The organism is Streptomyces gobitricini (genome assembly GCF_039532985.1).
GTDB lineage: Bacteria > Actinomycetota > Actinomycetes > Streptomycetales > Streptomycetaceae > Streptomyces > Streptomyces gobitricini.
On the sequence record NZ_BAAASR010000001.1, the window covers coordinates 1 to 115,343 of the forward strand.

A 115,343-nucleotide genomic window follows, 5' to 3' on the forward strand; every position below is an offset into this window, starting at 1 on the left:
ACATCCTGCCGTACGGCGCTGTGGGCGGGCGCGGCCTGTGGACAACGGGCTGTGGACAACGGCGAGGGGCGCCGCGTCCGGTGTACGCACGCGCTGTACGTACCGGATGCGGCGGCCCTCGGCCCGCGCGCTCGCGGGCGGCGGTGGGGAACGCCGGGCGCTAGCCCTCCGTTCCGCCGAACCAGCCTCCGTTGCCGTTGCCATTGCCGTTGGTGGTGCCGCCGGTGGAGACCGAGGGACTGGGACTGATACCGCCGGTGGTACCGCCCTCGTCCGTGCCGCCGGTGTCGGTTCCTCCGCCGCCCTCCGGGCCGCCGTCCTGACCGCCGTTCTGACCGCCGTTCTGGCCTCCGTCGTCGCTGTTGCAGTCCCAGTCGAACGGCCCGCACGACGGCTCCGCGGGCTTGGAGCTCTCCGACTTCGACGGGGTGGGCGACGGGCTCTGGGACGGCGTCTGCGACGGTGTCGGCGACGACGACGGCGAGTCCGAGGGGGTGGGCTCGGGGCTCTTGGCGCCGCCGCCGTACACGGTGTCGGCCTCGAGCTTCTCCGGCTCGGGGAAGGGGATCACCTCGGCGCCCTTGAGCGCCGCCGACATGTACTTCTGCCAGATCTCGGACGGGAACGACGAACCGTGGATCTTCTTCTGGTCACCCGTGCCGTACATCTCGAGGAACCCGCGGTTCTTGTTCGCCGCGTTGTCGTCCATCCGGTACATGTCGATGGCCGTGGCCAGCTGCGGCGTGTAACCGACGAACCAGGCGGACTTGTTGCCGTCGGTGGTACCGGTCTTGCCGGCCACCTGACGCCCCGGGATGGCCGCGTTGTTGCCGGTGCCCTCGGGGTGCTCGACGACGTCCCTGAGGACGTCGGTGATGTTGCTGGCGATGGCGGAGGAGAAGGCCTGCTCGGTCTTGACCTCGTGCTTGAAGATGACCTCACCTTCCTCCTTGACCTCCTTCACCGAGTACGGTTCGCGCTGCTTGCCGTTGGCGGCGAAGGTGGCGTAGGCGCCCGCCATACGGATGGCGCTCGGATCGGAGATACCGATGGAGAAGGAGGGCACGTTCGCCTCGACGAGGCTCTCCTTGCGCAGCCCCGCGGCGATCGCCACCTCCCTGACCTCAGGGATGCCGACGTCCATGCCCAGCTGCACGAAGGGCGAGTTGGCGGAGTGGATCATCGCCTCGCGGAGGTTGATGTCGCCGTAGTCCTTGTCACCGTCGTTGACCTGCTGCCACTCCTCACCGTCCTCGTTGTGCCAGACGCTGCCGTCGTACTTCTTGATCGTGAGCTTGTTCTTGCCGTTGTAGTACGTCTTGTCCGGGTCGACCGTCCGCCGCTGGTCCGGCCCCTGCACCGGCTCGCCGCCGGGGTCCCGGACGCCGTACTCCATGGCCGCGGCCAGCACGAAGGGCTTGAACGTCGAACCGACCTGGGCACCCGTCTGGTCGGCGTTGTTGGTGAAGTGCTTGGTGGCGTCGGAGCCGCCGTAGATGGCGACGATCGCGCCGGTACCCGGATCGACCGAGGCACCGCCGAACTGGACGTGGGTGTCCGTCTCCGGCCGCTTCACGGGATCGATGTGGGCCTTCTCGACCTTCTCTACGGCATTCTTCAGCGCTTCGACCTTCTTCCTGTCGAAGGTCGTGTGGATCTCGTACCCCCCCAGGGCGAGGTCCTTGGCCGTGATGCCCAAGTCGTTGTTGTTGATGAAGTACGCCTTGGCCAGGTCGACCATGTACCCCACCTGACCACCGAGCCGCGCTTCCTTCTTCGGCTGGTCGGGCATCGGGAACGACGTGTACTTGGCCCGCACATCGGCCTTCAGGTGCCCGTCCTTGACCATTTCGTCGAGGATCCACTTCCACCGCTTGGTGGCTGCTTCGGTGTTGGCCGCCGGTGTGGCCTTGGGATCGATGTCGACGGAACCCGCGGGGTCGAAGTACGTGGCGCCCTTGAGCACCGCCGCGAGAAACGCGCACTCGCTGGCGTTGAGGTCTTCGGCGTCCTTGTCGTAGTACGTCCGTGCCGCCGCCTGGATCCCGTAAGCGCCGCGCCCGTAGTAGGAGGTGTTCAGGTAGCCCGCCATCACCTCGTCCTTGTCGACCTCCTGGCCGGCCTTCAAGGAGATGAACAGCTCCTTGAGCTTGCGGCTCACGGTCTGGCTCTGGTCGTCCAGCATGGCGTTCTTCACGTACTGCTGGGTGATGGTGGAACCGCCCTGGGTCTGCTCGCCCAGAGCCATGTTGACCAGTGCACGGCCGATGCCCTTGGGGTCGATGCCCTTGTCATCCCGGAACGTCTTGTTCTCGGCGGAGATCACCGCGTTTTCCATGTCATCGGGGATCGTCTTGATGCTGATGATCTGGCGGTTGATCTCTCCACCCGTGGCGGCCATCTGCGTGCCGTCTTCGTAGTAGTAGACGTTGTTCTGAGCCGTGGCGATCTTGACGGGGTCCGGTACCTCCACCATGGAGTACACCACCGCCGAAGCGCCCAGGATCGTGGCCGCGAACCCCAGGGACAGTCCGCCGACGAGCTTCCAGGACGGCACCCAGCGACGCCACCCGTACTTGTCGTGGCGCGGGTAGTCGATCAGCCGCTTGGCGCCCGGCTGCCCTCCGCGTGCGCCACGCCCCGCCGCGGCTCCGGCGGCGCTCTCGGCACCGCGCCGGCGCCCCCCGCGCTGGGCGGCCCGACGAGCCTCGGCGCGACTGCCGTACGCCCGCTCCTCACCGCCGCCGCCGTGCGGGGCGGCAGGAGATCCTGTACTGGTTCCCCGCGCCTGAGCCGCCCTGCGGCCTGAGGGCTGCTGGGCGGCTCGCCTGGCCGCGGCACGTCCGCCACCCTGCGGCTGCGGCGGTTTGCGACGGTGCTCGCTCATCGAACGACTACTCCTCGGGCAGGCGAGTACGCCTGGAAGCGGCAGCTGAGTTCCGGTCCCCCCGAAATGGTTACGGACCAGCCCTGGCCGGGGCTCATCCGCGATGCACTCAGAACGAGGACGCCTACTGGCGCCGCATGGTTCCCACTGGTGTGCATGCCGCACAGACTACGCACGGTCAAAAACCCCTGAGGACCGAAGTTCATCCCAAATCAGGCAAGTCGCTTACTGCGAATTGAGTATGTGACGCCGCTCACCCTAGCTGCCCTTGTCGGGGCTGCCGGGCCGTTCTATCGTCAGGATGTATCGAGCCGATACATCAGCACGGCATAAGAGTCCCGGCGCACGAGCCGGCGAAGGCGGAGGAGGCGAACGGATGAGCAGACGCTCCGGCATCCTCGAGTTCGCCGTCCTCGGCCTGCTCCGCGAAGCTCCGATGCACGGCTACGAGCTGCGCAAGCGGCTCAACACGTCGCTGGGGATCTTCCGGGCCTTCAGTTACGGGACCCTCTACCCCTGCCTCAAGACGCTGGTCGCAAACGGCTGGTTGATCGAGGAGCCGGGCAGCGCCCCCGAGGATGCCCTCGCCGCCTCCCTCGCGGGGCGCCGCGCCAAGATCGTCTACCGGCTGACGGCCGAGGGAAAGGAGCATTTCGAAGAGCTCCTGTCCCACACCGGACCGGACTCCTGGGAGGACGAACACTTCGCCGCCCGTTTCGCCTTCTTCGGCCAGACGGAGCGCGAGGTGCGCATGCGGGTACTGGAAGGCCGGCGCAGCCGCCTGGAGGAGCGCCTGGAGAAGATGCGCGCCTCCCTCGCCCGTACGCGGGAGCGCCTGGACGACTACACGCTCGAGCTGCAACGCCACGGCATGGAGTCCGTGGAGCGCGAAGTGCGCTGGCTGAACGAGCTCATCGAGAGCGAGCGGGCAGGACGGGACCAGCGACGGTCCGGCCCCGGGACCCCGAGGGCCGGCCAGGCCCCCGAGGGCTCCGCCGACGCTCAGCAGGACGACACATCTGGAGAAACGGGCGGCCTGCCCCGGCACGGGGGCAGTACCCGGCCGGATCCGTCCGACGACACCGCAAAGTGAGGCTCTGCGACCCGCAGGGCTTCGAAGATCAACACAGGGAGCAACCGGAATGGGTTCGGTTCGCGTAGCCATCGTCGGCGTGGGCAACTGCGCCGCCTCGCTCGTGCAGGGCGTCGAGTACTACAAGGACGCCGACCCGGCGGCCAAGGTGCCGGGTCTGATGCACGTGCAGTTCGGCGAGTACCACGTCCGGGACGTCGAGTTCGTGGCCGCCTTCGACGTGGACGCGAAGAAGGTGGGTCTTGACCTCGCGGACGCCATCGGCGCCAGCGAGAACAACACCATCAAGATCTGCGACGTGCCGTCGACGGGCGTGACCGTCCAGCGCGGCCACACCCTGGACGGCCTGGGCAAGTACTACCGCCAGACCATCGAGGAGTCCTCCGAGGCCCCGGTCGACATCGTCCAGATCCTCAAGGACAGGCAGGTCGACGTCCTCGTCTGTTACCTGCCCGTCGGCTCCGAGGACGCCGCGAAGTTCTACGCCCAGTGCGCCATCGACGCCAAGGTCGCCTTCGTCAACGCCCTCCCGGTCTTCATCGCCGGTACCAAGGAGTGGGCGGACAAGTTCACCGAGGCCGGCGTCCCGATCGTCGGTGACGACATCAAGTCGCAGGTCGGCGCAACCATCACGCACCGCGTCATGGCGAAGTTGTTCGAGGACCGGGGTGTCATCCTGGACCGCACGATGCAGCTGAACGTCGGCGGCAACATGGACTTCAAGAACATGCTCGAGCGCGAGCGCCTGGAGTCCAAGAAGATCTCCAAGACGCAGGCCGTCACCTCGCAGATCCCCGACCGGGACCTCGGCGAGAACAACGTCCACATCGGCCCCTCGGACTACGTGGCGTGGCTGGACGACCGCAAGTGGGCCTATGTCCGCCTCGAGGGCCGTGCCTTCGGTGACGTCCCGCTGAGCCTTGAGTACAAGCTCGAGGTCTGGGACTCCCCGAACTCGGCGGGTGTCATCATCGACGCCCTGCGCGCCGCGAAGATCGCCAAGGACCGGGGCATCGGTGGCCCGATCCTCTCCGCGTCCTCGTACTTCATGAAGTCCCCGCCGGTCCAGTACTTCGACGACGAGGCCCGTACGAGCGTCGAGAAGTTCATCAAGGGCGAGGTCGAGCGCTAAAGGCTCGGCCCCACTCGCCGAAGGTCCCCGTGGCATCTGCCCGGGGGCCTTCGGCGTATGTGACCCTTGCTGCCATGCCTGTCGTACGTGATCTGCGCGTACTCGTGCGCCTGACCGACTTCCGTCGCCTCCTGGCCGTACGACTGCTCTCCCAGTGCGCCGATGGCGTCTATCAGGTCGCGCTCGCCACGTATGTCGTCTTCTCCCCCGAGAAGCAGACCTCTCCCGCTGCGATCGCCTCCGCCATGGCGGTCCTGTTGCTGCCGTACTCGCTGGTCGGTCCGTTCGCGGGTGTCCTGCTCGACCGCTGGCAGCGCCGCCAGGTCTTCCTCTACGGCAATCTCCTGCGCGCCCTGCTCGCCGCCGGTACGGCGATCCTGATCCTGGCCTCTGTGCCCGACTGGCTCTTCTACACGTCGGCGCTCTGCGTTACGGCCGTCAACCGGTTCGTCCTCGCCGGGCTCTCGGCCGCCCTGCCCCGGGTCGTGGACTCCGAACGGCTCGTGATGGCCAACTCGCTCTCGCCCACCGCCGGCACACTCGCCGCGACCGCGGGCGGCGGTCTCGCCTTCGCCGTGCGGCTCGTGGGCTCCGGTTCCGACGCCGCGGTGGTGCTGCTGGGCGCCGGCCTCTATCTCTGTTCCGCCTTCGCCTCCCTGCGCATGGGTCGCGAGCTGCTCGGCCCCGACCCGGACGAGGTGCAGCCGCGGCTGGGAGTCGCCCTGGCCTCCACGGCCAAGGGGCTGATCAGCGGGGTGCGCCACCTCGGCCGGCGACGAGCGGCGGCCCGGGTGCTTACGGCGATGACGGTGATGCGCTTCTGCTACGGCGCACTGACTGTGATGGTGCTGATGCTCTGCCGGTACGCCTGGTCGTCGACCGAGTCGGAAGGCCTCGCCCTGCTGGGGCTTGCCGTCGGCGCCTCGGGGGCCGGGTTCTTCGCAGCCGCCGTGCTGTCCCCCTGGGCGGTCGGGCAGCTGGGACAGGGCGGCTGGATGGTGGTGTGCGCCGCGTCGGCGTCCGTGCTGGTGCCGGCTCTGGGACTGTTCTTCGCGCCGGCGCCCATACTCGTCGCCGCCTTCGTGCTCGGTCTGGTCACCCAGGGCTCCAAGATCGCCACGGACACGGTGGTGCAGCTCGCGGTGGATGACGCCTACCGGGGGCGGATCTTCTCGCTGTACGACGTCTTCTACAACGCGGCCTTCGTCGGCGCGGCCGGCATCTCCGCCCTGATGCTGCCCCCGGACGGCCGATCGGTGCAGCTGGTCGTCATGGTCGCCGTGCTGTACGCCGGCGTCGCCGCCGCACTGCTGCGCTGGAGGCGCAGGGACGCCCTGCTCTGACCACTGGGCGGTGCGCTGTTTCACGTGAAACATCGCACCGCAGCGGCCTGCTCCGAAGCGAGATCGTGTTTCACGTGAAACGCGATCTCGCTTCGCGCTCTCAGCTCTGAGCGGCCCACCACTCCTTGAGCGCGGCAGCGGCGTCACCGTGCTCCATCGGTCCGTTCTCCAGGCGCAGCTCCAGGAGGAACTTGTACGCCTTGCCCACGGACGGCCCGGGGCCGATGCCGAGCACCTCCTGGATCTGATTGCCATCCAGGTCGGGCCGGATGGCGTCCAGCTCCTCCTGTTCCTGCAGCTTCGCGATGCGCTCCTCCAGCCCGTCATAGGCACGGGAGAGAGCGGCTGCCTTGCGTTTGTTCCGGGTGGTGCAGTCCGAGCGGGTCAGCTTGTGCAGACGACTCAGCAGCGGTCCCGCGTCACGCACATAGCGGCGTACGGCGGAGTCGGTCCACTCGCCGGTGCCGTACCCGTGGAAGCGCAGGTGCAGCTCCACCAGCCGCGAGACGTCCTTGACCATCTCGTTGGAGTACTTGAGCGCGACCATGCGCTTCTTGGTCATCTTCGCGCCGACCACCTCGTGGTGGTGGAAGGAGACCCGTCCGTCCGCCTCGAAACGGCGCGTACGCGGCTTGCCGATGTCGTGCAGGAGCGCTGCCAGTCGGAGCACCAGGTCGGGGCCGTCCTCTTCGAGGTCGATGGCCTGCTCCAGCACGGTGAGCGAGTGCTCGTAGACATCCTTGTGCCGGTGGTGCTCATCGCTTTCGAGCCGCAGCGCGGGCAACTCGGGCAGCACACGCTGAGCAAGACCGCTGTCGACCAGTAGCCCCAGGCCCTTGCGCGGGTTCGTGGAAAGGATCAGCTTGTTGAATTCATCCCGTACCCGCTCGGCGGAGACGATGTCGATCCGCTCGGCCATCCGCTTCATCGCGTCCACGACGTCAGGAGCGACCTCGAAGTCGAGCTGCGCGGCGAAGCGCGCCGCGCGCATCATGCGCAGCGGATCGTCGGAGAAGGAATCCTCCGGCGTTCCCGGCGTCCGCAGAACGCGCTCGGCCAGATCCTCCAGCCCGCCGTGTGGATCGATGAACTCCTTCTCGGGCAGGGCGACGGCCATCGCGTTGACGGTGAAGTCCCGGCGGACCAGGTCCTCCTCGATGGAGTCACCGTAGGACACCTCCGGTTTGCGGGAGGTCCTGTCGTACGCCTCGGAGCGGTAGGTCGTGATCTCGATCTGGAAGATCTGCTCGGCGTCACCGCCGCGGGCGGCCTTCTGCACACCCACCGTGCCGAAGGCGATCCCCACCTCCCACACCGCGTCGGCCCATGGCCGGACGATCTTCAGCACGTCCTCGGGCCGCGCGTCGGTGGTGAAGTCCAGGTCATTGCCGAGCCGGCCGAGCAGTGCGTCCCGTACCGATCCGCCGACCAGGGCGAGGCTGAACCCGGCCTCCTGAAATCGGCGGGCGAGATCATCGGCTACGGGCGACACGCACAGTAGTTCACTGACCGCGCGGTGTTGCACCTGGCTCAGTGCAGTCGGGTTGTCTTCGTTGGCGTTCGGCACAACAGAAAAGGGTACGTGTCCCGGCCCTGGGCGGCGTCCCGGTTTCCAGCGGCATCCGGGCGCCTGCTTCCGCGCCCAGCGGACCCGTACGTGCCCGATCATGTGGAGCAGTCCGCGGCACTTAGCCCCGGCGCTCCTCGTTACCATGCGTGGACGCAGAAACCGACGAACCACCAACGGCAACAGACGACGAGGACGGGCGAGCGCGTGGCCGAGGCGGCAGACTTCCAGAGCACGAGTCGCTCTCCTGCCCGGCGGTGGCTACGGCGTGCGGCCTCCGGCCTCGTGAGTGTGCCGCTCCTGGCGGGCCTGCTGTACGTCCCCTCCACACCTCCCGCGTCCGCCGCCGAGAAGGCTTCCCCGTCCAGGACCGTCGATGTGTCCCTGAACACGCTGTCGCCCACCACGCCGGTCGAGGGGGACACCCTCACGATCAGCGGCACGGTGACCAACGAGGGCAAGGAGACGGTGAGCGCGGCGCAGGTCGACGTGCGCCTGGGGCCCCGTATGGCCAACCGGGGTGAGATCGACGCGGTGGCCAAGCGTTCCGGCTTCGCTCCGGGTGATGACGGGGCGGCACTCGGTGGTCCGTACAGCATCAAGATCCCGAAGCTCCCGGCCGGCATCAGCGAGGACTTCAGCATCGCCGTGCCGGTAGAGAAGCTGGGCCTCGACGACGAGGGGGTCTACCAGCTCGGGGTCTCCCTCACGGGCCGGACGGCGAACACCCGCTACGACCAGGTGCTGGGGATCGAGCGAACCCTCCTGCCGTGGCAGCCCGAGGCCACCGAGAAGAAGACCCAGGTCACCTATCTCTGGCCGTTGATCTCCTCGACGCACCTGTCCGCGGAGACCGGCTCGGACGACCAGCAGACACCGGTGTTCGAGGACGACGACCTGGCCGCGGAGCTCGCCCCCGGCGGACGGCTGGAGCGGCTCGTCGCGCTCGGCGCCGAACTCCCCGTCACCTGGGTGGTCGACCCTGACCTGCTCGCCACCGTCGATGCGATGACCCGGAACTACCAGGTCAAGGACGGCACCGAACGGGTGCCCGGCAAGAACCAGACCATCGCCAAGCAGTGGCTGAACAGTCTGGACAAGGCCGTGCAGGGTGACCAGGTGGTGGCGTTGCCTTACGCCGACCCCGACCTGGCGTCCCTCGCCCACCGCGGCAAGGATGTATCCGGCTCGCTCAGCCATCTCCAGCCGGCCACCGAAGTGGCCGAGAGCACGGTCGAGACCATCCTCCATGTGAAGCCGTCCGTCGACTTCGCCTGGCCGGTCGACGGAGCGGTCGACCCGTCGATCATCGACGTCGCCACCTCCGCCGGGGCCGACAAGGTGATCGCCCGTAACGACAGCATCCGGGACGAGCTGCCGTACACGCCCAACGCCGCCCGGCCCATCGGCGGCGGAACCACGGCCGTCGTGGCCGACGCGTCACTGTCCACGGCTTTCCAGGGCGACATGGCTCGGGCGGGCGACTCCACTCTGGCCGTCCAGCAGTTCCTCGCGCAGACCCTTGCGGTGACCCAGCAGCAGCCGGGCAAGCTGCGCAGCATCGTGGTGGCCCCGCAGCGGATGCCGACCGCGGCACAGGCCCAGTCGATGGCCGCCGCACTGCGCGCCCTGTCCGCCCAGCGCTGGACGCAGCCCAGCGACCTGCTCACGGCAGCCGCGGCCAAGCCGGACGACCGGGCCACGACGAAGGTCCCGGGCGCCAGGAAGTACCCGGCCAAGCTCCGCAAGCAGGAGCTGCCCGTCAAGGCTTTCCAGGACATGAAGACCACCAAGGACACCCTGGACAAGTTCAAGGTCATCCTGACGATGGCGTCGCGGGTGGTGACGCCCTTCGGAAACGCGATCAACCGGGAGATGTCGACGTCCTGGCGCGGCCGCGCGGAGCCGGCGTCGGCGTACCGGCAGAGCGTGCAGGCCCATCTGCGGGACCTCACCTCCGAGGTCCAGTTGATCGAGAAGTCCGACCTCACCCTGTCGGGCCGCAGCGCCACCATCCCGGTCACGGTGCAGAACCAGCTGCTTCAGGACGTCGAGCACCTGGTGCTGCGCCTGACATCGACCAAACCGACCCGTCTGAAGCTGAACGGCGACGGCGCCGTGGCCGAGCTGCCGGTGAAGATCGCCGGCGGGCACAGCCAGTCGGTCAAGTTCACGGCGTCCGCCAACGCCAACGGTCCGGTCCCGATGACGGCCCAGCTGTACACGGAGGACGGCAAGCCGTACGGCAAACCGATGACCTTCACCGTGAAGGTCTCCGAGATCACGCCGACGGTGATGCTGGTGATCGCCGGTGGCTTCCTGCTGCTCGCTCTGGCCGGCATCAGGATGTACACCCACCGCAAGCGCGCCGCGGCGCGCGCGACGGACGTGGGCGACCCGGGTGACGATTCAGGTGACAATCCGGGTGAGGAGCCGGGTGACGAGCCGGACGCCGAGGCACAACCGGACACCGGCACGGAGACGGACCACCGGGCGGGCGGTGCGGCTGCGCGGAGCGGTGATTCCGAGCAGCCGAGTGACCCGACGCCGGACACCGGAGCGCAAAGCACCGACCCGTCGGGCCAGGGTGAGAAAGTGGACCGTTGATCGATGTCGTGGCCGGTCGGCCGGGGACGATGAGGTGGGGTAAACCATGAACGCGCCGTACGACGGTGACCGTGGTCAAGGCGCGGGCGGCGGCAGCGCGCCTTCCGGCGAGACGTTCCCCGCAGCGGGCCAAGTCCCGCCCCCGGCGGCGCCGCCCTCCCCGGATCCGTACGTCCAGCACGCCTACGAGCAGGATCCGTACGGCAGGCACGACCTCGCCGCGCAGGACCCGGTCGGCGAGGCGCTCTACGACAGAGCGGCGCACCCCCCACCGCCGCCGGGCACCTACGAGGAGCCGCCGCCGCTCTACGAGCAGCCCGCCGCGCCGCAGTACGCCCCGGACCCGCGGGTCTGGGCGCAGACTCCGCCACCCGAGCCCGACGGGCCGTCCCGCCACCTTCCCTATGGCGACGACGCCCGGACCGTTCAGTTCACCGGAGTCGACGACCTCGTCACGCACGCCGCCGAGGAACAGCCCGAGCCGGATGCTTTCGCCCACCTCTACCGGGATCAGCAGGCTCACGGGCAGCCACCCGCCCCCCAGGAGCCCGAACCGGCGCCCGCGGCCGCGCCCGCCCCGAAGAAGTCCGGGGGCCGGGCCTCCGGTCTGCTGAAGTCGAGCGCCGTAATGGCGGCCGGCACGCTGGTCTCCCGGCTCACCGGCTTCGTACGCAGCCTGGTGATCACCGGCGCCCTGGGCGCCGCACTGCTGGGTGACACCTACACCGTCGCGGCCACCCTGCCCACGATGATCTACATCCTGACTGTCGGTGGCGGCCTCAACTCGGTCTTCGTCCCACAGCTCGTCCGCTCGATGAAGAACGACGAGGACGGCGGCGAGGCCTACGCCAACCGGCTGCTGACCCTGGTGATGGTCGCACTGGGCCTGATCGTCACCATCGCGGTGTTCGGCGCCCCGCTGCTGATCCGGGCGATGTCGGACACGATCGCCAGCGACGCGGCCGCGAACGGCGTGGCCGTCACCTTCGCACGCTTCTGCCTGCCCACGATCTTCTTCATGGGCGTGCACGTGGTGATGGGTCAGATCCTCAACGCCCGGGGCCGGTTCGGCGCGATGATGTGGACCCCGGTCCTCAACAACATCGTCGTGATCTTCACCTTCTCCATGTTCATCTGGGTCTACGGATCCGCCGCCGAGAGCGAGATGGGCGTCACGACCATCCCCGACGAGGGGGTGCGCCTGCTGGGCATCGGCACGCTGATCGGCCTGGTGGTCCAGTCGTTGGCGATGATCCCGTACCTGCGCGAGGCCGGCTTCCGGTTCCGCCCCCGCTTCGACTGGAAGGGCCACGGACTCGGCAAGACGGTCAGGCTCGCCAAGTGGACCGTCCTGTTCGTCCTCGCCAACCAGGCCGGTGTCGTCGTCGTGACCCAGCTGGCCACGGCGGCGGGCAAGGCCTCCGGCCAGGACGGCGCCGGCTTCCTCGCGTACACCAACGCCCAGCTCATCTGGGGCATGCCGCAGGCCATCATCACCGTCTCGGTCATGGCCGCACTGCTGCCGCGTATCTCACGCGCCGCCCACGACAACGACCCGGGCGCCGTCCGTGACGACATCTCCCAGGGGCTGAGGAACTCCGCCGTCGCGATCGTGCCCGTCGCCTTCACGTTCCTGGCCCTCGGCGTCCCCATGTGCACGCTGCTGTACGCATCCAGCGGGATCGAGGCCGCCCGGAGCATGGGCTTCATCCTGATGGCCTTCGGCCTCGGCCTGATCCCCTACTCGGTGCAGTACGTCGTCCTCCGCGGCTTCTACGCCTACGAGGACACCCGTACGCCCTTCTACAACACCGTGATCGTGGCCGCCGTCAACGCCGCGGCGGCAGCGGCCTGCTACTTCCTCCTGCCCGCCGAGTGGGCCGTCGTCGGCATGGCCGCCTCCTACGGTCTGGCGTACGCCGTCGGTGTCGGGGTCGCGTGGCGCCGGCTGCGCAACCGACTGGGCGGCGACCTGGACGGTGCGCACGTTGTACGCACCTACGCCCGGCTGTGCATGGCGTCCGTCCCCGGGGCGGTCCTCGGTGGCGCCACCGGCTTCGGCATCCTCAAGGTCCTCGGCGACGGCGCCCTGGGGTCGCTCGTCGCACTGGTGGGTGGCGGAATCGTACTGATGGGCGTGTTCTACGTCGCGGCACGGAAGATGCGGATCGCGGAGCTCAACGCCATGGTCGGCATGGTGCGCGGCCGTCTCGGACGTTAGAAACGAGGGCTGGCACAACCATCGTCGGCGACCGCGTGTCGTGCATAGCGCCGGAGTGTGGGCACAATTGGCATGGCTGTTGGATGTGGCGCAACGGATGGGGAGGCAGGAACGACGGTGGCGGAACGTAGCACGGCTGCCGTCGACGTGGCCGACAACAGCGGTAACGACCCGCTGACCGCCAAGGCGGACAAGGCCGCGAGCGACGGGGTGGCGGAAGCGCAGGACACGGCGGAGCGGTCCGCCCAGGACGGCGACGGCGAACGGCGGGACGGAGAGCCGTCCGTCATCACGACGCCCGAGCTCCACAGTGGCCACAAACTCGCCAGACGCTACCGGCTCGAGGAGTGCGTCACCCGTCTGGACGGGTTCAGCAGTTGGCGCGCGGTCGACGAGAAACTGCGCCGGGCCGTCGGGGTCCATATCCTCCCCGCCGAACACCCGAGGGCCCGCTCGGTGCTGGCCGCGGCGCGCTCCTCGGCGCTCCTCGGCGACCCCCGCTTCGTCCAGGTCCTGGACGCTGTCGAGGAGAACGACCTCGTCTACGTCGTCCACGAGTGGTTGCCGGACGCCACCGAGCTCACCGCGCTCCTTGCGGCCGGCCCGCTCGAGGCCCACGACGCCTACCAACTCGTCAGCCAGGTCTCCCAGGCCATGGCCGCCGCCCACCGCGAAGGCCTCGCCCACCTGCGGCTCACGCCGAGCGCCGTACTGCGGAGCTCCACCGGCCAGTACCGGATCCGCGGACTCGCCGTGAACGCCGCACTGCGCGGCATCAGCGCCGACCGCCCGCAGCGCAGCGACACCGAGGCGATCGGCGCCCTGCTGTACGCCGCGCTGACCAAGCGCTGGCCGTACGAGGACGATGCCTACGGCCTGTCGGGGCTGCCCAAGGGCGTTGGCCTGATCCCGCCGGACCAGGTACGTGCCGGTGTGCACCGCGGCCTGTCGGAGATCGCCATGCGCGCCCTGGTCAACGACGGTGCGACCGCGTCCCGCCAGGAGCCTCCCTGCACCACGCCCGACGAGCTCGCCAAGGCCGTCGCGGCCATGCCGCGCATCCGCCCGCCGGAGCCTACTTTCCCGACTCCCCTCGAGTACCAGCGCACGACCTACCAACAGGGCAACTACGGCCGCCCCCAGGCACGCATCGGCTCGGCTTCGATGGCCGCGCCTATGCCGCCCCCTCCTCTGCAGAGCCGTACGGGCAAGGCCCTCAAGTGGACCGTGTCGGCGCTCCTCATCGCGGCCCTGGGCCTGGGCAGCTGGCAGGTGGCGGACAAGCTCCTCGACCGGGGGAGCAACAGCAAGACCGGCGAGACCGGTACCCAGACGTCTCCCGGCGGCCAGAACCAGAAGGAGCCGCAGAAGCCTCCGCAGCCGCTGCGGATCGCCGACGCCCGTGAGTACAAGCCCGGGGGTTCCGGCATACAGGAGCACGAGGTAGCGCACGCGGTGGACGACAGCCCCGACACCGCCTGGATCACCCCCCAGTACTTCGGCTACGCCAACTTCGGCAACTACCCCAGCCGGAAGCAGGGCAGCGGGGTCATCGTCGACCTCGGCAGCGTGCAGAACGTCCGGGGCGTCGACGTGACGATGTATCGCTCCGGCCAGAAGGCGCAGGTACTGACGGCCGACGAGGGGGCGACCGACCCCAGTGGGCCGGGGGACTTCACTCATCCCTTGACCAAGCTCAAGACAGTGGGCGACACCCTCAAGGCCACCGTGGACAAGCCCATCCGCACCCGCTACGTACTCGTCCACATCACGGAGCTGCCGCGTGACGGCGAAGGCGGCTACCGTGGCGGCATTTCCAGCATCAAGGTGCTCGGTTGACGCCTCCGGGCTCGACGAGTGCCGACGGTGACGGGTGGAGGGGAGGCGGGCGGCATGACGAGCGGGGCATCCGAGAAACCCAGTGACCAGGACCTCTTGGCGCGCCATGTGGCCGGCGATCCGGACGCCTTCGGCGAGCTCGTACGCCGCCACCGCGACCGTCTCTGGGCCGTCGCCCTGCGTACGCTGGGGGACCGCGAGGAGGCCGCTGACGCCGTCCAGGACGCCTTGGTGTCCGCCTTCCGGGCCGCCCACACCTTCCGCGGTCAATCGGCCGTCACGACCTGGCTGCACCGCATCACCGTGAACGCGTGCCTCGACCGGGCTCGCAAGGCCGCCTCTCGCAGAACGTCGCCCGTCGACGACACCGAGCGCCTGGAGCAGCTCCTGGAGCCCCATGAGTCGGCCGAAGCCCCGGCCGAGCGCCAGGACCTCCACCGAGAGCTGTTCGCCGCGCTCGGCAAGCTCCCCGAGGATCAGCGTGCCGCTCTGGTCCTCGTGGACATGCAGGGTTATCCGGTCGCCGAGGCGGCACGAGTCCTCGACGTACCGACGGGGACGGTGAAGAGCCGCTGTGCACGGGGGAGGGCTCGACTCCTTCCTCTGCTCACTCATCTGCGCGGTGACGCGGTGGATAACGATGGCCTGGACCGGGGAAGGAACCGGACGCCGGGGACGTCCGTCCCACCGGCGTCGGGACCAAGGGATGCAGGACCGAGTGATCCTGCTGCTGTGAAGGGCGGAGGTGGGCGCGCGTGACCACGACCGACACGACTCAGCACCCGGACGTCTCGGAAATCTCCGACCTCACGGAAGGGCTGCTGCCGCCCTCCCGGACGGCCGACGTACGCGCGCATCTGGACAGCTGCGCGCTGTGCGCCGATGTCCGGTCCTCCCTGGAAGAGATCCGTGGCTTGCTGGGCACCCTCCCCGGGCCGGCCCGGATGCCGGCCGACATCGCCGAGCGCATCGACGCCGCCCTGGCCGCCGAAGCACTGCTGGATGCCACAGCTCCATCAGCGGCGGTGAAGCGTGTTTCACGTGAAACAGTGCCCGCCGCTCCCCTCCCCCCCGGGCCGGTTCACGACGACCGTCCCACCGGCCGTCCACGCGCCACCACTGGCCCGGGCCGCGAGCGTCCCGCACGACGTCGGCGGCGCACCGCACTCCTCGGCGCGGTCTTCGGTGCCGCGGCCATGGGCGTGAGCGTCCTCCTCTTCCAGACCATTCAGTCCGGGGAGGACACCACCGGGTCCAGGACAGCGGACACGGCTGTCAGCGCGCCCGACGAGGGGGCGTTCTCCGGCATGCCCGTGGAAGAGCGGGTCGAAGCGCTGCTGGCCACTGCTGAGCCGCCCAAGTCCGCCCGCACCGAGAAGCAGCCCCCCTCCGTCGAGAAGCCGTCGATGATGTCCACCGAGGAAGCCGTGACCATCCCGTCGTGCATCCAGGCAGGCACCGGCCGCGATGACCAGGCGCTTGCCGCGCAGCCCGGCACGTACGAGGGAAAGGCCGCTTATCTCGTAGTGCTGCCGCACACCACGGACCCCTCCCGAGTGCAGGCGTACGTCCTCGACGCGTCCTGCGCCACGCGGGAGGACCCCAAGGCAGACGTCCTGCTGACGCGCGCCTACCCTCGTCCCTGACTCGCGCCTCCGTGCCGCTCGGGCACCGCGGGAATGCATGCCCCGTAGGATCCGTTGGGTGGGGTGAGAGGTCCTAGACCCGGCCCCTGTAGGCAGTAGGCAGTCCGCAGAGACGAGGAAGAAACCCGTGAGCGACGTCCGTAACGTGATCATCATCGGCTCCGGGCCCGCCGGCTACACGGCTGCGCTGTACACGGCGCGCGCGTCGCTGAAGCCGCTGGTCTTCGAAGGTGCCGTCACCGCTGGTGGTGCGCTCATGAACACGACCGACGTGGAGAACTTCCCCGGCTTCCGTGACGGGATCATGGGCCCCGACCTGATGGACAACATGCGAGCCCAGGCCGAGCGCTTCGGTGCCGAGCTCGTCCCCGACGATGTGGTCTCGGTCGACCTGACCGGTGACATCAAGACGGTGACGGACACGGCCGGCACTGTGCACCGTGCCAGGGCCGTGATCGTGACGACCGGTTCCCAGCACCGCAAGCTGGGCCTGCCGAACGAGGACGCGCTCTCGGGCCGGGGCGTCTCCTGGTGCGCGACCTGTGACGGGTTCTTCTTCAAGGACCAGGACATCGCCGTGGTGGGCGGCGGCGACACCGCCATGGAGGAGGCGACCTTCCTCTCCCGGTTCGCCAAGTCCGTCACCATCGTCCACCGCCGGGACACCCTGCGTGCCTCCAAGGCTATGCAGGAGCGCGCCTTCGCCGACCCGAAGATCAAGTTCGCGTGGGACAGCGAGGTCGCGGCGATCCACGGTGAACAGAAGCTCTCCGGTCTGACGCTGCGCAACACCAAGAGCGGTGAGACCTCCGAGCTGCCGGTCACTGGTCTCTTCATCGCCGTGGGCCACGACCCGCGCACGGAGCTGTTCAAGGGCCAGTTGGAACTGGACGACGAGGGCTATCTCAAGGTGAACGCGCCCTCGACGCGCACCAACCTGGCCGGTGTCTTCGGCGCTGGTGACGTCGTGGACCACACCTACCGTCAGGCGATCACCGCTGCCGGTACCGGCTGCTCCGCCGCCCTGGACGCCGAGCGTTTCCTGGCGGCCCTGGCTGATGGCGAGAAGGCCGCCGAGCCGGAGAAGACCCCCACGGTCTGATCACTTATTTCCCCACCCACACCCCGCGAAGTGAAGGAGGCCGCCGTGGCCGGCGACCTGAAGAACGTGACCGACGACTCCTTCGAGGAAGACGTCCTCAAGAGCGACAAGCCCGTGCTGGTGGACTTCTGGGCCGCCTGGTGCGGTCCGTGCCGCCAGATCGCGCCGTCGCTCGAGGCCATCGCCGCCGAGCACGGTGACCAGATCAGCATCGTCAAGCTCAACATTGACGAGAACCCCGCCACGGCCGCCAAGTACGGTGTCATGTCGATTCCGACGCTGAACGTCTACAAGAACGGCGAGGTCGACAAGACCATCGTCGGCGCCAAGCCGAAGGCCGCCATTCTCCGGGACCTGGAGCCCTACCTCGGAGACCAGGTCTCCAAGGCCTGACACCTCTGTTTCACGTGAAACACGAACGGCCCACCCCTGCGGGGTGGGCCGTTCGGCATACCGGGGACGGTCAGGCAGCCGTCACAGGGGCCGTAGGGCCGGCTCCTTCTGCACGGCTCCCAGCAAGCGATCGAGAGCCAGCTCGACGTCTTCCTTCCAGGACAAGGTCGTCCGCAGCTCCAGACGGAGCCTCGGATACGCGGGATGCGGGCGGACGGTCTTGAACCCCACGGACAGCAGGTGATCCGCGGGTAGCACGCATGCCGGCTCCTTCCACCGAGCGTCGCCGAATGCCTCGATGGCTTTGAACCCACGGCGCAGCAGATCCTTCGCCACCGTCTGGACCATCACGCGTCCCAGCCCCTGCCCCTGGTAACCGGGGTTGATCCAGGCCGTCATCAGCTGAACCGCGTCAGGGGACACCGGGCTCGTGGGGAAGGCGGTCGAGCGTGGTACGTACGCAGGCGGGGCGTAGAGAACGAACCCGACCGGCACGTCGTCCACGTAGACCACACGGCCGCAGGACCCCCAGTCCAGCAGCACGGCGGAGATCCAGGCCTCCTTCTCCAGCTCCGGAGTGCCTGCTTTTACCGCGGCTTCTCCGCTGACCGGATCAAGCTCCCAGAAGACGCACGCGCGACACCGCTGGGGGAGATCCGGAAGGTTGTCCAACGTGAGCGGTACGAGCCGACGCCCCATGAAGGCTGTTCCTCACTTCCTTGGCCTGCCGCTCCAAGAGCGGCGGTCAGCACGCTCCGTTCCCGGAGCAAGCTGCCGATGAACCCGCCGACCGCACCGAGTCCCAGTCCTGCTGTCAGCAGTTGGCTGCGGCTCACCTCTCGCATGCCTGGCTCTCCCTCCGAGGTGGATCAGGCGGATGCGCATACCAGAACGCATCGTATCGATCGGGTGATGACACGCATACGGGAAGAGGCCAAAGGGCGGACCGTGTTCCGGTGAACACCGGCACACGGTCCGCCCCAACCTCTGACGAGCAGCAGGGAGGACGCTCCCCCGCTCAGCCCTGGTCGCCGTCCTCGGGGTCCTCCTCCGCCAGCCCCTTCTCAAGGACCCGGCCCTCCCCCGGAGCAAGGGTGCCGAGGATCCGCTCCAGGTCCTCCATCGAGGCGAACTCGACGACGATCTTGCCCTTCTTCTGCCCCAGGTCGACCTTCACCCGCGTCTCGAAACGGTCGGAGAGCCGGGTGGCCAGCTCCGAGAGCGCCGGCGAGACGCGGGTACCGGCACGCGGCCCTTTCGCCTTGGGCGGGCTGCTGGGCTCGGAGCCCATCAGCGTCACGATCTCCTCCACCGCCCGGACCGAGAGGCCCTCGGCCACGATCCGGTAGGCCAGCTTCTCCTGGGTCTCAGGGTCGTCGACCGAAAGCAGGGCCCGGGCGTGCCCCGCCGACAGCACACCGGCGGCCACCCGGCGCTGGACAGTCGGTGACAGCCGCAGCAGACGCAGCGTGTTGGAGACCTGCGGCCGAGAGCGACCGATACGGTCGGCCAGCTGCTCGTGAGTGCAGTTGAAGTCCTTCAACAGCTGGTCGTATGCCATGGCCTCTTCGACCGGGTTCAGCTGCGCCCGGTGCAGGTTCTCCAGCAGCGCGTCCAACAGGAGCTTCTCGTCCTCGGTGGCACGCACGATCGCCGGAATGTGCTCCAGGCCCGCCTCACGGCAGGCCCGCCAGCGGCGCTCACCCATGATGAGCTCATAGCGCTCGGGGCCCAGCTGCCGCACGACAACAGGCTGGAGCAGCCCCACCTCCCTGATGGAGGTCACCAGCTCGGCCAAGGCGTCCTCGTCGAACACCTCTCGCGGTTGGCGCGGGTTCGGCGTGATCGCATCCAGCGGAAGTTCGGCGAAGTACGCGACGGCCGACGTCTCGGCCTCGGCGACCACCTCCGGCTCTGCGACCGGAGGCTCACTGTCCACGGGCTCCGAGCTCTGCGGCAGCGTCGCCACTTTCGCGGCCGCCACTCCGCGCTCCGCGGCCAGCGACGGGATCGCCCCCGGGGAGGTGGATCCCACTCCCACCGAGGTCGTCTGCCGCTCCTGCGGTGCGGCGGGGATCAGTGCACTGAGCCCACGCCCCAGCCCCCTACGTCGCTCACTCACTGGATCCCCTCCGACATGCTGTGCTGGGTGTTCTGATTGCCCCCGGAGGTGTGCTGGGCGTCGTAGTGGATACCGACGCCCCGCAATGCGATCTCGCGCGCCGCTTCGAGATACGACAGCGAGCCGCTGGAACCGGGGTCGTACGTCAGGACCGTCTGCCCATAGCTCGGGGCCTCCGAGATACGGACCGACCGCGGAATGCTGGTCCGCAGTACTTCGTCACCGAAGTGGCTGCGGACCTCCTCGGCCACCTGTGATGCCAGCCGGGTCCGGCCGTCGTACATGGTGAGGAGGATCGTCGACACATGCAGGGCCGGGTTCAGATGGCCCCGCACCAGATCGACGTTCCTCAGCAGCTGACCGAGGCCTTCCAGCGCGTAATACTCGCACTGGATGGGAATGAGCACCTCGGCGCCGGCCACCAGGGCATTGACCGTGAGCAGGCCGAGCGAGGGCGGGCAGTCGATGAGGATGTAGTCCAGCGGCTGCTCATACGCCTGGATCGCTCGCTGGAGCCGGCTCTCCCGCGCCACCAGCGACACCAGCTCGATCTCCGCACCGGCGAGATCGATGGTGGCCGGGGCGCAGAACAGACCCTCTACATCGGGGACCGGCTGCACCACATCGGAGAGCGGCTTGCTCTCCACCAGGACGTCGTAGATCGAGGGGACGTCGGCATGGTGGTCGATCCCCAGAGCCGTGGACGCGTTGCCCTGCGGGTCGAGATCGACGACCAGGACGCGAGCACCGTGGAGTGCCAGCGAGGCAGCGAGGTTGACCGTAGTGGTGGTCTTACCCACCCCGCCCTTCTGGTTGGCAACCACCATGATGCGTGTCTGCTCAGGCCGGGGAAGTCCCTCACCCGCACGGCCCAGAGCCTCTACCGCCAGTTGGGCGGCTCGACCAATGGGGGTGTCGTCCATCGGGGGCGGCGTTTCACGTGAAACATCCTCCCCCGCCGATTCGGTACGGGGACCGGGGACCGGATCGGTCATCGGTCCCGCGATGTTGGCGTCGGACCGCAAGGATTCACTCTCCTCGGCTTCAGGCTCGCGATGAGGAGAGCCTGCCATGCTTTCGGTGTCGTGAACCAGCGAGGCCCGTGGTTCTGTGGAGAACTCCACCTTTGTGGACAACTCCGTAGCCCTCGTGGGTGGCTTACGGTCGCGCGGCGTGGCAGCCGCGCGACCGCGGCTGATGATTCCCTGCAGCAGTGAGCGACGTTTCACGTGAAACATTGATGCACTCGTCGCAGAGTCAGGGCGTCACGACACTCCGAAATGCGTACGTATGAGGATCAACCAGATGTCAACGGCGTCGGCGCGAGGGCCTGGCAGCCTTGGCGCGCTTGGCGGCGAACCTCACACCGCCGGGGCTCTCACCGACCTCCACACGCACCACGGTCGACAGCGGCTCGACAATTCCTTCGCCCACATGAAGAACGGAAGTCTCCACGACGCCCAGCTTGCTCAATGCGGCTCGAGCGCCCTGGATCTCCTCCTCGGCCGTGTCGCCCTTCAGTGCCAGCATCTCTCCGTACGGCCGCAGCAGGGGGACACCCCAGCCCGCCAGACGGTCCAGCGGAGCGACAGCCCGCGCAGTGACGACATGGACGGGCGGCAGCTTGCCGAGGACTTCTTCGGCCCGCCCGCGCACCACGGTCACATGGTCCAGACCCAGCAGCTCCACGACTTCCTGGAGGAAGTTCGTACGGCGCAACAGCGGCTCAAGAAGGGTGATCTTCAGGTCGGGCCGGACCAGCGCGAGCGGGATACCGGGCAGTCCGGCTCCGGAGCCCACATCGCAGACCGTGACCCCCTCGGGCACGACCTCGGAGAGCACCGCGCAGTTCAGCAGGTGCCGCTCCCAGAGTCTCGGCACCTCACGAGGACCGATCAGTCCACGCTTGACGCCCGCGTCCGCGAGGAGCTCCGCGTACCGGACAGCCTCGGGGAAGAACTCACCGAAAACCGTCCGCGCTTCTTGAGGCGCATGGGGAAGCTCTTCTGCCTCCGTCACGGGAACCGTCCTTCCGTACCGCATTACCGCACTGGGCGCTGGCCCCAGTGATCAGTGACTATCAGGCTGACAAGGATCGGCCCCGCCTGCGAACAGACGGGGCCGACACTGCGAAATGCGGTCAGGCAGGGAGTACGACGACGAAGCGCTGCGGCTCCTCGCCCTCGGACTCGCTGCGCAGACCGGCGGCGGCCACCGCGTCATGCACGACCTTGCGCTCGAACGGGGTCATGGGCTGCAGTTCCACCGGCTCACCGGTGCTCTTCACCTCGTCGGCCGCCTTGGCGCCCAGCTCGGCGAGCTCGGTCCGCTTCCTGGCCCGGAAGCCCGCGATGTCCAGCATCAGTCGGCTGCGGTCCCCGGTCTCCCGGTGCACGGCGAGACGCGTCAGCTCCTGAAGCGCCTCCAGCACCTCGCCGTCACGGCCCACCAGCTTCTGGAGGTCCCGGCTGCCCGAGTCGCTGACGATCGAGACCGCGGCGCGGTCCGCCTCGACGTCCATGTCGATGTCGCCGTCGAGATCGGCGATGTCGAGCAGACCCTCGAGGTAGTCGGCCGCGATCTCGCCCTCCTGCTCCAGGCGGGTCAGGGTGTCGCCACCCTGGGCGGCGGAGGTGATGCCTTCCGTCACGGATGGACTCCTTCTTACTTCTTGGACGACGGGTGCTTGGGCCGCTGCTGGCCCTTGCGCTGTCCGGACTTGGCTTGGCGAGTGGAACCGGCGGGCTTGGCCGGCTGCTTCGTCTTGGGCTCCTGGGGCTGGTCGGCCTTCTCCAGGGAGGTCTTCGCCGGAGGCTGCTGACCGCCTCCGGCCTGGCGCTTCGCCTTGGGCTGGCGCTTGGGCTGCTGGCGCCGGGCCGCTGCCGCGTTCTCCGCCTCGGCGGTGGCGGGGTCGACCTTCTTCACGTTGCCGTCGGGCTGCGGGGTGAACCCGGCCTTGGCCAGCGTGGTGACGAACTTGCGCTCGTTGTCGTTGCGGTCGGGGCCCTTGGCCACGATCGCCTGGACGACGGCGCGGCGGCGGCGGCCTCGGACCTCGCCATGAGAGGTGACGCTCTTCACCAGACGCTGCAAGTAGTGGTCCTGTGCCTTGCTGCCCGGGGTCGGGTTCTGGTTGATCACGTACATCTGCTGGCCCATGGTCCACACGTTGGTGGTCAGCCAGTAGACGAGGACACCGACCGGGAAGTTGATGCCCATCACGGCGAAGATGACCGGGAAGATGTACATCAGCATCTTCTGCTGCTGCATGTACGGGGTCTTCACCGACAGGTCGACGTTCTTCTGCATCAGCTGGCGCTGGGTGAAGAACTGCGACAGCGACATCAGGACGATCATGACCGCGGTGACGACGCGGACATCCGTCAGGGAGGCGTTGAGCGCCTCGACCTTGCCCGGGTCGTCCATGAACTTGGCCGCGATGGGCGCGCCGAAGATGTGCGCCTCACGAGCGCTGTTCACCAGCTCCTGGTTGAGGACACCGATCGTGTCACCCGAGGCGATCTTCGAAAGCACGTGGTACAGGGCGAAGAAGAACGGCGACTGCGCCAGGATGGGAAGGCACGAGGAGAGCGGGTTGGTGCCCGTCTCCTTGTACAGCTTCATCATCTCTTCGGACTGACGCTGCTTGTCGTTCTTGTAGCGCTCCTGGATCGCCTTCATCTTCGGCTGGAGCGCCTGCATGTTGCGGGTCGACTTGATCTGCTTCACGAAGAGCGGGATCAGGCAGATCCGGATGAGCACCACCAGGGACACGATCGACAGGCCCCAGGCCCAGCCCGTGTCGGGGCCGAACATCGCCCCGTACAGCTTGTGGAACTGGACGATGATCCACGAGACAGGTGTGGTGATGAAGCTGAACAGACTGGCAATCGTGTCCACTAATCAGGCTCCTTGAGCATGGGGCGGGGTCTCTGCGGCCGGGCTCGTCTCGGCGGAGTGCCCGCCCTTGCCGCCGCGCAGCGCGTCACGCAGCATTTCGTGCCAGCGGGGGCGCTTACGAGGGGGAACATGGTCCACGCCGCCGGGCGACCACGGGTTGCACCGCAGGATGCGCCAGGCGGTCAGGGCTGTGCCCTTGACCGCGCCGTGCCGGTCGATGGCCGTGAATCCATAGTGGGAACACGACGGGTAGTACCGGCAGACGGGCCCGAGCAACGGGCTGATCGTCCACTGGTAAAGCTTGATCAGGGCCAGCAGCGGGTACTTCATCGCGCGCCCCCTCCCAGCAACCGCTGAAGGGCGGCATCCAGGTCTTGGGCCAGCTGTGCATGATCGGCGTCGCCCGCACCGGGCAGCGCACGTACTACCACCAGGCTACCGGGGGGCAGTGCGGGCAGCCGGTCGCGCATCAGATGGCGAAGCCTGCGCTTCACCTGGTTACGGACGACGGCGCCACCCACGGCTTTGCTGACGACGAAACCCGCACGTGTCGGGGGAGCGGTCTCCCCTGACGCGTGCGGGTCCGTTGCACCGCTTCTTAGGTGGACGACGAGGAGCGGGCGGCCGGCCCGGCGTCCTCGGCGTACCGCGGTCGCGAAGTCCTCGCGCCGCCTCAGCCGATTCTCGGTAGGCAGCACGTCATGACCTGTTTAAGTGATCAGGCGGACAGGTTGGCGCGACCCTTGCTGCGGCGGTTCGCCAGGATGGCGCGGCCGGCGCGGGTACGCATGCGCAGACGGAAACCGTGGGTCTTCGCGCGACGACGGTTGTTCGGCTGGAAGGTGCGCTTGCTCACTCGGGGGCTCCAGAAATGATTCGGGTGGTGGCGGGACATCGCCTGGCTGTCACCGTGCGCCCACGAGTAGCTCGCAATACGCCCGAGTGCACCGCTTCACGATCACTGACCGTGATCATTGCCCATCGGAGGCAGGCGGCAGCAGCCATCGACAACTCGACCTGGTCACGGTACGCGCGGCTACGCCATCCGGTCAAACCGGCACTGAGCCGTGGTCCACTATGCACAGGCTGTGGACAACAACTTGAACCACGCGAGCCGCCGCGACTACCGTGGCTGAACTCGGATTCCTTTCCTGCCTGTCCTTCCATCCCGTCCCGAGAACCACACATTCGTGGGACCTGTGAGAGAGCGTGCCTTGTGGCTGACGTACCTGCTGATCTTGCCGCAGTGTGGCCACGAGTGCTCGAGCAGCTCCTGGGGGAAGGCCAGCAGGGCATCGAGCCGAAGGACAAGCAGTGGATCGAGCGCTGTCAGCCGCTGGCCCTGGTGGCGGACACCGCTCTGCTGGCCGTCCCCAATGAATGGGGCAAGCGTGTCCTGGAGGGCCGGCTCGCACCGCTGATCAGCGACACGCTCAGCCGGGAGTGCGGCCGCCCGATCCGGATCGCGATCACGGTCGACGACTCTGCGGGTGAGCCGCCGCCCGCTTCGCCGCCGCCCGGCAGGCATCACCAGCAGCAGTCCCAGCAGGCCCGCTACGACGACCGCCAGCAGGGCGAGCCGTACGACAAGCCGTACGAGAAGTACGACGGCTACGGCCACCGGCCGATGCCCGACGACGGCCTGCCGGGCGTGCGCCCGGCCTACCCCGACTACCAGCAGCAGCGCCCCGAGCCGGGATCCTGGCCGCGCACCCAGGAGGACCTCTCCTGGCAGCAGCCGCGCCTCGGCGGCTACCAGGAGCGCGACCCCTATGCGACGTCCCGGCCCCAGCAGCCGCACCACGACTACCGCGGCCCCCAGGCGCCCGACCCGTCCCCGTACGACCAGCCGCGCGGTGACCGGCGCGAGCTGCCCGAGGCTCCCGGCCAGCAGCGTCCCGGCGGCGGCGCCGGGAACGCGGCGAGCGGCAGCGGGGCGGGGGCGCCGGGCGGCCGCCCCGGAGAACCGCACGCCCGGCTGAACCCCAAGTACCTGTTCGACACCTTCGTCATCGGGTCGTCCAACCGGTTCGCCCACGCGGCGGCCGTCGCGGTCGCGGAGGCGCCGGCGAAGGCGTACAACCCCCTCTTCATCTACGGGGAGTCCGGGCTCGGCAAGACTCACCTGCTGCACGCGATCGGCCATTACGCGCGCAGTCTCTACCCCGGCACGCGCGTGCGGTACGTGAGCTCGGAGGAGTTCACCAACGAGTTCATCAACTCGATCCGTGACGGCAAGGGCGACACCTTCCGCAAGCGCTACCGCGATGTGGACATCCTGCTCGTCGACGACATCCAGTTCCTGGCGAGCAAGGAGTCGACGCAGGAGGAGTTCTTCCACACCTTCAACACGCTCCACAACGCCAACAAGCAGATCGTGCTGTCCTCGGACCGGCCGCCCAAGCAGCTGATGACCCTGGAGGACCGGCTGCGCAACCGCTTCGAGTGGGGCCTGACCACCGACGTGCAGCCGCCGGAGCTGGAGACGCGGATCGCGATCCTCCGCAAGAAGGCGGTGCAGGAGCAGCTCAACGCCCCGCCGGAGGTGCTGGAGTTCATCGCCTCCCGCATCTCGCGGAACATCCGCGAGCTGGAGGGGGCGCTGATCCGGGTGACGGCGTTCGCGAGCCTCAACCGGCAACCGGTCGACCTGGTACTGACCGAGGGCGTGCTGAAGGACCTGATCCCGGGTGGCGAGGACGCCGCCCCGGAGATCACGGCCGGCGCCATCATGGCGGCCACCGCCGACTACTTCGGGCTGACGGTCGAGGACCTGTGCGGGTCGTCGCGCAGCAGGGTGCTGGTGACGGCCCGCCAGATCGCGATGTACCTGTGCCGGGAGCTGACCGACCTGTCACTGCCGAAGATCGGCGCCCAGTTCGGCGGGCGCGACCATACGACGGTGATGCACGCCGACCGGAAGATCCGGGCCCTGATGGCGGAGCGGCGCTCGATCTACAACCAGGTCACCGAGCTCACCAACCGCATCAAGAACGGCTGAGGCCAGCCGAGCCGAGCACCGCTGGAGCCCCCGTCCGGGGCGGCCGAAACCGCCGACCGGGCCGGGGGCTCTCCCGTCCCCCGTGGCCGGGGGCTCTCCCGTCCCCCGTGGCCGGGGGCTCCGCGCGTCTCCCGTCGGCCGGGGCTGTGCGGTGGCCGGGAGGGCGGAGGCTTGTGCGCGCCGGGGAAGCGGCACCTGTGGCGGGGTGGGTGCGGACGGGGGCCCGGGGGCTCGGAGCCCCGGCGGACGGAAGGACACGCGCCCGGGGCGGGGCCGGGGGCTGGGCCCATAGCCCGGGTCCGGGGGCTGGGCGTACAGCCCGGGCCGGGGGCTCTGTGCATGCGGGGTGCGGGGCCCTTCGCGAGCCGAGCTGAGGCGGGCGCATTGCCCGGCCCGGCGGATGCAGGGACACACGCCCGGGAGCGGGCGCTGGGCGCGCATGGCCGGGTTGGGCCCCACGCATGCGAGGGGCCTGGCGAGCCGGGGTGAGGCGGCGCACGCTCGGCCCTGGGGCTCTGCGCCCCGGCGGAGGGGAAGGACACACGCGGCGGGAGCGGGGCGCTCGGCGTGCGGCCTGGGCGTGGCTCCGCGCGTGCGGGGGGCTGGAGCGGCCCGTATGGCGGGGGATGAAGCGGTCGGTGGCCGGTGTACGGAGGGGCTCGCGCCGGGGACGGGACACCTTCCGGAGGCGCGGGGAACCAGTGGCGGCACACCCGGCGGGAGCCGCGTACGCCTGGAGCGGCGTGGGCGCACAGGCGGTGGAGGGCGGCTCGCGAGCGCCCCGAGGGGGGCTCGGTCCCTGCCGGAGGCGCCTCGGAAACACCCCGTGGGTCGGTTTCGGGCGGTCCTTCCCCTACTCCACAGCCTGTGGCCGGACCGGTGCCGTTCGAATAGTTCGGTCGGTCACCGCGTTCTCCACAGCTTTGGGGACGACCTTCGATCCACAGGCTGGGGACTGGGAAGTTGTCCAGGTCCCTTCCACAGGGAGGCGTGCGAGGATCGCATCCCTGCAGATCAACGGCTTGTGGATTTGTGGCTGAGCGCTCTCCACAGGCTGTGGACACTTTCGCCGTCCACAGGGTCGGCTCCGCGTTGTCCACCGGCGGCCCACAGGGACCGGTCCATGGTCCACAGCTTCTCCACACCCCTGTCCACTGTTCGGCAACGAAACGCCCGGGCTCACCGGGCAGAGTGAAAGCGGTCACACCAAGGAGGTCGGTTGGCCTGTGGGGAAGCTGGGTAAAACTGGGGACGGCGCTGGGGAGAAGTCGGCCCCTCCTGTGCATCGGGTGTGCAGAACTTTCCCGCGTCCACAGAAAGGGGTGGTTGTCCACCGGTCCCGCCCACAGGCGCGGTGGACAAAAAACGGGCCGTGACCTGGGTGGATGGGGTTATCCACCGTTTCCACAGGCCCTACTACTACTCCCACTCAGAGTTACCGGTGAATCCGCTTGGAAGCGGGGCCTGTGCACAACTCGGCGCCGGAGCGGCCGGTGCCTCCCGTCGCGACTTGACCCCGAGCCGCACCGACTGTCGGTGGCGTGCGTCAGACTGGTTCCCGCAGTCGACGAAAGAGCCAGCAACAGCAGGAGGCGGTTCCGGTGAAGATCCGGGTGGAGCGCGATGTACTCGCGGAGGCGGTGGCCTGGGTGGCCCGCAGCCTCCCGGCCCGTCCGCCGGCGCCCGTACTCGCGGGCCTTCTGCTGAAGGCCGAGGACGGCGCGCTCAGCTTCTCCAGCTTCGACTACGAGGTCTCCGCGCGGGTCTCGGTCGAGGCCGAGGTGGAGGAGGGCGGCACGGTCCTCGTCTCCGGCCGCCTTCTCGCCGACATCTGCCGTGCCCTCCCCAACCGGCCGGTGGAGATTTCCACAGACGGTGTACGGGCGACCGTGGTCTGCGGCTCCTCGCGGTTCACCCTCCACACCATGCCTGTGGAGGAGTACCCGGCGCTTCCGGAGATGCCGACCGCCACTGGCACCGTTCCCGGCGAGGTCTTCGCCTCCGCCGCCGCGCAGGTCGCCATCGCGGCCGGCCGTGACGACACGCTGCCCGTCCTCACCGGCGTACGCATCGAGATCGAGGGCGACACGGTCACGCTGGCGTCCACCGACCGGTACCGCTTCGCGGTCCGTGAGTTCCTGTGGAAGCCGGAGTCCCCGGACGCCTCGGCGGTCGCCCTGGTGCCCGCCAAGACGCTGCTGGACACCGCCAAGGCGCTGACGAGCGGTGACACGGTCACGCTGGCGCTGTCGGGCTCGGGCAAGGGCGAGGGTCTGATCGGCTTCGAGGGCGCGGGCCGTCGCACCACCACCCGCCTGCTCGAGGGCGACCTCCCGAAGTACCGCACCCTTTTCCCCACCGAGTTCAACTCGATCGCGGTGATCGAGACGGCTCCGTTCGTCGAGGCCGTGAAGCGTGTGGCGCTGGTGGCCGAGCGGAACACGCCGGTCCGGCTGAGCTTCGAGCAGGGTGTGCTCATCCTGGAGGCCGGTTCCAGCGACGACGCACAGGCTGTGGAGCGTGTGGACGCCCAGCTGGAGGGCGACGACATCTCGATCGCCTTCAACCCGACGTTCCTGCTGGACGGCCTGAGCGCGATCGACTCCCCGGTCGCCCAGCTCTCCTTCACCACCTCCACCAAGCCGGCGCTGCTGAGCGGCAAGCCGGCCGTGGACGCGGAGGCGGACGAGGCCTACAAGTACCTGATCATGCCGGTGCGGCTGAGCGGCTGAGTCCCCGGCCGGGGAGGGTGCGCCTGAGCGGCTGATCAAGCGCCCGATGAGCGCCCGACCCCACAGGTGTGCGCCCGCGTCCGGGCGTAGGCTCGGACGCGGGTACGAACTCTCCGCACACAACGATTGAGGATTCTCTGATGGAGCTCGGTCTCGTCGGTCTCGGCAAGATGGGCGGCAACATGCGCGAGCGCATCCGCCGCGCGGGTCACACCGTCATCGGATACGACCGCAACCCTGACCTCGCCGATGTCCACAGCCTCGAGGAGCTTGTGAGCAAGCTCAAGGGCCCGCGCGTCGTGTGGGTCATGGTCCCGGCCGGCGCCGCGACCCAGTCCACCGTCGACGAGCTCCGCGAGCTGCTCTCCCCCGGCGATGTCGTCGTCGACGGCGGCAACTCCCGCTGGACGGACGACGAGAAGCACGCGGCCCAGCTGGGCGAGAAGGGCATCGGCTTCGTCGACTGCGGCGTGTCCGGCGGTGTGTGGGGCCTGGAGAACGGCTACGCCCTGATGTACGGCGGCGACGCCGAGGACGTGGCCAAGGTGCAGCCGGTCTTCGACGCGCTGAAGCCCGAGGGCGATTTCGGCTCCGTCCACGCGGGCAAGGTCGGCGCGGGCCACTTCGCGAAGATGGTCCACAACGGCATCGAGTACGCCATGATGCAGGCGTACGCCGAGGGCTGGGAGCTGCTGGAGAAGGTCGACTCCGTCACCGACGTACGCGAGGTCTTCCGCTCCTGGCAGCAGGGCACGGTCATCCGTTCCTGGCTGCTCGACCTGGCGGTCAACGCGCTGGACGAGGACGAGCACCTGGACCGGCTGCGCGGTTACGCACAGGACTCCGGCGAGGGCCGGTGGACCGTGGAGGCCGCCATCGACAACGCGGTCCCGCTGCCGGCGATCACCGCGTCGCTGTTCGCGCGGTTCGCGTCCCGGCAGGACGACTCCCCGCAGATGAAGATGATCGCCGCGCTGCGCAACCAGTTCGGTGGCCACGCGGTCGAGTCCAAGAAGTAGATCCACAGGCTGTGCACCCGGCGGTGCACGGCATGCCGGGGAAGGTCGGCGCACACCATGCACGTCACGCATCTGTCGCTGGCCGACTTCCGCTCGTACGCCCGGGTCGAGGTCCCTCTCGATCCGGGCGTCAGCGTCTTCATCGGCGCCAACGGGCAGGGCAAGACCAACCTGGTCGAGGCGGTCGGTTACCTGGCGACGCTCGGCAGCCACCGGGTCTCGTCCGACGCGCCGCTGGTGCGCATGGGCGCCGAGCGGGCGGTCGTCCGGGCGGCGGTCCGGCAGGGCGAGCGGTCGCAGCTGGTCGAGCTGGAGCTCAACCCGGGGCGGGCGAACCGGGCCCGCATCAACAGGTCGTCGCAGGTCAAACCGCGTGATGTGCTGGGCATCGTCCGGACGGTGCTGTTCGCGCCGGAGGACCTGGCGCTGGTGAAGGGCGACCCGGGCGAGCGGCGGCGCTTCCTGGACGAGCTGGTCACCGCGCGCTCGCCCCGGATGGCAGGTGTGCGGTCCGACTACGAACGGGTGCTCAGGCAGCGCAACACGCTGCTGAAATCGGCGGCCATGGCGCGGCGGCACGGTGGCCGCTCCATGGACCTGTCCACGCTGGACGTGTGGGACCAGCACCTGGCGCGGGCAGGCGCGGAGCTGCTGGCACAACGCCTCGACCTGGTCGCGGCGTTGCAGCCGTTGGCCGACAAGGCGTACGAGCAGTTGGCGCCGGGCGGCGGGCCGGTGGCTCTGGAGTACAAGGGGGCCGTGTCCGGGGCACACGGCCGCGAGGCGCTGTACGAGGGGTTGCTCGCCGCGCTGGCGGAGGTGCGCAAGCAGGAGATCGAGCGGGGCGTCACGCTGGTGGGCCCGCACCGGGACGAGCTGGTGCTCGGGCTCGGCGAGCTGCCCGCGAAGGGGTACGCCAGCCATGGCGAGTCCTGGTCGTACGCGCTGGCGCTGCGGCTGGCCTCGTACGACCTGCTCCGAGGCGAGGGCAACGAGCCGGTGCTCGTGCTGGACGACGTCTTCGCGGAGCTGGACGCGCGGCGCCGCGAGCGGCTGGCGGAGCTGGTCGCGCCGGGTGAGCAGGTGCTGGTGACGGCCGCGGTCGACGACGACGTGCCGGGGGTGCTGGCCGGGGCGAGGTACGAGGTGTCGGAGGGATCGGTGGAGCGGCTGTGACGACGGAGCCTCTGCCCGGGCCGTCGGTTCCGGAACCGTCGGGTGTCGACCTGGCGCGGGTCGCGCTGCGCGCGGCGAAGGAGCAGGCCAAGGCGCGGGGGGCGGCGGCGCAGCAGAAGAAGCAGGCCCGGCGGGGCGGGGGCCTGCGGTCGGGTGCGCGGGCGGACGGCCGTGATCCGCTGCCGCTGGGCGCCGCGATCAACCGGCTGATCACCGAGCGCGGGTGGGAGACCCCGGCGGCGGTCGGCGGCGTGATGGGGCGGTGGCCGCAGATCGTGGGCGAGGACCTGGCGAAGCACTGCGTGCCGCTGCGGTACGACGAGGACCCGGACGAGCGGGTGCTGACGGTGCAGTGCGACTCCACGGCATGGGCGACGCAGCTGCGGCTGCTGGCGCCGCGGCTGGTGGCCCGGCTGAACGAGGACCTGGGGCACGGCACGGTCCGGGTGATCAAGGTATTGGGGCCGGGCGGGCCTCGGCGCGGATACGGCGGCCCACTGCGGGCGCCGGGCAGTACGGGGCCGGGCGACACGTACGGCTGACGGCGCGGCGCGGCCGGGGTCGAGACGCTCCGTGCCGGCGGGGCCGGCTCCGTCTCGGGCTCGCCGGTCGGCCGACCCCGTCTCGGCGCCCCTGCTCGGCGCCCCGCGCGCGCTCCAGCCCGCCCCGGCGCGGTGCGGGCGTGAGCGGCCTCCGGCCCCGCCGGATGGCCCCGCCCAGTATCCGGGGCCGACTCCGGGCGTCCTCCCGCTCCGTACCCCCGTACCCCCGTACCCGGCGACGGGTCCCGGCCGAGCCCCGAGGCCCGGTCCCTTACATCAGGCGAACGCATGGCCTGGTGCTCCAGCGCTCCGGCCACGCCTCCGCGCCGCTGCCCCGCCCGGGGCGCCGGCGTCCGGGAGCCAGTCGCGCCCGGCGCTCCGACGCCCGCAGTACCGCGGCATCGGACATCGAGTGCCCCGGCTCCGGCTCCCACCGCCCGCGTCCTGCGACTGCGTCTCGGTATAGGGACCACCTGCCCGCACCCGGTGCCCGCATGATCCCGCGCTCCCTGCCCCGGCGCCCTCCGCGCCGCCTCGCGCACCCGCCTGTGCCGGAGGGCCGACCGCGACGGCCGCGACGGCCGCGACGGTTATGACTGCCGCACCCGCGAACGGTCGCAGCCGCACCGGCCGCAATCGCGACAGCCGCAATCGCGACAGCCGCACCCGCGACAGCCGCACCCGCGACGGCCACAACGGCCATGACGTGCCGCACCGACCGCGACAGCCACAACCGCGACAGCCACAACCGCGACAGCCGCAACCGAACCGCCCCGCAACCGAACCGCCCCGCAACCGAACCGGCCGCGGGGCGGCGAACGACGCCGGTACGGCCGGGTTCGGCCGGTCGCGTGCGGGCCCCGCGGCGGGGTGGGAGCGGGAGTGGGGATGAGGTGGTCGTCACCGTTGCTGGAGGTTGACAGGCCGAAGCGCTGAGTGGCGGCGTGAGGCTCCTGGAGCCCCTTCCCGAATATGGGGGAGTCGGTCGGCGCCGGTTCAGGGCGGCACATGCGGACTCAGGCACCGGCAAGCCCCCATTAATGTCAGAGCTACCGGTAGACTGGTAGGTAATCCCGCCCACGCGGAACATGTCGATCGACGCAGCCGCTCCCGCATGCCCGGAGAGACGGCTTGTGCTGTGCCAGAAAGGGCGCTTCGTGGCCGATTCCGGCAACCCCAACGAGAACATTCCGTCCACTGCCGCCGGCGAGAACGGCGAGGTCACCTCGTCGTACGACGCCAGCGCGATCACCGTCCTCGAGGGTCTGGACGCGGTTCGCAAGCGTCCCGGCATGTACATCGGCTCGACCGGTGAGCGTGGACTCCACCACCTCGTACAAGAGGTCGTCGACAACTCCGTCGACGAGGCCCTGGCAGGGCACGCGGACAACATCGACGTGACCATCCTCGCGGACGGTGGCGTCAAGGTCGTGGACAACGGCCGCGGTATCCCCGTGGACATGCACCCCGTCGAGAAGAAGCCGGCCGTCGAGGTCGTGCTCACCGTCCTGCACGCGGGCGGCAAGTTCGGCGGCGGCGGTTACGCCGTCTCCGGTGGTCTGCACGGCGTGGGTGTGTCCGTCGTGAACGCGCTGTCCACCAAGGTGTCGGTCGACATCAAGCGCGACGGCTACCGGTGGACCCAGGACTACAAGCTCGGTGTGCCCACCGCCCCCCTCGCCAAGCACGAGGAGGTCGAGGACTCCGGCACGACCGTGACGTTCTGGGCCGACCCGGACATCTTCGAGACGACCGAGTACTCCTTCGAGACGCTCTCGCGCCGCTTCCAGGAGATGGCCTTCCTCAACAAGGGCCTCCGCATCACGCTGACCGACGAGCGGGAGTCGGCCAAGGCGACGATGAACGCCGACGACCCGGATGCCGCCGAGACGGCGGAAGAGGCGCCGGCCCGGACGGTCTCGTACCACTACGAGGGCGGCATCGTCGACTTCGTGAAGTACCTGAACTCGCGCAAGGGCGAGCTCATCCACCCGACGGTGATCTCCGTCGAGGCGGAGGACAAGGACCGCCTGCTCGCGGTCGAGATCGCGATGCAGTGGAACTCGCAGTACACGGAGGGCGTGTACTCGTTCGCGAACACCATCCACACCCACGAGGGCGGTACGCACGAAGAGGGCTTCCGCGCCGCTCTGACGGGTCTGGTCAACCGGTACGCGCGCGACAAGAAGCTGCTGCGCGAGAAGGATGACAACCTCACGGGTGAGGACATCCGCGAGGGTCTGACGGCGATCATCTCCGTCAAGCTCGGCGAGCCCCAGTTCGAGGGTCAGACGAAGACCAAGCTGGGCAACACCGAGGCCAAGACCTTCGTCCAGAAGGTCGTGCACGAGCACCTCAACGACTGGTTCGACCGCCATCCGAACGAGGCCGCGGACATCGTCCGCAAGGCGATCCAGGCCGCCACGGCCCGCGTCGCCGCCCGTAAGGCGAGGGACCTGACCCGCCGCAAGGGCCTGCTGGAGTCGGCTTCCCTGCCGGGCAAGCTGTCCGACTGCCAGTCGAACGACCCGGCCAAGTGCGAGATCTTCATCGTCGAGGGTGACTCCGCCGGCGGCTCGGCCAAGTCCGGCCGTAACCCGGAGTTCCAGGCCATCCTGCCCATCCGCGGCAAGATCCTGAACGTCGAGAAGGCGCGGATCGACAAGATCCTCCAGAACACCGAGGTCCAGGCCCTGATCTCCGCCTTCGGCACCGGTGTGCACGAGGACTTCGACATCGAGAAGCTCCGCTATCACAAGATCATCCTGATGGCGGACGCCGACGTCGACGGCCAGCACATCAACACCCTGCTGCTGACCTTCCTCTTCCGCTTCATGCGGCCGCTGGTCGAGGCCGGGCACGTCTACCTGTCCCGCCCGCCGCTGTACAAGATCAAGTGGGGCCGGGACGACTTCGAGTACGCCTACTCGGACCGCGAGCGTGACGCGCTCGTCGAGCTCGGCAAGCAGAACGGCAAGCGCATCCGTGAGGACTCCATCCAGCGCTTCAAGGGCCTGGGCGAGATGAACGCCGAGGAACTGCGCATCACCACCATGGACCAGGACCACCGGGTGCTCGGCCAGGTCACGCTGGACGACGCGGCCCAGGCCGACGACCTGTTCTCGGTGCTGATGGGCGAGGACGTGGAGGCACGGCGATCGTTCATCCAGCGCAACGCCAAGGACGTCCGCTTCCTCGACATCTGAGTCGGCCTCAGCTGACCGTACGAAAGGACTGAAGACCAGCAATGGCCGACGAGAACACCCCTGACACGCCCGACACTCCTGACACGCCCGGCACGCCCGTCACCCCGGCCGTCGTGATGCCCGAGGAGGAGCCCGCCGTCCCCGGCGTGGGCCTCCGTGTGGAGCCCGTCGGGCTCGAGACGGAGATGCAGCGCTCGTACCTCGACTACGCGATGTCCGTCATCGTGTCGCGCGCGCTGCCCGACGTACGGGACGGCCTCAAGCCCGTCCACCGCCGCGTGCTCTACGCGATGTACGACGGCGGGTACCGGCCCGAGAAGGGTTTCTACAAGTGCGCCCGCGTCGTCGGCGACGTCATGGGTACGTACCACCCGCACGGTGACTCCTCCATCTACGACGCCCTGGTCCGCCTGGCCCAGCCGTGGTCGATGCGCATGCCGCTGGTGGACTCCAACGGCAACTTCGGCTCCCCGGGCAACGACCCGGCGGCCGCCATGCGGTACACCGAGTGCAAGATGACGCCGCTGTCCATGGAGATGCTCCGGGACATCGACGAGGAGACCGTCGACTTCACGGACAACTACGACGGCCGTAACCAGGAGCCGACGGTCCTGCCGGCGCGCTTCCCGAACCTGCTGGTCAACGGCTCGGCCGGTATCGCGGTCGGTATGGCGACCAACATCCCGCCGCACAACCTGCGCGAGGTCGCGGCCGGTGCCCAGTGGGCGCTGGAGCACCCCGAGGCCACCCACGAGGAGCTCCTGGACGCGCTGATCGAGCGCATCAAGGGCCCCGACTTCCCGACCGGCGCCCTCGTCGTCGGCCGCAAGGGCATCGAGGAGGCGTACCGCACCGGTCGTGGCTCCATCACGATGCGCGCGGTCGTCGAGGTCGAGGAGATCCAGAACCGCCAGTGCCTGGTGGTCACGGAGCTGCCCTACCAGGTCAACCCGGACAACCTGGCCCAGAAGATCGCCGACCTCGTGAAGGACGGCAAGATCGGCGGCATCGCCGACGTCCGTGACGAGACGTCCTCCCGGACCGGTCAGCGGCTCGTGATCGTCCTCAAGCGGGACGCGGTCGCGAAGGTCGTCCTGAACAACCTCTACAAGCACACCGACCTCCAGACGAACTTCGGCGCCAACATGCTGGCGCTCGTCGACGGCGTGCCGCGCACCCTCTCGCTGGACGCGTTCATCCGCCACTGGGTGACGCACCAGATCGAGGTCATCGTCCGGCGTACGAAGTTCCGCCTCCGCAAGGCGGAGGAGCGGGCGCACATCCTGCGCGGTCTGCTCAAGGCGCTGGACGCGATCGACGAGGTCATCGCGCTGATCCGGCGCAGCGACACCGTCGAGGTCGCGCGCGAGGGCCTGATGGGCCTGCTCCGGATCGACGAGATCCAGGCCAACGCCATCCTCGAGATGCAGCTGCGCCGCCTGGCCGCCCTGGAGCGCCAGAAGATCGTCGCCGAGCACGACGAGCTCCAGTCCAAGATCAACGAGTACAACGGGATCCTGGCTTCCGAGTCCCGCCAGCGTCAGATCGTCAGCGAGGAGCTGGCCGCGCTCGTCGAGAAGTTCGGTGACGACCGCCGCTCCAAGCTGGTGCCCTTCGACGGTGACATGTCCATCGAGGACCTCATCGCCGAGGAGGACATCGTCGTCACCATCACGCGTGGCGGCTATGTGAAGCGCACGAAGACGGACGACTACCGCTCGCAGAAGCGCGGCGGCAAGGGCGTGCGCGGCACGAAGCTCAAGGAAGACGACATCGTCGACCACTTCTTCGTCTCCACCACGCACCACTGGCTGCTGTTCTTCACCAACAAGGGCAGGGTCTACCGGGCCAAGGCGTACGAGCTGCCGGACGCCGGCCGGGACGCCCGCGGCCAGCACGTCGCCAACCTGCTGGCCTTCCAGCCGGACGAGCAGATCGCCGAGATCCTCGCGATCCGCGACTACAACGCGGCGCCGTACCTGGTGCTCGCCACCAAGGCCGGCCTGGTGAAGAAGACGTCCCTCAAGGACTACGACTCGCCCCGCTCCGGCGGCGTCATCGCGATCAACCTCCGTGAGAAGGAGGACGGCAACGACGACGAGCTGATCGGCGCGGAGCTGGTGTCGGCGGAGGACGATCTGCTGCTCATCAGCAAGAAGGCGCAATCGATCAGGTTCACCGCGACGGACGAGGCGCTGCGCCCGATGGGCCGTGCGACCTCGGGCGTGAAGGGCATGAGTTTCCGCGAGGGCGACGAGCTGCTCTCGATGAATGTCGTCCGGCCCGGTACGTTCGTCTTCACCGCGACGGACGGCGGGTACGCGAAGCGGACCGCCGTCGACGAGTACCGCGTCCAGGGTCGTGGCGGCCTCGGTATCAAGGCTGCGAAGATCGTGGAGGACCGCGGTTCGCTCGTCGGCGCGCTGGTGGTCGAGGAGACGGACGAGATCCTCGCCATCACGCTGTCCGGCGGTGTGATCCGTACGCGAGTCAACGAAGTCAGGGAGACCGGCCGTGACACCATGGGCGTCCAGCTGATCAACCTGGGCAAGCGCGATGCCGTCGTCGGCATCGCCCGCAACGCCGAGGCGGGTCGCGAGGCCGAAGAGGTCGAAGGAGCCGTGATCGACGGTGCCGACGACATCGACGTGACCGACGCGACCGAAGAGGTCGTAGACACCGAGGCTGCCGCAGAGAGCGGAGCCGCGGCCGACGCAGCCGAGGGCACGGAGCCCTCGGCCGGGGAGCACGAGGAGTAAAGCGTGAGTAAGGCCACGGGCGCCGGATCGGCCGCTTCCAAGACGAGCGGTGCCCGTGGCCCTGCCACGGACTCCCAGGGGGTTACGGTGACCACGTACGACGACGGCCCGCTGCCTGCCGAGCGGCCCGCATCCGGGCAGCAGACGGCGCAGCCGTACCAACCGCCGCAGGCCTACGACACCCAGGGCGGCGGCGCGGGCGGCGCGGTGCGTCGCCCGCGCACGGGCGCGAAGACGACGCCCCGCACGCGCAAGGCACGGCTGCGGGTGGCCAAGGCCGACCCGTGGTCGGTGATGAAGGTCAGCTTCCTGCTCTCCATCGCGCTGGGCATCTGCACGGTGGTGGCGGCGGCCGTACTGTGGATGGTCATGGACGCGATGGGCGTGTTCTCGACCGTCGGCGGCACGATCAGTGAGGCCACGGGCTCCAACGAGAGCAATGGCTTCGACCTCCAGTCGTTCCTGTCGCTGCCGCGCGTGCTGATCTTCACATCGGTGATCGCGGTGATCGACGTGGTGCTCGCCACGGCCCTCGCGACGCTGGGTGCCTTCATCTACAACCTGTCCGCCGGCTTCGTGGGTGGTGTCGAGCTCACGCTGGCCGAGGACGAGTAGCGGATTTGGGAAGACGCCGCTCCGTGCGCTAATCTTCAGAGGTCAGCGCGGGGCGGCGAGCCCAGCGCGGCGGGGCTATAGCTCAGTTGGTTAGAGCGCATCCCTGATAAGGATGAGGCCACAGGTTCAAATCCTGTTAGCCCCACAGTAGCGATCGGCCCGGACGGAGAGAACTCCGCCCGGGCCGATCGCTTTTCCGGGGCCTGCGCTGGGCGGGGACGTAGGTAACCGATCGGTATCGGTCGTGTGTATAGTCGGGCGCCAGAAGGTCCCTTACGCCAAGGAAAGACGAGGTCGCGCGGTGAAGAAGCTCCTCCTGGTCGCACTGGCCGCCATCGGCGGGCTCCTCGTGTACCGCCAGATCCAGGCGGATCGCGCCGAGCAGGATCTGTGGACGGAGGCGACCGACTCCGTGCCCGCAGGTTCCGGTGTGTGAGTCGCACGCGAGCAGTCTGCGTATGGGCCCCGGCCGCTGAAAAGCAGCCGGGGCCCATTGCCGTCCCGTTCCCTGGAGCGGGGCGCATTGTCGGCCCCCGCGTGGGGCTCATCGCCGCCCCTCGGGGCGGGGGCCATTGCTGTCCGCCGGGGCGGCGCGCGCCTGAAGCTCTTTCCGTGAGCCCGTGAGCCCGTGAGCCCGAGCCCGTGAGCCCGTGAATCCGTGAATCCGTGAGCCCGTGCATTCGTGAGCTCGTGATTCCGGTGTCGCGGTGTCACCACGTCGCCCTCATGGGTTCCCCGCAGCAAAGCATTAGCTGGCCAGAGCACGTTCGTCGGTGTGCGGGTGCGAGGGGCGCGGGGCGGGGCGCCGCGAGGGCAAGCCGGGACGGTTCGGCCGGTGCGCAGACAGCGGCGGGACGGGCGGGGCAGGATGGACCGGCAAGGTGACCGCGCGGCGGTGGGCGGCGCGGTCGTCCTGGTGGCGGGAGCCGCGCTCCCGACGGTGCGGCGGTGACGGCGGCGGCCACGGAGAGGACGGGGAAGCGCGTGATGAGGCGGAGGGGCGTCCGGGCCGGCCGGACGATGCCGGTCGCGGCGGCGGTGCTGGTGGCGGGGTGCCTGACCGTGGTGCCGCCCGGCCAGGCGGGGGCGGCGCAAGCGAGTGCGGCGCCGGCCCCGGCGGTCGGGTCCGGGGGGTACGTCTTCGCCGACGGCATCGAGCAGATCCGCGGCGCGGCGACCACGAACGACGCGCCCGCGCTCACCGCGGGCGCCACGTACAAGGACGCGATCAAGGGCGGTGCCCAGCTGGTCTACCGCCTGGACCTGGACGCGAGGACGAACGCGTACGTCTCCGCCGTAGCCGTCCCGGAACCCGGCAGCACGGTCGGCACCTTCGACGGCCTCAAGGTGTCCCTCCAGGACCGCAACGGCTACAACTGCAGCGCCAACGAGTCGCGTTTCGGCTCGGCCGAGTTCCCCCGGCCGCTCGCGGCCTACGCCCACCGGACGATGGACCGGAGCAGCTCCTCCTGCCAGGAGGCCGGCGCGTACTTCGTCGTCATCGAGCGCCGTGGCAAGGACGCCGGTCCGGGCACCTGGGACCTGGAGATCCGGCACGAGCTGGAGCCCGGGCCGAGGACCGAGGGGCCGACCGCGGCGCCCGAGAACTGGCCCAGCGCCTCGCCCCCGGCACCGGCCGGCGGGCCGCGGGAGCGCGCCGGCGGGGCGGGGTTCTCCGAGGCGACCGGCCTCACCGAGGGCGAGTGGAGGGACCGGATCGAGCCGGGCCGATCACGCTTCTACCGGGTGCCGGTGGACTGGGGGCAACAGCTCTTCGTCAGCGCCGACCTCGCCAGCTCGTCCGGCCGCGGCCTCGTGTTCAGCGCCCTCGACGTGACGCTGTTCAACCCGATGCAGGGGGTGGTCGCCGGCTCCGTCTCGGTCCCGTACGACGGAAAGCAGAAGTCCGCCGACCTCGAACCGCTGCCGCCGGTCAAGTACGAGAACCGTTTCGACTCCGACGCGCAGTTCGAGAACACCCGCTTCGCGGGCTGGTATTACCTGCGCGTCAGCCTGAGCCCCCGGGTGGCGGAGGAGTTCGGCGAGAAGCCGTACGGGCTCACGCTGCGGATCAGCGTGGAGGGCACCCCCCAGGCCGGCCCCGGGTACGCGGGCCCGCCCGGCATCTTCGACGTCACGGAGGCGGACAAGGACGCGGCGGCGACCGGCCGGAGCGGTCCGGAGGCGGCGGCGAGCGGCACGATGAAGCTGGTCGCCGCGGCCGGTATAGGGACCGGCACCGTCCTCGTACTGGGGCTGGCCGCCTGGACCCTGCTGGCGCGGCGGCGCGCGGCGCGGGCGCAGACGCCCCCGGGCCCGGAGCCGGCGCGGCATGGAGCGCCCACGGCCTGGTGAGCGGGGCTCCGGCGGGCCGGCTCAGGCCTGGGTGAGCGCCCAGATGCCGACGGCGAAGCAGATCAGGGCCACGAACAGCACCGGGACCGTCACCTTCGGGGGCGGTCCCGGCCGCTTCCCCGCGAGCGGCCCCCGCTGGGCGGGCGCCGGCGGGGCCTGCCCCGTGTACTGGCGGGTGAGCGGGGTGGACGCGGGCGGGTGGGGCACCGCCACGGTCGGGACGTGCGGGAGACCGGGAGCGGCGGCGGGATCGGGCCACGCCGCGGGCACCGCGCCGGGCGCACCGGTCGCACCGGTCGCGCCGGGCGCACCGGGCGCGCTGGGCGCGCCGGGCGCATCGAGCGAGCTGGGCGCACCGGTCGCGCCGGAGGGCACGGGGTGGGGAGCGGTGCCGGAGGGCACGGGCGCCGGTGCGGAGGGTGGCGTTCCGGGGGGCAGGGGGGCCTCGGGCCGGGGGTGCGCCTCGGGCCGGAGGTGTGATGCCGACTGTGATGTCGGCTGCGGTGCCGGTGAGGGCTGTCGCGGCGGTGGGGCCAGGTGGAAGCTCCCTGTCTCCGACGGGGCAGGCGACCACGCCCCGGCCATGGAGGGCTGGGCCTCCGGCTCGGCGGAGGGCCTCAGCGGGCCCTCGGGTCCGAAGCCCGCGGGGAGGGGACCGATCTGGTCGAAGACCTCGACCGGTTCCTCGTCGGCCGCCGGGGCGGGCAGTAGCTCAACGGCGGCCGTCAGCGCCTTGCGCGCGCCCGTGGCCGTACGGAACCGAGCCCCCGGGTCGGGCTGGAGCAGGCCAGCGAGCACCTGCCACAGCGGCTCCGGCACGCCCTGCGGGGCACCGGGCGTGCCGTGCGCGGCGAAGTGCTCGATCAGGGCCCGGGAGTCGGGCTTCTGCCCCTGCAACAGGTACAGCGCCACCAGGCCGACCGCGAACAGGTCGGCCGGGAAGTCGGGCTCCGCGCCCATCATCTGCTCGGGGGCGAAGTAACCGGGAGTACCCACGACGTAGTTGGTCTCGGTCAGCCGGGGCTCACCCTTGCGCATGGAGATGCCGAAGTCGGACAGCCGCAGGTGCGGCCGCCTCGTCCCGGTCGCCTCCAGCAGGATGTTGGCCGGCTTGATGTCGCGGTGCACGACTCCCTCCGCGTGCACCGCGGCGAGTCCGGAGAGCAGTTGGTCCAGCAGGGTGCAGACGAACCGGGGCGGCAGCGGGCCGTAGTCGCCGATGACGTGCGCCAGCGACCCGCCGGTCACCAGGTCCATGGTGAACAGGACCTTGTCGTCGTCGGCCGCCCAGCTGGCCGGCGCGAGGACATGCGGGTGATCGATCCGCAGCGCCTGCTCCCGCACGAAACGCAGCAGGGCGTGCGCGTCGCTCTGCTGCAGGACCTTGGCCGCCACGTAACGGCGCCGGCGGTGGTCCCAGGCGCGCCAGACGGCGCCGGCGCCACCCCGTCCGACCGGGTCGATCAGCTCGTACCGCCCGGCGAAGACCTCACCCATCGTGCTGCGCCCGCTCCCCGTCGCCCGTCCGGTGTCCTGTCGATCAGCTCTGGTGCGACTCGTAGTGGGCGACCGCGTCCGCGGTGCGCCCGGCGCCGTACACCCGGAGGAACTCTGCCAGTTCGGGGTGCGACGGGGCGAGGGAGTCGGCGGCGTCGATGATGTCACCGGCGGCCGCGACCGAGCGGAGCAGCGACTGGATCTCGCGCACCACGCGGCGGACGGTCGGCGCCCCGGAGCTGTTCGTCGTCTGGCTGGTGCCCGTGAGGACCGAGCCGCCCTGGGACTTCTTGATCTCGTCCATCCGGTCCGTGGCCTCCACCGCGCTGACGCTGCCGTCGGCGACCTGTCCGGCCAGTTCCTGGAGTGCCTGCACACGCTGGACCACGGCCGGGTTACCGATCTTGGCGCGCTGGCCGCTCATCAGCTGGGAGAGCATCGGGGCAGACAGTCCGAGCACCGCGGCGAGGCGTGCCTGGTTCAGACCCAGGTCGTCGATGAGCCTGCGGAACAGCGCCCCCAACGGCTCCCCGTACCAACTGCGCTGAAGCTCCCTGGCTCTCGCGGTCGCTTCCTGCTGTGCTGCATCCATTGCGTCTCCCCATCGCTTCGGTTCGCTGCTGCGAACCTTGTCCAGCATCTTACGGAGAGTGGTTGCGGACCGGGAGTCCCAAACCTTTTGCGAGGCACCCCCCGACACCCGGTACTCTGGTCTGCGGCACGCGCCGTGAACCGGCCGTCCCGGGGCCTTAGCTCAGTTGGTAGAGCGCTGTCTTTGCATGGCAGATGTCAGGGGTTCGACTCCCCTAGGCTCCACGCGCACCAGACCCCTCCGACCTCGGGCAACCGGTCGGAGGGGTCTTCTCGTCGCGCCTTCTCGTGCCCGCTTGTCGGAGCCGCCGCGCCGGGCGTCGCCGCTGCCGACGCAGGCGTCCCATGGGTACGTACGGGGCATCCCGCACGGTGTGGGCGTCCGTCCCCGGCCCGTTCACGCGCTGCTCCCCGACGGCTGCCTGAGCCGTACGAGTGGTGTTCATCGGAAGATCTGCGCAGCGGTGGCGTTGCTCCGCACCATCCCGAGATGCGTACACATCATGAGAAAGGTATGTAGATCGCTCAACCCGAAAGCGAGGGGCCATGGCTGCCGTCAAGGTCACGCACCCGGTCACGCACGTCTGGACCGCCTTCTTCTCTCTCCTGTCCGCGATCCTCACCGCTCTCGGCCTGAAGCGCACGCCGAAGGCCGCCATCGCGGTGTACGCCGGCCAGGCCGCTCCGGCCGCCCCTCGCGAGGCAGCCGCCCCGGCCGCCCGTGGCGCCGCACCCCTCTGCTGCGCACCGGTACCGGTATGGGCCTCCGGACACGTCCGGTCCCTGCCGCCCACGATCAAGCAGCGCATCCGCGCCGAGGCGCACGGCGCCTCACCCTCCGTACGCCACCTGCCCGCCGCCCTGGTTCCGCACCCGGCCGACGTCACGGACGCGACCGGCCCGGTCGGCCCCGCCGACCGGGCCGACCTGATGGAGCAGGCCGACCGGGCCGACCAGGCCGACCGGGTCGACCGGGGCGACCTCGCGCTCGCCGCCTAGCGGCGCTCGTCGTCCGTGCCCGTGGCCGTACCCGTGCCCGTACCCGCGTCGGCGTCCGCGTCGGCTTCCGCCTCCGCCTGCTTGGCCTCCACCTCGGGGTCGAGCGCAGCCGGGCCGGTACCGTCCACGGAGGTCAGCGGAGTGCGATCCGCCACTTCGGTGGCAGCCGGGGGCTCGACCAGCCAGTCCGGGTTGGCCTGCTTGTCCCACCACTTCCAGGCGGCGAAGGCGCCGCCGGCCAGAACGCCGAAGACCGCGAGCCCCTTGGCGAGGCGGCCGGCCCTGGCCCGACGCTCGTGCTTCCTCACGATCTTCTGAATGTCCTTGACCGTCACCTGACCGCGCATGGCGGCCACGGCGGCGGCGGAGCGGGCCATCGCCTGCTCCCTCACGGGCTGAGCGGCGGCCATCGCCTGCTCCACCCGCGGCATGGTGTAGACAGCCGCCTGGCGTGCGGCCTGACGGGTCCGGACCGCGGCGCGATGCGCGGCCTCGTCGACCTTCGGCGGCACATGGGGGGCGACACGTGTGTCGAACTGGACTCGTGCCTGTGTACGGGCCTGACGCGCGGCCTTCGAGACCTTCGGCGCGACCCTGACACGTGCCTCGCTCGCGTAGTGCTGCGCGTAGTGCGCGGCCGTGTCCTTTGCCGTTCCGGCGTAGGGCGCCACCACTTCCGCGGCGTGCCGCACGCTGTCTTTCGCCGAACTGGTCGCGGCGCGCACGCTGTCCTTGCGGGTCACGGGATCCTCCTCCTCGGTGGCGGGGTCGGTATTCGCCTTTCCGTCCTTTTTGAAATCATGCCTGTCGGTGTTCTCGACGGCATGCGTACAGGGGCATCCGGGGCAACGGGGCGCGAACGCGGTGCGGCCGGAAGCCCGGTGGCCACGCTGTCACGGTTTCCCCTTCCCGCGCGGCGCTTCGGGTATGACGGGCCCACCTTTCTTCCTGGGCGGCCCTTCCGTGCGAGGATCGGTGGACGTCAGAGCAGACTTACGGAAGGCACATCGTGGCCGAGCAGCTTTACGCCACCCTGAAGACCAACCACGGCGACATCGAGATCCGGCTCTTCCCGGACCACGCGCCGAAGACGGTCAAGAACTTCGTCGAGCTCGCCAGGGGTGAGCGCGAGTGGACCCACCCCGCGACCGGGAAGAAGTCCACCGACCGCCTCTACGACGGCACGGTCTTCCACCGTGTCATCAGCGGCTTCATGATCCAGGGCGGTGACCCGCTGGGCAACGGCACCGGCGGCCCGGGCTACGAGTTCGGCGACGAGTTCCACCCGGAGCTCTCCTTCAACAAGCCGTACCTGCTCGCCATGGCCAACGCCGGTCCGGGCACCAACGGTTCACAGTTCTTCCTCACCGTGGCCCCCACCACCTGGCTGACCGGCAAGCACACGATCTTCGGTGAGGTCGCCAACGAGGCCGGCAAGAAGGTCGTGGACGCCATCGCGGGCATCCAGACCAACCCGCGCACGGACCGCCCGGTCAACGACGTGGTCATCGAGGCCGTCGAGATCGAGTCCCGCAAGGCCTGACTCCGCGGTCCCTCCGCGATCGGGGCCCCGCGGTCCCTCCCGTGACCGAGCGCCCCGAGGGACCTGAAGGGCCTGATGGTCCCATGAGCACCCACAGCCCCGAGGCCCCCGACGGCCTCGAAAGCACGGACAGCCCCGGGAGCAGCGACTGCCCGGCGGGCACCGACAGCCCCGGGCGTACCGGCGGCCCCGGGAGCGGCGATTGGACGCGGGGAACCTTTCCGCCTCGTCCATCCGTAAGGATGGACGAGGCGCAGTCGTCAGACGGGCAGAGTCCGAGAGGCCGACGAGGGGATCCCATGGAGCAGGCGCAGGTGCCGGGCTGCTATCGCCATCCCGGCGTGGAGACGGGGGTCCGATGCACCCGCTGCGAGCGGCCCATCTGTCCCGCCTGCATGAGGGACGCGGCGGTGGGCTTCCAGTGTCCCGAGTGCGTGCGCGACGGGTCCGGCACCGGGCACTCGCGCACCGCCAACCAGCCGCGCACGATCGCCGGTGGCCGGATCACGGCGGGCCATCCGCATCTGGTCACCCACGTCCTCATCGGCCTCAACCTGCTGGTGTTCCTCCTCGGCAGGCTGAACCCGGCGCTCATCGACGAGATGGTGCTCATCGGGTTCGCCTTCGATCCCGATCTCAACCGGGTGGTGGGCGTCGCGGACGGTGAGTGGTACCGGCTGGTGACGTCGATGTTCCTGCACCAGGAGATCTGGCACATCGCCGGCAACATGCTGCTGCTGTGGCTGCTCGGCGGCACCCTGGAGGCGGAGCTCGGGCGGGTCCGGTACGTGGCGCTCTACCTGCTGTCCGGTCTGGCCGGCAGTGCCCTCACCTACCTGATCGCTGCGGAGAACCAGGGGTCGCTCGGCGCCTCGGGCGCCATCTACGGGCTGCTGGGCGCCACCGTGGTGCTCGTGCGCCGGCTCGACCGCGACCTTCGGCCCATCATGGCCCTCGTGGTGATCAACTTGGTGATCACCTTCGCGTGGGACGGGATCGCCTGGGAGGCCCACATCGGCGGACTGGTCGCCGGTGTGGTGATCGCGTACGCCATGGTCAACGGCTCCCGTGAGCGGCGTGCCCTGCTGCAGGGCGCCGCGTGCGCGCTGATTCTGGGGCTGACCTTGGCGACGGTGATTCTGAGGACGGCCGCGCTCAGCTGAGCGCACCTTGTCCCCACCGTTGTCCACAGCGTGTGTCCGAACTTGCGCACCGGGTGGGGAACGTCTGTGCCCCTCGCCTCTGACCTGCGGTTTCTCGGCAAGGGCAAGGGGCGGACCGGCCCGTCGGAAGCGGTCTGGCGCAGTCACACCGGCGTCAACCCGATGCGAGTTATCCACAGATGGTCTGACCTTTTCCACGCGCTGTGTACAACGCTGTGGATAACTCAGGGCAGGGCTTGACCGTGGTGCCGTACCGCTACTTCCACTGCGTGGAGACGCCGAACCCGGCCGCGATGAAGCCGAAGCCGACGACGATGTTGAGGTTCCCGAACGACTTGACCGGCAGGGACCCGTCGGTGACGTAGAAGACCACGATCCAGGCGAGCCCGATGGCGAACAGTGCCAGCATCACCGGAGCCACCCAGCTGCGGCTGGTCAGCTTGATGTTGGTCGCCTGCTTCGTGGACGGCGGCGGCGTGAAGTCGGCCTTCTTGCGGATACGTGACTTCGGCACGAGGGACTCTCCTGTCGATGCGCTGCGTGACCGCGCAGGAACTGTGGCTTCGGGGCTGGGCACCGGGGTGGGGGCGAGGGGGACCACCGCCTCACCCGGGCGTCCGTTAGCGTAGTGGTTCCGCGGGGCTGAAGGAGATAAGGGTACGTTGAGCAATTCCGCCGACTCTCCCCAAGAGCCGGCCGGGCGCAGGAACTGGCGGCCGGTCCGGTTGCTGACCGCTGCCGTCTTCGCCCTCGCCGGACTGATCTTCGTCACCAGCTTCAACACCGCCAAGGGCACCAACATCCGTACGGACGCCTCGCTGCTGAAGCTCTCCGACCTCATCCGTGAGCGGAGCCAGAAGAACGCCGAACTCGACGAGACGACCGCGACGGTACGGGACGAGGTCGACACCCTCGCCCGCCGTGACGACGGCTCCACCGAGGCGGAGGACGCCCGGCTCGGGGCCCTGGAGAAGGCGGCCGGCACGACCAAGGTCGCCGGCCAGGGCCTCACCGTGACCCTCAACGACGCCCCGCCCGGCGCCCAGGCCGCCCCCGGCTACCCCGAGCCGCAGGCCAACGACCTGGTCATCCACCAGCAGGATCTCCAGGCCGTCGTCAACGCCCTGTGGAAGGGCGGCGCCAAGGGCATCCGCGTCATGGACCAGCGGCTGATCTCCACCAGTGCCGTCCGCTGCGTCGGCAACACCCTGATCCTCCAGGGCCGCGTCTACTCCCCTCCCTACCGGATCACCGCCGTAGGTGACACCGGGAAGCTCCAGCGCGCGCTGGACGACTCCACCGCCGTCCAGAACTACCTGCTGTACGTGAAGGCGTACCGGCTCGGCTGGAAGGTCGACGAGCACGAGTCGGTGACCCTCCCCGGCTACTCGGGCACAGTGGATCTCCACTACGCGGAGCCCGCGAGCTAGCGCCCAAGGGGCCGGAGGCCGGCCCCGGCCTGTGACGGAGGGCAAGTCCCCGGCTTTCCACAGCTGACCCACCCGGGCGGCATCGCCCCGTACTCTGGGTGCGGTATCGAAGGGCATTCGACGGAAGGACCGGCAGGCGTCATGTACGGCTGGATCTGGCGGCATCTGCCGGGCAGCGCGTGGGTGCGGGCGCTGATCTCGCTCGTGCTGATCCTCGCGGTGGTCTACGTGCTCTTCCAGTACGTGTTCCCCTGGGCGGAGCCTCTGCTTCCGTTCAACGATGTGACGGTGGACGGTCAGTGAGCGCGCGCATTCTCGTCGTCGACAACTACGACAGCTTCGTCTTCAACCTGGTCCAGTACCTGTACCAGCTCGGTGCCGAGTGCGAGGTCCGGCGCAATGACGAGGTCGAGCCGAGCCACGTCCTCGGGGTCCCCCCGGCGGGGTCGGGGGGAGGGTTCGACGGCGTCCTGCTCTCGCCCGGCCCCGGCACCCCCGAGGAGGCCGGCGTCTGCGTCGACATGGTCCGGCACTGCGCCCGCACGGGCATCCCGGTCTTCGGTGTGTGCCTCGGCATGCAGTCGATGGCGGTGGCGTACGGCGGTGTCGTCGACCGCGCGCCCGAGCTGCTGCACGGCAAGACCTCGCCGGTCGTGCACGAGGGGCGGGGCGTCTTCTCCGGGCTGCCGTCCCCGTTCACCGCGACCCGGTACCACTCGCTGGCCGCCGAGCCGACCGCCCTGCCGGACGTCCTGGAGGTCACCGCGCGGACCGAGGACGGCATCATCATGGGGCTGCGGCACCGCGAGTTCGCCGTCGAGGGCGTGCAGTTCCACCCGGAGTCGGTACTCACCGAGTACGGACACCTGATGCTCGCCAACTGGCTGGAACAGTGCGGCGACACCGGTGCGGTCGGCCGGTCGGCAGGGCTCGCCCCAGTGGTGGGCAAGGCCGTAGCGTGACCGCGGTGCGTCCGGAACACGAGCACGGTTCACCGTGGTTCCGGGCGTCGAACCTACCGGAATCCCAGGTTCCGGATCCCGGGCAGGCACCGGCACGGGACCCGGCTTCCGCCCCGGAGCCCGTTGTGGAGCAGGACCCCTACGCCGGTACGTGGGCCCCCGGCCCCCCGCCCGGCCCCGTGCCGGACGACGAGACGATGGCCCTGCGCACCGAGGAGACGCGGCGCACAGTGGCCGGACCGGAGGCAGGGCGGCCCGGACCCGCGCCCGAGCGGCCCACCGGCGGCCGCGCCGAGCGCCGCAGGGCCGCCAAGGGGCGCGGGCGCCGTCGCAAGGGCTCTTCCCCGGCACCCGCCGCGCCCCCGTCGCCGGGCCCCGGCAGGCCGCTCACCCGCGTGGAGGCCCGGCGCGCCGCCCGGGCGCGCAAGGACAGCGCCGGCGTCGTCGCCAGCCGGATCGTCGGCGAGCTGTTCATCACGTTCGGCGTCGTCATGCTGCTGTTCGTCACGTACCAGCTGTGGTGGACGAACGTCCGCGCGGGCTTCCAGGCCGACAAGGCGAAACAGGGCATCGAGAACGCCTGGGCGGAGGGCCGCAAGCCTGACGCCTTCGAACCCGGCCAGGGCTTCGCGATCATGTACATCCCCAAGCTGGACGTCGCCGTGCCCATCGCCGAGGGCATCGACAAGAAGCGGGTCCTCGACCGGGGCATGGTCGGGCACTACGCCGAGGGGCAGCTCAAGACGGCCATGCCCTCCGACAAGCGGGGCAACTTCGCGGTCGCCGGCCACCGCAACACCCACGGCGAGCCGTTCCGCTACATCAACCAGCTGACGCCGGGCGACCCGATCGTGGTGGAGACGCAGGACGCGTACTACACCTACGAGATGACGAGCATCCTGCCGCAGACCCCGCCCTCGAACGTCTCGGTGATCCAGCCGGTGCCGGAGGGCTCGGGCTTCACCGGACCGGGCCGGTACATCACTCTCACGACCTGTACGCCCGAGTTCACCAGTACCTACCGGATGATCGTGTGGGGCAAGATGGTCGACGAACGCCCGCGCAGCAAGGGGAAACCGGACGCGCTCGTAGGCTAGGGCGGCCTGGCTTCGACCTTCAGACGGGACAGATGTAGTGGCACGTGCGCGCAACCGGATCGCCGGCGTCATCAGTGTCTTCGGCGAGCTGTTGATCACCGCCGGGGTGCTCATGGGCCTCTTCGTCGTCTACTCACTGTGGTGGACGAACGTCCTGGCCGACCGTGAGGCCGACAAGCAGGGCGACGAGGTACGCGACCACTGGGCCTCGGCGGGACCCGGCGCCCTCGACACCAGGGACGGCATCGGCTTCCTCCACGTACCGGCGATGAAGAGCGGCGAGGTGCTGGTCAAGAAGGGCACCGACCCCAAGACCCTGAACAACGGCGTGGCCGGCTACTACACCGCCCCCGTCAAGTCCGCCCTCCCCTCCGACAAGCAGGGCAACTTCTCGCTCGCCGCGCACCGGGACGGGCACGGCGCGAAGTTCCACAACATCCACAAGCTGAAGACCGGTGACTCGATCGTCTTCGAGACCAAGGACACCTGGTACGTCTACAAGGTCTACAAGACGCTCCCCGAGACCTCGAAGTTCAATGTGGACGTCCTCCAGCCGGTGCCCAAGGAGTCGGGAAAGACCAAACCGGGCCGGTACATCACGCTCACCACGTGCACGCCCGTGTACACCTCCACGTACCGCTACATCGTGTGGGGCGAGCTGGAGCGCACCGAGAAGGTCGACAGCGCCCGTACGCCCCCGGCGGAGCTGCGCTGACGGAACGGAGAAGCCCCGGCACCCTGAGGGTGCCGGGGCCTTGCCGTGTGCGGAGTCGGTCAGTCCTGGCGGAGGACGGCGCCCGACGGGCCGCCGAAGAAGCCGCGGTCCTCGTCGTTGTCGCCGTTGTTCCCGTTGCCGCCGTTGCCGCCGTTACCACCGTTACCGCCGCCCTGGCAGCCCAGGGTGGTCAGGGTGACGGTGGTGGTGGCCGGGTCCACCGGGGTGCCGACCTGCGGGTCGCTGCCGGTCACGATGGCGTTGTCGTCGTTCGGGCAGCCCTCGGCGACCTGGACGTTGGTGAAGCCGGCGGCTCCCAGCGTCTGCTTGGCCTGGCCCAGGGGCTGTGGCCGTACCTCGGGCACCGGGACCTGCTGCTGCTGGGGGCCCTTGGAGACCTTGAGGGTGATCTCGCTGCCCTTGGGGGCCTTGGAGGTGCCCTCGGGGCTCTGCCCGACGACGGTGTTCGCCGGCTGGTTCGAGTCCACGTCCTCGCGCTTGACCTGGAAGCCGAGGGTCTCCAGCTGCGACTTCGCCGCGTCGAACTGCTGACCGGTGACCGGCGGAACCTCTCGCTCCGCCTGCTTGGACACCGTGAGGGTGATCCGAGCGCCCTTCTCGGCCTGAGTGCCGCCCGCCGGGTCCTGCTCCAGCACCTCGCCCGGCTGCTTGTCGGACTCCTTGTACTCGACCTTGACCTCGAAGCCCTTGTCCTCGAGCGCCTGCTTCGCGCTTCCCTCGGACTTCTCCGTGACGTCCGGGACCTCGATCTTCGCGGCACCCTCGGAGACGACGACCTCGATGGTCTCGCCCTCGTTCAGCACTCCGGACTGCGGCGTCTGGCTGCAGATGGAGCCCTTCGGCCGGTCGCAGGCGTCCGTGCCCGACCGGGCGATCTTCAGCCCGGCCTCCTCCACGGTCCGTTCCGCCTCCGGGAACGGCTTGCCGACCACATTGGGCACGGTGATGGTGCTCGAGCCGGAGCTCTCGCCGCCGAAGACCACCTTGCCGATCAGGATCGCGCCGACCAGTACCAGGATGCCCGCCAGGATCAGCAGGATCGTCGAGAGGTTCGACTTCCGCTGGCGGCGGCGGTCCGGGCGGTCGTCGTAGCCGTAACCGCCGTCGTCCGGGTTGACGGGCGGCAGCATCGACGTCTGTCCGGCCGGGTCGGTCGGCCGCATCGCCGTGGTCGGCTGGTCGTCGGGGCCGAAGCCCCCGTAACCGGCCGCCCCCATCGCCGCCGTCGCGGCCACCGGCTGGCCGTCGAGGCACGCCTCGATGTCGGCGCGCATCTCGTCGGCCGACTGGTAGCGGTAGTCCGGGTCCTTGACCAGCGCCTTCAGGACGATGGCGTCCATCTCGGGCGTGATCTCGGGGTCGAAATTGCTGGGCGGCTGCGGCTCCTCGCGTACGTGCTGGTACGCGACCGCGACCGGGGAGTCGCCCACGAACGGCGGGCGGACGGTCAGCAGCTCGTACAGCAGGCAGCCGGTGGAGTAGAGGTCGGAGCGGGCGTCGACCTGCTCGCCCTTGGCCTGCTCGGGGGAGAGGTACTGGGCGGTGCCGATCACGGCCGCGGTCTGCGTCATGGTCATCCCGGCGTCGCCCATGGCGCGGGCGATGCCGAAGTCCATGACCTTGACCTGGCCGGTGCGGGTCAGCATGACGTTCGCCGGTTTGATGTCGCGGTGGACGATGCCGGCCCGGTGCGAGTACTCGAGGGCCTGGAGGATGCCGACCGTCATCTCCAGCGTGCGCTCGGGCAGCAGCTTGCGCCCCGAGTGGAGGAGCTCACGCAGGGTGGAGCCGTCGACGTACTCCATCACGATGTACGGGATGGAGATGTTGTCGACGTAGTCCTCGCCGGTGTCGTAGACCGCGACGATCGCCGGGTGGTTGAGCGAGGCGGCCGACTGGGCCTCACGGCGGAACCGGGCCTGGAAGGACGGGTCACGGGCGAGGTCGGCCCGCAGCGTCTTCACGGCGACGGTGCGGCCGAGCCGGGTGTCGTGGGCGAGGTAGACCTCCGCCATGCCACCGCGGCCGAGCACCGAGCCCAGCTCGTACCGGCCGCCGAGGCGACGCGGCTCTTCCATAACTGTTCCAGCCCTCTCCGTCAGTCCCGACCGCACCCGTGTGTGGTCCGGCGGTGTGCTGTTCGCGCATACGCTACCGGCCACGGGAAGTCGATCGGACCGCGACCACTACCTGATACGGGACCGGTACACACCGGCCCTCAGGTGCGGCCGCGACCCGCGCGTCACTTCTTGCTGTCGAGTACCGCCTTCATCACATCGTGGGCGATGGGCCCGGCGAGGCCGCCGCCGCTGATGTCGTCACGGATGGCATTGGAGTCCTCGACCACCACGGCGACGGCGACCGGGGAGCCGTTGTCGGTCTTGGCGTAGGAGATGAACCAGGCGTAGGGCCGGGCCTTGTTCAGCTCGCCGTGCTGCGCGGTGCCGGTCTTGCCGCCGACCGTCGCGCCCTTGATCTTCGCCGAGCCACCGGTGCCGTGGTCGCTGTTGACCACGCCCTCCATCATCTCCTGGACGAGCTGAGCGGTCTTCGCCGACATCGGCCGGCTCATCTCCTCCGGCTCGTGCTTCTCCAGCACGTCGAGGTCCGGGGAGCGCAGCTCCTCCACCATGTACGGCTTCATCAGCTTGCCGTCGTTGGCGATCGCCGCGGCCACCATGGCCATCTGGAGCGGAGTGGCGTTGGTGTTGAACTGGCCGATGGCGGAGAGCGCGTTCTGCGGGCGGTCCATGTTCTTGTCGTAGACCGACGTGGCGGCACGGACCGGGGTGTCGATCTCCGCGTTGTTGAAGCCGAACTTCTCGGCCATCTTCACCATGTCGTCGCGGCCCACCTCGTGACCGAGCTTGGCGAAGACCGAGTTGCAGGAGACCTCCATCGCGTACTTCAGCGTGGCGTTCTCACAGCCGCGGGCGTGGTTGACCATCTCGCGGGTGGTGTCGGGAAGGATGTACGGCTCGGGTGTGTCGGTCGCCGCGTTGATGTCGGTGACCTTGCCGTACTCCAGCGCGGCGGCGGCCGTCAGCACCTTGAAGGTGGAGCCGGGCGGGTAGATCTCGCGCAGCGCGCGGTTCAGCTTCGGCTTGTCCTTGTCGTTCTCCAGTGCCTGCCAGGCCTTGGCGTCCTTGTTGTGGTAACCGGCGAAGGAGGACGGGTCGTACGACGGGGTCGACGCCAGCGCCAGGATCTTGCCGGTCGACGGCTCGATGGCGGCGACGGCGCCCTTCTTGTCGCCGAGGCCCTCGAAGGCGGCCTTCTGCGCGACGGCGCTCAGGGTGGTGACGACGTCGCCGCCCTTCTTCTTGTCCCCCGTGAACATCGACAGGGTGCGGTCGAAGAACAGCCGGTCGTCGTTGCCGGTGAGGATGCCGTCGTGGAGCTTCTCGAGCTGGTTGGCGTCGAACGCCTGCGAGGCGTAGCCGGTGACCGGGGCCCACATGGGGCCGTTGGCGTAGGTGCGCTTGTACTTGTAGAACGGGTCCTTCGAGTCGACGGTGCCGGTGATCGGCTTGCCGTCCACGATGATGTTGCCGCGGACGTTGGCGTACCGCTCGATCGTGACCCGGCGGTTCTTCTCGTGAGTGCTGAGCTCCCCGGCGCGGACGTACTGGATCCAGTTGTCCCGGATCAGCAGGGCGAGTACCAGCAGGCCGCAGAAGATCGCGATATGGCGCAGGGGCTTGTTCACGGTCGGACCACCTGGGTCATCTCGGCGTCGGGGGACGGGGCGGGTGCCGGCGCGGGACGGCGGGCGGTGTCGCTGATCCGCAGCAGGATGGCGATCAGGGCCCAGTTGGCGATCACCGACGAGCCGCCGTACGCCAGGAACGGCATGGTCATACCGGTCAGCGGGATCAGGCCCATCACACCGCCGGCGACGACGAAGATCTGGAGGGCGAAGGCCCCGGACAGGCCGGTCGCCAGCAGCTTGCCGAACGGGTCGCGGGCGGCGAGCGCGGTACGCAGGCCCCGCTCGACGATCAGGCCGTACAGCAGCAGGAAGGCCATGACACCGGCCAGACCGAGTTCCTCGCCGACCGTGGCGAAGATGAAGTCGGAGTTGGCAGCGAAGCCGATCAGGTCGGAGTTGCCCTGCCCGAGCCCGGTGCCGAGCGTGCCGCCGGAGCCGAAGGACATCAGCACCTGCGTCATCTGGTCGCAGGCCTGGGCCATGTTGGAGCTCTCGGGGGCCGTCTTCAGGCACTCGAAGGGGTCGAGCCAGGCGGCGACACGGGACTTGACGTGGCTGGCGGTCGAGCCGACGACGACCGCGCCGCCCACGGCCATCAGCAGACCCATGATGATCCAGCTGGTCCGCTCGGTCGCCACGTACAGCATGATCACGAACATGCCGAAGAACAGCAGCGACGTACCGAGGTCGTTCTCGAAGACCAGGATGAGCAGGCTGACGGCCCAGATGGTGAGGATCGGGCCGAGGTCCCGGCCCCGCGGCAGGTACAGCCCCATGAAGCGGCGGCTGGCCAGCGCGAGCGCGTCCCGTTTGACCATCAGATAGCCCGAGAAGAAGACCGCGATGACGATCTTCGCGAACTCTCCGGGCTGGATGGAGAAGGGGCCGACCTTGATCCAGATCTTGGCGCCGAAGACGGCCGAGCCCAGACCGGGGACCAGGGGGAGCAGCAGCAGGACGATCGCCACCACCATGGAGATGTACGTGTAGCGCTGGAGGACGCGGTGGTCCTTCAGGAAGATCAGCACCACCAGGAACAGCGCCACACCGATCGCGGAGTACATCAGCTGCTTGGGCGCGTCCGGGCTGTAACTGTCGTACAGGGCCATGGACTTCGCGATCACGCGTGGCGACTGGTCCAGCCGCCAGATCAGCACCAGCCCCAGCCCGTTGAGCAGGGTCGCCAGCGGCAGCAGGATCGGGTCGGCGTACTTCGCGAACCGCCGCACCAGCAGGTGGGCGATGCCCGCCAGCAGGCCCAGGCCGATGCCGTAGCCGAGCATGCCCGCCGGGACCTTGCCGTCCAGGGCGAGGCCCACGTTCAGGTACGCGAAGACCGGGATGGCGACGGCGAAGCCGAGCAGCGCCAGCTCGGTGTTCCGGCGGCTCGGCAGATCGATGGCGCCGATGGTGGTCGTGTTGGTGACAACGCTCATGGTGGTGACAGGCCCCCTACGGGTGCTTACTGCTTGCCGCAGTTCGAGGCCAGCTTCTGCTCCTCCTCCGAGAGGGTGGGGCCCGGAGTCGGAGTGGCTGCGGTGCTGGTGGACGGCTTGGGCGTGGGCTCGGTCGGGAGGCCGGTCATACCGCCGGCCTGGCCCTCACCGGGGGGTGCGGCGGGCAGCCGGTCGGCCGCCTTCTGGCGCTGCTCCTGCTTCTTGCAGGCGGATGCCTGGGCGGCCAGCTCTTCGATCTTGTCCTGCGCCTTGCCGAGGCTGCCGCCGGCGATGGTGTCCTCGACCTGCTTGCGCTGGTAGTCGGGGAGGTACTTGAGTTCGATCTCCGGGTGGTCCTTCTCGACGTCCGAGAGCGAGACCCACGCCAGGTCCTGGCTGATGCCGCGGTAGAGGGCGACGTGGTCGTCCTTGGGGCCGACGTAGTACTGCGTCTGGGTCCAGCGGTAGCCGCCGTACGCCGCGGCGCCGACCACGGCCAGGGCGAGCACGATGAGGAACGATCTCTTCAGCCACTTGCGGCCGCCGCGCGGCTTGGTGAAGTCCTGTTCGCTGTACGCGCCGTAGCTGCCCTCCGGCGGCATGCCGCCGTACCCGAGGTCGTCGCCGCTGCCGGGCGGGCCGAAGCCGCCGCCGGGCGGCGGTGGTGCCTGGCGCCCGAGGCCGGCGGCGCGGCCCGCGGGGGTCTCCATGGCGCCGCCGTCGTTCAGCTGCGTCTGGTTCTCGGCGACCGCGCCCACGACAACGGGGGTGTCGCTGAGCTGCCCGGCCAGGGTGTCGCCGCCGTCGACGTCGAGGACGTCCGCGACGATCACGGTGATGTTGTCCGGGCCGCCGCCGCGCAGCGCGAGCTGGATCAGGTCCTGGACGGTCTCCTGGGGGCCCTGGTAGCTGGCGAGGGTCTCCTCCATCGTCTGGTGGGAGACGACGCCGGACAGGCCGTCGGAGCAGATCAGGTACCGGTCGCCGGCGCGCACCTCACGGATGGAGAGGTCCGGTTCGACGTGGTCGCCACTGCCCAGCGCGCGCATCAGCAGTGAGCGCTGCGGGTGGGTGGTGGCCTCCTCCTCGGTGATGCGGCCCTCGTCGACCAGGCGCTGCACCCAGGTGTGGTCCTGGGTGATCTGCGTCAGGACGCCGTCGCGCAGGAGGTACGCCCGGGAGTCGCCGACGTGGACCAGGCCGAGGCGCCGGCCCGTCCACAGCAGGGCGGTCAGGGTGGTCCCCATGCCCTCCAGCTGGGGGTCCTCCTCGACCATCAGCCGCAGCTGGTCGTTGGCGCGCTGCACCGCCGTACCGAGCGAGGTGAGGATGTCGGAGCCGGGTACGTCGTCGTCGAGCGTGACCAGCGTCGAGATCACCTCGGAGGAGGCGACCTCACCGGCGGCCTGGCCGCCCATGCCGTCGGCGATCGCGAGCAGCCGGGGACCGGCGTACCCGGAGTCCTCGTTGCCCTCGCGGATCATGCCCTTGTGCGATCCGGCGGCGAAACGCAGTGACAGACTCATGCGCACCTGCCCTGTCGACTCCGACGCCTCCGGGTACAGCCGGTCTCGAGCCACACTGCCCACCCTCCGGTCGGGAGCCTGTGCCGGTCACCTGTGGGCACCGCTGCGGCTCGCTCGCTCCGCTCGCTCATTGTCGTACTACTTCCGCAGCTCGATGACGGTCTTGCCGATGCGGATCGGCGCGCCCAGCGGAATCGGTGTCGGGGTGGTGAGTCGGGTCCGGTCGAGATACGTGCCGTTGGTGGACCCGAGATCCTCGACGATCCACTGGCCGTCACGGTCCGGGTAGATCCTGGCATGCCTGCTGGACGCGTAGTCGTCGTCCAGGACGATCGTGGAGTCGTGCGCGCGTCCCAGAGTGATCGTCTGGCCCTGGAGGGCGACCGTGGTGCCCGTGAGGGTGCCCTCGGAGACGACCAGCTTGGTCGGGGCCCCGCGGCGCTGACGGCCGGACTGCTGGCGCTGCTGCGGCGGTGCCGCGGCCTGCTGGCGGGCGCCCTGCTGGGGCCGTGCGCTCTCGCGCCGCGAACCGCGCTGCGTGACACGCGTCCCGAACAGGTCGCTGCGGATGACCTGGACGGCCACGATGACGAACAGCCACAGTACGGCGAGGAAACCCAACCGCATGACCGTGAGGGTCAGCTCTGACATTGCCCCCGCTTCACCCTTCGGCTTGCCGGTAAACGATGGTGGTACTGCCCACGACGATTCGCGAGCCGTCGCGGAGCGTAGCGCGGGTGGTGTGCTGCCCGTCCACCACGATGCCGTTGGTGGACCCGAGATCCTGGATCGTCGGGGGCGTTCCGGTCCGGATCTCGCAGTGGCGGCGCGATACGCCGGGGTCGTCGATCCGCACGTCGGCTTCGGTGCTGCGGCCCAGCACCAGCGTCGGGCGGGAGATCTGGTGGCGGGTGCCGTTGATCTCGATCCAGCGGCGCACCTGGGCGCCGGGCACGGGGCCGGCCGCCGGCGGGCGGCCGGCGGGCGGCCGGTTGATACCGGGCGGCGGGGCCGACGGCATGGGAGGAGCGGCGGCGGGAGGGTAGCCGTAGCCACCGGGGCGGCCACCGGCCGGAGACGCGGCCGGAGCGGCGGGGCCCGCCGCGCCGGGGGACTGTGACGTACTCGACGCGAGCGTACGGCTGCGTACCCGGTACAGGCCCGTGTCGAGGTCGTCCGCCTTCTCCAGGTGGACCTTGATCGGGCCCATGAAGGTGTAGCGCTGCTGCTTGGCGTAGTCGCGCACCAGGCCCGACAGCTCGTCGCCGAGCTGGCCCGAGTACGGACTGAGGCGCTCGTAGTCCGGCGCGCTCAGCTCCACGATGAAGTCGTTGGGGACGACCGTACGGTCACGGTTCCAGATCGAGGCGTTGTTGTCGCACTCGCGCTGGAGGGCACCCGCGATCTCGACGGGCTGGACCTCGGACTTGAAGACCTTGGCGAAGGTGCCGTTGACCAGACCTTCGAGACGCTGCTCGAAACGCTTCAGGACTCCCATGGGGCACCTCCTCCGTCGTTGCCGTCCTGGTACTGCTTACTGATCGTATCCACGCGTCGGGAAATCGGCTGGTTCCCCTTCTCTGCCCTGTGGACGAGTGTCACCTCTCACAGGGATCGTAGAGGCGCCCTCCAGACAGTGTCCCGCACCTGACGCGCACCCTGGAGGAGTGGGTGGGACGGTAAGGCGTTCCCTGTTCCGCCCGCGGTGTCCCAAGGCCTTGTCTCCCGGGTCGCGCGTCCTGTGCCGGGCCCCCGGAGGTGAGGGTGGGCGCGGGGCGCCGTGGGTTGCGTGGTGGTACCGGGCCCGGGCGGGTCCGGGCGGGTCCCGGCACCGGCCGTGCGGTCGTGGCCGGCTCCCGCGCGCCGTTCCGGACACGCGGCCCGTGCGTCGCCACTCGTCCTCTCCTCCTCCGTCCTTGCCCTCCTCCCCGTCTCTGTTCGCCGGCGAGGCGCCCGAAACAAACGGATGTGAATCCACCTCCTGTGGCGTGCTAATCTTCAGATGTCGCCAGGGGGACGGACCGGGAGAACGGTGCGAAACCAAGCGGCAACACCCAATGCGCGGGTGGCGGAATAGGCAGACGCGCTGGATTCAGGTTCCAGTGCCCGAAAGGGCGTGGGGGTTCAACTCCCCCCTCGCGCACCAGAGAAACCGATGAGACGGGTTCTCGCCAGAGACGAAAGTCCTGGTGAGGGCCCGTCTCTCGTTGTGCGTTCGGGTCCGTGGCGGGGCTGGGTGCTGCGGGCGTGCGGGCCCCGGCAGTGACCGAAGTCACTGTCGGGGCCTGCGTGTTGTGCCCTGCCGCGCGGAGCGGCGGGCGGTGACGAAGCCGGACCGGCGGGCAGCCGGCCGGGCGTGCCGGGGCCGGTGGGGCCGGGCTTCGGGGGCGGGTTCGCAGGGCGGGGCCGTCGGGCCGGGCGGGCGGACAGGAGGCCGGCCGGGCGCGCCCGCGCGGCCGTGCCGTGTCGCGCGGGGGACCGGTCCGTGTCCGCCGGCCGGGAAGCCGTACCGCACGGGAAGGTCACCGCCGCGCCCCGCTCGTGGCCGTCCGGAGGGCCGGGGACGGCGCCGGGGGCCGCCGGCCGGTGCGGTCCGGCGGGAGGCGTCCGGAAGGGCTTCCTGTCACCGTTCGGCGGTGGTGGCCCGCTGGTAGACGTCCGGGATGCCGTCGTGGTCGTCGTCGCGGTTCTCCTCCTCGTACAGGCGGCGGTAGATGCCGTTGCGCCGCTTGATGAGGAGGGCCGCCAGGACGGCGGCGATGAGGGAGCCGGCCAGGACCGCGGCCTTGACGTGCTCGGTGGTGGCCGGATCGGGGAAGGCGAGTTCACCGATGAGCAGGGCCACGGTGAAGCCGATTCCGGCCAGCACCGCGAGTGCGAGCACGTCCGCCCAGGCGAGCTCCGGGTTCAGCTTGGCGCGGGTGAACCGGGCGGCCAGGTAGGTGCCGGCGAAGATGCCGAGGGTCTTGCCGACGACGAGGCCCAGCACCACCCCCAGCGGCTCCGGCCGGGTGAAGACCTCTCCCAGGGCGGCGGCCGAGACGCCGACGCCGGCGGCGAAGAGGGCGAACAGCGGCACCGCGACACCCGCGGAGACGGGGTGGAGAAGGTGGGAGGTCCGCTCGGCGGGGGACGCCGTCTCGCCCTTGTCGCGGGTGGTGCGCAGGATGAGGCCGATGGCGACGCCGGCGACGGTGGCGTGGACGCCGCCGTTGTACATCAGCGCCCAGGTGGTGATGCCGAGCGGGACGTACCACCACCAGCCGCGTACCCGGAAGCGCTGCAGGACGTAGAAGAGGGCCAGTCCGGCGAAGGCTCCGCCGAGGGCGGCGAGGTTCAGGTCGCTGGTGAAGAACACCGCGATGATCAGGATCGCGCCCAGGTCGTCGACGACGGCGAGGGTGAGCAGGAACGCGCGGAGGGCGGCGGGCAGGTGGGTGCTCAGGACGGCGAGGACGGCGAGTGCGAAGGCGATGTCGGTGGCCATCGGCACGGCCCAGCCGTCGAGGCTGCCTCCGCCGGCCGTCACCGTGGCGGCGTAGAGGGCGGCGGGCACCACCATGCCGCAGAGCGCGGCGATGACCGGCAGCGCGGCCGTGGCGGGGGTGCGCAGTTCACCGACGACCAGTTCGCGCTTGAGCTCGATGCCGGCGACGAGGAAGAAGATGGCGAGGAGTCCGTCGGCGGTCCAGTGTTCGACCGACAGGTCCAGACCGAGGGCCGGTATGCCGAAGTGGAAGTCGCGTATCTGCTCGTAGGTCCCGCTCCACGGAGTGTTCGCCCATACGAGCGCCACGACGGCTGCGCCGAGGAGGACCAGCCCACCGACGGTCTCCGTCCTCAGCGCCTGGACCACGGCGTTGCGCTCCGGGAGGGGGAGCAGGCCGAGGAAGGGGGAACGCTCGCGTGGGGCGTCAGCCATGGGTGGGCCTCCGGGGGGCTTTCGGCTTGGGGCATACGAGCCCAGGGACGCCGACCAGACTTCCCGGCACACCGCGCGTCGTGATGTAGGACCGCCCGCGAGACGGGGCGTTGACGCGTTGTTCACACCCTAACCGCCTGCCGCATGACCCGCCAGACCCCGCTTCACCTGCTGAAACGCGGTGTGCGGGAATGACGGGAGGGCCCGTCCACACCAAGGCGCGAGGTGTGTACGGGCCCTCTTCCCGCCTCCGGCGGGGTGGCGGTAGCCGGGGCGCGGGGGCGGTCAGACGGTGGTCTTCACCGACTCCGGGTCCTCGTCAGCCGTCTCACCGGCGTTGCGGGCGCGGACGTGCTCCAGGAAGGAGTTCAGCTCGCGCTTGACGACCGGGGCGAGGAGGTACAGGCCGATGATGTTGATGACGGCGAGCATGAACAGCACCGCGTCGGCCATGTCGATCAGGGTCTGCAGCGTGAGCAGCGAACCGGCGATCGCGAACAGGGTGTAGACGACCTTGTAGGTGATCTCGCTGGTCCGGCTGCGGCCGAAGAGGTACGTCCACGCCTTCAGGCCGTAGTAGCCCCAGGTGAGCACGGTGGAGATGGCGAACAGCAGCACCGCGACGGTGAGGATGTACGGGAACCAGGGCATCACGGTGGCGAAGGCGTCCGACGTGATGGTGACACCGCCGATGGACTCGCCGCCGCGGGCCTCGGCCCAGCTCGCCGGGTTGGCGATGACGATGGTCAGCGCGGTCATCGTGCAGATGACGACGGTGTCGATGAACGGCTCCAGCAGGGCGACCAGGCCCTCGCTGGCGGGGTGCTTGGTCTTGACCGCGGAGTGGGCGATCGGCGCGGAGCCGAGACCCGCCTCGTTGGAGAAGGCGGCCCGCTTGAAGCCGATGATCAGCGCGCCGAGGACACCACCGGCGACACCCTCGGGGTTGAAGGCGCCCTCGATGATGGTGGCGATCGCGGCCGGGACGGCGGTGACGTGGACCAGGATCACGACCAGGCAGGCGGCGATGTAGAGGCCGGCCATGGCGGGGATGAGCTTGCTGGTGACGTTGGCGATGGAGCGGATGCCGCCGATCAGCACGATGCCGACGAGCGCGGCGATCAGGATGCCGAAGAACAGCGCGCCGGCCGACGAGCCCATCAGGCCGTCCTCGCCGCCCGTGACGGAGACGAGCTGGGCGTAGGACTGGTTGACCTGGAAGAGGTTGCCGCCGAAGAGGCCGAAGAACAGGATCATGAAGGAGGCGAGGACCGCGAGGACCTTGCCGAGCGACTTGCCGTTCTTGCCGAAGCGTTCGGTCAGTCCCTTGGGCAGGTAGTGCATCGGGCCGCCGGAGACGGTGCCGTCGGCGTGCACCTCGCGGTACTTCACACCCAGGGTGACTTCGACGAACTTGGTGGCCATGCCCAGCAGGCCGCAAAGGATCATCCAGAAGGTGGCGCCGGGGCCACCGATGGAGACCGCGACGGCCACACCGGCGATGTTGCCCAGACCGACGGTGCCGGAGACGGCGGCGGTCAGCGCCTGGAAGTGGTTGACCTCACCTGCCGACCCCTTCTCGTCGTACTTCCCGCGCACCACGTCGACGGCGAGCTTGAACTTGCGGACCTGGATGAAACCGAACCAGGCGGTGAAGACCAGGCCGGCGACGACGAGCCAGGCGACGATGAGGGGCAGCTCCGTACCGCCGACCGGGACGGAATAGAAGACGACTTCCCCGAGCCAGGTTGCTATGGGCTCGAAGAATCCGCTGACGGCTTCGTCGACGGATGTGGTGATGGAGTCGAGTGACACGGTGGTTACCTCGATGGCGCAGTCCCGGCGCGAGGGAGGTCGCGACGGGAAGATGTGCGGTCTTTGAGCGAACGCCGTTGTCCGATCGGCGACCCTGGGGGCACGGGCCGCGGACTCGGAACGTGATCACCCTGGTCGTGCTGCCGGTGCTTGCCGGCCACTCCGCATGGTGGCGAGGGGTGGTGCTACCTGCGGAGTTGGGCAGTTCTACCACGTCCTTTGTAAGATCTTTAGTGACCCAAATCACATAACCATGAGTAATCTTCGAAAAGGCCAGCGAACGAAATAAGACCGTTATGCGGATGGCTTGATCCGTTCAGCGGACATCTATCCCGGTGGCGGACCCCGCACTCCCCCCGATCCTCGGAGCATCGTGAAGATCGACAGGTCCGGTGTGGCGCCCGGCGGGCCGGCGCGGGGACCGAGGTTGCCGGCGCTCGGTGGAGGGAAGCGTCTCCTCGGCCGCCGGAGCGGTGCGGGGCGGTGCGCGTGCGGGGCGGTGCGCGTGCGGGGCGGGGCGTCGTGTCGTCGCGGAGCGTGACGATCAGGTGCGGAGAGCGAGGGGTGGCGTCAGCCGATGGGGACTACCCTGCCGTGGGCGGTACGGCTCGGCGGGTACGGAAGGCGCCCGCGCCCTTCAGCACGGGCCTTCCTCCACGTCCACCGACACCTTGAGGGTCACCAGCCTCGTCGCGGCCGGTTCCGGCTGCGGCGGGGACAGGCGCAGGCAGTAGGGGGTGTCCATGTCGTCGGCGCTGACCTCGAAGGCGTCCGCACCGCTTCCACCTCCCTTGCCGTCGGCGCCGCCCCTGTCCGCTCCGTCGACCGCCTCGACCCGGACGACCGTGTGCTCGGGGCCCTGTCCGGTGGCCCGGACGGCGTCCTCGATCCGCTCCTCGTAACCGAGGTGGCCCCTCAGGGTCTGCGGCCGGTCTTCCAGGCGCTCGGCGGCCTCGTGCACGGCGTCACGCCACTCGCCCTCACTCCACCGCGAACCGTCGAAGAGGTGGTACAGGTACACGATTACGATCACGCCACTGATGGCGATGAGCGCTCGGCCGACGGGGTTGTTCGGGTTGTATACGTACCGGCCCTTCTTGACGAAGACCGGTTCGTCTCCGCGCGTTCCGCTCACGCGCTGAGCGTAACGAGTCGACGCACCACTACGGCCGGCAGGCCCTCACAGCGGTTGGACACCTGAGCACGTGCCTTCACTCACTCCTCGGCGCGCCCCGGCCGGCCCGGCCGGCCCGGCCGGACACATGATCGTCTGTGGCGATGACGCCCTCGCCCACCGGTTGGCGACGGAACTGCGGGACGTATACCGGGAGCGGGTCGTCCTCGTACGCCCCGGCGGCGGACCGGCGACCGGGCCCCGGCTGACCGTTCCCGGCCAGGGAAGGGCCTCGGCCCTGCTCGGCCGGGTCTCCGCCGCCATGACGGGAGCGCCGCCCGTGCCGGAGGGGATACCGGGGGAGCTGGAGGCGGAGGAGCTCACCGAGGCGGTGCTGGAGTCGGCCGGCGTGGCACAGGCCGCGGCTCTGGCCCTGGTCCACGACGACGACGAGACCAACATCCGCGCCGCCCTCGCGGCCCGCCGCCTCAACCCGGGACTGCGGCTGGTGATCCGGCTCTACGACCGCAAGCTCGGCCAGCACTTGGAGCAACTCCTCGACCAGGCCGCCCTCGTGGCCTTACCGGATCTGGACCCGGCCGCCGTGGACGCCTCCACCACCGTCCTCTCGGACGCCGACACCGCGGCGCCCGCACTGGCCGCCACCGCGGTCGCGGGCACCAGCAAGGTCGTCCACGCCGACGGCCTGCTGCTGCGCGCCGTGGAACGCACACCACCCGGCCACGGGGAGGCCCCCGATCCGGGCCTGTGCACCCTCGCACTGCTCTCGGCGACCGTCAACGACCCGGCCGGCGAGGAAGGTTCGGACAGCAGCGGCACGGCGGGACCCCAACTGCTCCCCGACCCGCGCACGGTGTCCGCCGCCACCGGCCGGGGCACCGTCGTCCTCGAAGCCGTCACCCACACCGGTCCGCCGGTGCCACCCCGGCGCCTGGCGGGCCGCGGCATGCCCCTCTCCGAGCTCTTCTCCCGCCGCCTGCGCTGGGCCGTCGCCGGCACCGGACTGGCCGTGCTCGCCCTGGCGCTGGTCTCCTCGCTGATCACGGGCGACCACCCGCTGCACGCCGCCTACGTCACGCTGCTCGACCTGTTCTCCATCAACGACCCGGCCGTGACAGCGAGCACGGCGCGCCAGGTGCTCCAGTTGCTGACCGGGCTCGTGGGCCTCGTACTGCTCCCCCTCCTGGTGGCGGGCGCGCTCGAGGCCCTGGGCGCGTTCCGCAGCGCGTCCGCCCTGCGGCGCCCGCCGCGTGGACTGTCCGGTCATGTGGTCCTGCTCGGACTGGGCAAGATCGGCACCCGTGTCCTGGCGCAGCTGCGCGGCCTCGGCATCCCCGTCGTCTGCGTGGAGGAGGACCCCGAGGCCCGTGGTGTGGCTCTGGCACGGCGTCTGCGCGTGCCCACCGTGATCGGTGACGTCACCCAGGAGGGCGTCCTGGAGGCGGCCAAGACCCACCGGGCCCATGCCCTGCTCGCGCTCACCAGCTCCGACACCACCAATCTGGAGGCCGCTCTCTACGCCCGTACGGTCAAGGCGGACCTGCGCGTGGCCCTGCGGCTGTACGACGACGACTTCGCCACCGCCGTCTACCGGACGCTGCGCGCCGCCCACCCGCACGCGCTCACCCGCAGCCGCAGCGTCTCGCACCTGGCCGCTCCCGCCTTCGCCGGAGCGATGATGGGCCGCCAGGTCCTCGGTGCGATACCGGTCGAGCGCAAGGTGCTGGTCTTCGCCGCCCTGCTGGTGGCAGGCCATCCGCAACTGGAGGGCCGCACCATCGAGGAGGCCTTCCGGCCCGGCGCCTGGCGCGTCCTCGCCCTGGACACCACGGCACCGGCGGACCGGCGCCCCGATCTGGCCACCCCCCGCCCGGCCGAGGGGGAGCGGCAGCCGACCGGCCTGGTCTGGGAGCTCCACCCGGGCTACGTCCTCCGGCCCGACGACCGGGTGGTGGTGGCCGCGACCCGGCGGGGCCTGGCCGAACTCCTGGGACGACAGCCGCATGCGCGGCCGCAGTCGCCACAGCACCAGGCGCGTCCGCAGCCACAACCCCGGCCGCGTCCGCAGCCGCACCCGCAGCCCCAACCGCGGCCGGAGCCGCCCACCGCCGAGCGCTGAGCCCCTCAGATCTCCTGCGCCGGCCAGTCCAGCAGGCGGGCGCCGACGACCGCCGTCTGGAGCGTGTACCGGTCGACGGGGTTGCCCGGGTCGGCGCCGGTCAACTGGTGGATGCGCGCCAGCCGGTACGTCATCGCCCGCACGCTCAGCGACAGCCGCCGGGCCGCCTCGGCCGCCACGCAGCCGGTGTCGAAGTACGCGGTGAGGGTCTCGATCAGCGGCCGGGCGCCGCCGCGCGCCTGCGTCAGCGGGCCGAGCACCGTGCGGACGAGATCGGCCATGGCCTGCCGGTCCCGGGTGAGCACCGGGTAGACCAGGAGGTCGGCGGCGCGCAGCACCGGGTCCTCCAGGTGCATGCGCTCGGCCAGTTCCAGAGCGTTGAGCGCCTCCTCGTAGGAGTGGACGACGCCGCCGACGCCCGGATGGGCCCGGCCGATGGCCACCTGGCCGCCGTCGGTCGCGGCGTGTGCCTGCTTGGCGAAGAAGGTGAGGACGTCGGACTGGTCGCCCGGCGCGACGCAGATGAGCCGGCCGTTCTTCGTCGTCAGCAGGATCCGCCGGTCGCCGAAGCGGGCGGCGAGCGACGACTCCACCGTGCGGGTGACGGCGTACCCGTCGTCGTACGGCTCCGGCCCCTGCGCGACGGCGACCGCGTGGGCGTGGGAGAGCAACAGGCCGAAGCGCTCGGCCCGTGCGGCGAGCCGGCCGATGTCACTGCGCCCGTGGAGGAGGTCGTCGATGAACTCCCGCCGCGCCGCCTCCTGTCGGCGGATCGCGAGCCGCTGGGCCCGTTCGTGGCCCTCGGCGAAGGCGTCCACCGCCTGCTCCACCGCCACGAGGAGATGGTCGGCGGCGGCGCCCCGCAGACCCGCCCGCACGTCCTGGGCGGCGGCCAGATGGGCACGCACCAGGAGCCGCAGTCCGATGCCGGCCTCCGCGGCCCGCTCGCCCTGCCCGCGCAGCACCTCCAGCTCGTCCCGGTTCAGCCGTCGACCGGTGGCGCAGGCTCCCGCCAGTATCCCGGCGTACCCCTCCAGATACCGCTCCACCCCGTCCGGCTCAGCCATGTCCCCTCCCCGCTGCGACCACGTGTGCCCGACGGTCTCCCGGCACACGGGCGACAAGGGTGACACGAGTCGGCCGGGGGCCCGCCACCGGCATCAAGAAGGCGTGAAGATTGCCGGTGAACGGCAGTGCGAACGGGCGTGCCGCCCTGCCAGCATGACAGGGCCGGGGGCCGCGTACGAGAACGGTGCCGCAACCCGGAAATCACCGTGCTGGACCGACGACGCAAGGGGGACGCATCATGGGGGAGTTCTGGCAGGCCGCCACCACTTTCCCCACGGTGCTGTTCACCGCGGCTCTCGTGGTGGTCGTCGGCTTCTGGCTGCTGGTGACGGTGGGGGTGGCCGGGGCGGACAGCTTCGACGCGGACGTCGACACCGACGCGCTGGGCCTGGGGGGAGTCCCCGCCTCGGTGTCGGCCTCGCTGCTGATCGCACTGTCCTGGCTGCTCAGCCTCACCGGGTCGGTGCTCCTCGCCCGTACGGGCTGGTCCGGTGCCGGGCGGCAGCTGCTCGGCGCGGCCGTGCTCCTGGCCTCCGTTGCCGGAGCCTGGCGACTGACCCGTGCGCTCGTGCGCCCCCTGGTCACGCTCTTCCCCGATGAACCCGGGCCGTCCCTGCACGACTTCGTCGGGGCGACCTGCACCATCCGCACCGGGCGGGTGGACGCGGAATTCGGCCAGGCCGAGGTCGCCGCGCGGGACGGCTCCACCGCCGTCGTACAGGTCCGTCAGAACGACGGTGGCCTGCTGGCGCTCGGCAGTACGGGTCTGCTGTACGCGTACGACGACGCCGGTGAGTTCTTCTGGGTCGCGCCGTTCGACGCGGCGCTGGACCCCCGCGGCTGACCCGCCGCCCCTCCTGCTTCAGCTCCCATCCTTCGATCCGGGGATTCCTCATGGATGCCATCTCTTGGGGCATCGGCGTGCTCGCCGCCGTAGTCCTGCTCATCGCCATCGCCATGCTGTTCGTGATCAGCCGGCTGTTCCGCAAGGTGGAGCAGGGCAAAGCGCTGATCGTGTCGAAGATGCGGAAGGTCGACGTCACCTTCACCGGGCAGGTCGTCCTCCCCGTCCTGCACAAGGCCGAGGTCATGGACATCTCGGTGAAGACCATCGACATCAGCCGGACGGGCCGGGATGGTCTGATCTGCCGCGACAACATCCGTGCCGACATCCGCATCTCGTTCTTCGTACGCGTCAACAAGACCGTCGAGGACGTCATCAAGGTCGCCCAGGCCATCGGTACGACCCGGGCCAGCGATCAGGCCACGTTGCAGGAGCTGTTCAACGCCAAGTTCTCCGAGGCGCTGAAGACGGTCGGCAAGCAGCTCGACTTCACCGACCTCTACACCAAGCGGGACGAGTTCCGGGACCGGATCATCCAGGTCATCGGCACCGACCTGAACGGTTACAGCCTCGAGGACGCGGCGATCGACTACCTGGAGCAGACGCCGCTCGCCCAGCTGGACGCCTCCAACATCCTCGACGCCCAGGGCATCCGCAAGATCACCGAGCTGACGGCCGTGGAGCACGTGCGCACCAACGAGTTCCGGCGCACGGAGGAGAAGGAGATCACCCGGCAGAACGTCGACGCCCGCGAGGCCATCCTCGAACTGGAGCGCCGGCAGGCCGACGCCGAGATCAAGCAGAAGCGCGAGATCGACACCGTGCGGGCCCGGGAGGAGGCCGAGACCGCCCGGGTGGTCGAGGAGGAGCGGCTGCGCGCGCAGAGCGCCTTCCTCAAGACCGAGGAGCAGCTGGGCATCCAGCGCGAGAACCAGGCCCGCGAGGTCGCGGTCGCGCAGAAGAACCGCGAGCGGGTCATCGCGGTCGAGAACGAGCGCATCGAGAAGGACCGCCTGCTGGAAGTCATCGCGAGGGAGCGGGAGACCGAGCTGACCCGCATCTCGGCGGAGAAGGAGGTCGAGTCCGAGCGCCGTGACATCGCCGAGGTGATCCGCGAGCGGGTGGCGGTGGACCGCACGGTCGCCGAGCAGGAGGAGTCCATCAAGAAGCTCCGCGCCGTCGAGGAGGCCGAGCGCAAGCGGCAGGCCGTGGTCATCGCCGCCGAGGCGGAGGCGCAGGAGCGGCTGGTCAAGGACATCAAGGCCGCCGAGGCCGCCGAGCAGGCCGCGGTCCACCGGGCGGCGGAGGAGCTGACGCTCGCCGAGGCGCGCCACAAGGCCGCCGACATGGACGCCCGCGCGAAGGTCCGGCTGGCCGAGGGCGTCCAGGCGGAGGCCGCCGCCGAGGGTCTGGCCGCGGTCCAGGTGCGGGAGAAGGAGGCCGACGCCATCGAGAAGGCGGGCCGTGCCGAGGCCGGGGCGACCGAGGCCCGGCTGCGCGCCGAGGCGGCCGGCACCCGTGAGAAGGCGCTGGCCGAGGCCACCGCCATCGGCGAGAAGCTGAAGGCCGAGGCGGCGGGCCTGACGGAGAAGGCCGCCGCGATGGCAGCGCTGGACGAGGCCTCGCGCGTCCACGAGGAGTTCCGGCTCCGCCTGGAGGCGGAGAAGGACATCCGGCTCGCCGGGATCGACGTCCAGCGGCAGGTCGCCGAGGCGCAGGCCACGGTGCTCGCCACCGGGCTGGAGAACGCCGACATCAACATCGTCGGGGGCGAGTCGGCGTTCTTCGACCGGATCGTCGGGGCGATGTCCCTCGGGCAGAGCGTCGACGGCTTCGTCCAGCACTCGCGGACCGCCCAGGCGCTGGCCGGGCCGTGGCTGGACGGTTCCGCCTCCTTCACCGAGGACCTGACGAAGGTGCTCGGGTCGGTGTCCACCGCCGACGTACAGAACATGACCGTGTCCGCCCTGCTGATGAAGCTGATGCCGGCCGGGTCCGGCCGGCTGGACGAGCTCATCGGCAAGGCGCGGCAGCTGGGCCTGGCCGACATGCCGGTGGCCGAGCTGGCGGGGCTGAACGGCGCCGCCAAGAGCTGACCGACCGGTCTCGAAACGTTCCGGAGCTGCCGCGCGGGGGGCGGCAGCTCCGGAACCCCCATCACGCACTTGAGGGAGCTGGACAGTGACAGGCACCGGGGACGGAACGGCAAGCGGCCTGGACGCCGGCACGTACGAGGTGCTGCGCGACCGCCTCGACGCGCGGGCCGGCGAACTGGCCCGCCGCGCCGACGCCCTCAACACCGCGCGGGTCGCGACCTTCGGCGCCGGTGAACTCGCGCTCGCCTCCACCGGCCACCTCCGGACGGAACGGGACCTGGTGGCCCGGGACGTCGTCGCGGTCGGTGACGTGCTGCTCGTCGGGTACGAGGCGCCGTCGCCCGACGACGTCTTCGCGCTCCACGACCGTGACCTGAACCGTCTGCCGCACGACGCCGTCCCCGGTCTGCTCGACGACCCCGCCTTCGTGACCGAGTTCGCCGCCCTGCACCGCTACTTCCGGGGGGCGCGGCTGCTGCGGCTGCGGCACGTGGACGGCAAGCTGCTGGCCGTGTTCCGCACCGGGGCCCAGGCCGAGGACATCCGGGTCCTGCGCTGGTCCCTCGACCCGGCCGGCGAGGTGCGGTTTCTCGACGCCCGCGGCGAGCGCGACCACGTCTTCCCCGCGCCGTACGACTTCACGTGGACCCGGACCACGCGGGACGACCACGTCCTCGGGCGGCACCCGCACATCGCCGTCGCCGACGGCACGGTCTTCGTCTCGACGGTCGGCGGCACGCTCACCGTGAAGACCGAGAACGACACCGAGACCGGCGAGGGCATCCACAGCGAGCCGGTCGACGAGCCCCTGCAGTCGCTGGCGGACGCGGAGGTGGCGTACGCGGTCACCGGCGCCCTGGTCCTGCTGCGGGTGCGGCCGTACAAGGAGGAGGCCTGGCGCCACCTGGTCTTCAACACGCTCACCAAGTCCGTGGTCCGGCTGGACGGCATCGGGCGGTCCTGCCGCCGCCTGCCCGACGACCAGGGCATCGTCTTCCCCGGCGGCTACTGCCTGGCCACCGGCGCCGTGAAGACCTTCGACACCGGCACCCCGGGCACGCCGGTCACCTCCGGCAGGCCGGGCACCCCCGGTATCCCGGGCACCCCCGGTATCCCGGGCACCCCCGGCATCCCGGGCACGTCCGGCACGTCCGGTACGTCCGGCATGGAGTTCGAGCGGGTCGTCCGGTCCCAGAACGGCGAGGACGTGCTGTACGCGTTCCACGCCGGCGCTGAGGGCCGCACCCTCCTGCTGCCGTACAACCTCATCCGCAAGGAGATCGCCACCCCGATCGCGTGCCGTGGCCACGCCCTCCTCGACGACGGCACGCTCGTCGCGCTGCGCGCCGAGTCCGGTGAGCCCGCACGCGTCCACCCGGTGCAGCTGTGGCGGACGCCGTACGTGTCCGGGGACGTCCCCCAGGGCGACGGGCCGCTCGCCCGCATCGGCAACGCCGACCTGGTCCGCGGCGTCGCGGACTGCCTGGCCATCGCCCGGCAGGTCGCCGAGACCACCGCCACCGGCGAGATGTACGCCGCGCTGGTCGCCGCCTGCGACCGGACGGCGGACCGTTTCCCCTGGCTGGGCGACGCCGACGCGGGCGACCTGCGCACCCCCCTCGCGGAGGTGCGGGCCACCGCCGAGCAGGTGCTGCGCGAGTTCGAGACCGTACAGGCCCTCACCTCCCACGCCGCCGAGGCCCTCGCCCGCGCCACGGAGGAACTCCAGCGGCTGGTGCGGCGGGTTCGCGGTGAGGCACCGGCCACCGCCGAGGAGTGGATCGACCGCATCACCGAACTCCGCCGCGCCCAGGGCCGTTTGGGCACGCTGAAGGAGATGCGGTACGCCGACACGGCCGCCGTCGACGCGCTCGCCGGGGAGGCCCGGACCCACATCGCGGCCACCGCCCAGCGGGCGGTCGCCTTCCTCCGGCGCGACGACGCCTTCGCCGCCCAGCACACGGAGGTGGAGCGGCTCACCAGCGACGCCGGGGAGGTCGCCACGACCGCCGAAGCGGCGACGGTCACCGAGCGGCTCGACGCCCGGGTACGCGGCCTCCAGACGCTCACCGAGGTGGTCGCCGGCCTGGACATCGGCGACGCGACCGTACGCACGGCCATCCTGGAGCGGATCGCCGAGGTGCTGGGCGGCCTGAACCGCGTCCGCGCGCTCCTCGCCGCCCGGCGCCGTGAGCTCCTCGACCAGGAGGGGCGGGCGGCGTTCGCGGCCGAGTTCGCCCTCCTCGCCCAGTCCGTCACCGGCGCCCTGGCCGCGGCCGACACCCCGGAAGCCTGCGACACGCAACTCGCCCGGCTCCTGCTCCAGCTGGACAACCTGGAGTCCCGCTTCGCCGACCACGACGGCTTCCTCACGGAGATCGCCGACAAGCGCGCCGAGGTCCACGACGCCCTCGCCGGGCGCAAGCAGACGCTCCAGGACGACCGCGCCCGGCGCGCCGAACGCCTCGCCGCCTCGGCCTCCCGCGTCCTCGGGACGATCGCCCGCCGGGCGTCCACCCTGGGCGGCCCCGACGAGGTCAACACCTACTTCACGTCCGACCCGATGGTGGAGAAGGTCCACCGCACGGCCGGTGAACTGCGCCGGCTCGGCGACCAGGTACGGGCCGAGGAGCTGGAGGGCCGGCTCAAGGCCGCCCGCCAGGACGCCACGCGGGCGCTGCGGGACCGCACCGAGCTGTACGCGGACGGCGGCGACACGATCCGGCTCGGCGCCCACCGGTTCGCCGTCAACACCCGGCCGCCGGAGCTCACGCTCGTACCGCACACGGACGGTGGCCTGGCGTTCGCGCTGACCGGCACCGACTACCGCCGTCCGGTCGCCGACCCCGAGTTCGCGGACACCCGCCCCTACTGGGACCAGCTCCTGCCGTCCGAGAACGCCGACGTCTACCGCGCCGAACACCTCGCCGCGCGGCTGCTGGCCGAGCACGGCGCCGACGCCCTCGCCGGAGCCGATCTGCCCGGCCTGGCCAGGAAGGCCGCCGAGGCCGCCTACGACGAGGGGTACGAGCGCGGCGTCCACGACCACGACGCAGCCGCGATCCTCTCCGCACTGCTGCCGCTGTACGAGCGGGCCGGGCTGCTGCGCCACCCGGCCGCCGACCGGGCCGCCGCCCAGTTCTTCTGGGCCCACGGGACGACCGCCGCCGCCCGGGAGGCGTGGACGCGCGAGGCCGTGTCGCTCGTCCGGGCCAGGGAGACGTTCGGCGCGGCACCGGCACTGGACGCGCTGCGCGGCGAACTGGCCGGCGCCGGGGCACTGACCGGTCCGGCGGCCGAGTACCTCGTCGAGGAGCTGGCGGCCGGCGGGTCCTTCACGACCGGCTCCCCGGCCCGCGCCCTGCTCGACAAGTTCCACCGGGCGGTGGGCTCCTCGCCGTACGCCGAGGACGTGCGCGCCCTCCTCGCCGAGGGGGACGCGGCGGGCGCGCGGCGGCTCGTGGAGGGCTGGCTCTTCTCGTACGCGGCCTCCTGCGGCGAGGACGTCGACGCGGGCGACCTCGCCGAAGCGGTGGCGATCGAGGTCTGTCCGGAGCTGGCACGCCACGACGTGGACCGCGTCACCACCGCCCGCGTGGAGGGGCTGCTCGGTACCCACCCGAGGCTCGACCACGGCACGCTGCACCTGCGTCTCGACGAGTTCCTGGCGAGGACCGGCGACTTCGCCCGCAGGGTGGTGCCCGGCTTCCGCGCCTACCAGCGGCGCAGGAACGCGCTGGCGGACGCCGAGCGCCGGCGGCTGCGGCTGGACGAGTACCGGCCGCGCGTCATGTCCTCGTTCGTACGGGGCCGGTTGGTCGACGAGGTGTACCTGCCGCTCGTCGGCGACAGCCTCGCCAAGCAGATCGGCGTCGTAGGAGAGGGCAAGCGGGCCGACACCAGCGGTCTGCTGCTGCTCCTGTCGCCTCCCGGCTACGGCAAGACGACCCTCATGGAGTACGTCGCCGACCGTCTGGGCCTGCTGCTGGTGAAGGTCGACGGACCGGCGCTCGGGCACGACGTGACGTCGCTCGACCCGGCGGAGGCACCCAACGCGGCCTCCCGCCGCGAGATCGAGAAGATCCACTTCGCGCTGGCGGCCGGCAACAACGTCCTGCTGTACCTCGACGACATCCAGCACACCTCGCCCGAGCTGCTCCAGAAGTTCGTCCCGCTGTGCGACGCCACCCGCACCCTCGAGGGCCACGACCTGCGCGGCAAGCGCTTCGCCGTCTGCATGGCCGGTAACCCCTACACCGAGTCCGGGCAGCGTTTCCGCGTACCCGACATGCTCGCCAACCGCGCCGACGTCTGGAACCTCGGCGACGTACTGACCGGGAAGGAGAACGCCTTCGCCCTGAGCTTCGTCGAGAACGCGCTGACCTCCCACCCGGTCCTCGCCCCGCTCGCCGGGCGCGAGCCCGCCGACCTGGAACTGCTGCTGGACCTGGCCGCCGGGGACCCCACCGCCCGCCGCGACCGGCTCTCCCACCCCTACGCGCCCGCCGAGCTGGACCCGATCCTGGCCGTGCTGCGCCACCTGCTCACCGCACGCGAGACGGTCCTCGCGGTCAACGCCGCCTACATCGCCTCCGCGGGCCAGGCCGACGCCGCCCGCACGGAGCCGCCCTTCCAGCTCCAGGGCTCGTACCGCAACATGAACAAGATCGCCGCGCGGGTCTCCCCGGCCATGAACGACGCCGAGCTGGCCGCGGTGATCGACGACCACTACGCGGCCGAGGCCCAGACCCTCACCACCGGCGCCGAGGCCAACCTCCTCAAGCTCGCGGTCCTGCGCGGCACCCTGACCGAAGAGCAGCGGGAGAGGTGGGGAGCCGTGACGTCGGCCCACATCCGTTCCGCGGCCCTGGGCGGCGCCGGCGACGACGCGCTCGACCGGGCGGTGGCCGTGCTCGGACTGCTCGCCGACCGGGTCGCGGCCGTCGAGACCGCCATCACCCGGGCCACCGACCCCCGCCACCCGCTGAGCCACCCGTCCGGCCGCCACGCGGCCCGGCCCGAGGTCATGGGCACGCCATGACCGCCGGGTGGTTCCGGGGAGCTCTGTACGCGCGCCCGGTGTGACCCGGTCCCCCGCCGGGGCGGGACGCTGGGGCGGGCCGTCCGCCGGAGGGGACCGTCCGCCGGGGTGGGCGGTCAGCCGGGGTGGGCGGTCAGCCGGGGTGGGCCGCACCCGCCGCCGCACCGCTCGCTCCGCCCGGGACGTACTGCCGGGCCTCCCGGCCGCGCGGCGACCGGTTCTGAGGGCGGGTGGTCAGGCGCCGCCGTTGTACCGGAGCAGGTAGGCGGCGAACCGGTCGAGGTCCTCGGTGGACCAGTCGGCGAGGCGCTCCTGGTAGGCCGCGCGGCGGCTGGCATGGGTGGCGGACAGGACGCGGGTGCCGGCTTCCGTGGGGTGCAGCACCTGGACGCGGTGGTCGGCCGGGTCGGGCCGGCGCTCGACCAGGCCCAGTTTCTCGAGGGTGGCGACCTGCCGGCTGACGGTCGACTTGTCCAGGAGGTAGTGGGCGGCCAGGTCCGTGGCGCGGCAGCCGTGCTGGGCGTCGATGTGCGCGAGCAGCGTGTACGAGACGAGCGACAGCTCGGGATGGAGCCGCGCGGCCGTGGCGCGGGCGCGGCGGGCGAACGCCGTCAGCTCGCGCTGGATGGTGTCGACCGACTCGTCGCGTCCGGCGGGCATGGGTCACCTCTCCGTCTTTCCGCTCCTCGTCATCCCTCTTCCGAGGGCGGTTGTATAGTACAACGGTAAGAAGGTTGTAAAAGCCAACTGCTGGAGGTCTCCACCATGTCGTCCTCGGTGTCCTCGGTGTCCTCGGGGTATTCGGTGTCCTCGCCATCGGCCCCGGCGCGGAGGGCGCACGTCGGTTCCGGCACCGGTACGGGTACCGCGGGTGCGCTGCGTCATGTGCTCGGCCACCTGCTGACGCCGCTGCTGATGTGCGTCGGCATGGGGCTCGCCTATCTGGGGGCCTTCCATGCCCCCGAGCCGCACGATCTGCGGGTCGACGTGGTCGGTTCCGGGCCCACGGCACAGCTGCTGGCCCAGACGCTGCACCAGGAGGGGGACGGCGCACTGGACGTGCGTACCGTCGCCGGGCGGGACGAGGCGGTGGAGGAGCTGAGGCGGCAGGAGGCCTTCGGGGCGTACGTGCCGGGGGCGAGGCCTGAGCTGCTGGTCGCCTCGGCGGCTTCGGACACCAGTGCCACGGTCGTGGAGAAGGTCTTCACCGGCGTCGCGGCGGAGCGGGGCGCGCCGCTGAAGGTGACGGACGTGGTGCCGGCCGCGAAGGGTGATCCGACCGGGCAGGGCGTCTTCTTCCTGCTGGTGGCGCTGTCGATCGGCTCGTACGCGTCGGTGGCGGTGATCGGCGGGGCCGGCGCCGTGCTGCCGCTGTGGGTCCGGGCGCTGCTCGCGGCGGGGACGTCGCTGGTCGTGAGCGTGATCGGGGCGGTGTTCGCCGGGCCGCTGTTCCACCTGGTGGACGAGGGCCTGGGCGGTGTCTGGGCGATGGCGTGGCTGTACTCGGCGGGGATCCTGCTGATCGGCGTCGGGCTGCACACGTTCCTGAAGCGGTGGACGACGCTCGGCGTGATGGTGCTGTTCGTGATGCTGAACTTCACCAGCTCGGGAGGGGTGTTCCGGCCGGAGCTCCAGCCCGGCCTGTTCGCGTCGCTGCACGCCTTCTGGAACGGGGCCGGGTTCGTCGAGGGCGTGCGGGCCCATGTCTACTTCGGCGGCCATGGTCTCGGCGGCCATGTGCTGGTGCTGGCCCTGTGGCTGCTCGCGGGCGTCCTCGCGGTGGGCGCGGCGGCGCTGGCGGAGGCGGGAGTGCGGCGGGGTGGGGCGCGGGGGGCCGGTGGTGGGGCCGGGGGTACCGGTGGTGGCTCCGACGTCGAGGAGGAGCTGGAGGAGGCGGTGGCCGTCTGACCCGCTGCTCGATGGTTGTCCACAGGCCGGGACGGTCGGCGGGGTGCGGGGGTACCGTCTGGGCAACTGGGCAACTGGACGATGGCGAAGGGGGGCGGGCCCGATGGGTGACACACGGACGATGACGTCGGCGGGGTGCGGGACCGGTGGTGAGGGCGAGCGGATACCGGAGGTGCCGGGGTTCGCCGCCATGGACCGTATCCGGGGCGCCGGGGACTCGCCCAAGGCGCGCGGCAAGGCGCTGAGGGAGCGGCTGCCCCGGTCGTCGCACCACTCGCTGGGGGCGTCCGAGGGGCGGCCGGACGCGGTGCGTGCGGTGGAGGAGTCGAGCCGTGGCCGGGTGCCCGGACTGGCGCCGATACGGGTGGGCCGGATGGCCGCCACGCCGTTCGCGTTCCTGCGCGGATCCGCGGGGCTGATGGCGCATGACCTGGCGGGTGCACCGGTCACCGGCATCGGCGCCCAGATCTGCGGGGACGCGCACGCGGCGAACTTCGGGCTGTACGGCGACGCGCGTGGCCGGCTCGTGATCGACCTGAACGATTTCGACGAGACCGTGACCGGCCCCTGGGAGTGGGACCTGAAGCGGCTCACGACGTCGTTGGTGCTGGCCGGTCGGGAAGCGGGCGCGGACGAGGACGTGTGCCGGGCGGCGGCCTTCGACGCGGCCGGCGCCTACCGGAGGACCATGCGGCTGCTGGCCAAGCTGCCCGTGGCGGACGCCTGGAACGCGATCGCGGACGAGGAACTGGTGTCCCACACCGACGCACGGGACCTGCTCGGCACCCTGGAGCGGGTGGCGGAGAAGGCGCGGGGCAACACCAGTGCCCGGTTCGCCGCCAAGGCGACGGAGGAGTGCCCGGACGGCGGGCGGCGGTTCGTGGACGCGCCGCCGGTGCTGCGCCGCGTGCCGGACGCCGAGGCCGCGGCGGTCGCCGCATCGCTGGGTGCCTATGTGGAGACGCTGCCGGAGGACCGGCTGCCGCTGCTCGCGCGGTACGCCATCCAGGACGTGGCCTTCCGGGTGGTGGGCACGGGGAGCGTGGGAACGCGCTCGTACGTGGTGCTGCTGCTGGACCACCGGGGTGAGCCGCTGGTGCTCCAGGTGAAGGAGGCGCGGCCCTCCGCGCTGTCGCCGTACCTGCCGCGGATGGGCTTCCCCGTGACGGAGGTGGAGCATGAGGGGCGGCGGGTCGTCCTCGGGCAGAAGCGCATGCAGGTCGTCAGCGACACCCTGCTGGGCTGGACGACCGTCGGCGGCCGGCCTTACCAGGTGCGCCAGTTCCGCAACCGCAAGGGCAGCGTGGACCCGGCCGCGCTCTCGGCCGACCAGGTCGACGACTACGGGCGGATGACCGGCGCCCTGCTGGCCCGGGCGCACGCGCACAGCGCGGACCCGCGGCTCATCGCCGGATACTGCGGCAGGAACGAGGAGCTGGACGAGGCCATGGCACGGTTCGCCGTGGCGTACGCGGACCGGACGGAGGCGGACCACGCCGATCTGCTCGCGGCGATCAGGAGCGGGCGCATAGCCGCCGAGCTGGGGGTGTGACGGGCCGGGGCCCCTCGCCCGTACGCTGGTCGGGTGACGACCCCGAACGATGACGTGACCGGTGCCCCGACCGCCGACGGGAACGACGCGGCCGAGCGCCCCGAGGCGCGGCTGGAGCGGGCGGTGCGCGCGGCGGAGCAGGCGCTGATCGAGTTCGAGATCGCGGTGGAGACGTTCCGGGTGGAAGTGGAGAACTTCTCCCGGCTGCACCACCAGAGGCTCGGTCCCATGTACGCGCGGCTGGACGAGCTCGACGCGCTGATCGCGGAGGCAAGGGCGGCCCGTACCGGTGACCCCGAGGACGTGGCGCGGGCGCAGTCGGCGCGGTCGCTGGTGATGCCGATGCCCGGTGTCGACGAGCTGTTCGGTGGCTGGATGGACTCCGACGGCCTGTCCCCCGAGGCCGCCGCGATGCTCACCGACCGGCCGGTTCAGCCGCCCAAGCGGGTGCGGCCGAGCGACGAGGCGCGCAAGCTCTACCGCGAGCTGGCTCGCAAGGCGCATCCGGACCTGGCACGCGAGGAGCAGGACCGGCAGCGGCGCGAGGAGTTCATCACGCGGGTCAACGCGGCGTACGGGCGCGGTGACGAGGCACTGCTGCGGGAGCTGTCCGAGGAATGGGCGGCGGGCCCCGCGCCGGTGGCCTCCGAGCTCAGCGAGAGCGAGGAGCTGTACGCCAGGCTCGAATGGCTGTCCCGGCGCAAGGAGCTGCTGACCGTGGTGGCGCGGGACCTCGAGGACAGTGCTATCGGCGCGATGCTCCGGATGGCGCCCGAGGACCCCGACCGGCTGCTGGAGGAGATCGCCGAGCAACTGCTGGCGCAGGTCGCCCAGCGCGAGGCGGAGCTGGCCGCGCTCGCGCGGTAGCCGTTGTGCAGTAGCGTCGGAAGGCAGTGGGTCCGCTGACCGGGCCCGGCCCACCGCGGGGCCGGCTGCCGGGCCTGACGACGCGCTTGCCGCGCCCACCGCCCCCGACGAGCCCCCTGATGAAAGAAGGCCTGATCCATGAACTTCGCACCGCTGCCCACCGTGGACGCCGCGTCGGTGCCGGCCGACGGACTGGTGCTGGACGTCCGCGAGGACGACGAATGGGCGGCCGGGCACGTCGAGGGCGCGCTGCACGTGCCGATGAGCGACTTCGTGGCCCGGTTCGGCGAGGTGACCGAGGCGGTCGCCGACGGGCGCCGCGCCTATGTGATGTGCCGGGTCGGCGGCCGGTCTGCCCAGGTGACGCAGTACCTGGTCCAGCAGGGTGTCGACGCCGTGAACGTCGACGGCGGCATGCTCGCCTGGGAAGGCGCCGGCCGCCCCATGGTCACCGAGAACGGCAGCCCCGCCGTCGTCCTCTGACCCCGACGGCCCGTCCGGCCCGCAGTCCGAGAACCCGGGGGCCCAGGAGCGCAGGAGCCGGTCCCGGCCCGGAGCCCGGGAACCATGGGGGCCGGGGAGCCGCTCCCGGCCCGGAGTCCGAGAACCCGGGGGCCGTGGCCGGTCGGGGGGTTCTGACTCGACCGGTCCGGAACTGTGGCCCGGCGGCCGGGGGCGTCTCCACGACGTGCCCCGAACGCCGGCGGGCGCCCGGGCCTTCGCCACCGGGACGTTCCCCGCGGTGGGCGGCGCCCCGGCGGTGCCCGAGCCGATCCGCCAGGCCGCCGGTCGAAGGAGCACCTCCATGGCCGGCTCCCTCGGCCTTCCCACGACCCATGCCACCTGACGGCCCGTCAAACAGAGGCGACGGGCGGGAAGAGTGGGGGGAAGAGGCGTGGCTCCGGGCGCCGGAGCAGGCTCAGCGGAACGGGCTCAGCGGTCGAAGTCGAGCTCCACCTCCGGGGTCACCGGGTGCGACTGGCAGGCCAGTACGTAACCCGCGTCGGTCTCCTCGCTCTCCAGGGCGTAGTTGCGGTCCATCCGGACGTCACCAGTGACCAGGAAGGCGCGGCAGGTGCCGCAGACGCCGCCCTTGCAGGCGTACGGCGCGTCGGACCGGCCGCGCAGCACCGTCTCCAGGAGCGACTCCCCCTCCCGCACCGGCCAGGTACCGGACCGGCCGTCCAGGGTCGCGGTGAGCGTGGCGTGTGCGGGGACCGCCGCCGTCCGCACGGCGGTGGGCGCCGAGCCGTCGTCGACGTGGAAGATTTCCTGGTGGATCCGGGCGCGCTCCACCCCCAGGCCCCGCAGGGCCCGCTCGGCGCCGATGACCAGCCCGAAGGGGCCGCACAGGTACCAGCCGTCCACCTCGCCCACCGGCAGCAGCGCGGGGAGCAAGCCGGTCAGCCGCTCCTGGTCCAGCCGCCCGGAAGGCAGCCCGGACTGCTGGTCCTCCCGCGACAGCACGGTCACCAGCTGGAACCGGTCCGGGAAGCGGTCCTTCAGATCGGCGACTTCCTCGATGAACATCGTCGAGGCCGCCGAACGGTCGCTGCGTATCAGGCAGAACCGGGCCCCCGGTTCACGAGCCAGCAGGGTCGAGGCCATGGACAGCACGGGAGTGATCCCGCTGCCGCCCACGACGGCCGCGAAGCGGCCGGGGCGCGGCGGCAGGAGGAACCGGCCCATCGGCTCCATGACCTCGACGGTGTCACCGACCGCGAGTTCCTTGAGCGCGTACGTGGAGAACTCGCCGCCGTCCACCAACCGGATCCCGACCCGCAGCAGTGGGTCCTCGCCCTTGGGGGCGGCGGGGGAGCAGATCGAGTACGTACGGCGGACCTCTTCGCCACTCGCGCTTCGGCGGCGCAGGGCGAGGTGCTGACCTGGGGTGTGGCGGAAGGCCTCGCGCAGCTCGGGTGGCACCGCGAAGGTGACGGCGACCGAGTCGTCCGTGAGCTGCTCGACCTCGCTCACCCGGAGCGGGTGGAACATCTACAACTCCTTGAAGTGGTCGAACGGTTCACGGCAGGCGGTGCAGCGGCGCAGCGCCTTGCACGCGGTGGAGGAGAAGCGGCTCAGCAGTTCGGTCTCGGTCGAGCCGCAGTGCGGGCAGCGGATGGCCAGCGTGACCGGCACGGGGCCGGCACCGGTGCCGCTGGTGCCCTGGTGGCGGGGCGGCGCTATGCCGAACTCGGCGAGCTTGCGGCGGCCCTCCGCGCTGATGTCGTCGGTCGACCAGGCGGGGGAGAGGACCGTGACGACGGAGACCTCCGCCACGCCGTGCTCGTGCAGCACGTGCTCGATGTCCGAGGACATCGCCTCGATGGCGGGGCAGCCGGTGTACGTGGGAGTCAGCTCGACCTTCACCCGGCCGGGGGCGAGGACCCGCACTCCGCGCAGAACCCCGAGTTCCTCCAGCGTCAGGACGGGCAGCTCCGGATCGGGGACGGAGCCGGCCAGCCGGCTCAGCTCCTCCTCCAGCGCCGTCATGGCCGCCGTGCCGGTCACCATGACGCTCCGGGATGGCTGCGGTGCAGGTGCTGCATCTCGGCCAGCATCCGGCCGAAGCTCTCCGTGTGCAGACCCTGACGCCCCGCCCCGGCGGCCCAGGCTCCCGTGCGCGGGCCGTCCGGCACCGTGAGGGTGGCCCGATCGAGCACCGCGGTCACCGAGGCGAGCCAGTCGGACTCCAGCTCCCGCCAATCGACCTCCAGCCCCTCCACCGGCTGGAACAGCTCACCCGTGAAGCGCCACAGTGCCGTGCAGGCCCGCTCCAGCCGCGCGTGACTCTCGGCGGTGCCGTCGCCCAGGCGCAGCGTCCACTGTTCGGCGTGGTCCTGGTGGTACGCGACTTCCTTGACCGCCTTGGCCGCGAGACCGGTCAGCTCGCCACCACCGTCGCCTGCTGTGGCCAGCCGGCCGTACAGCAGCCGCTGGTAGGTGGAGAAGTAGAGCTGCCGGGCGATGGTGTGGGCGAAGTCGCCGTTCGGCTGCTCGACCAACTGGACGTTGCGGAACGCCCGCTCCTCGCGCAGGTACGCCAGCTCGTCCTCGTCACCGACGAGGGAGAGCAGCACCCGGGCCTGGCCGAGCAGGTCCAGCGCGATGTTGGCGAGCGCGACCTCCTCCTCCAGCACGGGGGCGTGGCCCGCCCACTCCCCCAGCCGGTGCGACAGCACCAGCGCGTCGTCGCCCAGGGCGAGCGCCGCGGCGGTGTTCACGGTGGTGGTCACAGGTTCTTCACTCCCTCCGGTACCTCGTAGAAGGTGGGGTGCCGGTAGGGCTTGTCCGCGGCCGACTCGAAGAAGGGGTCCTTCTCGTCGGGCGAGGAGGCGGTGACCTCGGTGGACGGCACCACCCAGATGGAGACGCCCTCACCGCGGCGGGTGTACAGGTCACGCGCGTTGCGCAGCGCCATCTGCGCGTCCGGCGCGTGCAGGCTTCCCGCGTGCGTGTGGGACAGTCCGCGGCGCGAGCGCACGAACACCTCCCACAGCGGCCAGTCTGTGGTCGTCATGCCGTCGCCTCCCCGTGCTTCGCCGCGTACGCCGCCGCGGCCTCCCGCACCCAGGCGCCGTCCTCGTGGGCGCGGCGGCGCTGGGTGATGCGCTGTTCGTTGCAGGGGCCGTTGCCCTTGAGCACGTCCCAGAACTCGGTCCAGTCGATCGGGCCGAAGTCGTAGTGCCCGCGCTCCTCGTTCCACCGGAGATCCGGGTCGGGGAGGGTGAGGCCGAGCGCCTCCGCCTGCGGGACGCAGATGTCGACGAACCGCTGGCGCAGCTCGTCGTTCGAGTGTCGCTTGATCTTCCAGGCCATGGACTGCGCCGAGTGCGACGACTCGTCGTCCGGCGGGCCGAACATCATCAGAGACGGCCACCACCACCGGTTCACCGCGTCCTGTGCCATCGCGTGCTGCTCGGGCGTCCCGCGCGAGAGGGCGAGGAGCGACTCGTACCCCTGGCGTTGGTGGAACGACTCCTCCTTGCAGATCCGCACCATCGCGCGGGCGTACGGGCCGTAGGAGCAGCGGCACAGCGGCACCTGGTTGGTGATCGCCGCGCCGTCCACGAGCCAGCCGATGGCGCCGACGTCGGCCCAGGTCAGCGTGGGGTAGTTGAAGATGGAGGAGTACTTCTGGCGTCCGGTGTGGAGCTTGTCGAGCAGTTCGTCACGGCTGGTGCCGAGGGTCTCGGCGGCGCTGTACAGGTACAGGCCGTGCCCCGCCTCGTCCTGCACCTTGGCCATCAGGATCGCCTTGCGCCGCAGCGAGGGCGCGCGGGTGATCCAGTTCGCCTCGGGCTGCATGCCGATGATCTCTGAGTGGGCGTGCTGGGCGATCTGCCGGACGAGCGTGGCGCGGTACGCCTCCGGCATCCAGTCGCGCGGCTCGATCCGCTCCTCGGCGGCCACGGCGGCGTCGAACACCGCCTCGTACGCCTGCTGCGTGTCCGCGGTCACTGCCGTCATCAGGCCCCCTACCGACCGATCGTTCGGTTGAATGACTTCAATGGTGAGTCGGCGGCCCGTATGGTGTCAACCCTGTGGATAACTCCGGCTGATCGATGGGGAACGGGGACGGCGCGGGATGGACTCGTACGACAAGGGGGCGGGCGGCCGGGCCCGGCGCGCCACCGACGCGGAAGGGTCCGACCCCGCGACCTCTCCGGCCCCTGCCGCCTCCGCTGCGGCTCCCGGCCCGGAATCCGGCCCCGCGGCCGGTTCTGCGTCGGCCCGCGACGCCCCGCCCGCATCCCCGGACGCCCGTTACGCCGATCGGGCGACGCCCGAGGCTCCCGCCCCCCTGCCCGGCACCGCACCCGGCTCCGGCACGGAGCCCGGCACCGCACCCGGTCGGGGCTCCGGCACGGGGTCCGGCAGCCCGGCAGCGGATGGCCGGGCGGTTCCGCGGGATCGTGCCGCCGGCCCGTCCTGGTCGGTGAGGAGCCCCGCGCTCCCCCCGGGCCCGGCGCCGAATCCCGGCCCTTCGCTCTCCTCCGGCCCCTCGCTCTCCTCCGGCCCCTCGCCGAATCCCGGCCCTTCGCTCTCCTCCGGCTCCGCGCCGAGTCCCGGCTCCGCGCCGGAGAGCTATGCGGCTGATCCCGGGTCGGGGACCGGAGCCGTGGCCGTGGCCGTGACCGGCGAGAGGGAAGGCGCGGGCACCGGAGGCGCGTCGGGGCCATCGGGGGCATCGGGGGCCGCGGGGATAACCGCGTTGTCCCTGCCGTACCAGGTAGTGGCGGCCGTCTCGCTCGCCGTCGTGGCGATGTTCGCCTGTGTGCACCTGGCCATGGCGTTCCTGCACGTCGCACCCTCGAACACGATCACCAAGCAGCACGGCGAGGCCGTCGACGACTGGGTGTTCCCCGAGTTCGAGCAGAACTGGAAGCTCTTCGCCCCCAACCCGCTCCAGCAGAACATCGCCGTCCACGCCCGTGCCGAGGTCGTCGGGAGCGACGGCGGGCGGAGGACGACCGGCTGGATCGACCTCTCCGCCGACGACGGGGAAGCGATCCGGGGCAACCTCCTCCCCAGCCATGTGAACCAGAACGAGCTCCGCAGGGGCTGGGACTTCTTCGTGAACTCGCACACCAACGACAACCGGCCCAACGGGATGCGCGGACAGCTCTCCGAGCGCTACATCCGGCGTATCGCCATGCTGCGGCTCGAGGGCCACCACCTGGGCGGCAGGATCGAGCGGATACAAGTCCGCTCCGCCACACAAGGTGTCGAGGCTCCGGTCTGGAGCGACGAGAAACCCGACACCCGGCCCTACTACCGTGTGCTCCCTTGGTGGACGGTCACCGCCGCCGACCTTCCCGGTGGCGTCAGCGGCGGCCGTACGGAGGCGGACAAGTGAACCGGAGCGACACCCGTACCCGTACCCGTACGGAGCCGCTCGACCGCCGGCTCGCCCGCGCCATCCAGCGCGTCACCGCCGCGGCCCTCGGCCCGTACCAGGCCGCCGTCGTCCGTATCGGCTTCGCCGCCGCCTGGCTGCTGTTCCTGTTGCGCGAGTTCCCCCACCGCCACGAGCTGTACGGGCCGGACGGGCCCTGGTCCTGGGACATGGGCCAGCAGCTGATCGCTAACAACCACGCGTTCACGGTCCTGATGTGGTCGGACAGCACCGTGTGGTTCGAGACCGTGTACGCCCTCGCCGTGCTGTCCAGCGTCCTGCTGCTGATCGGCTGGCGCACCCGCACCATGTCGGTGCTGTTCATGGTCGGCGTGCTGTCGCTGCAGAACCGCTCCATTTTCATGGGGGACGGCGGCGACAACGTCGTCCATCTGATGGCCATCTACCTCGTCCTGACCCGATGCGGTCGGGTCTGGTCCGTCGACGCCCGCCGCGCGGCCCGCCCAGGACCCACGCGTGACCCGCTGGGGCCGGTGATGTGGGTGGTGCTCGCCTTCGGACTGGTCGCTGCGACCCTGTTCATCGACCGGACCGGCGAGCCATGGCTTCTGGTGCTGTTGTGGATGCTGTGGGCGGCGCAGGGGCTGTGGTGGCTGGTGTGCCGGTACGCGCCCGGAGAGCCGCGTGTGCTGGCCGACGTCCTCGCCAACCTCGTCCACAACGCCACCCTCGTCGTGATCATGGCCGAGGTGTGCCTGATCTACGCCACGGCGGGCTGGTACAAGATCCAGGGATCCCGCTGGCAGGACGGCACGGCGCTTTACTACCCGCTGAAGCTCGACTACTTCACCCCCTGGCCCTTTCTGTCGGACGTACTCGCCGCCAGTGGGCTGATGGTGATGGTCCTGACCTACGGCACGGTGTTCGTCCAGGTCGCCTTCCCCTTCACCCTGTTCAACCGGCGGGTGAAGAACGTGCTCCTGGTGGCGATGATGTTGGAGCACGCCGGGATCGCGCTGTTGCTCGGTCTGCCGTTCTTCTCGCTCGCCATGATCGCCGCCGACGCGGTCTTCCTGCCGACGGTGTTCCTGCTCTGGCTGGGCGCCCGCGTCCGGCGCGGCCGTGACCGGCTGCTGCCGGGCACCCGGCGCGTACCGCCGGGCCGGCGGCCCGCCGCCGAGGAGCCGGGCCCCCGTACCCTCGTGGGGTGAGCAGCGAGATCCCCCTCCAGTACGACGACGGCTACAGCCCCGAGGTCGGCGTCGGCCCGCATCCCCGGCCGTGGCCGGAGGACGAGCGGTACGACCCGGAGTTGCTCGCCGACGGCGACCGGCGCAATGTCGTCGACCGCTACCGGTACTGGCGGCGCGAGGCGATCATCGCCGATCTGGACACCCGGCGGCATGACTTCCACGTGGCCGTGGAGAACTGGGGTCACGACTTCAACATCGGTTCCGTCGTCCGGACCGCGAACGCGTTCCTGGCGAACCAGGTCCACATCGTGGGCCGGCGGCGCTGGAACCGGCGAGGCGCCATGGTCACCGACCGGTATCAGCACGTGCGCCATCACCCGGACACCGAGTCGCTGACGGCCTGGGCGCACGCCGAGGGACTGCCGATCATCGGGATCGACAACCTTCCCGGTGCCGTGCCACTGGAGCGGACCGAACTGCCGCGCCGCTGCGTGCTGCTCTTCGGGCAGGAGGGCCCCGGCCTCACGGACGAGGCCCGCAAACACGCGGCAATGGTCTGCTCCATCGCCCAGTTCGGCTCCACTCGGTCGATCAACGCCGGGGCGGCCGCCGCGATCGCCATGCACGCCTGGGTGCAGCGGTACGCGGAGATCCCCGAGCCCGGAGCCTGATCTCCGCCCGACCTCCGCCTGGCACCGGCCGCGCGCCCGGCCCCGTACGACCGGCCCGCTGCGACCGGCTCGGTACGCCGGGCTGGTACGCCGGGCCGGACGTACCGGGCCGGACCAGCGGGACCCGCCTCCGTCACGCCGGGCGGCGCACCTCGACGACCCGGAAGCGGTTGGCCACGAACGCGCTGTCGCACAGCGCGGCGTTCGCCGCCGGGTTGCCGCCCGAGCCGTGGAAGTCGGAGAACGCCGCGGTCTGGTTGACGTACACCCCGCCCGTCAGGTTCAGCGACAGTTGAGCCGACTCCTCCAGGCAGACCTCCTCGACGGCACGCTCGACGTCCGGTGAGGTCGTGTACGCGCCGACGGTCATCGCCCCCTTCTCCCGCACCGTGCGTCGCAGCAGCTCCAGTGCGTCGGTCGTGGACTCGACCGAGACGGCGAAGGCGACCGGACCGAAGCACTCCGACATGTACGCCGCTTCCGCGTCCGGCTTGGAGCCGTCCAGCTTGATCAGGACGGGAGTCCGGACGACGGCGTCGGGGAAGTCGGGGTTGGCGACCTCGCGCGAGGCGAGTGCGACCTCGCCGAGCCCGGCGGCCGCCTCCAGACGGGCCTTCACGTCCGGGTTGACGATCGCGCCCAGCAGGGCGTTCGCCCGGGCGTCGTCGCCCAGCAGCCCGCTCACGGCGGCCGAGAGGTCGGCGACCACCTCGTCGTACGACTTGGGGCCGGTGTCCGTGGTGATGCCGTCGCGGGGAATCAACAGGTTCTGCGGGGTGGTGCACATCTGGCCGCTGTACAGGGACAGAGAGAAGGCCAGGTTGGACAGCATCCCCTTGTAGTCGTCGGTCGAGTCGACCACGACCGTGTTGACACCCGCCTTCTCGGTGTAGACCTGAGCCTGCCGGGCGTTCGCCTCCAGCCAGTCGCCGAAGGAGGTCGACCCCGTGTAGTCGATGATCCGTACCTCCGGGCGGACGGCCAGGTCCTTGGCGATGCCCTCGCCCGGCCGCTCGACCGCCAGCGCGACCAGGTTCGGGTCGAAACCGGCCTCGGTCAGCACCTCGCGCGCCACCCGTACCGTCAGCGCCAGGGGGAGCACGGCCCGCGGGTGCGGCTTGACCAGGACCGGGTTACCGGTCGCCAGGGAGGCGAACAGACCCGGGTAGCCGTTCCACGTCGGAAAGGTGTTGCAGCCGATCAGCAGCGAGACGCCGCGCGGTACCGGGGTGAACGCCTTGCGCAGCTCCAGCGGGTCCCGCTTGCCCTGGGGCTTGGACCAGTCGGCGACCAGCGGGGTGCGGACCTGCTCCGCGTACGCGTACGCCACCGCTTCCAGGCCGCGGTCCTGCGCGTGCGGCCCGCCCGCCTGGAACGCCATCATGAACGCCTGGCCGCTGGTGTGCATCACCGCGTGCGCGAACTCGTGCGTACGGGCGCCGATGCGGGCCAGGATCTCCAGGCACACCAGGGCGCGGCTCTCGGGTCCGGCGTCCCGCCAGGCCGCCATGCCGGCGCGCATCGCGGGCAGCAGCACGTCCACGTCGGCGTGCGGATACTCCACGCCCAGCTCCGGGCCGTACGGCGACACCTCACCGCCCGTCCAGCCGTCCGTGCCCGGCTGGTCCAGCTCGAAGCGCGTTCCGAGAGTGGCCTTGTGGGCTTCGAGGCCGTCGGCGGCGCTCAGCGAGCCATTCTCCCCGTACGCCTTCGGGTGCTCGGGGTGCGGGGACCAGTAGGCCCGCGTGCGGATGGCTTCGAGGGCCTGTTCCAGCGTGGAGCGGTGCCTCTCGGTCAGGAGGTCGGAGGTGAGCTGAGCGGCGGCCATGACGGACCAACTCCTCGTCGAGCTGGGCAGGGACAGGCGGACAGAGCTAGAGTAACCGAACGATCGGTCGGGACAAGGGGGTCTCCCGAACCTGTGGACAGCTCATCGGGGAGGATCACTGTCATGACCGACAACATGGCCATCGAGCGGAGCCGCGCCGTCGCCGTCGTGGGCACCGGCACCATGGGGCAGGGGATCGCCCAGGTCGCCCTGGTCGCCGGCCACCCGGTACGCCTCCACGACACCTCGCCCGACCGTGCCCGGCAGGCCGCCGAAGCCATCTCCGGACGTCTCGACCGGCTCGTCGAGAAGGGCCGGATGTCGCCGGACGAGCGGGACGCGGCGGTCGGCCGGCTGCACGTGGCGGAGACTCTCGGCGACCTCGCCGACGCCGCACTCGTGATCGAGGCCGTCGTCGAGCGGCTCACGGTCAAGCAGGAGCTGTTCGCGCAGCTGGAGAAGACCGTCGCCGACGACTGCCTGCTCGCCACCAACACCTCCTCCCTGTCCGTCACCGCCATCGCGGGAGGCCTGCGCCTGCCGGGACGTTTCGTCGGACTCCACTTCTTCAATCCGGCGCCCCTCCTGCCGCTCGTGGAGGTCGTCAGCGGATTCGCGACCGACGAGACCGCCGCCACGCGCGCGTACGCCACCGTCAAGGAGTGGGGCAAGACACCGGTGCGCTGCGCCGACACCCCGGGCTTCATCGTCAACCGCATCGCCCGCCCCTTCTACGCGGAGGCGCTGCGCCTCTACGAGGAGCGGGCCGCCGACCCGGCCACCATCGACGCCGTCCTGCGCGACTGCGGCGGCTTCAGGATGGGGCCGTTCGAGCTGACCGACCTGATCGGCCAGGACGTCAACGAGGCCGTCACGCGATCGGTGTGGGACGCCTTCCACCAGGACCCGAAGTTCACCCCGTCCCTCGCGCAGCGGCGCCTGGTCGAATCGGGGCGCCTGGGCCGCAAGACGGGCCAGGGCTGGTACGCGTACGGCGACGGTGCCGAGCGCCCCGCGCCCCGAACGGAGGCGCCCGCACCTCCGCCCGCTAAGGTCACCGTCCACGGCGATCTCGGCCACGCCGAGCCGCTCGTCGCGATGATCGAAGCAGCGGGCATCAAGGTCAGGCGCCAGAGGCGCGGCAACCACATCATCCTGCCGGGCGGCGGCCACCTCACTCTCGCGGACGGCGAGGCGGTCTTCGAGTACGACGGCGACGAGATCATTTACTTCGACCTCGCCCACGACTACACCTCGGCCACCCGGATCGCGCTCGCCACCGCCCCGACCACCTCGCCCGAGATCCTCCAAGAGGCCGTCGGCCTCTTCCAGGCACTCGGCAAGGAGGTCACGGTGATCGGTGACGTCCCGGGCATGATCGTGGCCCGTACCGTCGCGATGCTGGTCGACCTCGCCGTGGACGCCGTCGACCGCGGTGTCGCCTCCGCCGAGGACATCGACACCGCCATGCGCCTCGGCGTGAACTACCCGGCCGGTCCGTTCGAGTGGGCCGCCCTGTTCGGCTACGAGAACGTGTCCGATCTGCTCGGCTCCCTGCACACGCGTTACCCCACCGGCCGCTACGCCCCCTGCCTCGGCGTCGTGCGCCGCGAGTACGAGGAGAGGGCGGCGCGATGAAGGGCAAGGGCAGCCGATGACCACCGCCAAGCGCGACACGTACACCCCCGAGACGCTGCTCTCGGTCGCGGTCCGCGTCTTCAACGAGCGCGGCTATGACGGCACGTCCATGGAGCACCTCTCCAAGGCGGCCGGTATCTCCAAGTCCTCGATCTATCACCATGTGGCGGGCAAGGAGGAGCTGCTGCGGCGTGCCGTCAGCCGGGCCCTCGACGGCCTGTTCGCGGTCCTCGACGAACCCGGCGCCACGCGCGGACGGGCCATCGAACAGGTCGAGTACGTGACCCGGCGCACCGTCGAGGTGCTGATGGACGAATTGCCGTACGTGACGCTCCTGCTGCGCGTACGCGGCAACACCAGGACCGAGCGGTGGGCCCTGGAGCGCCGCCGGGAGTTCGATCACCGGGTGGCGGACCTGCTCAAGGCGGCCGCCACCGACGGCGACCTGCGCGCCGACGTGGACATACGGCTGGCCACCCGGCTGCTCTTCGGCATGGTCAACTCACTGGTGGAGTGGTACCGGCCGCAGCCGGGTGGCGACGCCGAGCGCCGGCAGGTCGTCGAGACCGTCGTCCACCTGGCCTTCGACGGCCTGCGGACGAGCCACTGAACCGGCGTCGGCGGCGTGGCTGAGCGCACCTGACGGACGGGCGCCCTGCGAGGCCCTGTCCGCGGGAGCCCGCCCGTCGGTGCCGTCCGCCGGAGGCCACCGGTCGGCCCCGTCCGTCGGACCTCACCCATCGGCCCCGACCGGCGGACCTCACCCATCGGCCCCGACCGTAGGCCCCGCCGGTCAGCGCTCGCGCGTCAGAGCTCGTCCGTCAGGGCCCGGCGGCCGACGTCCGTCTCCTCGAAGACCAGCAGCGTGCGCGTGGAGAGCACCTCCGGAATCGCCTGAAGCCTGGTCAGGACCAGTTCGCGCAGCGTGCGGTTGTCCGGCGTGTGCACCAGCAGCAGCACGTCGAAGTCCCCGCTCACCAGAGCGATGTGCGCGGCGCCCGGCAACGCCTGGAGCTGCTCGCGGACCGTGCGCCAGGAGTTCTGCACGATCTTGAGCGTGATGTACGCGGAGGCGCCCTGGCCCGCCCGCTCGTGGTTCACCCGCGCGCTGAAACCGCGGATCACCCCGTCCTCGATCAGCCGGTTGATCCGCGCGTAGGCGTTGGCGCGAGACACATGGACACGGTCGGCCACGGACCGTATCGAGGCGCGCCCGTCCGATTGGAGGATACGGAGAATGTCGCGGTCGATCGCGTCGAGCGGCCTCGGCGGCGCCTGCTGGTCGTCGCCCGGAGGCCCCTGATCCCTGCCGTCGGCCATTTGTTCAGCTGCCATGTCCCCCCGCCTCTCATCCATGGACGACCTGTCTCTATCCCAGGCTGTGGAGAACCGTTTGTCCACAGACCGAAGGCGCCTGTAGCCAAAATGCCGCCACGACCGAACAATCGGTAGGTGAGGCGCGTCACAGTCGCGTCCCCCTTCGGGTCTTATGCCCGCTCCCACGAGGAGGTGCTGTCATGACGGTCCAAGAGCTGCCCGGTGCCGCCCCTTACCGGCCCACCCCGCCCCCGGCGTGGAAGCCGCGCACCGACCCCGCACCGCTGCTCCCGGACCCCGAGCCGTTCCGGGTGCTGGGCACGGACGCGGTGACCGGCTTCGCACCCGAGCTGCTGCGCCGGCTCCACGCCGAGCTGGTGCGCGGCCGCCGGTACAACACGCAGGCGACGGCCCTCACCAAGCAGGGCAGGCTGGCGGTCTACCCGTCGAGCACCGGCCAGGAGGCGTGCGAGGTCGCCGCCGCCCTGGTGCTGGAGGACCGGGACTGGCTCTTCCCGTCGTACCGCGACACCCTCGCCGCCGTGGCGCGCGGCCTCGACCCCGTCCAGGCCCTGACCCTGCTGCGGGGTGACTGGCACACCGGGTACGACCCGCACGAGCACCGCGTGGCGCCGCTGTGCACGCCGCTCGCCACCCAGCTGCCCCACGCCGTGGGCCTGGCGCACGCCGCGCGCCTCAAGGGCGACGACGTGGTGGCGCTCGCCATGGTCGGCGACGGCGGCACCAGCGAGGGCGACTTCCACGAGGCACTGAACTTCGCGGCGGTCTGGCAGGCCCCGGTCGTCTTCCTCGTGCAGAACAACGGCTTCGCGATCTCCGTCCCGCTGGCCAAGCAGACCGCGGCCCCGTCCCTCGCCCACAAGGCCGTGGGATACGGGATGCCGGGCCGGCTCGTGGACGGCAATGACGCCCCCGCCGTGCACCAGGTGCTCTCCGAGGCGGTCGCACGCGCCCGGCGCGGCGGCGGGCCGACCCTCGTGGAAGCGGTGACGTACCGCGTCGACGCCCACACCAACGCCGACGACGCCACCCGCTACCGGGGCGACGGCGAGGTCGAGACCTGGCGTGCCCACGACCCGATCCGGCTGCTGGAGGAGGAGCTGACCGAGCGCGGCATCCTCGACGAGGACGGTGCACGGCGGGCCGCCGAGGCCGCCGAGGCGATGGCCGCGCGGCTGCGGGAGCGGATGAACGCCGACGCCGAGCTCGACCCGATGGACCTGTTCGCGCACGTGTACGCCGAGCCGACGCCACAGCTGCGGGAGCAGGAAGCACAGTTGCGCGCCGAGCTCGATGCCGAGGGTGATGCCTGATGACGACCGTGGCGAACGCGGCGACGAAGCCCGCCACCAAGCCCGCCACCATGGCCCAGGCGCTCCAGCGCGCCATGCGCGACGCGATGGCCGAGGACCCGTCCGTCCACGTCATGGGGGAGGACGTCGGCACGCTCGGCGGCGTCTTCCGGGTCACCGACGGTCTCGCCAAGGAGTTCGGCGAGGACCGTTGCACGGACACCCCGCTCGCCGAGGCGGGCATCCTCGGCACGGCCGTCGGCATGGCGATGTACGGGCTGCGCCCGGTCGTCGAGATGCAGTTCGACGCCTTCGCCTACCCGGCGTTCGAGCAGCTCCTCAGCCATGTCGCGAAGATGCGGAACCGGACCAGGGGCGCGATGCCGCTGCCGATCGTGGTGCGCGTGCCGTACGGCGGCGGGATCGGCGGCGTCGAGCACCACAGCGACTCGTCCGAGGCGTACTACATGGCGACTCCGGGGCTCCATGTCGTCACGCCCGCGACGGTCGCCGACGCCTACGGGCTGCTCCGGGCGGCGATCGCCTCCGACGACCCGGTCGTCTTCCTGGAACCCAAGCGGCTGTACTGGTCGAAGGCCCAGTGGTCGCCGGACGCGCCCGACCCGGTCGAGCCGATAGGGCGCGCGGTGGTGCGGCGGACGGGCCGCAGCGCCACGCTCATCACGTACGGGCCGTCCCTGCCGGTGTGCGTGGAGGCCGCCGAGGCCGCGCGGGCGGAGGGCTGGGACCTCGAGGTCGTGGACCTGCGGTCGCTGGTGCCGTTCGACGATGAGACGGTCTGCGCTTCGGTGCGGCGCACGGGACGTGCGGTGGTCGTCCACGAGTCGACCGGTTTCGGCGGACCGGGCGGGGAGATCGCCGCCCGCGTGACGGAGCGGTGCTTCCACCACCTGGAGGCGCCGGTGCTGCGGGTCGCCGGGTTCGACATCCCCTACCCGCCGCCGATGCTGGAGCGGCACCACCTGCCGGGCGTGGACCGGATCCTGGACGCCGTGGCGCGACTGCAGTGGGAGGCGGGGAGCTGATGGCCCAGGTGCTGGAATTCAAGCTGCCGGACCTCGGGGAAGGCCTCACCGAGGCGGAGATCGTGCGCTGGCTGGTGGACGTCGGGGACGTCGTCGCCGTCGACCAGCCGGTCGTCGAGGTCGAGACGGCCAAGGCGATGGTCGAGGTGCCGTGCCCCTACGGGGGCGTGGTCACCGCGCGGTTCGGCGAGGAGGGAGCCGAACTGCCCGTGGGGGCGCCGCTCCTGACGGTGGCGGTCGGTGCCACCTCCGCCCCCGGAGCGGGTTCCGCCACCGACCCGGCGGGACCGGCGGGCGGGTCCCCGTCGGCCGACGGGTCGGTGCCGGCCACTGGGCCCGGGCCGGCCACTGGGTCGGTGTCGGCCAATGGGTCCGGGCCGGCCGACGGGCCGGGGACGTCCCACGCGTCGGGCCCGGCCACGGAGGGTTCGGGAAACGTGCTCGTCGGGTACGGGACAGCCGCCCCGGCGGCGCGCAGGCGCAGGGTCCGGCGGGACACGGCCGGCTCGGCAGCACCGGCGAGCACGGCTCCCGCACCGGCGAACCCGGCACCGGCGTCCTCCGTTCCGGCCGGTCCGGTACCGGCCCCGGCCGGTGCGGCGCCCATGGCCGCGCCGGTGAGCCCCGCGCCTGCCGACGGGCCGGTCCCGGTGATCTCCCCGCTCGTGCGGAGGCTGGCGCGGGAGAAGGGCGTCGATCTGCGCCGGCTGCGGGGCTCCGGACCCGAGGGCCTGATCCTGCGGGCGGACGTGGAACGGGCGGTGGCCGCCCCAAGGGCCGAGGAGACGCCCGCGCCCGCCGTGGCGGCGGTGCCGGGCGGCGCCGGTGAGCGGGTGCCGTTGCGCGGTGTACGCGGTGCGGTCGCCGACAAGCTGGCCCGCAGCCGGACCGAGATCCCCGACGCCACGTGCTGGGTCGACGCGGACGCCACCGAACTGATGGCCGCCCGCGCCGCGATGAACGCGGCCGGTGGGCCGAAGATCTCCCTGCTGGCGCTCCTCGCCCGGATCTGCGTCGCCGCACTCGCGCGTCACCCCGAGCTCAACTCCAGGGTCGACATGGCCGCGCGGGAGATCGTGCGCCTGCCCGAGGTGCACCTGGGCTTCGCGGCGCAGACCGACCGGGGCTTGGTCGTGCCCGTCGTCCGTGACGCGCACAACCGCACGGCGGAGTCCCTGACGGCGGAGTTCACCCGCCTGACGGAGGCCGGCAGGGCCGGGACGCTGACACCCGCCGACCTGACGGGTGGCACCTTCACGCTGAACAACTACGGCGTGTTCGGGGTCGACGGCTCGACGCCGATCATCAACCACCCGGAGGCGGCGATGCTGGGCGTCGGCCGGATCGTCCCCAAGCCGTGGGTGCACGAGGGCCAACTGGCCGTCCGGAAGGTCGTCCAGCTGTCACTGACTTTCGACCACCGGGTGTGCGACGGAGGGACGGCCGGTGGCTTCCTGCGGTACGTGGCCGACTGCGTGGAACAACCGGCGGTGCTGCTGCGAACCCTGTGACCCGTGTGATTCCGCCGTGAGGGCACGGGGCCACGCGCCCCGGCCCGGTGGCCCCGGCGGCGGGCGGGGAAGCACCCCTGGGGATACTGGTGCCGTGACCCCATTTGACGTCGTCGTACTCGCCGGGGGAGCCGCCAGGCGGCTCGGTGGCGTGGACAAGCCGGGCGTGAGTGTCGGCGCCAGGACCCTGCTCGACCGCGTGCTGGGGGCCTGCCGCGAGGCCGGACGCGCCGTCGTGGTGGGCGGGCGGCGGGCTACCGTGCGCCCTGTGGTGTGGGCACGGGAGGAGCCGCCCGGCAGCGGACCGCTGGCCGCGCTGGCGGCCGGTGTGCGGCACGTGGAGGCCGACACCGTGGTCGTCCTGAGCGGCGATCTGCCGTTCCTCCGGGACGGCGGCGTAAGGACGCTGGTCGACGCGCTGGCGGACCGGGACGCGGAGGGTGTCCTGTCCGTGGACCCCGACGGGCGGGACCAGCCGCTCGTCGCCGCGTACCGCACCGAGCCGCTGCGCCGCGAACTCGCACTCCTGGCAGCGGAACACGGCAACCTCACCGGGCTGCCGCTGCGCCTTCTCACGCAGGAACTGCGACTCCTCCGTATCCCGTCGGGGCCCCTCGCCTCCTTCGACTGCGACACCTGGGAAGACATCGCCACGGCCCGGGCCACGATCAGGGAGCATGGGAACGTGCTGGACGAATGGATCACCGCAGTCAAGGCCGAGCTCGGCGTCGACCTGGACGTCGACACCGGCGTCCTGCTCGACCTCGCCCGCGACGCCGCGCACGGCGTCGCCCGGCCCGCCGCGCCGCTCACCACCTTCCTGGTCGGTTACGCGGCGGCCAAGGCGGCCGGGGACGGTCCCGAAGCCGTCTCGCAGGCGGTGGCCGACGCCGCGCGCAGGGCATCGGCCCTCGCCGACCGCTGGGCGGCCGAGGCCGACGGTGCCCCCGGCGAAGCGGCCGGCAGCACCGGCACCGAGACCGGTACTGGCCGGGGGACCGGCACCGGCACCGGCACCGAGAGTGGGACCGGCGACAGATGACCGACCCGGAAGACGACGGCGTCGACGAAGCGCTCGCCCTGCTCGGGCCAGAGGTCCGCACACCGGAACGGCACCGGGCCACGCCCTGGGGCGAAGCCAGGGCCCTCGCCGCCCGCCTCGGCGCCGCCCGCCCCACCGGGACGCGGCGGGTGCCCCTCGGACAGGCACTCGGCGGTGTGCTCGCCCAGCCGCTGGCCGCGCTCACCGACCTGCCGTCGTTCGACACCTCGGCCATGGACGGGTGGGCTGTCGCGGGCCCCGGCCCCTGGCGCGTCCGCGAAGGCGGCTCCGTGCTGGCCGGCCACGCGCAGACACCTCCGCTCCCCGACGGCGAGGCGGTACGCATCGCCACCGGAGCCCGTGTACCGCCCGGCGCCACCGCCGTGATCCGCAGCGAACACTCCCATGCGGACGCCACCGGGCATCTGCATGCCCAGCGCGACGTGACGCATGGGCAGGACATCCGGCCGCGTGGACAGGAATGCCGCTCGGGCGACCAGCTGCTGCCGGCCTCGGCACCCGTCACCCCCGCCCTCCTCGGCCTGGCCGCGGCCGCCGGGTACGACGAGCTGCGTATCGTCGAACGCCCACGCGTCGATGTGCTCGTGCTGGGCGACGAACTGCTCACGGCCGGTCTGCCGCACGACGGGCTCATTCGCGACGCACTCGGCCCGATGCTCGCCCCCTGGCTTCGCGCGCTCGGCGCGGACGTGACCGTGACACGGCGCATCGGCGACGACGCCGACGCGCTGTACGCGGCGGTGAGTGGGACCGAGGCGGACGTGGTGATCACCACCGGAGGCACCGCCGCGGGACCCGTCGATCATGTGCACCCCGTCCTCGACAAGGCGGGCGCCGAGCTACTGGTCGACGGCGTGAAGGTCCGCCCCGGCCATCCCATGCTGCTCGCCCGGCTCACTCCGGCCAGGTACCTCGTGGGCCTGCCCGGCAACCCGCTCGCGGCCGTCTCGGGCCTGCTCACGCTCGCCGAGCCGCTGCTCCGCGGCCTCGCGGGTCGCCGGGCCCCGGAGCCGTACCGGGCCACCGTCCGCGACGAGGTGCACGGCCACCCGCACGACACGCGGCTGGTGCCGGTCGCCCACGCCGGAGGACGCGCCACCGGACAGCCCGCCGGCCACGGCGCCGGGGGCCGGCCGGCTGGGCCCGCGTCCCCGCTCGTCGTACCGCTGCACTACAACGGACCGGCCATGCTGCGCGGAATCGCGGCGGCGGACGGTCTCGCGGTCGTCCCGCCGGGCGGCGCCAGGGCCGGTGACGTGCTGGAGATCCTCGACCTGCCCTGGGCGGCGACCACCGGAAGGTGTTTCACGTGAAACTTCCTGGCCAGGACGCGATGGCGCGCGGAGCTGACGAGCATCTCGTCAGCGGCCACATCAGGCTGCCGAATCCGATCGTCCAACGGCCCCTGCGGCAGGTGGTCAAGCGGCTGCTGATGGCGCTGTCCGTCCTCGCGCTGACCGTCGTGATCGTCATGCTCGACCGAGACGGCTACCGCGACGGCGCTGATGAGACGGTCAGCCTCCTCGACGCCATCTACTACGCGACCGTGACCCTGTCCACGACGGGCTACGGCGACATCGTTCCCTACAGCGACGCGGCACGGCTCGTGAACGTGGTGCTGGTGACGCCGCTGCGCGTGCTGTTTCTGATCATCCTGGTCGGCACCACTCTCGAGGTCCTCACTCAACGGACCCGCGAGCAGTGGCGGCTCAATCGCTGGAGGACCACCTTGCGCGACCACACCGTCATCATCGGCTTCGGTACGAAGGGAAGGTCGGCGATCCAGACCCTGTGCGCCACTGGCCTGAAGAAGGACCAGATCGTCATCGTCGACCCCAACAGCAAGGTCATCGAGACGGCGAACGCGGACGGGTTCACGGGCGTGATCGGCGACGCGACCCGCAGCGACGTACTGCTGCGCGCCGAGGTGCAGCGCGCCCGGCAGATCGTCATCGCTACCCAGCGCGACGACACCGCCGTCCTGGTCACCCTCACCGCCCGCCAGCTCAACCGCGGCGCCAAGATCGTGGCAGCGGTGCGCGAGGAGGAGAACGCACCGCTGCTGCGCCAGTCCGGCGCTGACGCCGTGATCACCAGCGCGAGCGCCGCCGGCCGCCTGTTGGGCCTGTCCGTGCTCAGCCCCAGCGCGGGCACGGTGATGGAGGACCTGATCCAGCAGGGCACCGGTCTCGACCTGGTCGAACGGCCGGTCATAAAGGCCGAGGTGGGCAAGAGCGTGCGGGAGACGGACGACCTGGTGATCAGTGTGCTGCGCGGACACCGGCTGCTCGGTTACGACGATCCGGCGGCGAGCCCGTTGCAGCTGACCGACCGGCTGATCACGATCGTACGGGCGCGGAGTGTGCCGCCTTTGAGGACGCCGCCGGAGTAGCCTCGCGGCCATGCATGCGATCACGATTCCCGAACCCGGTGGCCCTGAGGCTCTCGTCTGGGCCGAGGTGCCCGATCCCGTGCCCGGTGAGGGCGAAGTTCTCGTCGAGGTGGCGGCGAGCGCCGTCAACCGTGCCGACCTCCTGCAACGGCAGGGCTTCTACAGCCCCCCGCCCGACGCCTCCCCTTACCCGGGCCTCGAGTGCTCCGGTCGTATCGCGGCGCTGGGGCCGGGGGTCGCCGGATGGGCTGTCGGTGACGAGGTGTGCGCGCTGCTGGCGGGCGGCGGTTACGCCGAGAAGGTCGCCGTTCCGATGGGGCAGCTGCTGCCGGTGCCGGACGGCGTGGACCTGGTGACGGCGGCGGCGCTGCCCGAGGTGACCGCCACGGTCTGGTCGAACGTGTTCATGGTGGCCCACCTGCGGCCCGGTGAGACGCTGCTGGTGCACGGAGGCGCCAGCGGTATCGGCACGATGGCCATCCAGCTCGCCAAGGCGGTGGGCGCACGAGTCGCGGTGACGGCGGGCGGCCCGGAGAAGCTGGCGCGCTGCGCCGAGCTGGGCGCCGACATCCTGATCGACTACCGCGAGCAGGACTTCGTCGAGGAACTGCACAAGGCGACGGACGGGGCCGGCGCGGACGTCATCCTCGACATCATGGGCGCCAAGTACCTGGAGCGGAACGTGAAGGCGCTCGCGGTGAACGGGCGACTCGCGGTGATCGGCCTCCAGGGCGGGCGGAAGGCCGAGCTTGACCTGAACGCCCTGCTGAACAAGCGCGCGGCGGTGACGGCGACGTCCCTGCGGAAGCGGCCGCTGGACGAGAAGACCGCGATCATCGCGGCGGTCCGCGAGCACGTCTGGCCGCTGGTCGGTGCGGGCTCGGTCCGCCCGGTCGTGGACCGTACCTTCCCCATGGCGGAGGCGCCGGAGGCGCACCGCACGCTGGAGTCGAGCTCTCACGTGGGCAAGGTGCTGCTGGTCGCGCCGTCCGCCTGACGCCGTCCGCCTGATGCCGTCAGCCGAGCTCCCGTCGGCGGCCCGTCCGGTCAGCACCCGCTCAGTGCGCGCACAAGCACACCGCGCGGAACGCGATGCGCACGCCCTCTGAGCAAGCTCCGGCAGGCCCTCGGAAATCCGTTCGGCACACGCCCGGGGCCCGGCACACGCACGGTGTGCCGGGCCCCTGGGGCTGACGAGCCGCCCTGAGTCGACCCGAACGGCTCTGATTGTGAGCCGCTTTCGGCTGCGTCGGGCCGTGGCCCGGGGCCGTCGGCTACAGGTACGGGCCGGAGCGGATAGCACCGTGACCGTGGCCGTCGTCGTCATCGGTCGGCGCGCCAGGCGGCAGCGCCCGGCGCATCTGCTCCAGCTGTGCGCGCGCCGCCATCTGCTGGGCGAACAGCGCCGTCTGGATACCGTGGAACAGGCCCTCCAGCCAGCCCACCAACTGGGCCTGGGCGATGCGCAGTTCCGCCTCGGAGGGGATCGCCTCGTCCGTGAACGGCAGGGAGAGACGCTCGAGTTCCTCCACCAGCTCTGGCGCCAGGCCGTCCTCCAGCTCCTTCACCGAGCCGGCGTGGATCTCCTTGAGGCGCACCCGGCTGGCCTCGTCGAGAGGCGCCGCGCGGACTTCTTCCAGTAGCTGCTTGATCATGCTGCCGATGCGCATGACCTTCGCGGGCTGTTCCACCATCTCCGTCACCGGGACCTCGCGCGACTCGTCGTCACCGTCACCGCCGCCGAGCGCCATTCCGTCCTGGCCTACGACCAGGATCTGAGGGTTCTCGTGCGACCGTTCATTCCTCGGCATCTCCATGCCAGCCATTCTCTCGCACGGGTGCGTCATCACACGGTCTGCCCCCGTACGAGGGTGATCCACCCTCGTACGGGGGCACAACCGTCCGGACGACGCCTCTTACGCCGCCGCGCGACGGGCCAGGGCCCCGCGCGACCGCGTGACCAGAGCGGCGAGCAGTGCGGCGCCCACGGGGACGGCGACCAGGAGCGCGGCCAGCGTCCCCCACGGCACGATGATCGGCACCTGTGGCCTCTCCATCAGGCCGCCGAGGTCCAGGGCCTGCTCGTACCAGCTCATCTGCTGGCGCCGCTCGGTCAGTCGCAACCCGATCGCCGGCAGAACGCCTGCCGCCGAACCGAGCAGCACACCCATCACGGCGACCACCCCGCACTGGAAGCCGCTCAGCGTCCGTCGCACCCGCGGCGGAGCACCGACCGCGGCCAGGGTCTTCAGGTCGGCCTCCGCGTCGGCCTGGGCGAGACCGGTGGCGATACCGGCCGCACCGATGGTGATCAGCCCGGCGAAGACGGTCAGCGACAGCAGCACGATGCTGTTCTCGCTGACGAACCCCTCCTCCACATGGAGGTCGACGGAAGCGCCTGTCTTGGAGAGCTCGTCGTCGAGCTTCTGACGCTGTTCCGTGCTCGGCATCCTCTCGGTCGAGAAGTACGCCCCGAACGGCACCGTCGTGATGCCCGCCGCCTTGGCGGCGGCCGGTGGCACGATGCCCGCCAGGCCGTACGACTCGGTCCCGGGTGCGGCCTGGTGCACGTCGAACGACTTCACCTGGCCCGGCGCTTCCTTACCCTTGGCCATGGCCTCTTCGGCCTTGGCGGGGTCGGTGATCAGCTTGATGCCCAGCTTGCCCTTGGCGTCGACCATCGTGCGGGAGAACGACACGACCTTGCCCTCGGCGAGCGCCTTCTCGGCCGCCGGGTCCTCGATCTCCAGTACCTTCAGCAGCTTGGCGTCGGCGACGACCAGGCCGCTCTCGGTGTACGCCATGCTCGGCGTCTCCTTGCAGCGCCAGTCCTGGGCGAGCTTACGGCGCTCGGCCTTGGTGTACTTGTCGGACGCATCCGAGCCATCGGGCATGTACACCCACAGCGGGCACTGGTTGGCCTTGGGGATGACGACCTCGTGACGGCCGCAGCCCTCGGCGTCCGCGTACATCTCGCAGGTGGCCTTGCCCACCACGATCCGGTCCACATCGGCCCGCACCTCGACGGGCAGGTTCTTCTGCACCGTGTCGCGCACCGCCAGGACGTCCCGGCCGCCGCCCTCCCCGAGGACCACGGAGACCGCGCCGTGGGGCAGCCGGGCCTCGTACGCCGCCCGCTGCTGGGCGTCGTCGCTCGCCTGGTAGGTGGCCACGGCGACGGTACCCGCGACAGCGGCCAGCACCGCGGCGACGGCCGGAGCCGTACGCCCCCGGTTGCGCACCGCGTCCCGCAGCGCCAGGCGCGGCGAGAGCGGCAGCCAGCGGCCGGTGCGCCCGAACAGACCCACCAGGGCGGGGGTCAGCGCGACGACACCCAGCTCGGCGAGGGCACTGCCGCCCGCCACGATGATGAACTGGTCCGAGACGACCGACCCGTAGAGCGCGATCGCGGCTCCCAGCAGGGCGGCGATCAGACCCACGACGGGCAGGACACGGCTGCTGCGGCGCACCCCACGGCGGCCGGTGAGCGAGGCGAGCACCGTCTGGCGGGAGGCGGTGACGGCCGGCACGACGGCGGCCAGCAGGCCGGTGAGCACGGCGATCAGGCCGATACCGAGCAGTTCCAACGGCCGGACGTCGAAGGCGCCGAAGCGCTGGCCCATGTAGTCCTCCAGCACCGGCTGGAGCAGGAAGGTCAGGAGCAGCCCGAGCACGGTGCCGACGACGGCCGCGGCGATACCGATGACCAGGCCACCGGCCAGGACGATCGCCCTGATGTGCCGGCGGTCGCCGCCGTTGGCGCCGACCAGCCCGAGCTGGCGCCGGGAGCGGCGGGCGCCGACGGCGAAGGCGGGACCGGCGAGCAGGCAGATCTCCAGCATCGCGAGGCCGACGATCGTTCCGGCGGCCGCGAGCGCGGCGGCTTTGGCAGCGGCGCTGTCGCCGTAGTCGCCCCAGCCCTCCCGCTGGAGCAGCGGTACGTCGGAGTCGGCCGGAGGGTCGAGGGCGACCGCACGCGAGATCACCATGACGCCCTTGGCGTTGGCCTCCTTGACCATGTTCCACGTGAAACCATCGGCATCCGTCGAACGGGGCAGGGCTAGCAGGTGCGTCGTGCTCTTGCCCGTTCCGGGCATACCGGCCGCGTCCAGCGCCTTGCCCAGCGGGTCCAGGAAGGCCCCGGGCAGCGCGTTGAGCTGGTCGGCCTTGAGCTCATTGGGCAGCTCGTACGACCCGACGACGCGGTACTCGCGGTCGAGTCCCCGTGCGGCCACCGTCGAGCCGAGACCGAGCCCGCTGGCCTCCAGGAAGTGCGTGGTCGCGGCGACCTCGTCGGCCTTCTCGGGGAACCGGCCGTCCTGGAGGGTCAGGATGCCTCTGGCCATCGGGTCGGCGGCCTTGAGCTCCCTGATCTCGGTCTGGAGGATCCCGTGGGCGGTGCGGATCTTTCCCGCACCGGCGGAGTCCGTCAGAACCGTGGAGCCCGCAGGAAAGGCCTTTGTGACATCCGTACGGCCCTCGGGCCACGGCTTGTTGTCGTAGTTGCCCGCCGGCGTGGAGTCTTCCTGCACCGGATGCTGGAGGATCGGCACTCCGCCGTAGTCGGGGTCGATGATCCGGGCGTCGGCGGCACCGAGCGTCCGGGCCAGCGTCTCCTCGGTGGACAGCTCCGACGTACGCAGGGTCAGGTCGGCGGCGCTGACGCCGATGATCGGCAGAGCGATCATCGCCAGGACGAGGAAGCTGCGGCCCTTGAAGCGCCAGGCGTCACGGCGGGCGATGCGCACCGCGGCGCGCCAGGAATGGAACCAGTTGTTCACCGCTCGGCCGCCCGGCCCGTGAGCAGGGAGTCGGCGTCGCTTCGTATGGTCTGGTCGACGACCGCGCCGTCCCGCAGGAAGACCACGCGGTCGGCCCACGCGGCGAACCGGGGCTCATGGGTGACCAGGACGCCCGCCGCGCCCGCGTCGCAGCGGGCGCGCAGCAGTGCGAGCACGGACTCGCCGGTCTCGGAGTCCAGGGCGCCGGTCGGTTCGTCGGCGAGGACGAGCCGCCGGTCTCCGACCAGCGCCCGGGCTATCGCCACGCGCTGCTGCTGGCCGCCGGACATCTCGTCGGGGAACCGGTCGGCGAGGTGGCCGAGGTCCATCTCCTCCAGTGCGGCGAGCGCCTCACGGCGCGCCTTGCGGGCGGAGACGCCGTCGAGCTCGCGCGGCAGGGCGACGTTCTCGGCGGCGGTGAGCGCCGGGATGAGGTTGTAGTCCTGGAAGACGTACCCGATGCTCCGGCGGCGCAGGGCGGCGAGCGTCTTGCGGTCGGCGGCGGTGATGTCCGTGTTCTCCACGATCACCCGGCCGGAGCTGGGGGTGTCCAGGCCGCCGGCGATGGTGAGCAGCGTCGACTTGCCGGAACCCGAAGGGCCCATGACGGCGACGAGTTCACCGGGGAAGACGTCCAGGTCGATACCACGCAGGGCGTGCACCTCGGTGGCGCCGGAACCGTGGACACGGGTCAGGTCCTGAAGTTGCAGCACGGGCTGCTGGTGCTGCTGAGGCAGCGATTTCTGAGGCTCTTGGGGCGAGCGGGATGGTGATGACATGGAGCAGGTTCCCCCTTGGCGTACGCACGCGGCGGCGCGCGGGCGTACGGAGCGGATGCGTACGGAAAGGCGACACATGGTCGGATGGTCAGGAGCGGCGCCGGCCAGACGGAGCGGTGGTACTCGGGCGCCGGGTACGAGTGCGGGTGTACGTGATGGGTGGTGCCGGTCAGAGCCGGCGCCGCGGCACGGGCCGCCGGGGGCTGGTCATGCTCCCGGGCGGGACGCCGCCCGACCCGGCCCCGGCACGCGCGGTGGCGCGGTCTGAGCGACGGCACCGGGCGGGTGAGCCGTGGTGGAGAGCCGGATCAGGCGGGCCTCGCAGTGGTCGAGCCACCGCGCCTCCGCCTCCGTCGCGAAGATCAGCTGCTCCAGGACGAGGAGCCACGCCACGTCGTCCCGTTCCCGCTCCGCCCCGCTCTCCACGGCGGTGAGGGCCTGCGCCTTGAGCCGGGTGTAGTCCTGCATCGCCTTGACGGTGTGACGGCGCTGCGCCTGGATGACGTTCCGGATGTCGACCCCGGGCGCGCCGACCGCCATGGCCAGCTTGATCGCCAGCTCGTCGCGGGCCGGGCTGGTGCGGTCGACCGGTCTTTCGAACCAGACCTTGAGCTCCTCCCGACCGGCTTCGGTGATCGCGTAGAGGGCGTGGCCCGCCTCGTCCTCACCGTCCTGCCCGATCAGGCCGTCGCGCTCCAGACGGCTGAGCGTCGTGTAGACCTGCCCGACGTTGAGGGGCCAGGTCGAGCCCGTGCGTGATTCGAACTCCGTACGGAGTTGCGAGCCGTAGCGCGGGCCGCGTTCGAGGAGGGCGAGGAGCCCGTGCCGGATGGACATACTCAGTATGTATACCGAGTATGTCGACGCCGACAAGCGACCTGAGAGGGAGGTGCGGCGTCCGTCGTGAGAGGGACGCCGGGGTACGGCGGCGGTCAGCGGCGCCTTATGCGCAGGCCGAGGAAACCGAGCCCGAGGCCCATCATGGCGAGCCCGACACCCAGCGTCAGTACCGGAACCTGCCGGTCAGCGAGGGTGTCCGCGGTCTGGGCGGCCGGTTCGTAGGCGGCGGCGGGCGGCGAGCGCGGCGGGTCGGCCACCGCGGGCGACTCCGTCTCGGGTACTGCTTCGGCCTCCGGCTCCTCCCCCCACGGCAGCTCCGGCGCTGTTGCCGTTCTGGTACGTGCGGGGCCGGCCGAACCGGATGCCGCACCCGGCGACGCGTCGTCGGAGGGGCTCACGGACGGCGACGCCGGCCGCCCGGGCCGCTGCCGGCCCTCACCGGCGGGCCGCCCGGCCAGGGAGGGCGAGGCGACGGCGTCCCGCGTCGGCCCCAGCACGGCACCGGGCGCGGTCCCGGTATCGGTGCCGGTGCCGGTGCCCGCCCCGGAGGCCGAAGGCGACGCGGAAGGGGCGGCGGCGGAGGGCGCGCCGGAGGAACCGTCACCGGGCCGGACGAGCCCCACGCCGGGCTCCTCGGCGGGCCCGGTCTGGTCCGCGTACGCGGCCGGGGCGCCCCATGCCGAGGACGCGACCAGCAACAGACCCGCGACCGCCGTCGCACACCGTGATTCGAGCCTTGGAGCCACCGGGTGACCCCCTCCTGTGCCGAGCCGCCAGGAGCCGTCGACCGGCTCCACAACGCACTCAGCCTCACACGGTGGCAGCACCCCGGCATCCCGGGCGGCTCCACAGCCACCCACAGGAGTTACGCCGGGGACGACCGTCCACGCTCAGTCCCGGGACGCGACGCCAACCACGCCGCCCGGCCACCGCACGCGGTCGCTCAATGCGGGCGACTCCGGCAGCCGCGCCGCCCGCTCGCCTCCGGATGCCGGATGCGGCACCGGCGGCCGGGCGCCCGGCTCGCTCGCACCGCAGCCGGTCCAGTCGCCCCGCCCGCCCGCTGCACGCCGCCGACTCGCCCGTCCGCAGGCCCCGCCCGGGCGACCCGCCCACCCGCACGCCACGCGCCCGCCCGGGCGAACCCCGCCCGTCCACACGTCACTTGCCCGCCCGGGCGAACCCGCCCCCGGACGAACCCGCCCCCCGGCGCCCCCCGGCGGCTGGCGCACGCGGGGTGGCGGGGTCACTGGCCCGGGTCGCCCGTCGCGACGGTCAGCTCGAAGGTCTGGTTGCCGGGGATCACGGCGGTGCCCTCCGTCGGGAACTGGGTGATCACCTGGTCCTCGGCGAACTGCGGGTCGTCCACTTCCTTGATGTTGAACTTCCAGCCCGCCGCCTGGATGCAGCTCTTCACCGAGATGACGTCCTTGTAGGTGAAGCTGGGCGCCTGGACCTTCGCCGGGTCGTCGGTGTCCTCCGGGGCGTCGGTGCACTTGGTGGTCTTCATCGTCCGGTGGCGCTCCGGGGGCTTGTGGCCCGCCTGGGAACCCTCGGCGGACTGGCTCGCACCGCCACCGCCCGCCTGTGCGCCCGGGTCCTCTTCGTCGCCGTTCAGGGAGAGGACCGTGATGAGGCCGCCGATCGCGAGCAGGGCGACCACGACCGCCCCCACGATGACCGGCATGTTGCTCCTGCCCCCGCCGCTCGACGGCGCCGGGGACCCGGCCTGCGGGGACATCGTGTACGGCGGCGGGGCGGGCGTCTGGTAGGCGGGAGCCTGCTGGGGGTGCGGCTGCTGCGGCTGCTGCGGGTAACCGTACGAAGGAGTGGGCGCCGGCGTCCCGTACGGCTGGTACGGCGTCTGGACGCTGTGCGGCCCCGGCGCCGGGGTGGTGTGGTCGACCGGCGGGAACACCGCCGAGCCGACGCCCGCGCCGCTGCTCGCGTGCGGCGCGCCCTGGACGATGACCGGCGCGCCCGTCTGGCCCTGGCCCGCCGACAGCAGCCGCAGGCACTCGTCGCGCATGGCGGCGGCGCTCGGGAAGCGCTCGTTCGGGTTCTTCTTCAGCGCACGCGCCACCAGCGCGTCCATGGCCGGGGTGATCGACCGGTTGATGGAGGACGGCGCGACCGGCTCCTCCTGCACGTGGGCGTACGCGATGGCCAGCGGCGAGTCCGCGTCGAACGGGATCCGGCCCGTCAGCAGCTGGAACAGCATGATGCCGACCGAGTACAGGTCGGAGCGCGCGTCAACGCCGCGCCCCAGCGCCTGCTCCGGCGAGAGGTACTGCGGCGTGCCGACGACCATGCCGGTCTGCGTCATCGACGTGACGCCCGACTGCATGGCGCGCGCGATGCCGAAGTCCATGACCTTGACCACGCCGCGCTTGGTCATCATCACGTTGCCCGGCTTGATGTCCCGGTGGACCAGGCCCATCTCATGGCTGGTCTCCAGCGCCGCGAGCACGTCGGCGGTCACCTTGAGCGCCTTCTCGGCGGGCATCGCGCCGTGCGCCTGGATGTCGGCCTGGAGCACCGATCCGAGGGGCTGGCCCTCCACGTACTCCATGACGATGTACGGCATCAGCGAGCCGCCGAGGTCGTCCTCGCCGGTGTCGAAGACCGACACGATGTTGGTGTGCTGGAGTTTGGCGACGGCCTGCGCCTCACGGCGGAAGCGCTCCCGGAACGACTGCTCGCGCCCCAGCTCCGTGTGGAGCGTCTTGATGGCGACCTGCCGGTCCAGCGCACTGTCGTACGCCAGGTACACGGACGCCATGCCGCCCTCACCGAGCAGGTCGCGAAGCTGGTACCGGCCGCCCGCCACCGAGCCGCCCGCATAGCGGCCCTGTGCGCCGTCCTGGCTCATGATCTTGCTCCCCCGTGCGCGCGCGTCCCCGGTGGCCGCGGTGGATCGCGGTGATCCGGTTTTTACGGGCCAAGTCTGCCCGAGGGCAGTGACACGTCAAGCCGGGTGCCCGATCCGTGACCGTACGCACAACAAGCGTCTCGGAAGTGTTACCGGACCCGTACCGGACCGCCATGGATCCGGCGGGAGATTTGCACAGGCGTACGGGGAACCGGTTGGATGGCCGGTCAATCTCGAACCGGCGCGGCGCGCGGAGGCTGTAGCGTGACGTGGCGTAGTACCCCTTAAAACACGGCGGCACACCGCACGCGCAGAGCAAGCGGACAGAAACGACGGCGAGGACTGATGGCATCCGAATCCGAGGCAGGCGGCGGCGGAGGAGCGCCGGAAGCCGCCGAGTGGGGCGCCGGCGGACTCGTCGGGGACGGCCGCTACCGGCTGACCCATCGTCTCGGCCGCGGCGGCATGGCCGAGGTGTTCGCGGCGGAGGACGTACGGCTGGGACGCACCGTGGCCGTGAAGCTGCTCCGTGCGGACCTCGCCGAGGACCCGGTCTCCAAGGCCCGCTTCACCCGCGAGGCCCAGTCCGTCGCCGGGCTGAACCACCACGCCATCGTCGCCGTGTACGACTCCGGCGAGGACGTGGTGAACGGCCAGTCCGTGCCGTACATCGTGATGGAGCTGGTCGAGGGCCGCACCATCCGTGACCTGCTGATCAACGCGGAGGCGCCGCCGCCCGAGCAGGCGCTGATCATCGTCTCCGGTGTGCTGGAGGCCCTCGCCTACTCGCACCAGCACGGCATCGTGCACCGTGACATCAAGCCCGCGAACGTGATCATCACGCAGAGCGGCGCCGTCAAGGTGATGGACTTCGGCATCGCGCGCGCCCTGCACGGCGCGCAGTCGACCATGACCCAGACCGGCATGGTCATGGGCACCCCGCAGTACCTCTCGCCGGAGCAGGCCCTCGGCAAGGCCGTCGACCACCGCTCCGACCTGTACGCCACGGGCTGCCTGCTGTACGAGCTGCTCGCGCTGCGGCCGCCCTTCACCGGCGAGACACCGTTGTCCGTGGTGTACCAGCACGTCCAGGACATCCCGGTCCCGCCGTCGGAGGTCTCCGACGTCGCCCCGCCGGAGCTGGACGGTCTGGCCATGCGCGCGCTCGCCAAGGACCCGGACGACCGGTTCCAGAGCGCTGAGGAGATGCGCGGCCTGGTCCAGTACGGGCTCCAGATGCTCCAGCAGCAGGGCAGCCACACCGGCACCTGGAACACCGGGCCGGTCGATATGCACGAGGGCGGCGGCATCCCGGCCGGAGGTGTCGCGGCGACCGCCGCCATGGGCCGTCCGATGCACGGCGACACCTCGCAGGGCCCGATCCTGCCGCCGGTGAACCCCGACGACGGCGCCTACGCGTACGACGGCGGGCAGGGCCGCAGGAACGGCCGCGGCAAGGTGTGGCTGTTCGCGGCGCTCGCGCTGATCGCGATCGTGGCGGGTGTGGCGTACGCGCTCGACCAGACCAAGAAGCCCGCGGACGACGGCAAGGAGAAGCCCCCGGCCTCCACCGCGCCGTCCAAGCCCGGCGACACCACCAAGCCCACGCCGTCCGACGAGAAGACGGACGAGAAGACGGAGGACCCGGGCGGCTCCACGGGCGGCGGGAACGGCGGCAACGGCGGCAACTGGGGCGGCTGGAACCCCGACCCGTCGGAGCCCAAGACCAACAACCCGCCCCCGCCGACCGGCGGTACGCCGTCCACCCCCGGCACCACCGAGGGCACCGACCAGGGGGGTACCACGGACGGCGGTACGGACCAGGGCGGAACCACCGACGGCGGTACGACCGACCAGGGCGGGACGACCAGCGGTACGACCGACCAGGGCGGGACGACCAGCGGTACGACCGACCAGGGCGGGACGACCAGCGGGACCACCGACCAGGGCGGGACGACCAGCGGGACCACCGACCAGGGTGGAACGACCAGCGGGACCACCGACCAGGGCGCGACCACCACGGGCGCCGGCGGCGGCTGAGCCACGGGCACGCGCGGCGACGAAGGCGGCTGAGCCGCCGGTACGCGCGGCGCCGGGAGCACCCGGGGCAGCCGGGGCGCCCGCCCCGGCGCCGCTCATCCGGCGAAGGCGTCGCACACCGCCTCGTACTCCCGTGTCCACCACACCGCCAGGGCCGACGCCGCGGGAAACTGCGGGTCGGCCCTGCTGTCGTGCAGCTGGTAGCGCCAGCGCAGTATCCAGAAGTCGTTCAGCCGCTCCCACCACACGCGGTGCACCGCCGCCGCCAGCTCGGCCGGGTCCGCCCCGGCCGCCCGCCGGTACGCACGCGCGTAGGCGCGCACCTTCTCCAGCTCCAGGCCCCCCGCCGGCTGTACGAAGAAGATCGCGGCCGCCCGTACCGCCTCCTCCGCCCGCGGCTGCACGCCCAGCCGGTCCCAGTCGATGATCGCGGCGGGCTCCGCGCCCCGGTAGAGCAGGTTCAGCGGGTGGAAGTCCCCGTGCACCCAGCCGCCCGCCGAGGCGGGCGGCGGGCGGCGGTGGGCGTGGTCGGCCAGCAGCCGCCGGCGCTCCAGCAGCCGGTGCTCGGCGAGCTCGTCGAAGGCGTCCCGGGGCCGGCGGGCCCGTGCCAGGGCCAGCAGCCGGTCGATGACCCGGAAGGTCTGTTCCGGGTCGGCGCTGCGGTGCCGGCGGTCGTGGTGCGGCTCCATGACCTGTGCCAGGCAGGTGTGCACGAGCCCGAGCAGGGCGCCCAGGCGCCGGGACCCGGCCGCCGACAGCTGCGCCCCGGCCCGGTGCCGCCCGTCGACCCATGGGTGCAGGGCGTAGCAGCGGCCGTCGATCTCGGCGACGGTGTCCCCCTCCGCGTCGGGCAGCGGCGGGGCCACGGGGACGCCGAGGGCGTGCAGGCGCTGGATGGCGCGGTGCTGGCGGACGATGGTGGCGCGGTCGGCGGTGGGGGCGTCCAGGTGCTGTTTGAGGAAGTAGGCACCGTGGGTGGTGGCGAGACGGTAGCCGCGGTTGAGGAGGCCCTGGGTGACGGGCACGCAGGAGAGGGGTTCGCCCGGGTTGTCGTAGCGGCGCAGGAGCGCACTCACGGGTGGGGCGGCGGTTGCAGATGAGCGCGGCACTCACCAAATGTTAGATCACGGAGCGTGGTGAGAAGGTCGCTCGCCGGAACCTCCGGGGCTGTCCAGCATCTGGACAGTCGCGAACGCGGGTCGTACGCGCACGTACGCGGACCCGGACCCGGCGCCGTCCGTCCATCGGGGCGGCGGCCCGAACAGCGCCACCTCGCGCTCGCTGGGCGCGATGACGTGCGCGGTGCCGGTGACCTGCACGGACCACAGGACGTCCGCTCCGGAGCCGAGGTTGTCCGCGCCGTACGCGACCACGCTGCCGTCGCAGGCCCGGTGGCAGCCCAGGTCGCGGTGGAGACGCAGCACGACACTGCCGTCGACCAGGACGTGCCGGGCCGGTGCCATGAACGGCATCGCCCGCATGCTGGTCGCGATCCGGCCGTAGCGGACCCGCCCGAGCAGCTCGATCGCGTCTGCGGGCGTCGCGTCCCCGGGCATCGTGCCGGCGGGGATGGTGCCGGCGGGGATCGTGCCGGCGGGGATCGCGCCCGCGGGCGTCTCGTCGGTGGGGCGCATGGTTCCACTCTCGGCGGTGGCCGCCGCTCCGGAAAGGGGTACCCCGACCCGCCACGCCAGGACGTAGGTCCCGGTCCCGGCGCCCGTCCCGGCCCCCCTCCCCTCGCCACCCCGCCCACGGCCCGGGCGGGGGCCTCAGCGCCGCTCGGCCTGCATCCGGGCGACGTACGCCGCCGCCTGCGAGCGCCGCTCCATGCCCAGCTTGGACAGCAGGCTGGAGACGTAGTTCTTGATCGTTTTCTCGGCCAGGTGCAGCCGCTCGCCGATCGCGCGGTTCGTCAGCCCCTCGCCGATCAGGTCGAGGATCCTGCGCTCCTGGTGGGTCAGGGCCGCGAGCCGGTCATCCCCCTTCGGGCCGTTGCCGTCCCGCAGTCGCTCCAGCACGCGCGCGGTGGCCACCGGGTCCAGCAGCGACTTGCCGGCCGCCACGTCCCGTACCGCCGTCAGGAGCTCGTTGCCGCGGATCGCCTTCAGCACGTATCCGGACGCACCGGCCATGATCGCGTCGAACAGGGCCTCGTCGTCCGCGAAGGAGGTGAGCATCAGGCATTTGATGGATTCGTCCAGGGCCCGGACCTCCCGGCACACCTCGACACCGCTCCCGTCGGGGAGGCGGACGTCGAGAACGGCGACGTCCGGACGGGTCGCCGGAATCCTGACCAGGGCGTCTGCCGCCGTTCCGGCCTCTCCGACGATCACGATGTCGTCCTCGACGGAGAGCATTTCGTGGACGCCGCGCCGAACGACTTCATGGTCGTCCAGTAGAAATACGGTGATTTTTCCCTCTTCGCGCACGGAATCAGTCTCACATACTCACTCTTCCCGTGCCCGGGGTGCGCGGGATAACGTGCCCCCTGTTCCGGCGGCTCACAAGGCTGTGACCAGTCATTTGTCCACCCCTTTGCGATTTACTTGGAAATCCAAGCAAAAACGCAGGTCAAAGGGGGTTTCGCAGTAATGCGGTGCACTGGGTAACGTGCCTATGACAGGGGGCTCGCCGGGGCACCTGTCACGCCTGTTCCCGGTCGAGGGCACCCACCCCGTGCACGCGTACGGAGACAGGCGAGCCGCTCCCCCTGGCTCCGAAGGAGCAGGGGGAACCCCAGCCAACCCGGCGGACCCCGGGGGCCGGACAGACGGAGGAGCACGCACGTGACCGTGGAAGGCACTGCCGCGCGCAAGCCGCGACGCAGCAGTAAGCGCACCAGCGCGAGCGGAACCAAGGCATCCGGCGCCCAGAGCGCCGAGCCCCAGCTCGTACAGTTGCTGACGCCCGAGGGTGAGCGCGTCCAGCACCCGGAGTACGACATCGACCTCAGCGCCGAGGAGCTGCGCGGTCTGTACCGCGACATGGTGCTGACCCGTCGGTTCGACGCCGAGGCCACATCCCTCCAGCGCCAGGGCGAGCTGGGCCTGTGGGCCTCGCTGCTCGGCCAGGAGGCCGCCCAGATCGGCTCCGGCCGGGCCCTCAGGGACGACGACTACGTCTTCCCGACCTACCGTGAGCACGGAGTCGCCTGGTGCCGCGGGGTCGACCCGACCAATCTGCTCGGAATGTTCCGTGGCGTGAACCACGGTGGCTGGGATCCCACCAGCAATAATTTCCACCTGTACACGATCGTCATCGGCTCGCAGACCCTGCACGCCACCGGTTACGCCATGGGCGTCGCCAAGGACGGGTCGGACAGCGCCGTGATCGCGTACTTCGGGGACGGTGCCTCCAGCCAGGGTGACGTCGCCGAATCGTTCACCTTCTCCGCCGTCTACAACGCCCCGGTCGTGTTCTTCTGCCAGAACAACCAGTGGGCGATCAGCGAGCCGACCGAGAAGCAGACCCGTGTCCCGCTCTACCAGCGCGCGCAGGGCTTCGGCTTCCCCGGCGTCCGCGTCGACGGCAACGACGTCCTCGCCTGCCTGGCCGTGACCCGGTCCGCGCTGGAGCGCGCCCGCCGCGGCGAGGGCCCGACCCTCGTCGAGGCGTTCACGTACCGGATGGGCGCCCACACCACCTCGGACGACCCCACCCGCTACCGCCTCGACGACGAGCGGGCGGCGTGGGAGGCCAAGGACCCGATCCTGCGCCTGCGCACGTACCTCGAGAAGCAGGGTCTGGCCGACGCGGCCTACTTCGAGGAGCTGGAGACCGAGTCGGAGACGCTCGGCAAGCGTGTCCGTGAGGCCGTCCGAGCCATGCCCGACCCCGACCACATGGCGATGTTCGACCACGTGTACGCCGACGGGCACGCGCT

The 115,343-nt window shown here is 70.9% G+C and carries 92 protein-coding genes and 3 tRNA genes (1 of these 95 running past the window's edge); 53 read left to right on the forward strand and 42 right to left on the reverse strand.

What is annotated here, in order from left to right; all coding sequences use genetic code 11:
- Positions 1-160: 160 nt before the first annotated feature.
- The gene (locus ABD347_RS00005; RefSeq protein WP_344354859.1) at positions 161-2,887 is read right to left on the reverse strand and encodes a transglycosylase domain-containing protein; all 2,727 of its coding nucleotides are present in this window, start codon (positions 2,885-2,887) and stop codon (positions 161-163) included.
- A 376-nt stretch (positions 2,888-3,263) separates the two neighbouring features.
- Here ABD347_RS00005 and ABD347_RS00010 point away from each other — a divergent pair, with 376 nt between their 5' ends.
- From ABD347_RS00010 to ABD347_RS00020, 3 genes are all read left to right on the forward strand, one after another.
- Positions 3,264-3,980 (forward strand): PadR family transcriptional regulator, encoded by a 717-nt coding sequence (locus tag ABD347_RS00010; protein WP_344354862.1) that lies wholly within the window; start codon positions 3,264-3,266, stop codon positions 3,978-3,980.
- A 49-nt stretch (positions 3,981-4,029) separates the two neighbouring features.
- On the forward strand, positions 4,030-5,112 hold the full coding sequence (locus ABD347_RS00015) for an inositol-3-phosphate synthase (RefSeq protein WP_344354865.1): 1,083 nt from the start codon (positions 4,030-4,032) through the stop codon (positions 5,110-5,112).
- Positions 5,113-5,186: 74 nt separating this feature from the next.
- Complete coding sequence (locus ABD347_RS00020) at positions 5,187-6,455, forward strand: MFS transporter (RefSeq protein ID WP_344354867.1); 1,269 nt, start codon at positions 5,187-5,189, stop codon at positions 6,453-6,455.
- A 100-nt stretch (positions 6,456-6,555) separates the two neighbouring features.
- On the opposite strand, the gene ABD347_RS00025 is transcribed toward ABD347_RS00020, so the two are convergent.
- Positions 6,556-8,022 (reverse strand): CCA tRNA nucleotidyltransferase, encoded by a 1,467-nt coding sequence (locus ABD347_RS00025; protein ID WP_344354870.1) that lies wholly within the window; start codon positions 8,020-8,022, stop codon positions 6,556-6,558.
- Positions 8,023-8,229: 207 nt separating this feature from the next.
- On the opposite strand from ABD347_RS00025, the gene ABD347_RS00030 reads away from it, so the two are divergent.
- The 7 genes from ABD347_RS00030 to trxA all read left to right on the forward strand — a co-directional run bounded on the left by ABD347_RS00030 (position 8,230) and on the right by trxA (position 17,830).
- Positions 8,230-10,629, forward strand: coding sequence for a DUF6049 family protein (locus ABD347_RS00030; protein ID WP_344354872.1), 2,400 nt, complete (start codon positions 8,230-8,232; stop codon positions 10,627-10,629).
- Between the two features lie 46 nt (positions 10,630-10,675).
- Positions 10,676-12,850, forward strand: coding sequence for a murein biosynthesis integral membrane protein MurJ (murJ, locus tag ABD347_RS00035; protein WP_344354875.1), 2,175 nt, complete (start codon positions 10,676-10,678; stop codon positions 12,848-12,850).
- A gap of 117 nt (positions 12,851-12,967) precedes the next feature.
- The gene (locus tag ABD347_RS00040) at positions 12,968-14,689 is read left to right on the forward strand and encodes a protein kinase family protein (protein WP_344354878.1); all 1,722 of its coding nucleotides are present in this window, start codon (positions 12,968-12,970) and stop codon (positions 14,687-14,689) included.
- 54 nt (positions 14,690-14,743) lie between these two features.
- On the forward strand, positions 14,744-15,448 hold the full coding sequence (gene sigM / locus ABD347_RS00045) for an RNA polymerase sigma factor SigM (protein ID WP_344354880.1): 705 nt from the start codon (positions 14,744-14,746) through the stop codon (positions 15,446-15,448).
- Positions 15,445-16,335: an anti-sigma factor gene (locus ABD347_RS00050; RefSeq protein ID WP_344354883.1), complete on the forward strand. Its 891-nt coding sequence runs from the start codon at positions 15,445-15,447 to the stop codon at positions 16,333-16,335. Before sigM ends, ABD347_RS00050 begins: the two co-directional genes overlap by 4 nt.
- Positions 16,336-16,462: 127 nt before the next feature.
- The gene (gene trxB, locus ABD347_RS00055; RefSeq protein ID WP_344354885.1) at positions 16,463-17,437 is read left to right on the forward strand and encodes a thioredoxin-disulfide reductase; all 975 of its coding nucleotides are present in this window, start codon (positions 16,463-16,465) and stop codon (positions 17,435-17,437) included.
- 45 nt (positions 17,438-17,482) lie between these two features.
- Complete coding sequence (gene trxA, locus ABD347_RS00060; protein ID WP_344354888.1) at positions 17,483-17,830, forward strand: thioredoxin; 348 nt, start codon at positions 17,483-17,485, stop codon at positions 17,828-17,830.
- An 81-nt stretch (positions 17,831-17,911) separates the two neighbouring features.
- On the opposite strand, the gene ABD347_RS00065 is transcribed toward trxA, so the two are convergent.
- The 9 genes from ABD347_RS00065 to rpmH form a co-directional block, all read right to left on the reverse strand.
- Positions 17,912-18,529 carry a GNAT family N-acetyltransferase gene (locus ABD347_RS00065; RefSeq protein WP_344354891.1) on the reverse strand — a complete coding sequence of 206 codons (618 nt, stop codon included), beginning with the start codon at positions 18,527-18,529 and terminating at the stop codon, positions 17,912-17,914.
- Between the two features lie 319 nt (positions 18,530-18,848).
- Complete coding sequence (locus ABD347_RS00070) at positions 18,849-19,952, reverse strand: ParB/RepB/Spo0J family partition protein (RefSeq protein WP_344354893.1); 1,104 nt, start codon at positions 19,950-19,952, stop codon at positions 18,849-18,851.
- A complete protein-coding gene (locus ABD347_RS00075) occupies positions 19,949-21,025 on the reverse strand; it encodes a ParA family protein (RefSeq protein WP_344355241.1) in 1,077 nt (358 codons plus the stop codon). Before ABD347_RS00075 ends, ABD347_RS00070 begins: the two co-directional genes overlap by 4 nt.
- A 235-nt stretch (positions 21,026-21,260) precedes the next feature.
- On the reverse strand, positions 21,261-21,971 hold the full coding sequence (gene rsmG / locus ABD347_RS00080; RefSeq protein WP_344354896.1) for a 16S rRNA (guanine(527)-N(7))-methyltransferase RsmG: 711 nt from the start codon (positions 21,969-21,971) through the stop codon (positions 21,261-21,263).
- Positions 21,972-22,092: 121 nt separating this feature from the next.
- Positions 22,093-22,602: a Jag family protein gene (locus ABD347_RS00085; protein WP_344354899.1), complete on the reverse strand. Its 510-nt coding sequence runs from the start codon at positions 22,600-22,602 to the stop codon at positions 22,093-22,095.
- 14 nt (positions 22,603-22,616) lie between these two features.
- Positions 22,617-23,852 carry a membrane protein insertase YidC gene (gene yidC, locus ABD347_RS00090; protein WP_344354902.1) on the reverse strand — a complete coding sequence of 412 codons (1,236 nt, stop codon included), beginning with the start codon at positions 23,850-23,852 and terminating at the stop codon, positions 22,617-22,619.
- 3 nt (positions 23,853-23,855) lie between these two features.
- Positions 23,856-24,182, reverse strand: coding sequence for a membrane protein insertion efficiency factor YidD (gene yidD / locus ABD347_RS00095; RefSeq protein WP_336321155.1), 327 nt, complete (start codon positions 24,180-24,182; stop codon positions 23,856-23,858).
- Complete coding sequence (gene rnpA, locus ABD347_RS00100; RefSeq protein WP_344354909.1) at positions 24,179-24,550, reverse strand: ribonuclease P protein component; 372 nt, start codon at positions 24,548-24,550, stop codon at positions 24,179-24,181. The genes yidD and rnpA overlap by 4 nt, the downstream gene beginning before the upstream one ends.
- A 20-nt stretch (positions 24,551-24,570) precedes the next feature.
- A complete protein-coding gene (gene rpmH, locus ABD347_RS00105) occupies positions 24,571-24,708 on the reverse strand; it encodes a 50S ribosomal protein L34 (RefSeq protein ID WP_018846094.1) in 138 nt (45 codons plus the stop codon).
- A gap of 360 nt (positions 24,709-25,068) precedes the next feature.
- Here rpmH and dnaA point away from each other — a divergent pair, with 360 nt between their 5' ends.
- The 11 genes from dnaA (at position 25,069) to ABD347_RS00160 (ending at position 41,257) form a co-directional block, all read left to right on the forward strand.
- The gene (gene dnaA, locus ABD347_RS00110) at positions 25,069-26,853 is read left to right on the forward strand and encodes a chromosomal replication initiator protein DnaA (RefSeq protein ID WP_344354916.1); all 1,785 of its coding nucleotides are present in this window, start codon (positions 25,069-25,071) and stop codon (positions 26,851-26,853) included.
- A gap of 1,601 nt (positions 26,854-28,454) precedes the next feature.
- Entirely contained in the window at positions 28,455-29,585 is a 1,131-nt protein-coding gene (gene dnaN, locus ABD347_RS00115; protein ID WP_344355242.1) for a DNA polymerase III subunit beta, read from the forward strand.
- A 140-nt stretch (positions 29,586-29,725) separates the two neighbouring features.
- Positions 29,726-30,604, forward strand: coding sequence for a phosphogluconate dehydrogenase (NAD(+)-dependent, decarboxylating) (gene gnd, locus ABD347_RS00120; RefSeq protein WP_344354919.1), 879 nt, complete (start codon positions 29,726-29,728; stop codon positions 30,602-30,604).
- A gap of 57 nt (positions 30,605-30,661) precedes the next feature.
- A complete protein-coding gene (recF, locus tag ABD347_RS00125) occupies positions 30,662-31,780 on the forward strand; it encodes a DNA replication/repair protein RecF (protein WP_344354922.1) in 1,119 nt (372 codons plus the stop codon).
- Entirely contained in the window at positions 31,777-32,322 is a 546-nt protein-coding gene (locus ABD347_RS00130) for a DciA family protein (protein WP_425575537.1), read from the forward strand. Before recF ends, ABD347_RS00130 begins: the two co-directional genes overlap by 4 nt.
- A 1,133-nt stretch (positions 32,323-33,455) precedes the next feature.
- Positions 33,456-35,528, forward strand: coding sequence for a DNA topoisomerase (ATP-hydrolyzing) subunit B (gyrB, locus tag ABD347_RS00135; RefSeq protein ID WP_344354925.1), 2,073 nt, complete (start codon positions 33,456-33,458; stop codon positions 35,526-35,528).
- 41 nt (positions 35,529-35,569) lie between these two features.
- Positions 35,570-38,287 carry a DNA gyrase subunit A gene (gene gyrA, locus ABD347_RS00140; protein ID WP_344354928.1) on the forward strand — a complete coding sequence of 906 codons (2,718 nt, stop codon included), beginning with the start codon at positions 35,570-35,572 and terminating at the stop codon, positions 38,285-38,287.
- A gap of 3 nt (positions 38,288-38,290) precedes the next feature.
- A complete protein-coding gene (locus ABD347_RS00145; protein WP_344354931.1) occupies positions 38,291-38,902 on the forward strand; it encodes a DUF3566 domain-containing protein in 612 nt (203 codons plus the stop codon).
- A gap of 71 nt (positions 38,903-38,973) precedes the next feature.
- Positions 38,974-39,047: transfer RNA gene (locus ABD347_RS00150), tRNA-Ile, on the forward strand.
- Between the two features lie 156 nt (positions 39,048-39,203).
- Positions 39,204-39,338: a DLW-39 family protein gene (locus ABD347_RS00155; RefSeq protein ID WP_003958712.1), complete on the forward strand. Its 135-nt coding sequence runs from the start codon at positions 39,204-39,206 to the stop codon at positions 39,336-39,338.
- Positions 39,339-39,889: 551 nt separating this feature from the next.
- Positions 39,890-41,257, forward strand: a complete 1,368-nt coding sequence (locus tag ABD347_RS00160; RefSeq protein WP_344354933.1) for a hypothetical protein — start codon at positions 39,890-39,892, stop codon at positions 41,255-41,257.
- Between the two features lie 21 nt (positions 41,258-41,278).
- Here the strand turns inward: ABD347_RS00160 and ABD347_RS00165 are convergent, their stop codons facing one another.
- A complete protein-coding gene (locus tag ABD347_RS00165; protein WP_344354936.1) occupies positions 41,279-42,754 on the reverse strand; it encodes a serine/threonine-protein kinase in 1,476 nt (491 codons plus the stop codon).
- Between the two features lie 43 nt (positions 42,755-42,797).
- Positions 42,798-43,346, reverse strand: coding sequence for a helix-turn-helix domain-containing protein (locus ABD347_RS00170; RefSeq protein ID WP_344354938.1), 549 nt, complete (start codon positions 43,344-43,346; stop codon positions 42,798-42,800).
- Between the two features lie 151 nt (positions 43,347-43,497).
- On the opposite strand from ABD347_RS00170, the gene ABD347_RS00175 reads away from it, so the two are divergent.
- Both ABD347_RS00175 and ABD347_RS00180 read left to right on the forward strand, forming a co-directional pair.
- Positions 43,498-43,570: transfer RNA gene (locus tag ABD347_RS00175), tRNA-Ala, on the forward strand.
- Positions 43,571-43,891: 321 nt separating this feature from the next.
- Entirely contained in the window at positions 43,892-44,344 is a 453-nt protein-coding gene (locus ABD347_RS00180) for a DUF6344 domain-containing protein (protein ID WP_344354941.1), read from the forward strand.
- Here ABD347_RS00180 and ABD347_RS00185 read toward each other — a convergent pair.
- Positions 44,341-45,087, reverse strand: coding sequence for a DUF5324 family protein (locus tag ABD347_RS00185; RefSeq protein ID WP_344354944.1), 747 nt, complete (start codon positions 45,085-45,087; stop codon positions 44,341-44,343). The genes ABD347_RS00180 and ABD347_RS00185 overlap by 4 nt on opposite strands.
- Positions 45,088-45,353: 266 nt before the next feature.
- Here ABD347_RS00185 and ABD347_RS00190 point away from each other — a divergent pair, with 266 nt between their 5' ends.
- On the forward strand, positions 45,354-45,887 hold the full coding sequence (locus tag ABD347_RS00190; protein WP_344354947.1) for a peptidylprolyl isomerase: 534 nt from the start codon (positions 45,354-45,356) through the stop codon (positions 45,885-45,887).
- Positions 45,888-46,186: 299 nt separating this feature from the next.
- On the forward strand, positions 46,187-47,050 hold the full coding sequence (locus ABD347_RS00195) for a rhomboid family intramembrane serine protease (protein WP_344354950.1): 864 nt from the start codon (positions 46,187-46,189) through the stop codon (positions 47,048-47,050).
- 256 nt (positions 47,051-47,306) lie between these two features.
- On the opposite strand, the gene crgA is transcribed toward ABD347_RS00195, so the two are convergent.
- Complete coding sequence (gene crgA / locus ABD347_RS00200; protein ID WP_344354953.1) at positions 47,307-47,564, reverse strand: cell division protein CrgA; 258 nt, start codon at positions 47,562-47,564, stop codon at positions 47,307-47,309.
- A 148-nt stretch (positions 47,565-47,712) separates the two neighbouring features.
- Between crgA and ABD347_RS00205 the strand changes: the two genes are divergently transcribed.
- The 5 genes from ABD347_RS00205 to ABD347_RS00225 all read left to right on the forward strand — a co-directional run bounded on the left by ABD347_RS00205 (position 47,713) and on the right by ABD347_RS00225 (position 51,254).
- A complete protein-coding gene (locus ABD347_RS00205; RefSeq protein WP_344354956.1) occupies positions 47,713-48,480 on the forward strand; it encodes a DUF881 domain-containing protein in 768 nt (255 codons plus the stop codon).
- Positions 48,481-48,621: 141 nt separating this feature from the next.
- The gene (locus ABD347_RS00210; protein WP_344354959.1) at positions 48,622-48,783 is read left to right on the forward strand and encodes a hypothetical protein; all 162 of its coding nucleotides are present in this window, start codon (positions 48,622-48,624) and stop codon (positions 48,781-48,783) included.
- Positions 48,780-49,442, forward strand: coding sequence for an aminodeoxychorismate/anthranilate synthase component II (locus ABD347_RS00215; RefSeq protein ID WP_344354962.1), 663 nt, complete (start codon positions 48,780-48,782; stop codon positions 49,440-49,442). Before ABD347_RS00210 ends, ABD347_RS00215 begins: the two co-directional genes overlap by 4 nt.
- Positions 49,361-50,539 (forward strand): class E sortase, encoded by a 1,179-nt coding sequence (locus ABD347_RS00220; RefSeq protein ID WP_425575543.1) that lies wholly within the window; start codon positions 49,361-49,363, stop codon positions 50,537-50,539. Before ABD347_RS00215 ends, ABD347_RS00220 begins: the two co-directional genes overlap by 82 nt.
- A 37-nt stretch (positions 50,540-50,576) precedes the next feature.
- A complete protein-coding gene (locus tag ABD347_RS00225) occupies positions 50,577-51,254 on the forward strand; it encodes a class E sortase (RefSeq protein ID WP_344354968.1) in 678 nt (225 codons plus the stop codon).
- 59 nt (positions 51,255-51,313) lie between these two features.
- Here ABD347_RS00225 and pknB read toward each other — a convergent pair whose 3' ends face one another.
- From pknB to ABD347_RS00255, 6 genes are all read right to left on the reverse strand, one after another.
- Entirely contained in the window at positions 51,314-53,353 is a 2,040-nt protein-coding gene (pknB, locus tag ABD347_RS00230; RefSeq protein WP_344354970.1) for a Stk1 family PASTA domain-containing Ser/Thr kinase, read from the reverse strand.
- Between the two features lie 164 nt (positions 53,354-53,517).
- Positions 53,518-54,984: a peptidoglycan D,D-transpeptidase FtsI family protein gene (locus ABD347_RS00235; protein WP_344354973.1), complete on the reverse strand. Its 1,467-nt coding sequence runs from the start codon at positions 54,982-54,984 to the stop codon at positions 53,518-53,520.
- Positions 54,981-56,423, reverse strand: coding sequence for an FtsW/RodA/SpoVE family cell cycle protein (locus tag ABD347_RS00240; RefSeq protein WP_344354976.1), 1,443 nt, complete (start codon positions 56,421-56,423; stop codon positions 54,981-54,983). The genes ABD347_RS00235 and ABD347_RS00240 overlap by 4 nt, the downstream gene beginning before the upstream one ends.
- A 26-nt stretch (positions 56,424-56,449) precedes the next feature.
- Positions 56,450-57,949 (reverse strand): Stp1/IreP family PP2C-type Ser/Thr phosphatase, encoded by a 1,500-nt coding sequence (locus tag ABD347_RS00245; RefSeq protein WP_344354979.1) that lies wholly within the window; start codon positions 57,947-57,949, stop codon positions 56,450-56,452.
- A 138-nt stretch (positions 57,950-58,087) separates the two neighbouring features.
- On the reverse strand, positions 58,088-58,600 hold the full coding sequence (locus tag ABD347_RS00250) for an FHA domain-containing protein FhaB/FipA (RefSeq protein ID WP_344354982.1): 513 nt from the start codon (positions 58,598-58,600) through the stop codon (positions 58,088-58,090).
- A 10-nt stretch (positions 58,601-58,610) separates the two neighbouring features.
- A complete protein-coding gene (locus tag ABD347_RS00255) occupies positions 58,611-59,447 on the reverse strand; it encodes an FHA domain-containing protein (RefSeq protein WP_344354985.1) in 837 nt (278 codons plus the stop codon).
- Positions 59,448-60,008: 561 nt separating this feature from the next.
- Between ABD347_RS00255 and ABD347_RS00260 the strand changes: the two genes are divergently transcribed.
- Positions 60,009-60,095, forward strand: a tRNA-Leu gene (locus ABD347_RS00260).
- Between the two features lie 477 nt (positions 60,096-60,572).
- Here ABD347_RS00260 and nhaA read toward each other — a convergent pair.
- The 3 genes from nhaA to ABD347_RS00275 all read right to left on the reverse strand — a co-directional run bounded on the left by nhaA (position 60,573) and on the right by ABD347_RS00275 (position 64,821).
- Positions 60,573-61,871, reverse strand: a complete 1,299-nt coding sequence (gene nhaA / locus ABD347_RS00265; protein WP_344354988.1) for a Na+/H+ antiporter NhaA — start codon at positions 61,869-61,871, stop codon at positions 60,573-60,575.
- 285 nt (positions 61,872-62,156) lie between these two features.
- Positions 62,157-63,686 carry an alanine/glycine:cation symporter family protein gene (locus tag ABD347_RS00270; RefSeq protein ID WP_344354990.1) on the reverse strand — a complete coding sequence of 510 codons (1,530 nt, stop codon included), beginning with the start codon at positions 63,684-63,686 and terminating at the stop codon, positions 62,157-62,159.
- 637 nt (positions 63,687-64,323) lie between these two features.
- Positions 64,324-64,821 (reverse strand): hypothetical protein, encoded by a 498-nt coding sequence (locus ABD347_RS00275; protein ID WP_344354992.1) that lies wholly within the window; start codon positions 64,819-64,821, stop codon positions 64,324-64,326.
- Between the two features lie 127 nt (positions 64,822-64,948).
- Here ABD347_RS00275 and ABD347_RS00280 point away from each other — a divergent pair, with 127 nt between their 5' ends.
- Positions 64,949-66,940: an NAD-binding protein gene (locus tag ABD347_RS00280; RefSeq protein ID WP_344354994.1), complete on the forward strand. Its 1,992-nt coding sequence runs from the start codon at positions 64,949-64,951 to the stop codon at positions 66,938-66,940.
- Between the two features lie 5 nt (positions 66,941-66,945).
- Here ABD347_RS00280 and ABD347_RS00285 read toward each other — a convergent pair whose 3' ends face one another.
- A complete protein-coding gene (locus tag ABD347_RS00285) occupies positions 66,946-68,007 on the reverse strand; it encodes a PucR family transcriptional regulator (protein WP_344354996.1) in 1,062 nt (353 codons plus the stop codon).
- A 239-nt stretch (positions 68,008-68,246) separates the two neighbouring features.
- Between ABD347_RS00285 and ABD347_RS00290 the strand changes: the two genes are divergently transcribed.
- The 3 genes from ABD347_RS00290 (at position 68,247) to ABD347_RS00300 (ending at position 75,989) form a co-directional block, all read left to right on the forward strand.
- Positions 68,247-68,852, forward strand: coding sequence for a hypothetical protein (locus ABD347_RS00290; protein ID WP_344354999.1), 606 nt, complete (start codon positions 68,247-68,249; stop codon positions 68,850-68,852).
- A gap of 50 nt (positions 68,853-68,902) precedes the next feature.
- Positions 68,903-70,948 carry an SPFH domain-containing protein gene (locus ABD347_RS00295; protein ID WP_344355002.1) on the forward strand — a complete coding sequence of 682 codons (2,046 nt, stop codon included), beginning with the start codon at positions 68,903-68,905 and terminating at the stop codon, positions 70,946-70,948.
- An 85-nt stretch (positions 70,949-71,033) separates the two neighbouring features.
- Positions 71,034-75,989, forward strand: coding sequence for a DNA repair ATPase (locus tag ABD347_RS00300; RefSeq protein WP_344355004.1), 4,956 nt, complete (start codon positions 71,034-71,036; stop codon positions 75,987-75,989).
- Positions 75,990-76,223: 234 nt separating this feature from the next.
- Here ABD347_RS00300 and ABD347_RS00305 read toward each other — a convergent pair whose 3' ends face one another.
- The gene (locus ABD347_RS00305; RefSeq protein ID WP_344355006.1) at positions 76,224-76,649 is read right to left on the reverse strand and encodes a MarR family winged helix-turn-helix transcriptional regulator; all 426 of its coding nucleotides are present in this window, start codon (positions 76,647-76,649) and stop codon (positions 76,224-76,226) included.
- A gap of 144 nt (positions 76,650-76,793) precedes the next feature.
- Between ABD347_RS00305 and ABD347_RS00310 the strand changes: the two genes are divergently transcribed.
- The 4 genes from ABD347_RS00310 to ABD347_RS00325 all read left to right on the forward strand — a co-directional run bounded on the left by ABD347_RS00310 (position 76,794) and on the right by ABD347_RS00325 (position 80,799).
- Complete coding sequence (locus tag ABD347_RS00310; RefSeq protein ID WP_425575544.1) at positions 76,794-77,897, forward strand: hypothetical protein; 1,104 nt, start codon at positions 76,794-76,796, stop codon at positions 77,895-77,897.
- Between the two features lie 103 nt (positions 77,898-78,000).
- The gene (locus ABD347_RS00315) at positions 78,001-79,449 is read left to right on the forward strand and encodes a DUF2252 domain-containing protein (protein ID WP_344355008.1); all 1,449 of its coding nucleotides are present in this window, start codon (positions 78,001-78,003) and stop codon (positions 79,447-79,449) included.
- Positions 79,450-79,482: 33 nt separating this feature from the next.
- Positions 79,483-80,316 carry a J domain-containing protein gene (locus tag ABD347_RS00320; protein ID WP_425575538.1) on the forward strand — a complete coding sequence of 278 codons (834 nt, stop codon included), beginning with the start codon at positions 79,483-79,485 and terminating at the stop codon, positions 80,314-80,316.
- Positions 80,317-80,454: 138 nt separating this feature from the next.
- Positions 80,455-80,799 (forward strand): rhodanese-like domain-containing protein, encoded by a 345-nt coding sequence (locus ABD347_RS00325; RefSeq protein WP_344355009.1) that lies wholly within the window; start codon positions 80,455-80,457, stop codon positions 80,797-80,799.
- Positions 80,800-81,249: 450 nt separating this feature from the next.
- On the opposite strand, the gene ABD347_RS00330 is transcribed toward ABD347_RS00325, so the two are convergent.
- The 5 genes from ABD347_RS00330 to paaA are packed head-to-tail and all read right to left on the reverse strand — an operon-like array spanning position 81,250 to position 84,786.
- Positions 81,250-82,311, reverse strand: a complete 1,062-nt coding sequence (locus ABD347_RS00330; RefSeq protein WP_344355011.1) for a 2Fe-2S iron-sulfur cluster-binding protein — start codon at positions 82,309-82,311, stop codon at positions 81,250-81,252.
- The gene (gene paaD / locus ABD347_RS00335) at positions 82,312-82,830 is read right to left on the reverse strand and encodes a 1,2-phenylacetyl-CoA epoxidase subunit PaaD (RefSeq protein ID WP_344355014.1); all 519 of its coding nucleotides are present in this window, start codon (positions 82,828-82,830) and stop codon (positions 82,312-82,314) included.
- On the reverse strand, positions 82,824-83,552 hold the full coding sequence (gene paaC, locus ABD347_RS00340; protein WP_344355017.1) for a 1,2-phenylacetyl-CoA epoxidase subunit PaaC: 729 nt from the start codon (positions 83,550-83,552) through the stop codon (positions 82,824-82,826). Before paaC ends, paaD begins: the two co-directional genes overlap by 7 nt.
- Positions 83,549-83,836 carry a 1,2-phenylacetyl-CoA epoxidase subunit PaaB gene (paaB, locus tag ABD347_RS00345; RefSeq protein ID WP_344355020.1) on the reverse strand — a complete coding sequence of 96 codons (288 nt, stop codon included), beginning with the start codon at positions 83,834-83,836 and terminating at the stop codon, positions 83,549-83,551. Before paaB ends, paaC begins: the two co-directional genes overlap by 4 nt.
- Complete coding sequence (gene paaA, locus ABD347_RS00350) at positions 83,833-84,786, reverse strand: 1,2-phenylacetyl-CoA epoxidase subunit PaaA (protein ID WP_344355023.1); 954 nt, start codon at positions 84,784-84,786, stop codon at positions 83,833-83,835. The genes paaB and paaA overlap by 4 nt, the downstream gene beginning before the upstream one ends.
- Before the next feature lie 745 nt (positions 84,787-85,531).
- Here paaA and ABD347_RS00355 point away from each other — a divergent pair.
- The 3 genes from ABD347_RS00355 to ABD347_RS00365 are packed head-to-tail and all read left to right on the forward strand — an operon-like array spanning position 85,532 to position 88,040.
- A complete protein-coding gene (locus ABD347_RS00355) occupies positions 85,532-86,176 on the forward strand; it encodes a DUF5819 family protein (RefSeq protein ID WP_425575539.1) in 645 nt (214 codons plus the stop codon).
- Entirely contained in the window at positions 86,173-87,387 is a 1,215-nt protein-coding gene (locus ABD347_RS00360) for an HTTM domain-containing protein (protein WP_344355028.1), read from the forward strand. Before ABD347_RS00355 ends, ABD347_RS00360 begins: the two co-directional genes overlap by 4 nt.
- Positions 87,384-88,040 carry a TrmH family RNA methyltransferase gene (locus ABD347_RS00365; protein ID WP_344355031.1) on the forward strand — a complete coding sequence of 219 codons (657 nt, stop codon included), beginning with the start codon at positions 87,384-87,386 and terminating at the stop codon, positions 88,038-88,040. Before ABD347_RS00360 ends, ABD347_RS00365 begins: the two co-directional genes overlap by 4 nt.
- Positions 88,041-88,173: 133 nt before the next feature.
- Here the strand turns inward: ABD347_RS00365 and paaN are convergent, their stop codons facing one another.
- A complete protein-coding gene (paaN, locus tag ABD347_RS00370; protein ID WP_344355033.1) occupies positions 88,174-89,868 on the reverse strand; it encodes a phenylacetic acid degradation protein PaaN in 1,695 nt (564 codons plus the stop codon).
- A gap of 123 nt (positions 89,869-89,991) precedes the next feature.
- Between paaN and ABD347_RS00375 the strand changes: the two genes are divergently transcribed.
- Together ABD347_RS00375 and ABD347_RS00380 are read left to right on the forward strand one after the other, a co-directional pair.
- Entirely contained in the window at positions 89,992-91,506 is a 1,515-nt protein-coding gene (locus tag ABD347_RS00375) for a 3-hydroxyacyl-CoA dehydrogenase (RefSeq protein ID WP_344355036.1), read from the forward strand.
- 16 nt (positions 91,507-91,522) lie between these two features.
- Positions 91,523-92,116, forward strand: a complete 594-nt coding sequence (locus tag ABD347_RS00380) for a TetR/AcrR family transcriptional regulator (protein WP_344355039.1) — start codon at positions 91,523-91,525, stop codon at positions 92,114-92,116.
- 197 nt (positions 92,117-92,313) lie between these two features.
- Here ABD347_RS00380 and ABD347_RS00385 read toward each other — a convergent pair whose 3' ends face one another.
- Positions 92,314-92,826, reverse strand: a complete 513-nt coding sequence (locus ABD347_RS00385) for an Lrp/AsnC family transcriptional regulator (protein ID WP_344355247.1) — start codon at positions 92,824-92,826, stop codon at positions 92,314-92,316.
- 197 nt (positions 92,827-93,023) lie between these two features.
- Between ABD347_RS00385 and pdhA (ABD347_RS00390) the strand changes: the two genes are divergently transcribed.
- The 7 genes from pdhA (ABD347_RS00390) (at position 93,024) to ABD347_RS00420 (ending at position 101,145) form a co-directional block, all read left to right on the forward strand.
- On the forward strand, positions 93,024-94,157 hold the full coding sequence (pdhA, locus tag ABD347_RS00390) for a pyruvate dehydrogenase (acetyl-transferring) E1 component subunit alpha (protein ID WP_344355041.1): 1,134 nt from the start codon (positions 93,024-93,026) through the stop codon (positions 94,155-94,157).
- Complete coding sequence (locus ABD347_RS00395; protein WP_344355044.1) at positions 94,157-95,182, forward strand: alpha-ketoacid dehydrogenase subunit beta; 1,026 nt, start codon at positions 94,157-94,159, stop codon at positions 95,180-95,182. The genes pdhA (ABD347_RS00390) and ABD347_RS00395 overlap by 1 nt, the downstream gene beginning before the upstream one ends.
- A complete protein-coding gene (locus ABD347_RS00400; RefSeq protein ID WP_344355047.1) occupies positions 95,182-96,693 on the forward strand; it encodes a dihydrolipoamide acetyltransferase family protein in 1,512 nt (503 codons plus the stop codon). The genes ABD347_RS00395 and ABD347_RS00400 overlap by 1 nt, the downstream gene beginning before the upstream one ends.
- Positions 96,694-96,787: 94 nt before the next feature.
- On the forward strand, positions 96,788-97,735 hold the full coding sequence (locus tag ABD347_RS00405; RefSeq protein WP_344355049.1) for an NTP transferase domain-containing protein: 948 nt from the start codon (positions 96,788-96,790) through the stop codon (positions 97,733-97,735).
- Positions 97,732-99,069, forward strand: a complete 1,338-nt coding sequence (locus ABD347_RS00410) for a molybdopterin molybdotransferase MoeA (RefSeq protein ID WP_344355051.1) — start codon at positions 97,732-97,734, stop codon at positions 99,067-99,069. Before ABD347_RS00405 ends, ABD347_RS00410 begins: the two co-directional genes overlap by 4 nt.
- A complete protein-coding gene (locus ABD347_RS00415; RefSeq protein WP_344355054.1) occupies positions 99,066-100,148 on the forward strand; it encodes a potassium channel family protein in 1,083 nt (360 codons plus the stop codon). Before ABD347_RS00410 ends, ABD347_RS00415 begins: the two co-directional genes overlap by 4 nt.
- Before the next feature lie 10 nt (positions 100,149-100,158).
- Positions 100,159-101,145 carry an NAD(P)H-quinone oxidoreductase gene (locus tag ABD347_RS00420; protein ID WP_344355056.1) on the forward strand — a complete coding sequence of 329 codons (987 nt, stop codon included), beginning with the start codon at positions 100,159-100,161 and terminating at the stop codon, positions 101,143-101,145.
- A gap of 277 nt (positions 101,146-101,422) precedes the next feature.
- On the opposite strand, the gene ABD347_RS00425 is transcribed toward ABD347_RS00420, so the two are convergent.
- From ABD347_RS00425 to ABD347_RS00450, 6 genes are all read right to left on the reverse strand, one after another.
- On the reverse strand, positions 101,423-101,965 hold the full coding sequence (locus tag ABD347_RS00425) for a bacterial proteasome activator family protein (protein ID WP_344355059.1): 543 nt from the start codon (positions 101,963-101,965) through the stop codon (positions 101,423-101,425).
- A gap of 99 nt (positions 101,966-102,064) precedes the next feature.
- Positions 102,065-104,929 (reverse strand): FtsX-like permease family protein, encoded by a 2,865-nt coding sequence (locus ABD347_RS00430; protein ID WP_344355061.1) that lies wholly within the window; start codon positions 104,927-104,929, stop codon positions 102,065-102,067.
- Positions 104,926-105,708, reverse strand: coding sequence for an ABC transporter ATP-binding protein (locus ABD347_RS00435; protein ID WP_344355063.1), 783 nt, complete (start codon positions 105,706-105,708; stop codon positions 104,926-104,928). The genes ABD347_RS00430 and ABD347_RS00435 overlap by 4 nt, the downstream gene beginning before the upstream one ends.
- A 207-nt stretch (positions 105,709-105,915) precedes the next feature.
- Positions 105,916-106,545: a PadR family transcriptional regulator gene (locus tag ABD347_RS00440; RefSeq protein ID WP_344355066.1), complete on the reverse strand. Its 630-nt coding sequence runs from the start codon at positions 106,543-106,545 to the stop codon at positions 105,916-105,918.
- A 95-nt stretch (positions 106,546-106,640) separates the two neighbouring features.
- Positions 106,641-107,294 carry a hypothetical protein gene (locus ABD347_RS00445; RefSeq protein WP_344355069.1) on the reverse strand — a complete coding sequence of 218 codons (654 nt, stop codon included), beginning with the start codon at positions 107,292-107,294 and terminating at the stop codon, positions 106,641-106,643.
- Positions 107,295-107,794: 500 nt separating this feature from the next.
- Complete coding sequence (locus ABD347_RS00450; protein WP_344355072.1) at positions 107,795-109,420, reverse strand: protein kinase domain-containing protein; 1,626 nt, start codon at positions 109,418-109,420, stop codon at positions 107,795-107,797.
- Between the two features lie 345 nt (positions 109,421-109,765).
- Between ABD347_RS00450 and ABD347_RS00455 the strand changes: the two genes are divergently transcribed.
- On the forward strand, positions 109,766-111,460 hold the full coding sequence (locus ABD347_RS00455) for a protein kinase domain-containing protein (RefSeq protein ID WP_344355075.1): 1,695 nt from the start codon (positions 109,766-109,768) through the stop codon (positions 111,458-111,460).
- Between the two features lie 95 nt (positions 111,461-111,555).
- On the opposite strand, the gene ABD347_RS00460 is transcribed toward ABD347_RS00455, so the two are convergent.
- The 3 genes from ABD347_RS00460 to ABD347_RS00470 form a co-directional block, all read right to left on the reverse strand.
- Positions 111,556-112,569, reverse strand: a complete 1,014-nt coding sequence (locus tag ABD347_RS00460; RefSeq protein ID WP_344355078.1) for a phosphotransferase — start codon at positions 112,567-112,569, stop codon at positions 111,556-111,558.
- Between the two features lie 15 nt (positions 112,570-112,584).
- Entirely contained in the window at positions 112,585-113,094 is a 510-nt protein-coding gene (locus tag ABD347_RS00465) for a pyridoxamine 5'-phosphate oxidase family protein (protein WP_425575540.1), read from the reverse strand.
- Positions 113,095-113,229: 135 nt separating this feature from the next.
- A complete protein-coding gene (locus tag ABD347_RS00470) occupies positions 113,230-113,889 on the reverse strand; it encodes a response regulator (protein ID WP_344355081.1) in 660 nt (219 codons plus the stop codon).
- A 357-nt stretch (positions 113,890-114,246) separates the two neighbouring features.
- On the opposite strand from ABD347_RS00470, the gene pdhA (ABD347_RS00475) reads away from it, so the two are divergent.
- Positions 114,247-115,343 carry the 5' portion of a pyruvate dehydrogenase (acetyl-transferring) E1 component subunit alpha gene (pdhA, locus tag ABD347_RS00475; protein WP_344355085.1) on the forward strand. 67 nt of this gene lie beyond the right edge of the window, so 1,097 of the gene's 1,164 nt are visible here — the first part of the coding sequence; its start codon is at positions 114,247-114,249; its stop codon lies off the right edge, out of view.

Bases quoted from the DNA above. Each gene is read 5' to 3' on its own strand.
- ABD347_RS00005 (WP_344354859.1), bottom strand. From the start codon at position 2,887: ATGAGCGAGCACCGTCGCAAACCGCCGCAGCCGCAGGGTGGCGGACGT.
- ABD347_RS00010 (WP_344354862.1), top strand. From the start codon at position 3,264: ATGAGCAGACGCTCCGGCATCCTCGAGTTCGCCGTCCTCGGCCTGCTC.
- ABD347_RS00015 (WP_344354865.1), top strand. From the start codon at position 4,030: ATGGGTTCGGTTCGCGTAGCCATCGTCGGCGTGGGCAACTGCGCCGCC.
- ABD347_RS00020 (WP_344354867.1), top strand. From the start codon at position 5,187: ATGCCTGTCGTACGTGATCTGCGCGTACTCGTGCGCCTGACCGACTTC.
- murJ (WP_344354875.1), top strand. From the start codon at position 10,676: ATGAACGCGCCGTACGACGGTGACCGTGGTCAAGGCGCGGGCGGCGGC.
- sigM (WP_344354880.1), top strand. From the start codon at position 14,744: ATGACGAGCGGGGCATCCGAGAAACCCAGTGACCAGGACCTCTTGGCG.
- ABD347_RS00065 (WP_344354891.1), bottom strand. From the start codon at position 18,529: ATGGGGCGTCGGCTCGTACCGCTCACGTTGGACAACCTTCCGGATCTC.
- ABD347_RS00075 (WP_344355241.1), bottom strand. From the start codon at position 21,025: ATGGCAGGCTCTCCTCATCGCGAGCCTGAAGCCGAGGAGAGTGAATCC.
- yidD (WP_336321155.1), bottom strand. From the start codon at position 24,182: ATGAAGTACCCGCTGCTGGCCCTGATCAAGCTTTACCAGTGGACGATC.
- gnd (WP_344354919.1), top strand. From the start codon at position 29,726: ATGGAGCTCGGTCTCGTCGGTCTCGGCAAGATGGGCGGCAACATGCGC.
- recF (WP_344354922.1), top strand. From the start codon at position 30,662: ATGCACGTCACGCATCTGTCGCTGGCCGACTTCCGCTCGTACGCCCGG.
- gyrA (WP_344354928.1), top strand. From the start codon at position 35,570: ATGGCCGACGAGAACACCCCTGACACGCCCGACACTCCTGACACGCCC.
- ABD347_RS00160 (WP_344354933.1), top strand. From the start codon at position 39,890: ATGAGGCGGAGGGGCGTCCGGGCCGGCCGGACGATGCCGGTCGCGGCG.
- ABD347_RS00165 (WP_344354936.1), bottom strand. From the start codon at position 42,754: ATGGGTGAGGTCTTCGCCGGGCGGTACGAGCTGATCGACCCGGTCGGA.
- ABD347_RS00170 (WP_344354938.1), bottom strand. From the start codon at position 43,346: ATGGATGCAGCACAGCAGGAAGCGACCGCGAGAGCCAGGGAGCTTCAG.
- ABD347_RS00180 (WP_344354941.1), top strand. From the start codon at position 43,892: ATGGCTGCCGTCAAGGTCACGCACCCGGTCACGCACGTCTGGACCGCC.
- ABD347_RS00195 (WP_344354950.1), top strand. From the start codon at position 46,187: ATGGAGCAGGCGCAGGTGCCGGGCTGCTATCGCCATCCCGGCGTGGAG.
- ABD347_RS00210 (WP_344354959.1), top strand. From the start codon at position 48,622: ATGTACGGCTGGATCTGGCGGCATCTGCCGGGCAGCGCGTGGGTGCGG.
- pknB (WP_344354970.1), bottom strand. From the start codon at position 53,353: ATGGAAGAGCCGCGTCGCCTCGGCGGCCGGTACGAGCTGGGCTCGGTG.
- ABD347_RS00240 (WP_344354976.1), bottom strand. From the start codon at position 56,423: ATGAGCGTTGTCACCAACACGACCACCATCGGCGCCATCGATCTGCCG.
- ABD347_RS00245 (WP_344354979.1), bottom strand. From the start codon at position 57,949: ATGAGTCTGTCACTGCGTTTCGCCGCCGGATCGCACAAGGGCATGATC.
- ABD347_RS00250 (WP_344354982.1), bottom strand. From the start codon at position 58,600: ATGTCAGAGCTGACCCTCACGGTCATGCGGTTGGGTTTCCTCGCCGTA.
- ABD347_RS00255 (WP_344354985.1), bottom strand. From the start codon at position 59,447: ATGGGAGTCCTGAAGCGTTTCGAGCAGCGTCTCGAAGGTCTGGTCAAC.
- nhaA (WP_344354988.1), bottom strand. From the start codon at position 61,871: ATGGCTGACGCCCCACGCGAGCGTTCCCCCTTCCTCGGCCTGCTCCCC.
- ABD347_RS00280 (WP_344354994.1), top strand. From the start codon at position 64,949: ATGATCGTCTGTGGCGATGACGCCCTCGCCCACCGGTTGGCGACGGAA.
- ABD347_RS00285 (WP_344354996.1), bottom strand. From the start codon at position 68,007: ATGGCTGAGCCGGACGGGGTGGAGCGGTATCTGGAGGGGTACGCCGGG.
- ABD347_RS00290 (WP_344354999.1), top strand. From the start codon at position 68,247: ATGGGGGAGTTCTGGCAGGCCGCCACCACTTTCCCCACGGTGCTGTTC.
- ABD347_RS00295 (WP_344355002.1), top strand. From the start codon at position 68,903: ATGGATGCCATCTCTTGGGGCATCGGCGTGCTCGCCGCCGTAGTCCTG.
- ABD347_RS00305 (WP_344355006.1), bottom strand. From the start codon at position 76,649: ATGCCCGCCGGACGCGACGAGTCGGTCGACACCATCCAGCGCGAGCTG.
- ABD347_RS00315 (WP_344355008.1), top strand. From the start codon at position 78,001: ATGGGTGACACACGGACGATGACGTCGGCGGGGTGCGGGACCGGTGGT.
- ABD347_RS00325 (WP_344355009.1), top strand. From the start codon at position 80,455: ATGAACTTCGCACCGCTGCCCACCGTGGACGCCGCGTCGGTGCCGGCC.
- ABD347_RS00330 (WP_344355011.1), bottom strand. From the start codon at position 82,311: ATGTTCCACCCGCTCCGGGTGAGCGAGGTCGAGCAGCTCACGGACGAC.
- paaD (WP_344355014.1), bottom strand. From the start codon at position 82,830: ATGGTGACCGGCACGGCGGCCATGACGGCGCTGGAGGAGGAGCTGAGC.
- paaB (WP_344355020.1), bottom strand. From the start codon at position 83,836: ATGACGACCACAGACTGGCCGCTGTGGGAGGTGTTCGTGCGCTCGCGC.
- paaA (WP_344355023.1), bottom strand. From the start codon at position 84,786: ATGACGGCAGTGACCGCGGACACGCAGCAGGCGTACGAGGCGGTGTTC.
- paaN (WP_344355033.1), bottom strand. From the start codon at position 89,868: ATGGCCGCCGCTCAGCTCACCTCCGACCTCCTGACCGAGAGGCACCGC.
- ABD347_RS00375 (WP_344355036.1), top strand. From the start codon at position 89,992: ATGACCGACAACATGGCCATCGAGCGGAGCCGCGCCGTCGCCGTCGTG.
- ABD347_RS00380 (WP_344355039.1), top strand. From the start codon at position 91,523: ATGACCACCGCCAAGCGCGACACGTACACCCCCGAGACGCTGCTCTCG.
- ABD347_RS00385 (WP_344355247.1), bottom strand. From the start codon at position 92,826: ATGGCCGACGGCAGGGATCAGGGGCCTCCGGGCGACGACCAGCAGGCG.
- pdhA (WP_344355041.1), top strand. From the start codon at position 93,024: ATGACGGTCCAAGAGCTGCCCGGTGCCGCCCCTTACCGGCCCACCCCG.
- ABD347_RS00395 (WP_344355044.1), top strand. From the start codon at position 94,157: ATGACGACCGTGGCGAACGCGGCGACGAAGCCCGCCACCAAGCCCGCC.
- ABD347_RS00400 (WP_344355047.1), top strand. From the start codon at position 95,182: ATGGCCCAGGTGCTGGAATTCAAGCTGCCGGACCTCGGGGAAGGCCTC.
- ABD347_RS00410 (WP_344355051.1), top strand. From the start codon at position 97,732: ATGACCGACCCGGAAGACGACGGCGTCGACGAAGCGCTCGCCCTGCTC.
- ABD347_RS00420 (WP_344355056.1), top strand. From the start codon at position 100,159: ATGCATGCGATCACGATTCCCGAACCCGGTGGCCCTGAGGCTCTCGTC.
- ABD347_RS00425 (WP_344355059.1), bottom strand. From the start codon at position 101,965: ATGGAGATGCCGAGGAATGAACGGTCGCACGAGAACCCTCAGATCCTG.
- ABD347_RS00435 (WP_344355063.1), bottom strand. From the start codon at position 105,708: ATGTCATCACCATCCCGCTCGCCCCAAGAGCCTCAGAAATCGCTGCCT.
- ABD347_RS00440 (WP_344355066.1), bottom strand. From the start codon at position 106,545: ATGTCCATCCGGCACGGGCTCCTCGCCCTCCTCGAACGCGGCCCGCGC.
- ABD347_RS00450 (WP_344355072.1), bottom strand. From the start codon at position 109,420: ATGAGCCAGGACGGCGCACAGGGCCGCTATGCGGGCGGCTCGGTGGCG.
- ABD347_RS00455 (WP_344355075.1), top strand. From the start codon at position 109,766: ATGGCATCCGAATCCGAGGCAGGCGGCGGCGGAGGAGCGCCGGAAGCC.
- ABD347_RS00465 (WP_425575540.1), bottom strand. From the start codon at position 113,094: ATGCGCCCCACCGACGAGACGCCCGCGGGCGCGATCCCCGCCGGCACG.